Genomic DNA, 109998 nt, shown 5'->3' with positions numbered 1-109998 from the left:
GGCGATCGTCTCGGTGCTGCGCAAGGCGATCGCGGACGCCGGGCTGCCGGCCGACGCGGTGCAGCTGCTCGACGCCACCACGCGCGACTCGGTGAAGGAGCTGATGCGGGCGCGCGGGCTGGTCGACGTGCTGATCCCGCGCGGGGGCGCGTCGCTGATCAAGGCGGTGGTCGAGGAGTCCACCGTGCCGGTGATCGAGACCGGGGTGGGCAACTGCCACGTGTACGTGGACGAGGCCGCCGACCTGGAGAAGGCGCTCGCGGTCACGGTCAACTCGAAGACCCAGCGGCTGTCGACCTGCAACACGGCCGAGTCGCTGCTGGTGCACGCCGCGATCGCCGACACGTTCCTGCCGCTGGTGCTGTCCGAGCTGGTCGACAAGGGCGTGACCGTGCACGGCGACCAGCGGGTGGCGGGCTACGACGGCGTGGTGCCGGCCACCGAGGACGACTGGGGGCGGGAATACCTGTCGGCGAACATCTCGGTGGCGGTGGTCGACTCCCTGGACGACGCCCTCGACCACATCCGGCGCTACGGCACCGGGCACACCGAGGCGATCGTGAGCGAGTCGGTGGCCGCGACCCGGCGGTTCGCGGCCCGGGTGGACGCGGCCGCGGTGATGATCAACGCCTCGACCCGGTTCACCGACGGCGGCGAGTTCGGCTTCGGCGCGGAGATCGGCATCAGCACCCAAAAGCTGCACGCCCGCGGCCCGATGGGGCTGCCCGAGCTGACCTCGACCAAATACATCGTGACCGGCGACGGCCACACCCGCTGACCGATGTTCGACGGTTTCGAGCTCGAGCGCATCGACCTGGGCGACGTCACGCTGCGGGTGCGGCACGGCGGCGCCGGGGACCCGGTGGTGCTGTTGCACGGCCATCCCCGCACCCACACGACCTGGCACGCGGTGGCGCCGCGGCTGGCCGAACACCACCTGGTGGTCACGCCCGACCTGCGTGGTTACGGCGGCTCGACGCTGCCGCCGGACGAGCCGCGCCACGCGCAGTCGAGCAAGCGCGCGATGGCCCGTGACGTGGTGCGGCTGATGGCGCACCTCGGCCACGACCGGTTCGCCGTCGTCGGGCACGACCGCGGCAGCGTGGCCGCCTTCCGCACCGCGATGGACCATCCCGAGGCCGTGTCGCACCTGGTGGTCATGGACGGCCTGCCGCTCGTCGAGCATCTGGAGCGCACCGACGCCACCTTCGCGCAGTCCTGGTGGCACTGGTGGTTCCTCGGCCAGACCGACAAGCCCGCCGAGCGCGTGATCTGCGCCGACCCGGACGCCTGGTATCGAACTCCGGAACCGGCCGCGATGGGCGAGGGCAACCACGCCGACGTCTGGGCGGCCTTCCGCGATCCGGCCGTCGTGCACGGCATGTGCGAGGACTACCGCGCCGGCCTCGGCATCGACCGCGAGCACGATGAGGCGGATCGCGCGGCCGGCCGCCAGGTCACCTGCCCCACCATGCTGCTCGAGTCGGCCCACGACGACCTAGACATCCACGGCGACCCGGCGCGGATCTGGGCGCCCTGGCTCGCCCTGCCACTCACCCACCGCATCATCGACAGCGGCCACCATCAGGCGGAGGAGGCGCCGGGCCCGGTAGCCGACGCCCTGATCGACTTCCTGAAGTGATAGCTATCGGCAGGCGCGGATCGCGGCCAGGGTGGTGTTCACGTCGAAGATCGGGCCCTCGTCGCTGTCCCACCCGCCGTCGGTGCGCTGCGACTCGGCCAGCCGCTTGCGCACGCCCTGCAGCAGCCAGTCGTCGCCCATGTTGAGCCGGCGCAGGGCCGCGCCCATCGCCGCCGCGTCGGCCGGGGACATGTCGCCGAGGCGGTCACCCAGCACCAGCTGGACCCGCGCCGACTCATAGAAGAACTGCTCGCCGTGCAGCAGGCCGGCCAGGTGCCAGCCGGCCGGCAGGAACGACGGCCAGGTGCCGTCCGGCCGGAGCTGGGCCACCACGAAACGGGCCGCCGCGTTGAGCGTGGAGGCGTGCCGGGCCGGCTGATCCCAGCGCTGGTGTTTCTCCGCCTCGGCCACGGTCAGCCAGAAGCCCGCCAGCGAGGTCAGATAGAGCGTCGCCTCGGGGTCGCCGGGCATCGCCCAGACCGGCGCCTCGGGGGCCAGCGACTCGTGCTCCTGCCAGGTGCCGTCCGGCCGCTGGGCCCCGGCCAGCCAGTTCAACGCCTGCTCGACCTCGGGGCCCTTGAGCCCGCCCAGGTCGTCGAGCTCGCTCAGCCGGAAGCAGGTCGCGTCGACCGAGGGGATGGTGCCGTCGCCGGAGGCCGGCCAGCCGCCGTCGACGGTCTGCCCGGCACCGATGCGCTCGATGACGTGCGGCGGGGGCGGTGCACCGTTCCGGAGGAACGAGAGCCTGGCCCGCTCCACCGGATCACCATGCGCCATCACGTAACCGATCGCGCCGTCGATGTCCACCACGGAGGTGACGCTACCGCCTCACCTGCGACTCGTCAGTATGAGGGAAGCGACGGATCGACGGTGTTGACCCACGAGACGATGCCGCCCTGCACGTGGACCGCGTCCTTGAACCCGGCCGCCTTGAGCGCGGCCAGGGCCTCGGCGCTGCGCACCCCGGACTTGCAGTGCAGCACGATCTGCCGGTCCTGCGGGAAGCGGGACAGCGCCTCGCCGGACAGGATGTCGCCCTTGGGGATCAGCGTCGCGCCCGGGATGCTGACGATCTCGTACTCCGCCGGCTCGCGGACGTCGACCAGGAACAGGTCCTTGCCCGAGTCCTGCCAGTCCTTGAGCTCGCGTGCGGTGATCGTGGCGCCCAGGGTGGCCTCGGCCGCCTCGGTGGACACCGCGCCGCAGAAGTCCTCGTAGTCCTCGAGGAGCTCGGTGACCGTCGGGTTCTCACCGCAGAGCGCGCAGTTCGGGTCCTTCCGAACCTTGATCTTGCGGTATTCCATCTCCAGGGCGTCGTAGACCATCAGCTTGCCGACCAGCGGCTCGCCGATGCCGGTGATGAGCTTGATCGCCTCGTTGACCTGGATCGACCCGATCGACGCGCAGAGCACGCCGAGGACGCCGCCCTCGGCGCAGCTCGGCACCATGCCGGGCGGCGGGGGCTCCGGGTAGAGGCAGCGGTAGCAGGGACCGTGCTCCTCCCAGAACACCGAGGCCTGGCCGTCGAAGCGGTAGATCGACCCCCACACGTACGGCTTGCCGAGCAGCACCGCAGCGTCGTTCACCATGTAACGCGTCGCGAAGTTGTCGGTGCCGTCGACGATCAGGTCGTAGTCGCGGAAGATGTCGAGCACGTTGTCGCGGTCCAGCGCCGTGTTGTGGATCACGACGTTGACCAGCGGGTTGATCTCCCGGATGCTGTCCGCCGCGGACTCGGCCTTGGGCCGGCCGACGTCGGAGACGCCGTGGATGATCTGGCGCTGCAGGTTGGACTCGTCGACCGTGTCGAAGTCGATGATGCCGAGCGTGCCGACACCGGCCGCGGCCAGGTAGAGCAGGGCCGGCGAGCCGAGGCCACCGGCGCCGACGGCGAGCACCTTGGCGTTCTTCAAGCGCTTCTGCCCGTCCATCCCGACGTCCGGGATGATCAGGTGGCGCGAGTAACGACGGATCTCATCGATCGAGAGATCGGCGGCGGGCTCGACGAGCGGGGGCAAGGACACGGTTTACTCCCCGGGTGGGCGGTAAGGTGCGGCACCCATTGTTGCTCGGATCGGCCGCGAGCGGGCATGACGTGCGACACCGGCCCGACATGCGGGATAGGGAATAGCCCTCAGGCGGTCGGCTTGCCCGCGTAGCGCTTGCCGTCGAGGTACGGCCACGAGTTCGCCACACAACCGTTCAGGCCGTAGGTCTGCTGCATCATCACCGGCGCCGGCTCGCCCTTGCCGGGGCAGGCCTCGTGGCCGTGGCCGAGCTGGTGCCCGACCTCGTGGTTGATCGCGTACGCCCGGTAGGTCTCCAGCGGCGCGTCGTAATCCGGCACCGCGTCCTGCCACCGGGCGTCGTTGATGATCACCTGGCCGGGAAGCCGGCAGGAGGTGTAGCCGTCGGTGTTCAGACCGGCCGAGTCGCACATCCGCCCGGCGGTCTTCGCCGAGGCCAGATAGACGGTGAACTCGCTGGCGGCGTTGGCCGGCACCCGCTGGAGGCGCAACTGCCGGCCGGCGATCCACCCCCGCGGATCGCCGAGCGTGCGATCCACCTCGTCCGCGAAGTCGCCGCCGTTGCCCTGACCGAGCGTCTTCTCCACACTGACCTTGAACCGGCGCAGCGTGCCCGAGGTGCCCAGCACCGGCCCATAGCCGGCGACGAACGCGAACCCGGTGGTCCCGCCCGCCGCCCTGGTCGGCGACGTGTCCGCGGTGTCGGCCGGCGCCCGGCTCGCGCTTCCCGTGCTGGTGCCGGTCGCGCTGGCCTTCGTGGTTGGCGCGCCCGCCGTCGTGGCGGTGGGCGCCACCGCGGTCGGCTCCCCGATGCCACCCTGCGGCGCGACCGAGGACGCCGGGTTGGTCTCGGTCACCCGCCGGCCGTTGTCACCGCGCATGAACTGCCCGACCAACAGCACGATCACGGCCAGCAGCACGAACGCGATCAGAGCGACCAGCCGGCGGCGCTGCAGGGCCTTGCGGGCGCCCGGGGTGAACGGGGCCGGCTCGGGTTCGCGTTCGAGCGGCGGCTCGGGCGGCGGCAGGATCGGTGGCGCGCCGAGCGGCGGAAGGCCGAAGCCGTGGTCCTTCTCGGCGGCCGGGCGGAGCACCGGGTGGGTCGGGGTGACCATGCCGCCGCCGCGCAGAGCCGGCGGTTCTTCGACCGCCTCGACCCGGGGGATCTCCGCGGTGTCGGCCCTCAGGTCCGGCTTCTCCATGGGTACGGGAACCGGCTCGTCTACCGGCGCCGGCGCGTGGATCTCCTCGGGCGCCGACGGGTGGACCGCCTCGGGGGGCGGGGCGGCGGGCGTGACCGGGGCGATCGCGGCGGGCGACGTCGGCCGGATCTCCGGGGTGGCCATCGGCGGGGGCGGCGGCAGCGTGGGCTCCGTCGTCCGGCTCATCGGCTCGGCGGCCGGCGTCCGGGGGGCTTCCGACTTCGGTGCGGGCGGCTTGATCGGCGCGCTATTCGCGGCCGGGGCTCTTGTCTCGGCGACCTTTGTCGACGCGGCCGTTGCCGACGCGGCCTTCGTCGGCGCGGCCGTTGTCGACGCGGCTTTCGTCGGCGCGGCCGTTGGCGACGCGGCCTTCGTCGGCGCGGCCGTTGGCGACGCGGCCTTCGTCGGCGCGGCCGTTGGCGACGCGGCTTTCGTCGGCGCCCTCTTCGTCGGCGTGCTCTTGACCGGAGTCGCTTTGGTGGCGGTCGACTTGGCCGGTGTCTTGGTGGCCGCGGTCTTGGTGGCCGCGGTCTTGGTGGCCGCTGTCTTGGCCGGTGTCGCTTTCGGCGGGGTCGACTTGGCAAGGGTCTTGGCGGCCGCAGCCTTGGCCAGCGTGCTCTTCGCCGCCGTCTTGGCCGGTGTCGCCGTTCCCGCCGTCTTGGTCGCCGCCGTCTTTGTCATCGCCGTCTTGGCCGGGCTCGTCTTGGCCGGGCTTCCCTTGGTCGGGCTCGCCTTGGACGGGCTCGCCTTGGACGGGCCGTCCTTGGCCGCGCTCGCCTTGGCCGCGCTGCCCTTGGTCGGGCTCGCCTTGGACGGGCTCGCCTTTGCCGGGCTGTCCTGGGGCGCGCTCGATTTGGCCGGACTGGCTTTGGCCGGGTTCGCATTGGCTGGCGTCGCCTTGGCGGGGCCGGCCTTCGTCGGGCTCACCTTGGCCGCGCTCACCTCAGCCGGCGTGGCCCTTGTCGCGGTCCTCGCCGGTGTCTTGGCCGCGGTCTTGGCCGTCGTGCTCCTGGTGGCGGTCGAACCGGTGGCCGCGCGGGTGGTCCGGCCGGTGGCCGAGGGCGCCGGGCGGGTCGCGGGCTTGCCTGCCGCGGTGGCCGATCCAGCGGCTTTGGCACGGGCCGAGGACGACCGGCTCGCGGCCTCCTTGGCGACCGCCGAGCGCGAAGTCGAACCGGCGCCCGACTTCGCCCGAGCAGCAGCCCGCCGTGCGCTGGTCGTCGACTCGCGCACCCCGCCACCGGCAGAGCTACTGCGCGCCGGGATGCTGGCCGTGGTGGCGGCCCGCCGCGGGGTGTTCGACGTGGCCGCGGCCACCTTCAACTCGGCCGGCTGACCCGGCTCGACCTTGACAGACTCCAACGTGCCCGAGCCCGACTCGGCCACGACCGGCTTCGACGGGTTCGCAGATCCTGATTTGGCGGCCATCGATCGAACTGCCGCCGGCTTGGCTGCGACCGCTGCATCCGCAGCGGTCTTGGCTACGACCGACGCGGCTGTCGCCTGGCCGGCAACGGCTGGCTCGGCCGGGGACAGCTCCCCGGGCCGCGATCGCGCCGTCTCCGACTTGGCTGCAACCGGCACCGCCGGAACAGGCCCGGTAAGGGCGGGCTGTACCGGAGACAGCTTTCCCGACCCCGGCTTCGCGTTCGTCGACTTGGATGCCGCCGAATTCGCCGCAGCCGATCCAAGAGCGGCCGACCTCGACCCAGCCGAACCAGAAACCGCCGACCTCGACCCAGCCGAACCAGAAACCGCCGACCTCGTCCCGACCGAGCCAGGAACCGCCGACCTCGCCGCAGCCGAGCCAGGAACCGCCGGCTTGGGCTTTGTGGGTGCGGGCTTCGGCGTCGCGGCTCGCGGGACGAATTTGCCGTTCGGGCCGCGGACCGGCGGTGGGCCGGTGGTCGGGCCGGGCTTAGGCTTCGGCGGGCGGGCTTTGGGCGTACCCGAGGAGGGAGCCGGCGCGAACCGGCCACCTTGACCACGCACCGGCTGCGACCCGGTCGACGTGGCGGAAGCGTGCGAGGAGGGGGAGGCACCGGGGGCCGGGCGGGCAGCCGACCTGGAGGTGCGCGGGGAGGACGCCGTCGTGTGGTCCCCGTTGGACAGATCCTCAGCGGCGGCCCGAGGGTCTGCGGAACCTTTTGTCGCCTTTGCCATAACATAAGCCAGAGTGCCATGACATGGGCGTCGTCACAGGCGTTTCCCGAGTCCCCGTGCGAACCGCCGGCCGGACCGCCAGATAAACCCGCCAGAGGGCCATTTCCACCAGCGCCCTCGGACGAAGCAATGCCCCGAGGCGGCCGCGCCCCGGTGATTCAAGCAGCCCCTGCGGCGCCGGCCGAGACGCTTCCGGGCCAACAGCGCCCACCTCGGACGCAACACGCCGTGAGGCAGCTCACCGCAGGTCAGGCGCGCGGGAACGTGGCTAGGTGCGCCGGGACGCGGCCTCTGGCGGACCCCATCCAGGTGCAGAGACGCGGGCCTCTGGTCGACCCCATCCAGGCGCGAGGACGCGGACTCAGGTCGACCCCATCTATGCGCGAGGACGCGGCCCCAGGCCGACCCCACCCAAACGCGAGAACGCAGCCCCAGGCCGACCCCACCCAAACGCGAGAACGCAGCCTCAGGTCGGCCCATGCGGGGCCGGTTAGAGGGTCGGGCCGGAGAACGGGCGGTTGGTGCGGCGAGGCCACGCGTAAGGCACGCAGCCGCGCAGGGACAGTGTCTGCTGGACCATCACCGGGGCCGGCCCGCCTCGGCGCGGGCAATCCTGGTGGCCCTCGCCCAGCTCGTGGCCCACTTCATGGTTGATCACGTATTGGCGGTAGACCTCCAGCGGGACCCTGGCCGCGATGTAGGGCGCCGCGGACAGCCGCCACCGGTCCAGGTTGATGATCACGCGGTCGGCGGTTCGGCATGAGGTGTAGGGCTTGTTGCCGGCGCTGATGTCGATGCCGCCCGAGGCGCACATCTCGCCCGCCGAGTCCCGGGTCGCCAGGAACACCGTGAAGTCGTGGGCGTCGTTGCCGCTCACCCGCTGCAGGCGGACCCGGCCGTTGCCGATCCAGCTGCGCGGGTCGCCGAGGATGAGCTCCACGTCGTTGCTGAACGAGGACAGGTCCTCGCCCGAACCCCGCTCGACGGCCACCCGGAAGCGGCGGATCGGGCCGGCCGACCCGAGCACCCGGCCGCGGCCGGCCGCGTAGGAGAACTGGCCGGCGCCCTTCGGCGGGACCGGGCCGGCCAGGCGTACCGGATCGGTCTCGGGTTTCTCCTCGGCCGCCGCCGCCTGGCCGGAGCTGCGCGGTGACGCCGACTGCTCGGCCGTCGCCGCGGGCGGCGGAGCGGCCGAGCGCTGGTCCAGGGCAGCGCGGAGCATCCCGGCACTGACCACGGCGGCGAGAATGATCAACGGCGTGGCGAGGAGCCAGCGGCGATCCGGCGGCCTGCGGGCTCTGATCATCCCGACCAGGTTGCCACAAAAAGCCGGTCAAATCACCCGGGAGACGCCGCCCACCGGAGAACCGACCTCGTCCAGCATGCCGACGATCGATCGAGCCACCAGGCGGGGCTCCTCCATCTGGGCGACGTGCCCGACCCGCGGCAGGATCATCAGCCGGCTGTCCGGAATCGCCCGCGCCACGACGGCGGGCACCCGGGGATCGACCAGCTTGTCCGCCAGACCCCCGATGACCAGGGTCGGCGCGCTGATCCGGCCGGCCAGTCGCCACTGTGAGTTGTCACCGGGCAGGTAGGCCCGCACGAAACTGCCGACCAGGCCGCGCAGCGTACCCAAATAGGCCTTGGGGTAGTGCGAGACCGTGTAACGGAGCTTGATCTCCTCGAGCGCCTCGGCCCGGCGCTGCGCGTGCACCCGGGACGTGTCGCCGAAGCAGGCGATCATCACCTGGTCGGCCATCTCCTCGACGGTCAGCCGGGCCATCCCCCAGGCGAAGAGCCGGTCGGCCAGAGGCAGCGCGAGCAGGGGAAGCATCGGGCCCTGGGCGGTGCGGCGCGGGTTGAGGAAGGGCATCGCCGGGGAGATCAAAGTCAGGGTACGCACCAGGTCCGGCCGCAGCCCGGCCACCCGCACCGAGATCGAGCCGCCCAGCGAGTTGCCGACCAGATGCACCGGCCCGCGCCCCTCGCCGTCCAGGAACTTGATCAGCTTGTCGGCGAACGCGGGAATCGAGTAACGCCGGTGGGGGTCGCTGTAACCGAAGCCGGGCAGGTCGATCGCCTGGCCGTCGAACCGGTCGGCGAGCAGGCCGGCCACGTCGGTGAAGTTTTGCGAGGAGCCGCCCAGCCCGTGCACGAAGACGGCCGGTTCCGCAGTTGCCGAGGTCGCGACCGTGTCGCGCACCTGGAGAGCCTCGCCGTCGATCTGCACCCAGCGGGCCGGCCACGGCGGCGGAACGTCACCATCGGGCCGCAGCGCGCCGTCGTCGCCCAGTTGTGCACCCTTCATCGGGACAAGAGTGCCTCGAGCCTCCGGTTCACCGCGGCCAATGTGGCGCGGACCATGGCGTGCCGCCCGTCGTTGCCGATCATCGCGGAGCCGGCGAGCTGCTCGACCCACGCGCCGCCGACCGAGAGCAGCATGACCACGACGGCGACCTGGGTGGTGCCGAACGGCACCGCGCCGGCGTGCTCGACGAAGCAGCGGGCCGGGCCCTCGGGGCGGCGGTCGGTGACCGTGAGCAGGTCGTTGATGGCCTCGGCGGCGGCGGTGGCGCAGAGCCGCAGCAGGTAGCTGTCGACCGCGGGGCCGGTGGCCATCCCCTTCGCCGTGCGCCCGTCCACCTCGAGCTTGACCTCGACGGTGGCCTCGGTGCCGAAGGTGGTCACCTGCACGTTGTCGATCATCACGCGCGGACCGGGCTCCTCGCCCACGTCCAGCGGACCGGGGGTCGTCGACTCGTAGGGCTCCTCCGGCTCGGGCTCGGGCTCCTCGATCCGCTGCGGCGCGGTCGGCATGCGGCGCAGGTCCTGGCTGGGCACCGCGGCGGAACCGGAGACCGGCTCGGACGGGCCGGGCTGGCTGGGCACGCGCGCCGGCGCCGGAGCCGGAGCCAGGCTCTGCATGGTCGCCGGCTGGCTGGGCGCCGGCGGGGGGCCGGGCATCGGCGGCGGCGCGGTCTGCTCGCCCTGCATCGCGGCGTCCAGGCCCATCCGGTCCTGCAGCAGGCGGGCGACCTGCCGGCTGACCTCGGCCGGGTCGGCGCCCTCGGCCAGGTCGAGACGCAGGCTGTTGGCGCCCTGCGGGGTGGTCCGCAGCATCGCGTCGCGGACACCCTCGACCTCGCGCACCGCGGCCAGGATCGCCTGCACGTCGAAGCCCTCCTGCCGGTCCTGCGGCGCGAGGAGGTCGTCGCGGCGCAGGTGGGTCGCGATGCGGGCGAGCGCCGGGGTCTCGGCGGTCGGCTCCGAGGACGGTGGTTCGGGAACGGTCGGCACGTCCGGCTTCGCCGGGACCCGCTGGGGCAGGCCGCGGACGGTCTGCTCGGCGACCGGGATCGCGCTGGCGTACGCCGCCGGCGGAGCATAAGCGGTGGTGTTCTCGTTCTGGGGCGCGACCCGCGGCGGAGGGGGCGGCGACTCATAGGGCAGCCGGCGCGGGAACGTCTCCGGGTCGTAGGACGCGCGCACCCGGGGCGTCTCGGCGGTGCGGGTCAGGTCGTTGCTGGGCGGCTCGACGTGCGGGCTGCCACCGGGCGGCGTGGGGTCGAGCGCGTGCCGTGCCGATTCGGCGCGGTTCGGTGGCGCCGGCCGCACGGCCGGGAAGGTGGCCTGGGAGCGCGACGGATATTGCGCGGCGTCGTCCAGATCCCCCTCGTACGGGTAGGGCGGCGCGCTGCTCGGCGTGCTCGGCGGGCCCGGGCTCTCGGGGCGCGGCAGGCTCACGTCGCGCAGCGGGTTCGGCCTCGCAGCGGCCTGACCCGGCGAGGGGCGGCGGTCGTCGTCCTGCAGGCTGTCCGGCCGGGAGAGCGCCTGGAAGCGGGACGGCGCGATCGGCTCGACGCCGCGGCCCGGGTTGAAGTGCTTGAGCAGGTCTTCGTAACGCTGGTTGTGGTCCGACCACTGCGGCGTGGGTTCCGGCTGGGCGAGCGGGACGGGCGCGGGCGAGGTGGGTGCGAAGGGCCGCAGGTCGGCCGGACGCTCGGCGGCCGGGGGCGCCTGCCGGGTGAACGGACGGATCTCCTGCGAGGGCCGCCGCCAGGCCGGGATGTCCTCCTCGGCCTCATCGGTCTGACCGGTGGCGACGGACCACGGGTTGCCGGAGCTCGCCCACCCGTTCAACAGAGTGCGGTCGCGCGACTCCGCGCTGCCGCCACTTGTCGACCCGGTGTCACCGGAATGCCCTGTTTCGTCCACCGCGTGCTCCTTGCTCGCCCTTGCTGAGGCTACCGTGTGGTGGCAGTGGCGATAAGTTGCAGCGTCGCGACAATTGCCCGCCCGGGGGTAAGACTCGACCGGGTGGGCGATGAGAGCCGATAAGCGGGGACCGAAAGCCTCGGAGGTTGGAGAGATCATGACCGCTGCGTCCGGCGGCGCGCAGACCGCGCGTCCCACGCGCCTGCCCCGCTCCGCACGCCGCAAGCAGCTCCTTGCCGCGGCGCAGCAGATCTTCGTCGCACATGGCTACCACGCTGCCGCGATGGACGACATCGCCGAGCGTGCCGGGGTTTCCAAGCCGGTGCTCTACCAGCACTTCCCGGGCAAGCTCGAGCTCTATCTGGCACTGCTGGACACGCACTGCGACGCGATAATCGCCAAGGTGCGCGGCGCGATGCTGGCCACCCCGGAGAACAAGGAGAGGGTGAGGGGCGCGGTCGAGGCCTATTTCGACTTCGTCGACCACGAAAGTGAGGCCTTCCGCCTCGTCTTCGAGTCCGACCTGCGCAACGACCCGCAGGTGCGCGAGCGGGTGGAGCGCGTCGAGCAGGGCTGCATCGAGGCGGTCACCGAGACCATCATCTCGGACACCGGGGTCAGCACCGCGCACGCCGCACTGCTCGCCTCGGGCCTCGTCGGCGCCGCCGGGCAGAGCGCCCAATACTGGCTGGCGAGCGGCCGGCAGACCCCCAAGGGTGACGCCGAGGCCCTGGTGGCGGCCCTGATCTGGCGCGGCATCGCGAGCTTCCCGCTGCGCGACGGGTCGGCTCCGGAAATCGGCTAGCCTTCAAAGCAGATAGACCACATTTCAAGGAGGACCCCGTGGAGGTCAAGATCGGCGTGCAGCACGCGCCGCGTGAGCTGTCGCTGGAAAGCGCTCAGACCCCGGCGGAGGTCGAGCAGGCGGTGTCCGAGGCGATGGCCAAGGATGGTGTCCTCTCGCTCACGGATGAGAAGGGCCGCAAGGTGATCGTCCCGATCGCCAAGGTGGCCTACGTGGAGATCGCCGAGTCGTCCAACCGGCCGTTCGGTTTCACCACTCGCTGATCCATCCGCTTCAATACCGCATGGCAGAGGACCCGGTCGCCGGGTCCTCTGCCTTATCGCGCTCCCGAGCTGCCTAATCTCATGGTCGGGTAGAGTGGGCTTGTCGCCGCCGACGTCGATCGACTTCACGATTCGCCGCGGCGACAGCGCGTGCGGCCCGCGACCTGGTTCGCGTGTGGCCCGCGCCCTATCCATACCGCGCCCAGGACTTCGACGGGCGCACCACGAGAGGCACCCGAAGAACTTCATGAGCGACATCGAGAACATCGAGACAGAGCCGGCTCTGGTCCCCGTGCTGACCCGCGCGCCCGTCCGCGCCGACAGCCCGACCTTCGCCGAGCTGGGAGTGCGCGCCGAGACCGTCGAGGCGCTGGCCACCGCCGGCATCACCCGAGCCTTCGCCATCCAGGAATACGCCCTTCCGATCGCCCTGCGCGGCACCGACCTGATCGGGCAGGCACCCACCGGCACCGGCAAGACGCTGGGCTTCGGCCTGCCGCTGCTCGAACGGGTGCTGGCGCCCAGCGAGGGCGCCGACGGCCAGCCGCAGGCGCTGGTCGTGGTGCCGACCCGCGAGCTGGGCCTGCAGGTGGCCCGGGACATCGCCGCGGCCGGCGCGACCCGCGGCGTGCGGGTGCTGCCGATCTATGGCGGCGTGGCCTACGAGCCGCAGGTGGACACCCTGAAGAGCGGCGTCGAGATCCTGGTCGGCACGCCCGGCCGGCTGCTCGACCTGGCCAAGCAGAAGCAGCTGAAGCTGGGCTCGATCAAGGCCCTGGTGCTGGACGAGGCCGACCGGATGCTCGACCTGGGCTTCCTGGAGGACGTGGAGAAGATCCTGGCGATGCTCCCCGAGCAGCGCCAGACGATGCTCTTCTCGGCGACCATGCCGGACCCGATCGTGGCGCTGGCCCGGCGGTTCCTGCACCACCCGGTGACCATCCACGCCGGGCACACCGCGGAGAGCGGGCCGAGCCCGCTGACCAAGCAGGTCGTCTATCGCACCCACCCGCTGAACAAGCTGGAGATGGTGGCGCGCATCCTGCAGGCCCGCGAGCGTGGCCTGACGATGATCTTCACCCGCACCAAGCGCGCCGCCGACCGGGTCGCGGAGGATCTGGACTTCCGGGGCTTCGCGGTCGCGGCCGTCCACGGCGACCTCGGTCAGGGCGCCCGCGAGCGGGCCCTGCGGGCGTTCCGCACCGGCAAGATCGACGTGCTGGTGGCGACCGACGTCGCGGCCCGGGGACTGGACGTCTCCGGCGTGACGCACGTCATCAACTACGACTGCCCGGAGGACCCGGACACATACACGCACCGCATCGGCCGCACCGGCCGGGCCGGCGCCACCGGCGTCGCGGTGACGTTCGTGGACTGGGAGGACATGCCGCGCTGGGTGCTCATCGACAAGTCGATGGGGCTCAGCATGCCGCAGCCGCCGGAGACCTATCACACGTCGCCGGCGCTCTACTCCGATCTGGACATCCCCGAGGACATCTCCGGCACGCTGCCGACCGCGGTGCGCACCCGGGCGGGTCTGTCCGCCGAGATCGAGGAGGACCTCGGCGGGGGCTCGCGGCGAGGACGCAGCCGGGACGGCGGCCGGTCCGGTCGCGGCGACCGCGGCGGCAGCAGCAGCGGTCCGCGCGGGCGGCGCGGCTCGTCCGCGCCGGCTCCGGACTCTTCGGAGGGTGCGGTCGCGACCGAGGAGGCCGGTGACCGGCCCAAGCGGCAGCGTCGCCGGCGGCGGGTCGAGGACGGCGCGGACGCGCCGATCGCCACCGAAGCCGGCTCGGCAACGGACTCCGTGTCGACCGATTCCGTGTCGACCGATTCGGTGTCGGCCGATTCCGTGTCGGCCGATGAGGGTGTGGCTCCGGCCCGGACCCGTCGGCGTCGCCCGGCCACCACCGCCGCGCTCTTCTCGGACGGCACCGAGACCGCGGCCCCGGCCTCGGATTCGGTCTTGGACGACTCGAGCGGCGACTTCAGCGGCGACGACGGCGACGGCGAGTCGGGCGACCGTCCACGGCGGCGGCGTCGCCGGGGTGGTCGCGGCAACCGCGGCTCCGGCGCCAATTCAGCCGAGTCCGCCGGCTCTGACGGCGCCGGCATCTCCGACGGCTCCGGCAGCGAAATGACCGGCGGCTCCGAGGCCGGCGTGGGCACCACCGCCGACGCCTGATCTCGTTAACGCGCGACTCGGCCCCGCCATCAGGCGGGGCCGTTTCGCGTCAGTGCCGCGGTTCCACGCCCAGGGCGGCGCACGCTTCCTGGTACATCCGCACCGCCTCGGCGCGCACCTGCCGGCGCTCGGTGAGCCGCTCCCGGAACGGAATGCGCACCGGCACCTCGACCCCGTCCACCGCCGCGGCGAACTCCAGGCCGTCCGCGTCCATCCCGGACATCCGCGCCGACGTGGCCTGCAACGCCCCTCCCAGACCCCGCACGATCAGCACGTTGTCCTCGGCGTGGTCGTCGTTCATGTGGCGGGCGATCTGCGCCACCACGTCCGGCGGGAACGGGTCGGTCACGCCCAGCGCTCCTTCAGATCGGCCAGCACGGCGATGTTGTGATGGTAGGCCTCGGCCACCTCGGCGAGAAACGCCTCTTCCTCGGCGGGCGACCAGTTGATCCGATCGAGCATCTCGCGGTAGCGCGTGCGGAAGGCCGGCGGCCGCACCCCGTCGAAGACGAAGAACCGGTGCCCGTCGCCGCTCAGCCCGAAGGACCGGGCGATCGCCGGGCCGAGGAACTGCCCACCGGACAGGTCGCCGAGATAACGCGTGAGTGATGCGCGATGAACGCCGACGGCCGATCGAAGGCCACCGCGTGCAGCCGGGCCACATAGGCCTCGGTCGCCGGGTGCGCGGCGATCCGCCCCGGCCAATCCGGTCCCACCAGGAACCCGAGGTCGGCGATGAGCGCGGGCACCCGATGCAGCTCGGGCAGCACGAACTCGCGTGCCACCGGGTCGTCGATCATGGCCAGCGCGGCCTGCTCGAGCGCGTCATAGATGAACCAGTGCTGCGCGGCCAGGTCGGCATAGGCGTCGCGGGGCAGCCGCCCGTCGGACAGCGCGTCCAGGAAGCCGCTGCCCTGCGCCGCGTCGTGCTCGGCGCGGGTGCCCGCCCGCAGCCGCGCGGACAGCCGCTCCGTCTCAGGAGGGTCGGCGACGGACATCGTGCACCTCTTTCCCTGGGCCGGCCTCGGTCACCCGAAGTTAGGACAGCCTAACCCACGGGGGGTTCTGGAGGGGCGAGGCAGAATAGTGGGATGCCCCAACCCCTCGAGTCCGTCCTGGCCGAAGTGCGCGATCTGCTGCTCGACCCCGCTTTGACGCGGGCGGTGGCGGCCGGGCGCCGGCGCGGGCAGACACCCTCGGTGCGGCGGGCTGAGCTGCGGCCGGTCGCGCTCAAGGCGGGCACCCATCTGCAGATCGTCACGGATGACGGCGCGCGGCCGTACACCAGGAATCTCGCTCTTGGGTCTGACGCCGCCGCCGCGGTCGATGAGCTGCTGGCCGAGCCGTTCGGGAACTGGCACGTCGAGACGGCGGCGTCGACGGTGCAGGTGCGGATCACCAAGAAGGGTGACGCGCAGGTGCATCGGGCGGCAACCGGGGCCGCGACCGCGCCGCAGGAGCATGATCGCGCGAAGCAGTGGCTGCTCGACCCGGGTGATCCGCTCTTCCGGGTGCTCGGCGGCACCGCGGCGAAGCGCCGGCAGGTCGACGCGTTCCTGCGCGCGCTGGCGGCCACCCTGCCCGCCGAGCTGCCGTCGCCGCTGCGCGTCGTCGACCTCGGCTGCGGCAACGCCTACCTGACCTTCGCGGCCTACCGCCATCTGGCCGATCGAGGCGTCCAGGTCCAGGTCGTGGGGGTCGATGTCCGCGAGGATCAGAGGGTACGCAACAGCGCGCTCGCCGCCGAGCTCGGCTGCGCGGACGATGTGACGTTCGTCGCCGGCACCATCGAGGACGCGGTGGTCGACGTGCCGCCCGACCTGGTGCTCGCCCTGCACGCCTGCGACACGGCGACCGATCAGGCGCTGGCCCGGGCGGTCCGCTGGCAGGCGCGGTGGGTGCTGGCCGCGCCGTGCTGCCACCACGACATCGCCGCCCAGCTCAAGGGCGGCCAGGCCCCTTCGCCCTACGGCGAGATCACCCGGCAGGCCATCCTGCGGGAGCGGTTCGCCGACGTGCTGACCGATTCGCTGCGGGCCTCGCTGCTGCGCGTGCACGGTTACAAGGTGGACGTGGTCGAGTTCGTCGACTCCGCACACACCCCACGCAACCTGCTGCTCCGCGCCCGCCGCACGGGCACGCCCGGCCCGCGCGACGAATACGAGGCCCTGACCGCTCAGTGGTCGGTGACCCCGGCGCTGGAGAAGCTCCTCGCTGATCTCTTTCCGCGCTAGCTGATCTCCGTCGTCCAACTCGCGGTGTGCACCTGTTCCGCCACCTGGAAGTCGAAGAACATCCGGTAGCGGCCCGGGCCGGGCGCGGCCAGCCAGAACTTGACCTTGCCGTCGACCAGCAGCGGCTCGGGGTGGACGTGCACGTAGCCCAGGTCGCCCTCGCGCATCACCACGAGGTGGCCGAAGGCGCCCAGATAGGGCTGCAACTCCGCGGCCCGGCCGGCCGAGCTCACCGTGATGAACAGCGGCTGGCTGGAACCGATCTTCGGCTCGCCTTCATAGGCGACCTGGAAGTCGTCGGCGACCGCCTGGCGGGCCGGCGCGGGCAACGTCACCGGCCGGTAGTCCCCCGGCACCGTCAGGTCGACGCCGAGAGTGGCCGGCACCTGCTGGCCACCGACGATCGCGGTGAAGTCGGCGATCGCGCGGTAGCTGCCCGGCGCGGCGAGGGTCAGCGGGATGCTCCAGGTGCCGTCCGGCGCCATGGTCGGGTGCACGTGCTGGAAGCCGGCCAGGTCACGGCGGATCACGACCAGGTGGAGGGGCTTGTCGTGCACCACCGCGTAGGTCGTCACCGGGGCGTTGCCGGGGCCGCGGATCGCGAAGGACAGGGTCTGCTGCCGGCCGGCGGCTAAGGTCGCCGCGGTCGGCGCCATGGTCAGCCCGGAGCCGGTCACGGACAGTCCGCCGACCGCCGCGCCGCTGTCCTGGGCGAGGCCCGGCGTGACCGAGCCGTCGGCGTTGTGCACGTGCGGGGCGGTGCCGCTGTCGTCGTGCGCGGTCGTCGGCGCGGCGCCGTGGACGGCGTGCCCGTCGCCGGTCGCGGCCGATGTCTCCGCGACCGTCGGCGTGGCTTCGTTCAGGCGACCGATCCCGTAGCCGGCGAACAGCACCACGATCAGCACCGCGCCGAACACCGCCAGCTTGAATCCGGCGCTGCGCTCAGCGGCGGGCGGCTTGTCGAGGACGTCCAGGCCGCCGGCGTCGGGGTCAGGCATCGGCGAGCTCGTAGCCGGCCTCATCGACGGCCGCCCGCACGGCCGCCGCGTCGAGGGGCGCCGCGCTGGTCACGGTGACCTTGCCGGCGCCGAGGTCGACCCGCACGTCGTCGACTCCTGGCAGCGAGGTCAGCTCGCCGGTCACCGCGTTGACGCAGTGCTTACAGGTCATGCCGGTGACGGTGTAGGTGCTCGTGACAGACATCGCGTTCCTCTCGGGCTCGGATCCTATGCAGTACAGCGTTTGTGCGGTTCAGCGCTCGACCTGGTCCGCGCTTTGGGGCCTGGTTAGGCCCTGGGCCTGGTCAGGCCTCGTCTCTTTCAACCCCGGTGTCTTTCAACCTCGGCCTCTTTCAACCTCGGTGTGGCCGACCGTTGGTCTGGCCAGACCCTGGCCTCGCCAGTCCGTCGCCTCGCCAGACCTTTGCCCGGCCAAAGGTTGCCCTGGCCTCGCTAGCTCTTGGCCCGGTCAGCTCTTGACCAGGCGGGCTATGGCGTCGGATGCCTCTTTGACCTTGGCGGTCGGGTCGCCGGCGCGGGCGGCGTCCACGACACAGTGCGCGAGGTGATCCTCGAGCAGCCCGACGGCCACCGATTGCAATGCGCTTTTCGCCGCGGAGATCTGGGTCAGGACGTCGATGCAGTAGGTGTCCTCGTCAACCATCCGCTGGAGGCCGCGGATCTGACCTTCGATGCGGCGCAGCCGGCCGAGCAGCGCCTGCTTGTCACCGGAGTAGCCATGCGGCCCGGGGTGGTCGTCACTCATAGCGCCAGCATACCCCCCACCCGTATGAGCGATCGACGGCGTGGCTTTAGGCGTTTTGCCTCGTTAAAGCCGTCGTGCCGTCTCTCCACGCCCGCCGCTTCATTGTCGCGCCGGCTCTCATCCTGGCCGCAGCGGGCATCACCGGCCAGCTGACCATCACACCAGCCGCCGCTTCGCCCGCAGCGTCGTCTGTCGCCGTGGAGCCTGCCATCGTCGCAGTGCACGCCGCCGCACCATCACGGGCAGCGGCATCGCCCGCACTGACGTCGCGGGCCCTGGCGTCGCAGGCCGGGACGTCGCAGGCGGTGGCATCGTCAGCCGGGGCATCGCGAGGAGGGGCGTCGCGGGCCGTGGCATCTGCCGGCTGGCTGGTTGCCGGCCTGCGGGCGGATCGGCCGTCGGTGAGTGAGCTGGATCGACGGATCGCGGCCGCGTCTCACCGCCTCGAGGTGATCGTGGAGCAGTTCAACGAGTCACGCGACGACCTGCGTGCCAATGTCGCCCAGCAGCGCACGCTGGGCGCCCGGATCGGCCCGATGACCGAGGACCTGCGGCAGCGACAGGAACTGATCGGAGGCCTCGCGTCCACCACCTACCGCCGGACCGTTCGCGGGCCGACGGTCGCCCTCTTCGGCTCGCAGGATCCGCAGGAGTTCATCGGAAAGCTCCTGGTCCTGCACGAGATCGCGGCCCAGCAGCAGCGCGCGCTCAACGAACTGACGACCGCCCGGCAAAAGGTCGGCGACACCCGGGCGATGCTCAATCTGCTGGCCGCCCAACAGCGCCGCACCCAGGCTCAGCTGGCCGCGAAGAAGACCGCCGTCGAAGGCGAGATCGCCGCCCTCAAGCAGATGCGCCGAGTCGCCTACGGCGGCGGCTCGCGCTATGCCCAGGTCTTCAACTACCCCGCACCGCCCTATGTGGCCGGCCCCGCCGCACGAGTGGTCGCCTTCGCCTACGCCCAACTCGGCAAGCCCTACAGCTGGGGCGCCTCCGGCCCACGCTCCTACGACTGCTCCGGCCTGACCATGGCCGCATGGAGTCGCGCAGGCGCATCCCTCCCCCACAACGCAGCCCGCCAATACAACTCAACCGCCCGCCTGACCCGAGCCGACGCCCGCCCAGGCGACCTGGTCTTCTTCTACGGCCGCATCAGCCACGTAGGCATCTACATCGGCGACGGCATGATGATCCACGCCCCGGAATATGGCGAAGACGTCCGCATCGCCCCCATCAACTCCCAGCCGGTCCACGGCTTCGGCCGCCCCACCCACGCCGCCTGACGCCCGGTCCCACGTCTCACCGCCCGGTTTGCCGCAGCCCGCTGGACTCGCCACGCGCAAGGCGCTGGCGACCAGTTCGGCGAGGCAACCCCGCCAGCTGCCGCAACCGCCGACCCCACCGCGCCAACGACCGAGCCGGGCGGGCCGGACCAAGCCGGACCAGACCAGGCCCGACCGAGCCGGGAGAGCCGGACCAGACCGAACCGGAAAGGCCGCACCCCGCCAAGCCAGACCGAACCGCGCGAGCCGCACCACACCAGGCCGGGCCAAACCAGAAAGGCGCATCCCGGCAGGCCTGACCGGGCCGGATAGGCCGCACCACATAAGGCTCGACCGAGGAGCCGAGCGTGCCGCAACACACCGGCCCGCCCCACCTCGGTTGCCGGCCCTGCGCGGCCGGTGCGACCCGCAGGGGGCAGAAGTAGCCGGCAGGTGGCGAATCAGCCTGCGACGGCGAGGGCCAGTGGGAGGACGGCTGGGGCGCCGGCCTGGCGTAGGGCTCGGCCGGCCAGGACCATTGTCCAGCCCGAGTCGACCGAGTCGTCGACCAGCAGGACTGGACCGTCCAGTGTGGATATTTCGGCGGCTAGCTCGGGTGGGACTGTGAAGACGTTGTGCAGAGCGCGGACCCGCTGGGCGCTGTTGCCGCGCGGACCGTCGTCGCCCAGGTGTGATGACGCCAGCGTGCCTAGGAACGGCAGCCGGCCTACCGTTGCGATGTGCTCGGCGATGCTGCGCACCAGCTGTGGCCGCCGGCTCGAACCCACGGCTACCACGGCTGCTGGTCGTTGCTCCCAGCTGTTGTCGCCGCGCGCCCAGGCCTTCAAAACCTCGACCACGGCGCCTGCGACGTCGGCTGAGATCGGTGCGTCTGGAGCGCCGGGACCGATGAGCTCGCGCAGGCGACCGCCCCAGCCCAGGTCGGAAAGTCGCCCGACGGCACGACCGGCGCTGATCTGCTCGGCCGGGCTGATCTTGCCTTTCAGGGGCACCCCGACGGCGTCCATGCCGGTGGGCCACAGCTTCTTCGGCGCGATCTCGACGCCCGGCCGGCCCAGGAAGGCATGCGCGGCGGCCAGTGACTCGGCCGAGACGGCGGCGTCGAACAGCGGATCCGCGCAGGTGTCGCACCGGCCGCACGGCTTGGCTTCCGGGTCGTCCAGACACTTGCGCAGGAACTCCATGCGGCAGTCGGTCGTTTCCGCGTACTCAAGCATGGTTTGTTGCTCTCGGGTGCGTGCCTCGGCGACTCTGCGCAGGCGGGCGGTGTCATAGGTCCACGGCTCGCCGGTCGACAGCCAGCCGCCGCGGGTGCGACGGACCGCGCCGTCGACGTCGAGGACCTTGAGCATCAGCTCGAGTCGCGCCCGGCGGAGGTCGACCAGTGGTTCGAGCGCAGGCGTCGACATCGGACGGTCGGGTGACAGGTTGGCCAGCACCGAGCGCACCTGCTCCTCCGGCGGGAAGGCGAGCGAAGCGAAGTAACGCCAGATCGCCACGTCCTCCGTGCCCGGCAGCAACACCACCTCGGCGTGCTCCACGGCCCGACCGGCACGACCGACCTGCTGGTAATAGGCGATCGGCGACGGCGGCGCGCCGAGGTGCACGACGAACCCGAGGTCTGGTTTGTCGAAGCCCATGCCCAGCGCCGACGTCGCGACCAGCGCCTTGATCTTGTTGTCCAGCAGATCCTGCTCGGCCGCGCGGCGGTCGGCATCCTCGACCTGGCCCGTATAGGACGCCACCGCGAAACCACGCGAGCGCAGGAACTCGGCCGTCTCGGTCGCCGCCGCGACGGTCAGCGTGTAGACGATGCCGGAGCTGGGCAGCCGCTCGAGATGGTCGGCGAGCCAGGCCAGTCGGTGCGCCGGGTCGGGCAGACGCAGCACGGCGAGCCGCAGCGAGTCGCGGTCGAGCGCGCCGCGCAGCACGAGCGCGTCACCGAGCTGCTCGGCGACGTCGGCGGTCACCCTTTCGTTTGCGGTCGCGGTGGTCGCCAGCACCGGCGTGCGCGACGGGAGGCCGGCCAGGAACGTGCGCAACCGCCGGTAGTCGGGGCGGAAGTCGTGGCCCCAGTCGGAGACGCAGTGTGCCTCGTCCACCACCAGCAGGCCGGTGCTCGCGGCGAGGCCGGGCAGCACGTTGTCGCGGAAATCCGGATTGTTGAGCCGCTCGGGACTGATCAGCAGAACGTCGACCGAGCCCTCGCGGATCTCGGCGGTGATCGAACTCCACTCGTCGAGGTTTGCGGAGTTGATGGTGCGCGCCCGGATGCCCGCGCGGGCGGCCGCCTCCACCTGATTGCGCATCAGGGCGAGCAGCGGCGAAACGATCACGGTCGGCCCGGCCGGTGGCTCGCCGGCCTCGGCCGCGATGCCGTCACGCAGCAGCGCGGTGGCCACGAAATAGACCGCCGACTTGCCCCAGCCGGTGCGCTGCACGCACAGCACCCGACGCCGATCGACCACCAGCGCCTCGATCGCGCGCCACTGATCCTCACGCAGGGTGGCGTGCTCCCCCGCGAGCTTGCGCAGCACCTCCTCAGCGCACTCACGCACCACCACGCGCTCGGCCTCGCCCACCGTTGTGTGTCCCGTCGTTTCAGCCACGCCGCAATGTCTACCAGGCAGATCCGACAGAAAAGCCGTTGTCCACAGGACGGCGGTTATCCACAGGCTGGAAAGATCTTGCGCGCGCCGATCGCGGCGGTGGCAGGGTGAAAGTCATGACGAAGACGGTTGCCGAAAAGCTTCAGATCAAGCCGCACTCGACCGTGTGGGTATCCGATCCGGCGCGGATCGCGCTGCTCACGCCGATGCCCGACGGTGTGCGCGAGAGTGACCAGCTCGCCACCGCCAGCGCCGCGGTGGTCTTCGTCGAGGACGCCGCGGGCGCGCGGGACATGCTGGAGAAACACGCCGCCGACCTGGCCAAGCCGTCGGCCTTCTGGGTGGCCTACCCCAAGGGGAACAAGACAGACATCAACCGGGATTCGCTGTGGCCGATCGTGGCGGAGTTCGACATGCGGCCCGCCGGCCAGGTCGCGATCGACGACCGCTGGTCGGCACTCCGGTTCCGGGCCAACCGCGAAGGAGAGGCGCCGTTCACCCTCGACGGCCGGTAAGAGCGGCCTTCGCTCCGCGCGACGACAGCCGCCGGCAGCCGACCGACGACACCGCGTCGAGCGCGCTGATGTCTCCCGGGCGCCGGGTCAGCGACCGAGACCGCGCCGCCGATGAGCGCGCTGATGCCTTCTGCGCCGGGTCAGCAACCGAGACCGCGCCGCCGATGAGCGCGCTGATGTCATCAGTGCCGGGTCAGCGACGGGGACCGTGCCGCCGATGGGGGCGCTGGTGTCTTCGGGTGCCGAGTCAGCGGCCGAGGACGGTGCCGCCGTTGACGTTGATGATCTGGCCGGTCACGAAGCCGCCGCCGGGGCCGACCAGCCAGCGGACCGACTCGGCGATGTCGTCGGGCACGCCGGCGCGGCCGACCAGGGTGGATTCGACGCGTTTGCGGTGGCCTTCCTCGGTCATGCGGCCGTCGAAGAATTCGCTGTCGGTGATGTAACCGGGTGAGATCACGTTGGCGGTGACGCCTTCGGGACCGAGCTGGACGGCGAGGTCGAGCATGTAGCCGTGCAGGGCTGACTTGGCGGCCGAATACGGGCCGCCGCCACCGCGCTGGGCGGCGATCGAGCTGGTCAGGATCACGTGGCCGCCGGGGCGGCGGAGCAGGGGACGGAGGGCTTCGGTGAGGAGGACGGCGGTGATGACATTTGAGTCGTAGACGGCACGCCAGCGTGCGGCCAGGTCGGCCGGGGTGGCGTCATCGCCGCTGATGAACGCGCCGGCGTTGTTGACGAGCACGTCGACCGGGCGGCCGGCGACGGCGGTGACCACGGCCTCGACCTGGTCCGGGTCGGAGAGGTCGGCGGTGACCGACGACGCCTGGGGGCCGATCCACTTCACCGCCTCGGTCAGCACGTCGGGCCGGCGGCCGACGATGATCACGTCATAGCCTTCGCCGGCGAGCATGCCCGCCGTCGCCCGGCCGATTCCGGTGCCGCCACCACTCACCACTGCAAGCCTCGCCATGCTGGCGACCTTAAGCGACTATGCGGGGCCGCGCTCACAAACAACGCTGTGACCGCGGCCGCAGGGTCCCGCCCACGGCGGGATGCACCGGCGGATGGCGCAAGATCAGCTCCAGTTGGGTGCGTGCTGAATCGGCTTGGCCAGCCGCGGGCCAACGGAGCCGCACGGGCATGGAGTCGGCCGCAGGGCACGACGAATCGGCCCCACCGGCCGGCGCAGGATCAGCCCCACCGAACCGCGCAGGATCGGCGCCGCCCGGGCCACGCAGCGTAAGCCCCACCGGGCCGCGCAGGGTCGGCGCCGCCCGGGCCACGCAGCGTAAGCCCCACCGGGCCGCGCAGGGTCGGCGCCGCCCGGGCCACGCAGCGTAAGCCCCACCGGGCCGCGCAGGGTCGGCGCCGCCCGGGCCACGCAGCGTGAGCCCCACCGGGCCGCGCAGGGTCGGCGCCGCCCGCCGGGCCGCGCGGAGTCAGCGCCGCCGGACCGCGCGGAGTCAGCGCCGCCGGGCGCGCAGGATCAGCTCGGCCGGGCGCGCTTGGTTGGTCGATTTGGCGCGCCCGGCCGGGGTTGAGATGCGTGGCGGTGGCGGCGCCTTGTTGTCAGCCGGGTCTTGGTTGGGTCGGCCGGCTGGGCTTGGTCATCGGTGCTCGGCTGGGTCGGGGGTTGGGGTTGGGGTGGTGAAGACGGCCGTGGCGATCGATAGTGGGCGCCAGGCGCAGACCGACACCACCGTCATCGCGATGGCGGCGGTCCAGAAGGTGGCCACCAGGCCGTATGCCTGGGCCACCAGGCCGCCCAGCAGTGACCCGAGCGCTGCGCCGCCCAGATCGAGCAGGGAGTAGACGCTGGTGGCTCGGCCGTAGAGGGCGGAAGGGACGGTTCGCTGGCGGATTGTGGTGACCACTACGCCCCAGACCACCGCGTGCACGCTGAACAGCACGATGATTCCGCCCGCCAGCCATGGGTTCTCGGTCGCGGCCAGGGTGGCGTGCAGGGCTACCTCGATGAGCAGGCCGATGCGCAGCAGTGGGGTGGCACCGATCGTGCGCAGCAGCCAGGGCGCGACCACGGTGCCGAGCAGGCCGCCTGCGGCGAAGGTGGTCAGGAGGACGCCGTAGCCGACCGAGGAGAGGTGCAGGACGTCTCGGGAGTACAGGACGAAGATCGCGAAGGCCGCGCAGAAGACCAGGTTGCCGAAGGCCATCGTCACCGCCAGCGTGCGCAGGAGGCGGTGGGCCCAGAGGAAGCGAATGCCTTCCGCGATGTCGGCGCGGAGGGTGCGTGTGCCGGGTGTGGTCGACGGGGCGGGTGGGGGGACCGAGCGGAGCAGGGAGATCAGGAGGGCCGACGCTAGGAACGATGCTGCGTTCAGGCCGAACGGCAGCGCCGCGGTCAGCACGAACAACCATGCGCCCAGCGGCTTTGCCAGGAACTGGTTGATCACCGTGAACGTGCCGCCCAGCAGGGAATTCGCCACCGGCAGCCGGTCGGCGGGCACGATGGCGGGGACGAAGGCCGCCGCGGCCGTGTCGGCCAGGGTCTCGCCGGTGCCCAGGACGAAGAAGACCGCGTAGACCAGCGGCACCGACACGAAACCCAGTGCGATCGACACCGCCAGCAGGCCGATCGCCGCGGCTCGCACGACGTTGACCGCGGTGACCAGGCGGCGCCGGTCCAGGCGGTCCGCCCAGGCGCCGCTGACCAGGGCGAACAGCAACCACGGCAGCTGCTGGGCGAAGACCGCGCCGGCCACCGCGGCCGGGTCGTCGCTGATCGTGGAGACGAGCAACGGGCCGGCCACCATCGTGACGCCGTCGCCCAGGTTGGAGACCGCCGACGCGGTCCAGAGCTTGCTGAAGTCCGCGCCGAGACGCGCGGCGGAAAGGGCACGCAAAACTGCTCCTCAAGCAGGTGGGATTCGGTCGCGAGGACCGCCCCATAGCGAGGAGAGGAGAAAGACCAGGTCCTCGCTACGCGGCGGAGACCGGCACCATGTTCTGCTGCATCACTGCCCCTTTCCGGAAAAACTCACCACACGCTAACCGCCACCCGGTGGCCGCGCACCGCCATTAGGAGTGCCGTGAGCGGGGATCAGCTCACGGTGGCCGGCACTCGGTGGCGGCGGACTGCGTTCACCGCCGCTACGGCGGTGTCGGGATGATCGGTGAAGAGGCCGTCGACGCCGAGGCCGAGGAAGTGCTCGTACTCGGAGATGACGTCGCCTCGGGCGGTTGGCTCGGGGCCGATCCGCAGGTCGGCGGGCAGGAAATGATTCTCGGCCCGAAACGTCCAGGCATGCACGGCCAGGCCGGCGGCATGCGCCCGCGCGACGATGCCGGGGTCGGCGCGCAGCAGGTCCTTGTCCGGGCCGATCGCATGGGCATAGGACGCGATGGCCGTCAGATCGGGAACATGATCCTCGAACAGGTGCATCAGCCGCAGTTCGGTCATGGCCTGCATCGTGATCAGCGACGACGCCTCGAACGACTGGATCAGGACGTGGTCGGTGCGGTCCGCGAATCCGTTGCGATAGAGCGTCCGGATCAGCGGCTCCTCCAGGCCCAGGCCGAGGGCGGCGAAATACGACGGGAGCTTGGTCTCGGGGTAGACGCCGATCGGACGGCCCAACCGGCGCTCCTCGGCGTGTGCCAGGTCGAGGATCTCCTGGAACGTGGGCACGGTGAAGCGGCCGTCGAAGAGCGTGTTCTGTGGGCGTACCCCGGGGAGTCTTTCGATCGCGCGGAGCGCGCGCAGCTCGGCGAGCGTGAAGTCCTCGGTGAACCACCCGGTGACCTCGACGCCGTCGACCAACTTGGTGGTGCGGCGGCCGGCGAAAGAAGCATGCGCAGCGACGTCGGTGGTGCGGGAGATGTCGTTCTCGTGCCGGGCGACCAGCACGCCGTCGCGGGTCGACACGAGATCGGGTTCGATGTAGTCGGCGCCGAGGCGGATCGCCAGGCGATATGACTCGAGGGTGTGTTCGGGGCGATATCCACAGGCGCCGCGATGTCCGATGACCAGCGGCTTGGCCGGAACGTAGTCCACGAACACAGTGAACGGTCGGTTGGCGACACCGCGGTGGGCACGACACGACCAGCAGGTAAACGTCATCCCGAAGTGGTATGACCTTGGGGCGAAGACGGCGACGAAAGGAGAGTGACCGTGCGGGGACGCTCACCATGGCGCTATCCCGCGCGGATCGTGCCGATGGCGTTCCTCGGCGCGGTGGCCGTCGGCACCGCGCTGATGATGCTGCCCGCGGCACGCGCCGACCCGGGCCACGCGCCGTTCGTCACCGCTCTCTTCACCGCGACCAGCGCCGTCTGTGTGACCGGGCTGACCGTGGTCGACACTCCGACCTACTGGTCCACCTTCGGCCAGGTGCTGATCACCGTGCTGTCGCAGATCGGCGGCTTCGGCATCATGACGCTGGCCACCCTGCTCAGCCTGCTCGTGTCGCGCCGGCTCGGGTTGCGCAGCCGGCTGATGGCGCAGGCGGAGAGCTCCGGGCTGTTCGACGGGAACCTGGGGCGGGTGCTGATCCGGGTCGCGCTGACCATGTTCGCCTTCGAGTCGGCCATCAGCGTGGTGCTCACCCTGCGGTTCTGGCTGAAGTACGACTACTCGTTCGGCCGGGCGGTGTGGGAGGCGGTCTTCCACGCGGTGCAGGCGTTCAACAACGCGGGCTTCGCGCTCTACCCGGACAGCCTGGTCCGGTTCGTCGGTGACTGGTGGATCTGCCTGCCGCTGGCGATCGGCGTCTTCACCGGCGCGATCGGCTTCCCGGTGCTCTTCGAGCTGGCCCGCGAGTGGCGCAAGCCGCACACCTGGTCGACGCACACCCGCCTCACCGTGTGGGGGACGCTGCTGCTCAGCTCGATCGGCTTGCTGGTGTTCCTGACCTTCGAGTGGGCGAATCCGCGGACCCTCGGCGGGGAGGGGGTGGGCACCAAGATCCTGGCCGCGCTCACCCAGGACGTGATGACCCGCTCCGGCGGCTTCAACAGCATCAACCTGGGTGACATGAACACCGAGACGATCGCGGTCACCAACGCGATGATGTTCATCGGCGGTGGCAGTGCCAGCACCGCCGGCGGCATCCGGGTGACCACGTTCCTGCTGCTCGCGTTCGTCATCTGGGCGGAGCTGCGCGGCGAGCCGGACGTGACGATCCGCAACCGGCGGATCGCCGAGGAGACGCAGCGGCAGGCGATCACCGTGGCGCTGCTCGGGGTGGCGCTGGTCGCGGCCGGCACGATCGGGCTGATCGGGCTGACCGACGACATCCCGTTCGACCGGGCCCTGTTCGAGGTGACGTCGGCGTTCGCCACGGTCGGCCTGAGCACCGGCATCACGCCGAATCTGCCGGAGTCCGCCCAGATCATGCTGGTCGTGTTGATGTATGTCGGCCGGGTCGGCACGATCGCGGTCGGCACCGCGATCGCGCTGAACACCCGGCGCCGGCTCTACCGCTATCCGGAGGAGAGACCCCTCGTTGGCTGACAAGAAGGCACCACCCGCGGAGGACAACGTCGTGGTCATCGGCCTGGGCCGGTTCGGCGGCGCGGTCGCCGAGTCGCTGCAGAACCTCGGCCACGAGGTGCTCGGCGTCGATTCCGACCCGCGCATCGTGCAGGACTGGGCGGATCGGCTGACCCAGGTGGTGGAGGCGGACGCGACCGACACCGACACCCTGCACCAGCTCGGCATCCAGGACTTCCCGCGCGCGGTGGTCGGCATCGGCACCAACCTGGAGACCAGCGTGCTCACCGTGCTGACGCTGGCCGAGATCGGCGTGCCGGAGATCTGGGCGAAGGCGACCAGCGTCAAGCACGGCAAGATCCTGGCGCAGGTCGGCGCGCGGCACGTGATCTATCCCGAGGCGGAGATCGGCGAACGGGTGGCGCACCTGATCACCGGCCGGATGCTCGACTACATCGAGTTCGACGACGGCTTCGCGATCGCCAAGGTGCGTGCGCCCAAGGAGGCGGTGGGCCGGTCGCTCGCCGACGTCGGGTTGCGCACGCGCTGGGGCGTCACGGTCGTGGGGGTGAAGATGCCGGGCGAGGATTTCACGTACGCCAGGCCCGAAACGGTCGTGCCGGAACGCTGCATCCTGATCGTGGCCGGCGACACCGAAAAGGTGGAGCAGTTCGCGGCGACGACCTAGATCGCGACGGAGAAGCCGCCGACCCGCGCGGTCGGGGGCGCCGGCGGCGGGCTTTCCGGCGTCACCTTCTTCTTCTCGACGACCCGGGGCGGAGACTGGGGAGCCGGGGTCGACTTGACCTTCTTCTTGCGCGGCGGCCGCGGTGTGGGGGTCTTCGTCCTGGTCACCGCGGGCTGGGCCGCGGCGGGTTCTTCTTCGGTACGCGCGCCGAGCACCGTCGCCTCGCACACCTGCCCGTCCAGCCGGAAGGCCAGCGGCAACGGGTTGCTCCCCCGATATGCCCCCCGCAGCGTGATGCTCACCGACCGCCCCGGCCCGAGATCCTTCTTCCCGCGATAGACGACCTTCCGCCCGTTCTGCGCCACCGTCCGACCCGGATCGGTGAGCCGCTGCGTCCCCGGATAGGCGAACTCCATCCGCCACTCCCCGACCGTCGACTCGCCCGTGTTGACCACGGTCAGCCGCGCCTCGAAGTCGGCCCCTGTGTCCTTCTCGACCCGATAGCGCACGGCACAGTCCGCGGCGTGCACCACCCCGGCCGGCGTACCGGCGCCGGCCGCCGACGCCTGCGCGGTGCCGACCTCGGACGACTCCCGCGTCGCGGACCAGCTCACCCCGATCGCCGCCAGCAGCGCGACCGTGGCGACGCCGGCCTGCAACCGATGCCGCCCGGTCAGGGCGAAGGTCGCGGACAGTCCGGACAGCACCTGCCCGCCGAGGAAGAGCCCGCCACCCAGCGGTTTCGCGTCGCCGAGCCGGAGCGCCGGCAGCAGCCGCAGGCCGGCTCGCAATCGCAACGTCCGCAGCCGCAGAGACCTCAACCGCACGGCCGCCGGTTTCGGAAGTTCGAGGCGCACGGTCGGCCCGTCGGCGATCGGCGGGATCACCGGCTGCATCCCGACCAGCGCGCCGAGCCGGGCCGCCACCTCGGACGCCGGCGGCCGGTCCTCCGGCGCTTTGGCGAGGCAGCGCAGGCAGAGCGTGGACACCAGGTCGGGCAGTCCGGGCAGCGACGGCACCGGGTCCGGGTCGGCGTAGAGGTGCGCCCGCAACGCCTCGGTGGTGTTCTCGGCCGGCCACGGCAACCGCCCGGTCAGGGTGCGGTAGAGCAGCACGCCGAGGGCGTACACGTCGGTCGCCGGTGACACGTGCACGCCGCCGAGTCGTTCCGGCGCCAGATATGCGGGCGTGCCGAGCAGGCTGCCGTCCGGCGCCGAGTCGCGCTGCCCGACCAGGGCGGAGATGCCGAAGTCGACCACCTTGGCGCCGGCCCGGGTGAGCATCACGTTGGCCGGGGTGATGTCGCGGTGCACGACGCCGCGGGCGTGCGCGGTGGCCAGCGCCGACGCGACCTCGGCGGCCATCGTCACGGCGTCCCGCCAGGGCAGCGGCCCGTCCCGGCCGACCCGGGCGGCCACCGACTCACCGTCGTTGAGCTCCATCACCACGTACGGGACGGTCGACTCCCCGAAGTCGAAGATGCTGGTGATGTGCGGGTGGCACAGCCCGGCCGCGGCCAGCGCCTCCTGGCGCATCCGCTCGCGGAACCCGTCGTCTCCGGCGAGCTGGGCGGACAACACCTTGACCGCGACCTCGCGACCGAGCACCTCGTCGTGCCCGCGCCACACCTCGGACATGCCGCCGGTGCCCAGCTTCTCGACAAGGCGGTAGCGGTCCGCGATGCGCCGCCCGATCCGCCCCATATGCCGATTGTGGGGCCAACGAGGTGCGACGGGATGCCGCTAGGAGAAAGCGCCCGCTATGTCCGGAGTGGGGCAGGAGTCAACCCTGCAGCAGTTGATCAACAGGCGCGTAGTCGTCGGTCAACACTCGTGCGTCCCCGACAAACGAGTCCAAGGAGGCGCCGGAAAGCATCGTGACCGGCTCGTCCGCGAGGTCCAGCGCGTCCCGCAGAAAGTCCAGCCGCAGCGGTGACCTGGACGCCACGATCACGAAGTTCGCGCCGATCTCACCGGCCAGCGCCCGCGGCGGCGCGATCAGCGCGGTGTGCGGAAAGGCCGCCCGCACGGTCGCGACCTCGGCCCGGATGAAGCGGTCCGGCGGGTAGTCGATCACGTTCTGGGCATAGACGCCGTCGGCCTTCAGAACCCGCGCGATGTCGGTCGCCATCTCCTTGGTGGCGAGGTGCCACGGCACCACCAGGTGGCCGAAGGCGTCGCCGACCACCAGGTCGTAGGCGCCGGTCCGCTGCGCCGCCAGCCCCACCCGGGCGTCGCCGACCTGAGCCCGCAGCCGGGGTCCCAATTCCAGGCCTAATTCTGACTTGTCCAAATCGACCAAGCCGCCATCCAACTCCAGCACGAGTTGATCACTGCCGGGCCGGGTAGAAGCGACGTAGTTCGGCACTGTGAAACCGCCGCCGCCGAGATGCAGCGCGGTGATCGGAGCCTGCGGCAGCCGCACGGTGTCCGCCACCGCGCCGATCCACTGCACGTAAGCGAAATCAAGATGCGTGGGGTCGTTGAGATCGACATACGAGTGCCGAGCCGAGTTGAGGTTGAGAACGCGGCCACCGGGCACCGCGGCATCGACGTCCACTCGCGCGCAGTGATAGGCCGTCTCCACGTCACACGGCGTCGGCGCCAGCGCGCCCAGACCCGCGCCGACCAGGCCGACGGCCGCAAGTGTCGCCCGCGTCCGCGGCCGTCCCAGAAGCGGGGAGGTGCGGCGCAGCCACCAGCCCAGCCCGAAGCCGGCGAGCGCGAGCAGCCCGGCCAGCGAGAGGATGATCACGCTGCTCGGCATCGCGGCGACGAAGATGAAGCCCGTACCCAAGGTGGCGGTGATCGCGCCGAGCGTGCCGAAGCTGGACAGCCGGCCGACCACCTCGCCGGTCTTGCGCAGATCGCCCAGCTGCAGCTTGACCACCAGCGGGGTGATGCCGGCGAGCAGGAACGCGGGCAGGAAGACGGCCATCGCGGCGAGCAGCAGCACGGCCGGGGCGGCGCCGCCGCGCAGCACCTCGCCACCCCAGCGGACCAGCGGCAAGGTCACCGCGGTGCCGATCGCGGCGAGGATCAGCGCCGGCGCGAGCAGCAGGCGCGGGTCGAACCGGTCGGCCAGCCGGCCGCCCAGCCAGGTGCCGTACGCGATGGCGGCCAGCGAGATGCCGATCACCGAGCTGCTCACCTGCAGGGTCACGCCGACATAAGGCCCGACCAGGCGCAGCGCCACGATCTCGAGGACCAGCACGGCTCCGCTGGCGAAGAAGACGAGGGCGGTGGCCAGGGCGTTCGGCAGGGGGCGCGGCGGCTCTTCCATCGCCGGGAGCCTACCCAGCCGAATCTGCTAGATCACTGAGAGGTGGACGTGGTTCGTGTGGGTGGCGCTGGGCCCGCCCGAGCCGCTGTAGGACCGCCACCCGGTGCCCGGCATCCAGATCTCCCGGAACCAGATCACATAGAGCACGCCCAGCCGATCGGCGTTTTTCACGAAGTACGCCGCCAGGTTGTTGCCGTAGACCTTGTCGCCGCCGCTCGCGTTGACGTTCTCGAAGCCGCCCGAGGCCGCCGCGAAGTCACAGGCGCGGCCCTTCGGATGCTCGCCGGACGAGCGCTGGCTGAAGCACGACGTGTAGCGCTTGAAGCCGGCCGACCGGGCCTGCTGGTAGGAGTTCAGCAGCCGCGGTGTGATGCACCCGGACGTGGTCGGGTCGTCGACCGTGCAGCGCTCGGTCGGCCACGAACCGTCCTTGTTGCGGGGCGCGGGCTTGGCCAGCGGCGAGTTCGCGCTCACGAAGCCGCCCGCCACGCTGCCACCGCCCACACTGGCCAGCGCGAGCTCGGCTTCCTTCTTCTTCTTGGCCAGGACCGTGACCTGCTTCTGCTGTTCCTTGATCTCCAGGGCCAGCGCGGCGTTGGCCTTCGCGTAGTTGTCCACCGCGGCCCGATAGCGGATCAGCGCCTTGCCGTCCAGCCGGGCCATCATGTCGAGGCCCTTGGCACGCTCCAGGAACGAGTCCGGCGAGCTGGCGCTGAGCAGCATGGTCATGGTGTTGAAGCGGCCGAGACGGTAGGTCCGCGCGGCGACCGCGGCCACCTCGGTCTCCATCTGCTTGGCTTCGACCTGCGACGAGAGCAGGCTGGCCTGCAGCTCTTTCTGGCGCTTCTGCGACGCCTGCAGCTTCTGCTTCGCCTCGATGTGCCCCTTGGCGGCCGACTCGAGCGCGGCCCGGAGCGTCTTCGTGCCACCCTCGTCGTCGGGCTCCGCGCTCGCCGGTGCGGCCAGCACGGATGCCAGCAACACGGCAGGCAGCACGACCACAGCCGCCAGCCGCCTGAGGAGCGTCGCCGCCACGGTCTACCTCCCAGGGGGATTCAGCGGAGGCGACTGTACCCGTCCTCTTGGGATAAACGCACCTCGATCAGGTGGACGAATATCCACCGTCGACGAAGAGTGTTTGACCGGTCACGGAGGCACTGGAATCACTCGCCAGATAAAGGACACAACCCACAAAATCTTCGGGTACGCCGTTACGTCCCGTCATCGCCCGCAGAGCATGCGCACGGACTTTCGACGGGTCGGCGAACACCTCCTCGGTCAGCGGGGTGTGCACCACGCCCGGCGCGATCGCGTTGCAGCAGACGCCGCGCCGCGACCAGGCCTCGGCCTGCGATCGGGTCAACGCGACGAGACCGGCCTTGGACACGCCATAGGCGCCGCTGTTCCCATACGCCCGGAACGCCTGCTGGGACACGACGTTGATGATGCGGCCACGGCCGCGCTCGGCCATCCGTGGACCGAACGCCTGCCCGAGCAGAAAGGGCGCGGTCAGGTTGGCGGCCATCGTGACGTCCCAGTCGTCCTCGGTGAGGTCGTCGAGCGGCGGGCGGCGGTTGACCGCGGCGGCGTTGACGAGCACGTCCGGGTTCCCGTACCCGTCGAGGATCTGGTCGACGGCGGCTCGGACCGCCGCGCGATCGGCGAGGTCCGCGGAGATCGCGCCCGCCTCGACACCGTGCCCGCCCAGCTCGGCGACGGTCTCGTCGAGCGCCGGCCCCCCCCGCGCGAGCAGCACGACGCGGGCGCCCGCCCGGCCCAGCGCGATCGCCATCGCCCGGCCGATGCCGGAACTGCCACCGGTCACCACCGCGAGACGGCCGGACAAACCGAAAACTTCATCGAGGTACGAGGTCACGCCGGCACTTTAATCTGGACGGCATGTTCACCGAGGCCTTCCCGATCGTGACCGTGCCGGATCTGCCGGCGACCGTGGCGTTCTATCGCGATCTGCTCGGCTTCCGGGAGGCCTACCGGTTCCCGGCGGACGGCGAGCCGCAGTTCGTCACGCTGCGGCTGGGCACCAGCGAGATCGGCCTGGGCGCGGGCGAGTCCGAACCGGCCGCGGCCTACACCCTCTGCGTCTATGCCGACGATTGCGACGCGGCGGTCGAGCGGCTCCGGGCGGCCGGCACGCCGATCGTCGAGGAGCCGGTGGACATGCCGTGGGGCGAGCGGATGGCGCGGGTCACCGACCCGGCCGGCCAGGCGATCATGATCGTGGCCAGGCTCTAGAGTGCCGAGGCTCTAGAGTGGCCGGACTCTAGAACTGGAAACCCGGGAAGAGCGTCTCGCGGACCGTGTGCCAGACGTCGTCGTTCGGGGCGACCAGCAGGCCGCGCTCCGAGTCGACCGGGTGATAGGCACTGCCGTCCAGGTGCAGGACGGTGCCACCGGCCTCGCGCAGGAAGAGTGAACCCGGCACGTGGTCCCAGGGCAGTACCCGCCAGAACAGCGCGAACTGCTGCTCGTCGATGCCGACCGCGGGGTATTCGTACCCGGCGCAGTGATGCCCGGCGGTCACCTCGCCGAGCCGGTGCGCGTGCTCGGCCGCCAGCGCCTTGAGTTCGCTGGTCAGGTATTTCTGGGCCACCACTCCGCGCAGCTCGGCGGCGCCCGGGTCGTCGGTGCGGGTCTTCACGCGGACCCCGTCGATGTAGGCCCCGCTGCCCGCCTCGGCCAGCGTCATCCGGTCGTCCACCACGTCCAGGATCCAGGACGCGGCCGGCTCACCGCCCCGCAGCAGCGCCACCATCACCGCGAACGGCGTCTTGCCGGCCGCGAAGTTGTTCGTGCCGTCCACCGGGTCGACGATCCACACCGCGCCCTGGTCCTCGACCCGCCGCAGCACGCCGGGGTCGGCCGCCACCGCCTCCTCACCGACCACCACCGAGCCGGGCAGCAGCGCGGTCAGGCCGGCGGTCAACGCGCGCTCGGCCTCCTGGTCCGCCACCGTCACCAGGTCACCGGGCGCCTTGACCTGCACGTCGTCGTCGTGGAGGTGCCGGAAGCGGGGCAGCACGACGGTCGCCGCGACCTCGCGGATGAGGTCGCTCACCTGCTCAATCACGCGGCGGCAGCTTCACGACGCTCACGAAGAACTCGTCGATCTGGCGGATCACCGCAATGAACCGCTCGAAGTCCACCGGCTTGGTGACATACGCGTTCGCGTGCAACTGGTAGCTGCGCAGGATGTCCTCGTCGGCGGCCGACGTGGTGAGCACGACCACCGGGATCTGCCCCAGGTCGTCGTCCTTCTTGATCTCCTCGAGCACCTCCCGGCCGTCGCGCTTGGGCAGGTTGAGGTCGAGCAGGATCAGGTCCGGGCGCACGGCGTCCGCCCACTGGCCCTCCTGGCGCAGGTAGGCCAGCGCCTCGGCGCCGTCGGAGACGACGTTGAGCCGGTTCTGGACCTTGTGCTCGTCGAACGCCTCCTGCGTCATGAGCACGTCACCCGGGTCGTCCTCGACGAGCAGCACCTCGATGGGCGTGCCGTCCTGCCTGATCGGACCGGTCATGGTGCGGTGACCTCTCTGGTTTGCTCTTTGCTGGGGTTTTCCGCCGCGGGTCGGCTCTGCTCTTTACTGGGGTTTTCCGCCGCGGGTCGGCTCTGCTCTCTGGCAGGAACTCCTGCCAGGACTGGCAGCGTGAAGTTGATCGACGTCCCCTCGGCGACGTCCAGGTCCAGCCAGATCCGCCCGCCATGGTATTCGACGATCTTCTTGACGATCGCCAGACCGATGCCGGTCCCCTCATAGGCGTCCCGCGCGTGCAGCCGCTGGAAGATGACGAAGACCTTGTCGGCGAACTCCTTCTCGACGCCGATCCCGTTGTCCCGCACGTTCACCTGCCACTCGTCGCCGACCAGCGCGGCGGTGATCTCGACCCGCGGCGGCACGTCCGGGCGGCGGAACTTCAGCGAGTTGCCGATCAGGTTGACGAAGAGGTTGGTGAGCAGCGGCTCCTCGCCCTCGACCACCGGCAGGTCGTGCCAGACGATCTCACCGTCCTCGCCGGCCCGGACCTCGAGCTGGGACTTCACCTCGGTCAGCACCCGGCCCAGGTCCACCTCGGTGAAGCCGCTGGTGAGCCGGCCGATCCGGGAGAACGCGAGCAGGTCGTTGATCAGGCGTTGCATGCGCTGGGCGCCGTCCACCGCGAACCCGATGTACTGATCCGCGCGCTCGTCCATCTGCCCCGCGTACCGCCGCTGCAGCAGCTGGCAGAAGCTGGCCACCTTGCGCAGCGGCTCCTGCAGGTCGTGCGACGCGACATAGGCGAACTGCTCGAGGTCGCGGTTCGATCGGACCAGTTCCTCGGCCTGCACCTTGAGCTGATCGTTGATCCACTCGACCTGGGCCCGGGCCTCGCGCACCTGGGTCAGCTCGGCGGCGATCTGTTTGCGCATGCCGTCGACGTCGGTGGCGAGAGTTCTCAGCTCGGGCGACCCGGCGCTGGTGATGCGCTGGTCGAAGTTGCCCCGGGCCACCTCGCGCACCTGCTCGGCCAGGTCCACCACCGGCTGCGTGACCAGGCGGTCGATCAGCAGCAGCAGCGCGGCGCCGGCCAGGATGATGATCGCGGCGGCGGCGATCTGGATGGCCACCAGCACGCTGCCGGTGCGCTGGGCGGCGTCCGCGGCGGCGTTTCGCACCCGCAGGATCTGCCCCTGCAACCGCTCGATGGCCTGCCGCAGCGCGCCGAACTGGGTGGTCGAGGCGGCCTCGATCAGCGGCTTGGCCGCCTGCGGGCCCTGCGTGCGAACAGCGTTGAGCACCGGGATGGCGACCTTCGCGCGCCAGGCGTCAGCGCTCTCCCGCACCTCGCCCACGGCCAGCCGGACGCCCACGTCGTCGTGCTCGGCGAGCTGCTTCTCGATCTCGGCGAGCAGCGCCTTCTCCTGAGCCTGGCCGCTCTCGTACGGCTGCAGATTCTCCTGCTTGCCGGTGATCGCGTAACCCCGGATGCCGGTCTCCTGATCGACCGCCGCGGTGACCAGACTTTCCCCGGCGATCCGCATCGGGCCGGTGCGGTTGAGCACGGTGTCCAGGTTCCGGTTGCTGTCCGCGGCGGTGATGGCGGCGAACACGCCCAGCCCGGTGAGCATCAGGGCCACGGTGGCGACCAGCGCGGTCACCCGCCGCCGCAACGTCCAGGTGCGCAACTGCAGGACACTCATCGACCGCTCCCCCGCGAGATCAGCAGCATCGCGACGTCGTCCGCGAGAGGGCCGCCGTTCGCTTGTTCGGCCCGCCCGACCAGCCAGGCCGGCAGCGCGGCCAACGGCACCTCGCGGGCGGCCGGCTCGTCCAGCAGCGCGCACAGGCCCTCGACATCGAGTCGCTCGTTGCCGACGCCGGTGTGCCCCTCGATCAGCCCGTCGGTGTAGAGCAGCAGCGACCAGTCGTCGCCGTCGAACTCCACCTCGCTGGCCGGCGTCGGGGTCGGGCGTACGCCGAGCACGATGCCGGTGCGCGCGGTGACCGGCCCGGCCTTGCCGGCGGCGAGCAGCACCGGCGGCGGGTGGCCGGCGAGGCGTACCGTCGCGTGGTTCTCGGCCAGGTCGATGGCGACCGCCGCGACCGTTGCGAACACCTCGCGGGCCCGCCGCTCGGTCATCAGCACCTGTTCGAGGGCGCCGAGGATGCGGTCGTCCGGCACCCCGGCGAGCACCAGCGCGCGCCAGGCGACCCGGAGCTCCACGCCCAGCGCGGCCTCGTCGACGCTGTGCCCGCAGACGTCGCCGACGATCAGGTGCAGCTTGTCCTGGCCGACCTGGATGACGTCGAAGAAGTCGCCGCCGAGCAGACCGAGCGCCCGGCCGGAGCGATAGAACGTGTGCACCGCGACCTTGGTGGTGTCCATCAGCGGCTGGGGCAGCAGACCGCGTTCCAGCCGGGCCGATTCGGACTGCCGCAGCTCCACCTCGCGCAGCCGGCGGGCGTTTTCGTCGGCGCGTTTCCGCTCGACCGCATAGCGCAGCGACCGGGTCAGCAGGACGCCGTCCACCTGGCCCTTGACCAGGTAGTCCTGGGCGCCCTCGGCGACCGCGGCGACGCCGAGATGCTCGTCCGACCGGCCGGTCAGCACGCACACCGCGGCACTGCCCGCGATGCCCAGGAACTTGCGCAGACCGTCGATGCCCTCGGCGTCCGGCAGGCCGAGGTCGAGCAGCACGCAGTGCATGCCGCGGGTCAGCGGCCGGGCCTCGTGCAGGCTGGTGGCCACGGTCAGCTCGAACGGCGCGCCGGCCTCGTCCAGCAACTCGCGCACCAGGAACGCGTCACCCTCGTCGTCCTCCACCAGCAGGATGCGCAGCCGCTCGGGGCTGAGCGTGGCGGGAACAGCGGCGCGCGGCGCGACTGACCGTTCCGTCATGCCGCTTCCCCACTCGTGTCGACCGGGCGTGATGAGGGAATCGTGTACCACCCTCGTCGCCCGCACAACAGCGGCGTCATCCGCTCTCGCCTTCGGCCGCCACGCGTCGCGCGTGCTGGGCGATGACCTGGCCCAGGATGCCGTGCAGCTGCCCGCAGTCCGAGCAGTGCAGATTCTCGTCCAGCCGGCGTCCGCCGCACCCGATGCATCGCCCGCGGTCGGCCGGGTCCTGGTATTGCGCCAGCGCGCGACAGAACGCTCGCACCACGTGATCGCCGACCAGGTAGGTCGCCTCACCGTGCGCGGTGCGCACGCCGAGGATGGCCACCGGTGCGGCGTCGGGCGACGGGTCGTAAGGCGCGACCCGGTCGATGAACTCCGCGACAACGGCGGTGGGATCGAACGGCTCGGTCACGGGTCCAAGTTAAGCCACCCGCGAGAAAGATCACCGGGGTACCCGCCTCCGGGACGACACGATTAGATGTCACCCATGCGTGACGCCCCCGACCGCGCCCTGGCCCGCCCCCGGCTGCGGCCCCTCGCCGCCCTGGTGGCACTGCTGGCGCTGGCCGCCACCGGTGCCGCGGCACTGTGGTCCATCCAGCCGCCGGCCGCCCGCGACACCGGCACCCCGCCGGGCGAATTCAGCGCCGCGCGAGCCTTCCAGCAGGTGCAGACGATCGCGAGCGTGCCGCATCCGGCGGGCAGCGCGGCCAATGACACGGTGCGTGAACATCTGCTCACGACGCTGCGCGGCCTCGGGCTCGACCCGCAGGTGCAGGACACCGTCTCCGAGGAGGGCACCCGGCTTTCCGCCAGCGCCGGCGGCATCGGGCTGGCGCGCATCCGCAACGTGGTCGCCACCATCCCCGGCACCGCGTCCACCGGGCGGGTGTTCCTGGTCGCGCACTACGACTCGGTGCAGACCGGGCCGGGCGCGAGCGACGACGGCGCCGGGGTGTCCACCATCCTCGAGACGGCCCGCGCACTGACCAGCGGATCGCGGTTGCGCAACGACGTGGTGCTGGTGCTGACCGACGCCGAGGAGGCCTGCCTGTGCGGCGCGCAGGGCTTCGTGCGGCAGAACCCGCTGGCCCGGGACGGCGGCGTGGTGCTCAACCTGGAGGCGCGCGGCAGCGGCGGGCCGGTGATCACCTTTGAGTCGTCGCCGGACGACGCCAAGCTGATCGGCGTGCTGGCCGGGGCGCCGCGGCCGGTGGGCACCTCGTTCGCCGTCGAGGTCTACCGGCTGCTGCCCAACGACACCGACTTCACGCCCTTCCGGAACGCCGGGTTCCGGGGGTTGAACAGCGCGTACATCGACGGCGCGGCCAACTATCACGCGCCGACCGACACACCGGCCACCATGGACCGGGACAGCCTGCAACAGCACGGCGACAACGCGCTGGCCCTGGCCCGGGCGTTCGGCGAACGCGACCTGAACGCGCTCGAGGCCCGCAGCGACGCCACCTACTTCCCGCTGCCCGGCTTGCTCGCGCACTACCCGAGCTATCTGGTCTGGCCGATCGCGGTCGCCGCGCTCGGATTGGTGCTGCTGCTCGGATCGGTCGCGCGACGCCGCGGCCTGGCGACCCGCGGACTGCTGTTCGGCGGCTTCGCGCTGGGCATCGCGCCGATCCTGCTGACGCCGGTCTTGGCTCAGGTCCTGTGGCTGGTCATCACAAAAATCCGCCCGGGGTACGCGGCGATGCCGATCGACCCCTACCGTCCACTGTGGTTCCGGCTGTCCGTGGTCGCCCTGGCGGTCCTGGTGCTGGTGGTCTGGTACGCGTTGCTCCGCCGCCGGATCACCCCGATGGCGTTGGCCTTCGGCGGCCTCTGCTGGCTGGCCGTGCTGGGCCTGGTGCTCGCCTGGTTCGCTCCCGGCGGCTCCTATCTGGCGGCCCTGCCGGCCCTGTCCGGCGCGCTCTTCGGGTTGCTCGCGATCGCCCTGCGCGGCGGCTGGGGCTCGGTCGTCGCGGTGCTGCTCGGCGGTGCGATCTCGGGCCTGATCCTGGTGCCGACGGTGGCGATGTTCTTCCCGGCGATGGGCATGGCCCTGGCCGGAGTCGGCGCCCTGTTCACCACGCTGCTCGGGTTGGCCCTGCTGCCGGTGATCGACCTGCTGCACCCGGCGGCCGGCGGACAGCGCGGCATGGTGGCGCTGCGCGCCCGGCGGGCCGGCCTGCTGCCGTCGTTGCTCGCCCTGCTCGCGGTCGTCGGCTGCGCGGCGGCAGGCCTGCGGACGGACCGGTTCGACGCGGCCCACCCGCTGCCCACCCATCTGATGTTCGCGCTGGACGCGGACACCGGCGAGGGCCGCTGGCTGAGCTCGGAGCGCCGGCCGCAGGATTGGACCGGGCAGTACGTCGGCGGCGACCCGGCGGTGATGACGGTGACGTTCCCGGCCTTCGGCGACGAACGGTTCCTGACCGCCCCGTCGAACGCCGCGGAGCCGCCGCCGAACCTGCCGCCGCCGCTGCTCACCGTGGTCGGTGACGCCCGCACCGGCGACACCCGCACGCTGCGGCTCCGGCTGCGGTCCCAGCGCCCGGTGCGGATGACGACGCTGCACGTGGCCGCCGACGCCGGCGTGACGGCGGCGTCCGTCGGCGGGCGCCCGGTGCCCACCGACACGGTCACCGGCGGCCCGTGGGGCTTCGGATTCGTCTTCCACGCGCCGCCGCCGGAGGGCATCGAGGTGATCCTGCGGATGCGCGGCCAGGGCCCGGTCAGTTTCCGGGCGATGGACGGCAGCGACGGCCTGGGCGACCTCCCCGGCTTCAACCCACGTCCCGACGGCGTCGGCATCGCCCCTTCACACACGTCCGAACTCGTCGCGGTGGCCCGCACCTATACGCTTTGATCCCGATGGACGAGAACGAGTTCTCGCAGGTGGCTGTGGCCCACCGGCACGAGCTGCGGGTGCACTGCTATCGGATGCTCGGGTCCTATGACGACGCCGAGGACCTGGTGCAGGAGACGTTTCTCAAGGCGTGGAAGGGCATCGACTCCTTCGCCGGGCGATCCAGCGCGCGCACCTGGCTCTATCGGATCGCGACCAACGCCTGCCTGGACTTTCTCGACGGCCGCGCGCGGCGGATCCTGCCGGACGAGCTGCCCGGCGACGCGGAGTCGGCGGCGGACGCGGCCTGGCTGCAGCCGTTCCCGGAGCCGGACGCGGCGGCCGAGGCACGCGAGACGGTCGAGCTGGCGTTCCTGGTCGCGATGCAGCACCTGCCGCCGCGGCAGCGCGCCGCGCTGATCCTGCGGGACGTGCTGGGCTGGCCGGCCACCCGGACCGCCGACGTGCTCGACGCCGGCGTCGCGTCGACCAACAGTGCGTTGCAGCGGGCCCGCGCGACGATGCGGGCGCACCTGCCGCAAGGGCGGCTCGACTGGGCTCCGCCGCCCGCGCCCTCGGACGAAGACCGCGCGCTGGTGCGCCGCTACATGGACGCGATGGAACGCGCCGACCTGGACACCATCGCGGCGCTGCTGGCCGAGGAGGTGCGGGCGACGATGCCGCCGATCCCGCAGTGGTTCCAGGGTCGGGCGGCCAACCTGGACGCCTTGCGAGCCAGCTGGAACCCGGACTCGCCGCACTGGGTCGGCCGCTTCCGCACCACCCTGACCAGGGCCAACGGGCGACCGGCGGTGGCCTCTTGGACCAGCACCGACGGCCTGCGATGGCATGCCTTCGCGGTCGGCGTGCTGCGCGTCGAGGGCGATCAGATCGTCGAGATGACCTCGTTCCACAACCCCCATCTGTTCCCGGCCTTCGGGCTTCCGATGAGTTTGCCGGCCGGCGGTCGTCTACCCGGAGAAGTAGACGACCCACGGAGGTAGGACCGATGGCCAAGCTCATCTACTCGGCGACCATGTCTCTGGACGGCTACATCGCCGGCGCCGGCGGCGACATGTCCTGGCTGGCGGACCATCTCGGCTCGCTCGACTCGGCGACCGCCGACCGCATCCTGCACGAGACCGGCGCGCTGCTGGTCGGCAAGCGCACGCACACCGGCGACGACCCGAACAAGGGCACCGACGCCGAGGGTGCGTTCGGCGGCCAGTACGACGGCCCGGCGGTGGTGCTCACCCACAACCCGCCGGCCGACCCGGAGCCCGGCGTGACCTACGCGACCGACCTGGAGACCGCCGTCCGGCTGGCCAAGGACGCGGCCGGCGAAAAGTACGTGAACATCCTCGGCGCCGACGTCGCGCGGCAGTGCCTGATCGCCGGGCTGCTGGACGAGATCCTGATGTTCGTGGCGCCGGTGCTGCTCGGAGACGGCACCCGGGTGCTCGATCTGCCCGGCGGCACCGACGTCAAGCTGGAGCGCCTGCCCGGCGAGCACGAGCACTGGTATCGGGTGGTCCGTTGATCAGCGCCCCCGGCCGCGGCGGCCGCGACCCTGCGGGCTGTCGAACTTGAAGTGCACGAAGAGCCGGCCCCAGTTGTCGCCGTCCTTCTCGTAGCGGTGGTAGAGCTGCTTGATGTCCTTCTGCTCCAGGAAGCGCAGCACCTTCTTCTTCAGGGCGCCGCTGCCCTTCCCCGGGATGATCTCGACCAGGGTGGCCTTCTTGTCGATCGCTTCGTCGATCACCCCGCGCAGCGCACGGTCGATCTCGTGGCCCTTGTTGAAGATGTCGTGGAGATCGAGTTTCAGCTTCACGGGCCCAGCCTACGAGTGGTCGTTCTTGCCCAGCCACGTCTCGACGCGAGTCACGGCCTCCTGATAGTCGACCTGCTGCTTCATCGCTGCGGCCAGCCGCAGGTGTGGCAGGGCCTCACGGAATCGGCCGGCCCGTTCCAGGGTCCGGCCGAGCACGTGATGTGCGTAGTGATCCGACGGATCATGTTCGATCAAGGCCCTGAGCTGGGCTTCAGCGCCGTTGAGCTGCGCCGAGTTGAAATATGCCCGGGCCAGTAACTGACGGACCGCCGCATTGTGGGGTTCCGCCTCGACGATCGGCTCGAGCACGCGGGCGGCGCCCAGGGGATCGCCGGACTCGAAGATGAAGGTCGCCCTGCGGTATTCCTCAAGAAGATCCACATCCGCCTCCACAAGGAAGAAGAGCCGCCGGAGAACAACGCTGGCACAACATCGAGCCAACGGCGAGTGCGTCTCCCGTCGAGCCTCTAGGACAAAACCCTCATATTGCAACCCTTGACGCAGAGAATGCCTGCGTGGGGGACTTTCCGAGCCATCTCGTCCGGGCTCCCGAGCGTCCACGTTTCGGACGGATCAAGGCGGTCGCGATCGTGGCCGTCACGCTGGCGATGTGCCTGCCGCTGACCGGTGCCACCGCGGCGCCCGTGCTGAGGTCGGCGGCGTTCGCGATCCAGGGCATGGATCAGATCCCGTCCCCGCCGATCGATCGCAGCTGGGCGCCGGCGTCTCGTACCCAACGGGGGTTGAATGTGATCGCGACGGCCGGAAACGGTCGGTTTGCGCTGCACACGGCCGCCGGCGACGTGACCTTCCTGCCCGGCGTGAATCTCGGCAGCACCACGCCCGGCCACCAGCCCGGCGAGCTGTCGATCAGCCGCGAGCAATATCACCGGTGGTTCGCCGCGATGGGCTGGCTGGGCCTGCGGGTGGTCCGGATCTACACGATCCATCCGCCGGCCTTCTATCAGGAGCTGGCCCGATACAACCGGGCCAATCCGGACCGGCCGCTCTTCCTGATGCAGGGCGTCTACTTCCCGGACGAGTCCTATGTCGCCAAGAAGAACCTCTACGACAAGACCGTTACCAGCGCTTTCCGGACCGAACTCGAGGACGCCTCGGACGCCGTCTCGGGCGACCTGACCCGGACGGCGCAGCGGGGGCGGGCGAGCGGCGCCTGGGACACCGACGTCACTCCGTGGCTCTGCGGCTGGATCATCGGCGTCGAACTCGACCCCTATGCGATCACCGCCTCGGACCGGCGCAACGCCGCCGCCCCGCAGATCAAGGGCAAGTTCTTTTCCGGTACGCGAAACGCGACGCCGACCGAGCGCTGGCTGGCCGCCCGGATGGACGAGCTGGCCGCACACCAGGCCGAGCGGGGCATGAGCCGGCCGATCGCGTTCACCAACTGGCCGACCACCGACCCGCTGCGGCACCCCGAGGAGCCGCTCGACCGGGAGGACCTGCTGCAGCTGGACGCCAACCACGTGCGGGCGTCCGCCGCCTGGCCGGCCGGCACGTTCGCCAGCTATCACGCCTATCCGTACTACCCCCACTTCCAGCGGCACGAGCCCGCCCTGCAGCGCTACCGGTACGCCGGGCGCGCCGACCCGTACGCCGGATATCTGGCCGCGCTGCGCAAGCACCACGGGAGCATGCCGACGCTGGTCACCGAGTTCGGCGTGCCGTCCGCGATCGGGTCGGCGCACCACAGCCCGCTCGGCCGGTCCCAGGGCGACCACAGCGAGCAGGAGGCGATGCGGATCGACGCCGACCTGCTGCGGCTGATCCGGGACCAGGGGTTGAGCGGCGGCTTCCTGTTCGGCTGGGCGGACGAGTGGTTCAAGTTCACCTGGAACACGATCACCCGTCAGTACCCCGAGCGACGGCAGCTGTGGCACGACCCGTACACCAACGAGCAGCACTTCGGGCTGATCGCGATGGACCCGGCCGGCTCGCCCGACGCCCCGGCGGAGTTCCTGTTCGACACCGAGGGCGCCTGGCCGGCCCGCCGGGTCACGGCTCGAGTGGACGAGGCGTACGTGCAGCTCCGGATCGGTCTCGGCGACCCGGCGCCGAGCGCACTGACGCTGTCCTTCGACGTGCTGCCCGCGGTGGTCGGCGAGCCGCCGCCGGGGTCGGGCGACCGGATGGGCGACGCGGCGCTGACCTTCGACCTGGCGAACCGCACCGGGCAGGCATATCTGCGGGACATCCTCGACCCGCTGCCGCTGGACTATCCCGCGCCGGCCTCCGCCCGCGGCCCGGCGCCGCCCGGCTGGAAACGCTACGAGCTGGTGGTGAACCGCGACCTGACGGTGCCGAGCACCGGCGCGAAGCTGCCCGCCGAGCTGATCAACGCGGGTGCCCTGCGCTACGGCGGCTGGAACCCGGGCGACAGCCGCTCGCTGTGGCGGATCGACGGGGACGACCTGGTGCTGCGGGTGCCGTGGGCACTGCTGGGCTATGCCGACCCGTCCGCGCACATGATCGGCCTGCCCCGCGCTGGGAAGCTGAAGCTGGTGGTCGGCCCGGGCGCCGGCGTGGTGGTGTCGGCGTCCGGGTCGGACCAGTTCGTCGGGGACGTGACCTGGGTGAACTGGAACCGGCCGCACTACGTCGAGCGGCTCAAGCAGGGCGCCTCGCTGTTCCGCGACGCCGCGCTGGAGGTCACCGGCCCGCCGGCCCGGGAAAACTGACCGCGACGGTCAGCCCACCCTGGCGGTTCGCGTGGGCGGTGAGCACCGCGCGGTGCGCGACGGCGATCGCCCGGACGATCGACAGGCCCAGCCCGTGGTGGGTGTCGTCGGCCACCCGCCGCATCCGCTGGAACGGCTCGAACAGCCGGTCGACCTCGGCCGGGGGCACCACCGGGCCGGTGTTGCTGACGATCAGCACCGCCTGACCGGCGGACAACCGGGTGGACACCTCGACCGTGCCACCGGGCACGTTGTAGTGCACCGCGTTGTCGCACAGGTTGGCCACCAGGCGCCCGATCAGCGTCGGGTCGCCGACCAGCCGGGCCGGCCGGATCAGCGTCTTGGCCCGCAGCCCGCGCCGGTCGAGCTCGGCCGCCCGGTCGGCCATCGCCTGCCCGGCCAGCGCGGCCAGGTCCACCGGTTCGGTGCGGTCCCGGGAGTGCTCGCTGCCGGAGAGGGTCAGCAGCGACTCCAGCAGCCGGCCCCGCTCCCGGTTGACCTCGATCAGGCGCTCGAAGTTGGCGCGATAGGCCTCGACGGTCGCGTCCGGGTCGATCAGCGGCTCCTCGAGCAGGGCGTGCTCGACGGTCAGCGGGGTGCGCAGCTCGTGCGCGGCGTTGGCGACGAACCGCTTGTGCCCGTCGAGCGCGGTCTCCAGCCGCCCGAGCAGGCCGTCGACGGTGTCGGCGAGGTCCTTGAACTCGTCGCGCGGGCCGGAGACGGCGAGCCGCTCGTGCACGTTGCGGCCGGAGATCTGCCGCAGGCGCTCGGTCATCGTGCGCACCGGGAGCAGGACCCGGCCGGCGATCACCCAGCCCACCGCCAGCGAGATCAGGGCCATGATGGCCAGCGCGAGGCCGGGCAGCACCAGCAGGTCCGAGCGGAAGTCCTGCAGCTCACCGGGCGCGGGCACGGGCAACGGCAGGCGGCCGGGTTCGAAGGGCTCGAAGCGAGGCGCGCGGACGTCGGCGGGCGGCAGGCTGCGAGCCAGCCCGGTGATGATCAGCAGCAGCACCACGCCGGAGACCACCGACGCCGCGCAGTAGAGCCACGTGAGGCGCCGGCGGAGCCGGTTGACCCGCTTCTCAGATTCGGTAGCCGGCACGCGCCACCGTCACGATCATCGGCGGGTCGCCGAGCTTGGCCCGCAGCCGGTTGATGGTCGCCTTGACCGTCGTGGTGAACGGGTCGGCGGCCTCGTCCCAGACCCGATCGAGCAGCTCCTCCGCGGACACCACCCGGCCCTGGCCGGTGAGCAGGTGCTCGAGCACGGCGAACTCCTTGGGGCTCAGCGACAACCGCACGCCGGCCCGGGTGGCGATCCGCTGCGCCGGGTCGAGCCGCACGTCGCCGTGCACCAGGACCGGCGGGGCGGCCGGGCTGTTGCGCCGGCCGACCGCACGGATCCGGGCCACCAGCTCCGCATAGGCGAACGGCTTGGGCAGGTAGTCGTCGGCGCCCAGCCCGAGCCCCTCGACCCGCTCGGCGACCGTGCCCGAGGCGGTCAGCATCAGCACCCGGCTGGGCGACTCACGGGCGACCAGCGCGCGGCACACCTGGTCGCCGTGCACGCCGGGCAGGTCACGGTCGAGCACCACCACGTCGTAGTCGAGCACGGCGGTGCGCTCCAGCGCGGCGTCGCCGTCATAGGCGACGTCGACCGCCATGCCCTCACGGCGCAACACCCGCGCCACCGAGTCGGCGAGCGCCGCCTGATCCTCGACCACGAGCACCCTCATCGGCCGAGGTTATCGGGATCGGCGTCACAGCGCGGTCACAGGAACGCTGACCGTGCTGTGACCGCTCAGTGAATAGAACATCCCCATGAGACCTCTGGAGAACGTCGTGACGACGCCGGTCCTGGAAACCGAGGGACTGGGTAAACGCTATGGCCGCACGACCGCACTGGCCGACTGCACCCTGCGGGTGCCGGCCGGTCGGATCGTCGGCCTGGTCGGCCCGAACGGCGCCGGCAAGACCACCCTGCTCGGCCTGACCTGCGGAATCGTCGCACCGACGACGGGCAGCATCGCGGTGCTCGGCAACCGGCCGGGCGCCGGTGCGGCCCAGCTGGCCCGGGTCGGGTTCGTCGCGCAGGACGCACCGGTCTACCGCGGCCTGTCGATCGCCGACCACCTGCGGCTCGGCGCCCGGCTCAACCCGCGCTGGGATCGGGCGCTCGCCGAGGGCCGGGTCAAGCGGCTCGGCCTCGATCCCGCGCAGAAGGCCGGCAAGCTCTCCGGCGGGCAGCGCGCCCAGCTCGCTCTCACCATCGCCGCGGCCAAGCGCGCCGAGCTGCTGGTCCTGGACGAGCCGGTGGCGTCGCTGGATCCGCTGGCCCGGCACGCGTTCCTGCGCGACCTGCTCGACTTCGTCGCCGAGCTCGGGGTCAGCGTGGTGCTGTCCTCACATCTGCTGGGCGATCTGGAGCAGGTCTGCGACCACCTGATCGTGCTGGCCGCGGGCCGGGTGCAGCTGGCCGGCGACGTCGCCGATCTGCTGGCCGTGCACTTCCGCACGGCCGGGGACGTGCCGGCCGGCGCCGAGCGCATTCACGAGGACGTGGTGCGCTCCGACGCCGCGGTGCCGGGCGCGCAGCCGGTCGACCTCGAGGACCTCGGGATGGCGTACATGATCCGGGCGGCGGTGGCGTCATGATCTGGCTGACCTGGCGGCAGTTCCGCACGCAGGCGGTGGTCGCCGCGACCGCGCTGGCCGCGATCGCGACCTACCTGATCTATCTCGGCGTCCGCATCCGGGACGACTACGTCGGCGTCGCGGGCTGTCAGGGCAACGAGTGCATCACCGCGCGGCACGACTTCAGCGACGCGTACGTCGGCCCGCTGTCCCTTGCCGGCGTACTGCTGATCGCCGCGCCCGCCCTGATCGGCATCTTCTGGGGTGCGCCGCTGATCAGCCGGGAGTTCGAGGAGCGGACCGACCGCCTGGTCTGGAACCAGAGCGTCACCCGGGTCCGCTGGTTGGCGACCAAGCTGGTCTTCCTCGCCCTTGCCGCGGTCGCCTTCACCGGTCTGTTCAGTCTGCTGCTCACCTGGAACGCGAGCGACTACGACCAGTTCATCGGCGACCGCTTCGGCGCGGTGAACTTCGCCTCCCGCAACATCGTCCCGCTCGGCTACGCCGCCTTCGCGTTCGTCCTCGGCACCGTCGTCGGGCTCGTGGCGCGCCGCACGCTGGTCGCCATGGCGGTGACCCTGGCGGTGTTCGCGGTCGTCCAGTGGGTCATGCCGAACGCGGTCCGGGCGCACCTGATGACGCCGGTGACCAGCACCGTCGCGTTCAGCGCGGACGCGATGAGCCGGTCGAACGGCTTCGGCATCGGTCCCGACGGCGCACGGATCATCGGCTACACCAAGGCCGGCGCCTGGTCCATGTCGGACGAGGCCAAGGTGTTCAACGCGGACGGCACGCCGTATACCGGCGAGCAGGCGGCGCAGTGCCACAAGGGCTCGCCGGAGAAGGATTTGCCCTGCATGGTCGACCAGAACCTGCACTTCAGCTACAGCTACCACCCGGCCGACCGGTACTGGCCGTTCCAGTGGATCGAGTTCTCCAGCTATCTGGCGGTCACGTTGCTGCTCGGCGCTTTCGGCTTCTGGTGGGTGCGCCGCCGCACCGGCTAGCCGGCACGCCTGACCAGCAGGGCGATCAGGCCGAGGCCGACCAGCAGCAGGCCGATCGCGACGGTCGGCGGCACCAGCGCGGCGCCGGTCGACGGGAGATCGCCGCCGCCTTCGCCGGGGGCGAGCCGGGTGGGTGACGGCCTCGCGCCCGGCGACGGCGGCGCGTCGACGCCGGGCGCGACGGTGGCGAACTCGCTCAGCGTCGTGCCCTGCGTCGCATAGGTGAACACGGTCACGTCGTAGGGCCTGCCGTTGGACAGACCGGTCAGGTCGCAGCCGGCGCCGTTCGTGTCGTCCACCTCGCAGACCGCCTCGAAGTCAGCGGTCACCGCCAGATAGGCGAGGAAGTCGCCGGAGCCGAAATCGGTGGCCGGCCGCCACGAGACCCGCAGGCCGCCGTCGAGCGCACTCACCCGGACGCGGCTTACGGCCGCGGGCGATCGAGGCAACCCCAACACCTTGACCGGTACGCGCACCGCACCGCCCGCCCCGCCCCCGAGCCGTCCCGAGCCATTGTTTCCCCAGCAGAAGGCCACGTACCGCTCGTCCAGGGCGCACGTGTGCTCGTCCCCGGTATCCAGATCCCGCAACTTCTCATCCGAATTACGGGCGCCTGCGTCGATTCGCCCGGGAGCCACCGCATCGGCGACTCCGCCGTCGCCCAGCTGCCCCTCGCCGCCGCGGCCCCAGCACCAGCCCGCACCCCGCCGGTCCAGCCCGCAGGCGTGCTCGCCACCACCCGCCACCTGCAGAAACGCGGGCCCGCCGGAGGCCTGCGGCAGGGTCGACAGCGCGCTCGCGGTGCGTCCCCAGCAGGACGCCCGGCCGTCCTGGTCGACCGCGCACGCCGCCTGCTTGCCGACCGCGATCTGCCGCACGTCCCGGCCACTCAGCACGCCGGCGGTGGACACCCGGACCGGACGGTCGCGGTCCGCCGTGCCGCCGTCGCCGAGCTGGCCGCGGTCGCCGGCGCCCCAGCACCAGGCCACCCCGTCCGCGGTCGCCGCGCAGGTGGAGTCGCCGCCGGCCGCGATGTCGACGACCGGCTCGGTGAGGCCGGTGGCGTCGGATACGCGTACCGGATGGTCCGAGCCGGCCGAACCACCCATGCCGAGCTGGCCCTCGGTGTTCCGGCCCCAGCACCAGGCCGCGCCGTCCTCGTCGATCGCGCAGCTGTGGTTCGCCCCGGTGGTCACCTCGACCAGCAGATAGGGCGGCTCCTTGACCGGAAACCTGGTCTCGGCGGGCTGGTGCTCGTCGTCGAGGTCGCCGACGCCGAGTTGCCCGGACGAGTTGTCGCCCCAGCAGTAGACGCCGCCCAGGTATCCCAGCGCGCAGGTGTGCTCCTCGCCGGCGTCCACCTGCACCACCACGCCCATGCCGGCCGCGGCCTGCACCGGGACCGCGCGGTTCACGTCGTTCAGCGGGTCGCCGTCGCCCAGCTGGCCGTCGCTGTCACTGCCCCAGCAATAGACCGCTCCGACGCTGGTCACCGCGCATGAGTGCGCCCGGCCGGCGGCGATCGAGGCGGCTCCGACGGTGGCCGCGCGCACCGAGTCGGGGTTGACACCGTCCGGCCAGGCGACGTCCGCCGCGGCGGGCGCGGCCGGCCACATCGCCACCAGCAGCGCCAACAGGCCGCCGACCACTCGGCTCGATGACACCCGGTCCCCCACTCAGCTTGACGACGCGCGCCATCATGCCGGTTTCGGACGGATTAGTCGGTTTTCAACACACCGGCCGGAACCCCGGCCAAGCATTCGGACAGTGCGGATGGTGCGAAGACCCAGCTCGCCCTGAGGTCACAGCTGCTACACAGGAAGTGGAAAGCACAGGCATAGCCGCGCCCGCGACAGTGAGGGCATGACGATGGCGAACACAGACTCCAGCACCGACCTCCGCCGCCCGGACGGCGGACCGGTCCGGGTGCTCGTGGTCGACGACGAACCCACCCTCGCCGAGCTGCTCTCGATGGCGTTGCGCTACGAGGGGTGGGACGTCCGCAGTGCCGGCGACGGGATGACCGCGGTCCGCACGGCCCGCGACTTCCGGCCGGACGCCGTCGTGCTCGACATGATGCTGCCGGACATCGACGGGCTCGAGGTGCTGCGCCGGCTGCGCGGCGAGACGCCCGACGTGCCGGTGCTGTTCCTGACCGCGAAGGACGCGGTGGAGGACCGGATCACCGGGCTCACCGCGGGCGGCGACGACTACGTGACGAAGCCGTTCAGCCTGGAAGAGGTGGTGGCCCGGCTGCGCGGCCTGATGCGCCGGATGGGCCGGTCGCCGATGCGCGCCGAGTCGCAGCTGATCGTCGGCGACCTGACGCTGGACGAGGACAGCCACGAGGTGCGCCGGGGCGGCGACCTGGTCACGCTCACCGCCACCGAGTTCGAGCTGCTGCGTTATCTGATGCGCAACCCGCGGCGGGTGCTGAGCAAGAGCCAGATCCTGGACCGGGTGTGGAATTACGACTTCGGCGGGCAGGCCAACGTGGTCGAGCTCTACATCTCGTACCTGCGCAAGAAGATCGACGCCGGCCGCGCCCCGATGATCCACACGATGCGCGGCGCCGGTTACGTGCTGAAGCCGGCCGACTGACGATGACCACCGTGTTGCACCCGGCGCGCTGGCGCAGCCCCCGCGGCTGGCCGCTGCGCACCCGGCTGGTCGCCATGATGATCGCGCTGCTCGCCGTCCTCGGGCTGGTGGTCGGCGGGACCGCCGAGGTCTACCTGCGCAACACCCTCTATGCCCAGGTCGACGCCCAGCTCGACCAGGTGGACAGCCGCAGCCGCGGCGGCCCGCCGGGGAGCCGGCGCACCGGGTTCGACGTGCCGCCCGGCGCCGACAAAAACTGGATCGTCCTCACCCTGCAGAACACCGGCTCCGGCCTGCTCGTCGACGACCGCGGCGTGCTCACCGTGCAGCAGGGCGACAACACGTACGGGCCGCGCTTCGTCTATCAGCCGCTGACCACCGCCGAGCTGACCACGCTGGCCGGCGTCACGCCCAACGGCGTGCGCACCGACGTCGACCTCGGCACCCGCGGCGAATACCGGGTGATCGCGACCACGCTCAACGAGGCCGGCACGGTGGGCATCACCGCGGTGCCGCTGCGCGATGTGCAGAGCACGCTGCTGCAGATCGCCCTGATGATCGCCGGGGTGGTGCTGCTCGCCCTGATCATCGCCGGCTGGGCCGGCGTGGTGATCATCCGGCGCACGCTCAAGCCCCTCGACCGGGTGGCGGCGACCGCGACCCGGGTCTCCGAGCTCGAGCTCGACCGCGGCGAGGTGGACCTGGCCCAGCGGGTGCCCGACGCGGACACCGACCCGCGCACCGAGGTCGGCCAGGTCGGAGCCGCGCTCAACAAGATGCTCGACCACGTGGGCAGCGCGCTCGAGGCGCGGCACGCCAGCGAGACCCAGGTGCGGCAGTTCGTCGCGGACGCCAGCCACGAGCTGCGCACGCCGCTGGCCGCGATCCGGGGCTACGCAGAGCTTTCCCGCCGCAGCCGCCAGCCGGTGCCGGACGAGATCGGGCACGTGCTGCGCCGGGTCGAGTCCGAGGCGAAGCGGATGACCGCGCTGGTCGAGGACCTGCTGCTGCTCGCCCGCCTGGACGCCGGGCGGCCGCTCGCGCACGACCCGGTGGACCTGACCATGCTGGTGGTGGACGCGGTCAGCGACGCGCACGCGGCCGGTCCGCGGCACGACTGGCAGCTCGACCTGCCCGCCGAGCCGGTGACCATCACCGGGGACTCGGCCCGGCTGCATCAGGTGTTGTCGAATCTGCTGGCCAACGCGCGTACGCACACTCCGGAGGGCACCACCGTGACCGTCGGAGTGAGCGCGACCGACCGCGAGGCCCTGATCCGGGTGACCGACGCCGGGCCGGGCATTCCGGCCGAGCTGCAGCCGCACATCTTCGAGCGATTCGCGCGCGGCGACAGCTCGCGGTCGCGGGCGGCCGGCAGCACCGGCCTGGGACTCTCCATCGTGCACGCGGTGGTCACCGCGCACGGCGGCACGGTCGCGGTGGAGTCGGCGCCGGGCCGCACCGAGTTCACCGTGCGGGTGCCGGTGGCCTCAGAATCCGCCGCGGATGCCCTCCATCAGCACGTCGCGGAGGTCGTCCAATAGCGCCCGGGCCGCGTCGCCGTCACTGACGTGCAGTTCCAGCGGCACCGACTCGCTGTCCCGTCCGACGATCACGTCCAGCGCGCACAGGGCACGCCCGGCCAGCTCGGGGCTCACCCGGGGCAGCGCGGCTGCGGCGAGGCGGTCATCACGCCACGGCTTCCGGTACGCCCCCGGCAGACCGGCCGCGATCACCGCCACCGCGGTGATCGCCTGGGTCGGCGGGATCTCGCCGAGCAGCACGCTGGGCGTCTCCCACACCCGCGTGGCGACCGTGGCGACGGCTTGATAACGCTCCCGGGGGGACAGCACGAGCAGCTGGTCGAGCAGATCGGGCGCGCTGACCTCGTTCATGTTGCCAATCCGACCACAGCAACTTGCACAATTACATACCCCGGGTGACGGACCTTTGTGCGACCGCCATCCGGTACGCTGTGCGACGTGTCCCGTTGGTATCCGCGGTTTACGAGGCCGGCTTCGCCGGTGACTCGGCCATGACCGCATGACCTGAGACACCCGCCAGAGCCGGCCGAGGCAGCGACAATCATGTCGCTGCCTTTTCGTTTGCGAGCAGACAGCCGGCTCACGCTTCTTCGCGACGCCGGCGGAAGGAAGTCATGACCATCCCCCAGGTGCAGCGGGTCCGCGACCAGCGCATCGAATCCATCGTTCCTTTGATGAGCCCCGCGCTGCTGCACCACGAGCTGCCGCTGACCGAGGACCTGCACGACGCGGTGCTGGCCGGTCGCCGCGAGGTGGAAGCCGTGATCCAGGGCCGAGATCCGCGGCTGCTGGTGGTCGTCGGCCCGTGCTCGGTGCACGACCCCGAGGCCGCCGGCGAATACGCCGACCGACTCCAGGCCGAAGCCTCTCGCCTGGCCGACGACCTGCTGATCGTGATGCGGGTCTACTTCGAGAAGCCGCGGTCCACGGTCGGCTGGAAGGGCCTGATCAACGACCCGGCGCTGGACGGCACCGGCGACGTCGGCACCGGCCTGCGGGTGGCCCGCAAGCTGCTGCTCGAGGTGGTCCGGCGCGGCCTGCCGGTCGCGGTCGAGTTCCTCGACCCGATCACCCCGCAATACATCGCGGACACCGTGGCGTGGGGCGCGATCGGCGCCCGCACGGTCGAGTCGCAGGTGCACCGCCAGCTGGCGAGCGGCCTGTCGATGCCGATCGGCATGAAGAACCGCCCGGACGGCAGCATCGCCACCGCGATCGACGCGATCAACGCGGCCGCCGTGCCGCACGTCTTCCCCGGCATCGACTTCTCCGGAACCCCGGCGATCCTGCACACCCGCGGAAACCCCGACTGCCACCTGGTGCTGCGAGGCGGCGGCGGCAAACCGAACTACGCGGCCGCGGACGTGGCGGCGTCCCTCGGCCTGCTGGCGGAAGCCCAGCTCCCCGAGCGCCTGGTGATCGACTGCTCGCACGGCAACAGCAACAAGGACCACCTGCGCCAGCCCCTGGTGGTCGAGGACGTGGCCGGCCAGATGGAGGCCGGCCAGCACGGCATCGCCGGCGTGATGCTGGAGAGCTTCCTGGTCCCCGGCCGCCAGGAACTGGGCGGCGACCTGACCTACGGCCAGTCGGTGACGGACGCGTGCATGGGTTGGGAGCCAACGGTTTCGGTGCTGGAACGCCTGGCCACGGCCTCCGCGAAGCGTCGCGCTCTGAACTGAGCCGCCCACGGCCCGGACCGCCTACGGTCCGGGCCGGTTCTTCCCTCCTGACCGCACCGCCTTGGCCGGCCCGGTCAAGGCTTCGACCCGCTCCTCATGATCACGATGGCCGCGATCGGGGCGCAGATGACCAGCACGGCAGCCCACGGACCGATGGCCGGCAACGTCGCCTCTCGACTCATCCGGTCGAGGTGGGCGCGGGGCTCATCTCGACCAGCGAAACACTGGTGAAGCTGAGTCCCGTCCGGCGCATACCGGGATCTCAGGTAAAGCCAAGCCACCGCCCATCGCGCGGCCGCACGTCACAACATATGCCGAACCCACTCCATCACTTGCGCCAGCGTATTCGGGCCGCCCGGACGTCCAGCATCCCTCTCCGGGGTGACCACCTAGCCGAGCAGCCAACCCACCCCTTCATCCACCGCCAGTCCGACAAGACGGCGGACGCGGCCAGGGCTGCGGGCTTGCGAGCTGCGATCAGGCGGCTCTCCTTTCGGAGAGCCGCCTGATTGTTGGGGTGGGTGGGCTACTGCTGAGTGGTCAGGTCGTAGATCGTGACGTTGTCCACGGTCTGGGACTGGAAGTTGGCCGCCACCCACTCGGCGATCTGGGAGCTGTAGTTGCTTCCGCCGGTGCTGTTGCCGCCCCGGCCGCCGCCGAAGCCGCCGCCTCCCCCGATGAAGTAGTGGATCTTGCCCTCGGCGACATACTGCTGGAACTGCTCGAGAGTCGGCGACGGGTCGCTGCCGTTGAAGCCGCCGACCGCCATCACCGGGTCGCCGGTGGCCAGCTGATATCCCGAGGCGTTCTGCGAGCCGACCGCCGCGGCCACCCACGTGTAGCTGTCGGCATTCGCGTCCAGCAGGGCCTTCATCTCATCGCTGACGGTCGCGGCGTTGAGCAGGCCACCCATGCCGCCACCACCCGGGCCACCACCGTTGCCGCCGCCCGGCATCCCGGTCCCACCCGGCATCCCGGTCCCGCCTTGCGTGCCGGTTCCGCCCTGCGTGCCGGTTCCGCCCTGCGTGCCAGTCCCACCCTGCGTGCCAGTCCCACCCTGCGTGCCAGTCCCACCCTGCGTGCCGGTTCCGGTTCCGCCGGGCGGAGTGCCGCCGTTGAAGCCCCCGCCGTTGGCGCCGCCCGGGAAGCCGCCAGGAAAGCCACCCCCACGCATCCCACCAGGTCCACCGCGCCCGCCGCCGCCCGGTCCGCCGAATCCACCGGCCGTCGCCGGACCAGCGGTCGGGATCGAGCCGGTGTGTGGCTCGGCAGCGGTCTGCACCGCGTAGGCAGCCGGCCCGGCCAGCGTCGCACCCAGCGCAAGCCCGGCGATCACCGCGGCGATCCGCGCGGAGAGCCGGATCGAAGCCAGCACCCCGACGGCCGCGACCATTCCGCCGATCAGCACCACATAACGCAGCCAGGGCAGGAAGTCGGCGCTGCGGTTCAGCAGCACATAGGACCACCAGGCGCTGACCCCGATCGCCGCGGCGAGCATCACCGCCGCGAACACCCGGTGCCACGCCGGCGCCGCCGGAGACGAGGGGAAGTCGGACGGAGTCGCATTGGCCGGCGCGGAGTAGGAAGACGAGAAAGCGGGGTCCGAGCTGGTGGACCCGCCGACGACCGGACGCCCGCGAAGCGCGCGCCAACTCATGATCGCGCCCATGCCGACCACCGCACCGATCGCCGGTGCCAGAGCCACCGTGTAATACGCGTGGAAGATCCCGGCCATGAAGCTGAACACCAGCCCGGTCACCACGAGCCATCCACCCCAGAGCACCAACGCCGCCCGAGCCAGATCCGTCCGAACCACCCGCGCGGTCAGCACCAGCCCGGCCACCAGCAGAATCAACGCCGCCGGCAACAACCAGGACACCTGCCCACCCTGCGACGAGTCGAACATCCGCAGCCAGCCGGTCTCCCCCCAGTTCCCACCGCCGCCGCCCACACTGCCGGTCTCGTTCCCGGACAGCCGGCCCAACCCGTTGTAGCCCAGCGTCAGCTCGAGAATGCTGTTGTTCTGCGACCCACCGATATAGGGCCGCATGGAAGCCGGCACCAGTTCGACAATGGCGATCCACCAGCCCGCCGAAACCACGATCGCGAGGAGCGCCACCAGCAGCTGCACGATCCGCTTGCCGAGCTTCGGCGGCCCGAAGAGCAGATAGGCCAAGCCCAGCGCCGGCACCACCAGCAACGCCTGCAGCATTTTGGTCAGGAAGCCGAAACCGATGAACACCCCGGCCCAGATCAGCCACTTGGTGCGTCCCTTTTCGATCGCCCGCATGGTCGCCCACGCCGCCGCCACCATCAGCAGCACCAGCAGCGCGTCCGGATTGTTGAACCGGAACATCAGCACTGCCACCGGAGTGAGCGCCGAAACCGCCCCCGCCAACAGCCCCGCCGCCGGCCCGAAATAGCGCCGCACCGTGGCGAAGAGCAGCCCGGCGGTCGCGACACCCATCAGCGCCTCGGGCACCAGAATGCTCCACGAGCTGAGCCCGAAGATCCGCACCGACAACGCCATGATCCACAGCGACGCAGGTGTTTTGTCCACGGTGATCGAGTTGGCCGCATCCGACGACCCGTAGAAGAACGCCTTCCAACTCTCCGACCCGGCCTGCACCGCCGCGGAATAGAAGGCGTTCGACCATCCGGATTCGCCGAGCCCCCACAGATAGAGCACCGCGGTGGCAACCAGCAGACCGATCAGCGAGGGCCGCACCCATTTCGGGTCCTCGGCCTTGCCGACCAGCAGAGTCGCCCACCAGGCGGGCTTGCGCGGCATTCCCGGCGGCGGTGGTTCGGGCGACACCATTTGCGGAACGGGCATCGTCGAGGTCATCGGAGTCCTTCGGGCAGGGTTTCTAAGCTGACTCGATCACTTTCGGCCGCCGGTCTGTCCGTCTCTTATGCCCGACCTATGCAGCGGCTGTGAACCAGCCCGGCCGACATTCATAGCCCGGGCACAGGCTTGCCATATTCGGGGCAAAGCCGCGAAGACGACCTTGCTGGCATGAGCCTTTCCACGCTGCCTTCGCACGCCGCCGAGCCGGTGCGGCTCGTCGCTCCCGTGCTCGATGTGGTCGTTCCGGTCTACAACGAGGAGATCGACCTCGAGCCGTGCGTTCGCCGGCTGCACGGCTATCTGGCCGCGCACTTCCCGTACCCGTTCCGGATCACGATCGCGGACAACGCCAGCACCGACTCGACGCCGGACGTGGCGCGCGTGCTCGCCGAGACGATGCCCGAGGTGACCGCCGTCCGGCTGGCGGAGAAGGGGCGTGGGCGGGCGCTCAAGCATGCCTGGACTCACTCGGACGCGGTCGTTCTCGCGTACATGGATGTGGATCTTTCGACCGACCTTGCGGCCCTCCTGCCGCTGGTCGCGCCGCTCATCTCGGGGCACTCGGACCTGGCGATCGGGTCGCGGCTCAGCCGCGGATCCCGGGTCGTGCGCGGAGCGAAGCGCGAGTTCATCTCGCGGACCTACAACCTGATCCTGCGTGGCACGCTGTCGGCCCGGTTCTCCGACGCGCAGTGTGGATTCAAGGCGATTCGCGGCAAGGTGGCGGCCCGGCTGCTGCCGATGGTCGAGGACACCGGATGGTTCTTCGACACCGAGATGCTGGTCCTGGCCGAGCGTGCCGGGCTGCGCATCCACGAGGTGCCGGTGGACTGGGTGGACGATCCGGACAGTCGCGTCGACATCGTCTCCACCGCGATCGCCGACCTGAAGGGCATCGCCCGCCTGACCCGCGCCCTGGGCACCGGGCGTCTGCCGCTGGCGGCGCTGCGTGAACAGCTGGGCCGCAACCCGCTGCCGGTCGCGGGGGTGCCGGCCGGGCTCACCGGGCAGCTGATGAAGTTCGCCGCCGTCGGGGTCGCGAGCACGCTGGCCTATCTCATGCTCTATGCGCTGCTCCGGCTCGGTCTGGGGCCGCAGTGGGCCAACCTGCTGGCCCTGTTGATCACGGCGGTGGCCAACACGGCGGCCAACCGCCGGCTGACTTTCGGGGTACGCGGAACCGACCGCGCGTGGCGCCACCAGGCACAGGGTCTGGTCGTGTTCGCGATCGGGCTGATCCTGACCAGTGGTTCGCTGGCTCTGCTCGACGCCGCCGCGACGGCCCCGGCGAAGTGGGTTGAGCTGGCCGTCCTGATCACCGCGAACCTGATCGCCACCGGAGTCCGCTTCCTGCTCATGCGAATCTGGGTGTTCCGAGCGGTGCGCGCCTGAAACTTTCGGACAGCCGCACTCGCGGTGCGGTCGTCACCTTCCGGCCACCGGTAGACCGGTAGCGAGCACGATTCGGGCAAGATTTCGACAGTCCCGGATGTATCGAGCTTGCGACTGACGGGTAACAATGTCATCACCGGGATTGGAGCATCCCGGTCGATGCGCTCGGACCGGGTGGCCGGACCGGAAGGTGGCGACATGCTGAGCAAGGAAGACAGTCGCAGACTGGCACAGCTGGAACGGCAGCTGCGGCGAGAAGACCCCGACTTTTGCGTACGCATGTCCGGCGGCAAGTCGCATCGCCGGCGGGTGCCGGTGTCCCTGCTCCTCGCCGCGGGGGTGATCTGGGTGGCCGCGCTGATCCTGGCCGTCTCGGGGTGGTGGATCGCGGCGGTGGTCGCCGCGACGTGCGCCGCGATGGTGCTGATCGGAGCGCTGGCGTCCCGCCGCCGGCCGTCCCGCGCCTATCCCCCAACAAACCCGGGGCCACTGCCCCCACCCTGGTAGGCCCCGCCTTTCAGCCTCGCCTCTCAGTGGCCTTGCTCAGCTGAAGGCGACGGTTGCCTCGGGCACCTCGCGTGCGCGCGCCACCTCTGAAGCTTCGGCATCGACCGCTTTGCGCGCCTTGGCGCTCAGCGTGCCGAACGGTGTGACCGTCAGATCCACCCGCTTGCGCCCGGAGATCTTGGCACGCCAGACACCGGCGATCTCTCCATCGACCAGCAGGGCGCCCGGATTGCCGAGGGTCCGCCACACCTCTTTCTGCGCCTTCTTGTCGGGGACCAGCAGGTCACGGTCGCGGGCCTGGAGCAGCGCGTCCATCGGCGGGATCAGCCGGACCCCAGTCGCGGTCTCGGCCCCGGTCAGGTCGTCGACCGCGTCGGCCGGCACCCAGCCCTTGCGACCGTCCACCTTGACCTCGACCAGGTCGTCCGGCCAGACCTTCTTCATCTCAGCGGTCGAGCTGCCGAAATACTTGCCCACCTCGAGCGGGCCGGCCGGCCCGAGCATCCGCAGATAGAGCCGGATCAGCCCGTCGATCCCCTTGTTCTCGGTGGGAACGCCGGGCCAGTTCTTGATCGGCCCGAGCGTGGCGTCCTTGCCGCGCGACTCGACCAGCACACCTCCGGCGAAGCTGGCGTGCTGCCACACGTTGCCCGCGATGTGCCGCGCCTTGCAGGAACGACACTCGTAGGTCAGCGACTTCGGCACCATCGTGCTGACCGCCGTGCTGGCCTCGCCGCGCGGAATCGACCTGGTCACGACCTTGCTCATCGCCTCGGCGGTGGCGGTGAAAGCGGCAAGCCCAAGCTTCATCCCCTCCGGAATCTGCCCGCTCTGAATCCGCGCGGTCGCATCCGCGTCGCTGACCGGCCACAAAGCTTCGGCGAGTTTGCGCAGGTCCCGCCGCCGATGCAGATGCGGCGCCCCGCGCGCGGCCCACACCATGACAAGCCGGTCGTCGGAGAGCGCAGCGGACGTGCGAGCGGCAAGCCCAACCTGCAGCGATCCCGGCGTGTACTCCTGCACCCCGAGGTCGAGCAGTGGCAGGTCACCCGGCCGGTCCTTGGTCCGCTCACCGAGCCCGAGCGCCGCCACCCGAAAGGCCATCACCTGCGCGCGATCCACTTCAACTCCCATGATCCGACCGTAGACCGCCATGCCTGACACGTCATGTCAGGTAGACGGAATGGCTATCTGAGCGAGGTCGTGGCGCGGTCAGCCGCCGGTCGACTCGATCTGGAGCGGCGGCGCAGTCACGGCCGGACGGCTCCAGGCTCGACGCGAGGCCTAGTCACGGGCGCGAGCCCGACCGAAGGCGACGGCCCGGTTCTGGGCGGCGGTCCGATTCGTGGCTACAGCATGTCGCGGGCCATCGCCCGGTTACGGGCGGCGGCCGTAGCGGCGGGTGGCCACGTTGCGCAGGCGCTGGCGGCGGGTGTCGGGCTGCCACACCAGTTCCCAGGTGTCCAGGCTGCTCGGGCCGTATGGGCCCTCCTGCAGGATCGGCGGCTCGCCGGTGAGACGGTAGCCGCAGCGTCGCGCGACGGCGGTGCTGGCGGTGTTGGCCGGGTCGATGCGCAGAAGCAGCCGGCTGAGGTTGAGGCCGGTGTGCGCATATCCCGAAAGCAGCACGAGAGCGCTCGCCGCGAGGCCGCGCCGGCGATGTGGTGCACCCACCAGGTAGCCCAGCTCGGCCTCCTTGAGGCCGAGGTCGACGCCGAAGAGCAGAACCTCACCGAGCGGCTTGCCGCCGTCCGCCGTGATCGCCAGCTGGATGCGCTGGCCGCTCAGCCGCCCCTGGTGAGCCCGCTTGAGATAGGCGATGCCGGCCTCGACGTCGAACGGCGACGGCATCGGGGTCCAGCGGGCGATGTCCGGCTCGTCCAGCAGCTCGACCAGATCATCCAGATCGTCCGAAGTCCACTCGCGCAGCTGAACGCCCTCGCCGGTCAGCGAGATCGGAAAGGGCAGCCGCCCGAAGGTCGTCACCAGTCGATCGTGCCGGTAAGGACCCGGTTCCGGCCAGTAGCGATCGATATGAAAGCCGTGAGTGATTAATCATCCACTCGGTGAATGGCCCATGGTCTTCGCCGGCACGCCGCCGAGCATCGCCCAGTCCTGGCTGATGTCCGACGCGGTGCGCAGCAGCAGCGGAAGGTAGTCGCCAGTCAGCTTTTCCACGGAAGTTTCGGCGGCGTGCACGGTCACGTTGATCGCCGCCACCACCTCGCCGTCGACGTCCCGAATGCCGGTGGCGATCGACCGGATGCCGGGCGCGAGATCCTGATCGGCCAGCGCCCAGCCCTTGGCCCGGACCTCGCGCAACTCGCGGAACAACTCGTTCGGCGTCGGGTTCCACCGCGGCGCGATGCCCGAGCGGCTCGGCTCCTCGAACAGGTAGTCCAGCGTGTTGAAATCCTGCGCGGCCAGCAGCACCTTGCCCATCGACGTGGCGATCGCCGGGAATCGAGTGCCGATCGACACCGACAACGTCACGATCTTCGGCACCGCCACCCGCGCCACGTAAACGATGTCGCCCTCGTCGAGCTGAGCCATCGAACTGGACTCGTTGGTCTGTGCGACCAGCTTCTCCATGTGCGGCCGGGCGACGTCCCACATCTCCAGCGAGTTGATGTAGGTCATGCCGAGCTCGAGCACCCGCGGCGCCAGCACGTAACCCCGGTCGGCCGTGCGCACATAACCCAGCGCGACCAACGTCATCAGGATGCGCCGGACGGTCGGCCGGGCGAGCCCGGTGTCGGCGGCGATCTCGCTCAGCGTCGACACCCGTCGCTCCGGCCGGAAACTGCGCAGCACCTCGAGCCCACGGGCCAGGGCCTCGATGAAGTCAGGACCCGCGTCGTCGCGCGCCATCCTGCCTCCCTCGACTCCCACGTCGGTCAATGCTTCCACTGAGCCGATCCAGCGTCCCACTCGGTGTACGTGTAAGGGTTGTCCGTCACCTTCGTCTCGGGCACGTCCGGGTTCATGCCCTTGTCCCAAGCCTCTCGGCCCATCGTTCCGATCAGGTGCTCGATGGTGGCCTCCACCTTGCGCCGCGCCTCACCGAGGTCGACGCCGACCAGCTTGTGGTCGCGTTTGACCACGCGGCCGTTGATCATGACGGTGTCGACATCCCCGCGCTGCGCCTGGAACGCCACGTGGCCATAGGGGTTGAGGATCGGGAACATGACCGGCGAGTCGTCGTTCTTGAGCAGCACGACGTCGGCCTTCTTGCCCGGCTCGAGGCTGCCCACCTTGTCGTCCATCCCGAGCGCCTTGCTGCCGCCGCGGGTCGCCCAGTCGACGACTTGCTCGGACCGCAGGTGCAGGTGCGTGACGGTGTCGGCGCGGGCGTGCGCCTCCATGTGCTCGCGAGACCGATCGGCGCCCAGCGTGGTGCGCATGGCAGAGAAGAGGTCGCCGCTCCACCAGACGCTGGTGTCCATCGACAACGAAATCGGGATGCCGTAGTCGCGCAGCGCCCAGGTGGGCGGGTAGCCCTGGCCGGCACTCTGCTCGCTCTCGGTGGACACGGACACGGATCCGCCGGTGGCCGCGATGCGGTGGTAGGAGTCGTTGTTGAGCGTCGCGGAGTGCACGTAGACGTTTCGCGGGGTCATGAACCCGTTCTCGTGCATCAGCCGGATGCCGTCGTCATTCGTCGCGCCCCAGACGCCGGCGTGCGTGGTGACCGGCACACCGAGCTCGCGAGCCACCTCGAAGGCCGCCTTCTCGGGGAAGGCCGGATCGCCGGTGACGTCGAAGGCCATCTGGAAGCCGAGCATGTCGTTGCCGCTGGAGATGCGCCGATTGACGAAGTCGCGGAACCCGTCGCTGGTCGCCCACTCCCACGGACCCTGCTGGATGTTTCCGTATGCCAGCACGAACCGGCCGGGCACCGCCTCGAGCGCGTCGACCGCCGCGTCGGCGTGCTGCGGGGTCTGCAGCCCGTGCGACCAGTCGACCGTCGTGGTGACGCCGGCGTCGATCGCCTCGATGGCGGCCAGCAGATTGCCCGCATAAATGTCCTCCGGGCGGAAGAGCTTGCCGGACTCGAGGTAGTACCAGACGAAATATTGTGTGAGGGTCCAGTCGGCGCCGTAACCCCGCATCGCGGTCTGCCACATGTGCCGGTGGGTGTCGATCATGCCGGGCATCAGGATGCCGCCGCTCGCGTCGATCTCGACGGCGCCCTCGGGAGCGGTCAGGCCGACCCCGACCTCGGCGATGCGGTCGTCGACCACCAGCACGTCCGCCCCAGGCAGCACGGTGTGCGCGTCGTCCATGGTGAGAACCAGACCGTTGCGAAAGACCACGGTGTCACTCATCGCCGGCCACTCCCCTCTGAGCCCTGGCGGACAGCTGTCCGTCTGGCGGTCGCGTTGAGGAACCCAGCTTCTGCCCGCCGCGATCGGCGTGTCAAGGGCTGATTTCGAGTGGGTCACGCCACGGTTGACAGCCGCGAAGTCGAAGGAGAAGGATTTCCCCCAGCGGACAAGCGTCCGTCTGGCGAACGCGCTAGAAAGGTGGACATGGGACCTCTCAGCGGCCTGGTGGTTGCCGACTTCTCCAGGATCCTCGCGGGTCCTTATGCCACGATGCTCCTCGCCGATCTCGGCGCGCAGGTGATCAAGGTGGAGAGCCCCGGTGGCGACGACACGAGGACGTGGATGCCGCCGGTCCGCGACGACGTCTCGACCTATTACTTGGGCATCAACCGCAACAAGCGCTCGATCGCACTGGATCTGAAAGACCCCGGCGACCTGGATGTCGCCCAGCGACTCGCGCGTCGCGCAGACGTGATGATCGAAAACTTCCGGCCCAGCGGCCTCAAGCGCTTCGGCCTCGACTACGACTCGGTCGCCGCCGACAACGCCAAAATCATCTACGCCTCGATCAGCGGCTTCGGCACCGGCAAGGGCGCCGGCTATCCGGGATACGACCTGATGGTGCAGGCCATCTCCGGTCTGATGAGTCTGACCGGCGACCCCGACGGCTCGCCCTACCGCGCCGGCATCTCGGTCTTCGACGTGATGGCCGGCCTGCACGCGAACATCGGCATCCTGGCCGCCCTGCACCATCGCGACGAGCATGGCACCGGTCAGCACGTGGAGGTCAACCTGTTGTCGTCGGCGCTTTCCGGCCTGGTCAACCACAGCAGTGGCTATGTCGCGGGTGGCACCATCCCGTTCCGCATGGGCAACGCGCATCCGAGCCTGTTCCCCTACGAGCCGCTGCCCACCGCCGACGGCGAGCTGATTGTGATCACCGGCAATGACGGCCAGTTCCGCAAGCTGTGTCAGGTGCTCGACCTGCCCGACCTGCCGTCCGACCCACGCTTCGCGCGTAACCAGGACCGCACCGCCAACCGCGAGGAACTGCGGCCGCTGCTGGTCGAGCGGCTGACCAAGCGCACCAAGGACGAGTGGTTCCGCGATCTGCTCGCGGCCGGAGTGCCGTGCGCGCCGATCAACACGATCGACGGCGGCTTCGCGCTGGCCGAGGAGCTCGGGCTCGACCCGGTGGTCCAGGTCGGTGACGTGCCGGGGGTCCGCAATCCGATCACCTTCTCCGGCACGCCGGCGCAATATGAACTGCCCCCGCCCGGGCTCGACGAACACGGTGAGGAGATCCGCGCGTGGCTGAACGAGAGCTGAGCTTTCCCACCTCGATCGGCACGTCCGACGAGAAGCAGATCCGGCTGCTCGGTCAGGATCTGGCGGCCGACCTGATGGGCAAGGTTGGGTTCGGCGAGCTGGCCTATTGGCTGGTCGCCGGGCGCCGGCCGACCGCGGGTGAGACCCGTGTCTTCGAGGCCGTGCTGGTGGCGCTCGCCGACCACGGCTTCACGCCGACCGCGATCGCGGCCCGGCTGACCTATCTGAGCGCACCCGAGTCTCTGCAGGGAGCACTCGCCGCCGGCCTGCTCGGCGGGGGTTCCCGCTTTCTGGGCGTGACCGAGGATTGTGGACGGTTCCTGGATGCCACGATCCGGGCTCTCCCATCAATGCCGCAGGATGACGCGGGCTGGGACGAGGCCGCACTAGATGCGGTCCGGGCGGCACGGGCGGAGAAGCGGTTCATTCCTGGTCTCGGCCACCCGGTGCACAAGGTGCAGGATCCGCGCACCCCGGTGCTGATCGGCATCGCCGAGCAGGAGGGGCTGCGCGGCCCGCACCTGCGGCTGTTCGAGGCGATCGGCCGGGTGCACCCGCAGGTGCTCGGCCGCACGCTGCCGCTGAACGGCGCCGGCGTCTGCGGCGCGGCGCTGGCCGACCTGGGCCTGCCGGTGGAGATGCTGCGCGGCTTCGCCCTCCTCGCCCGGGCGGCGGGCCTGCTCGGTCACCTCGCCGAGGAGCGCCGCAACCCGCTGGGCATGGACATCTACTTGACCGTTGACCGCAACGCGGTCTACACCGCACCCGACCCCGACACCGCCGACTAGAGAGGAGCCGCCGTGGCCACCGTCGTAGCGGTGATCGCCTCCACCCATCACCCGTTTTTCTACAAGGCCAGCACGGCCACCGGGGAGGACCGCCCGCCGTTCGCGGACGAGTGGGTCCGCAAGATCACAGCGTTTCGCGAGACGCTGACGCGGGCCAACCCCGACGTGTTGGTGATGGTCGGTTCCGACCACTTCCACCAGCTGTGGCTCGACAACATGCCACAGTTCCTGATCGGCAAGGCACCGTTCTACGACGCGAACTGGTACAACGAGGAGCGCGAGTTCGGCATGCCGCGCATGCTCCTCAAGGGCGACGAGGAGCTGTCGGCGCATCTGCTGCGCGAGGGCCTCGATCGCGACTTCGACCTGGCGTTCAGCAACGAGCTGCGGATCGATCACAGCATCACGTGCCCGATCATCACGCTGCGGCCCGAGGCCGACCTGCCGATCGTCCCGATCTACACGAACATCTTCGCTCCCCCACTGCCCCGGCCGAAACGCTTCGTGCAACTCGGCGAGGCGGTCCGCGAGATCGTCGAGTCCTGGCCGTCCGACCTGCGGGTGGCGATCATCGGCACCGGTCACCTGTCCCTCGAGCTGGGTGGGCCGCGGCAGTTCGGCCCGCACGGCCCGGATCCGGAGTTCGACCTGCGGGCCATCGAGTGGATCTCCACCGGTGACCTGGACGGCTGCCTCTCGGAGGTCACGCTCGACAGCCTGCATGCGCCCGGAAACGCCACGCACGGCTTCATGGACTTCATGATGATGATGGGCGTGGCCGGCGTCGGCGCAAAGGCGGACTATGTCGACAGCCTCGACCTGTTCCACACCAGGGAGGCCTATTTCACCTGGTACCCGAACGGAGCGCCGCAGTGAGCAAATACCTGCTGAACAAGTTCCTGTTCACCGTGGACCGTGACCCGGAGCTGGTCGAGCGTTACCGCGACGACCCGGCCGGCACGGTCACCTGGTGGGAGGCGGAGCGCGCCAACGCCGTGCTCAACTGCCACACCGGCGAGTCGAGCACCTGGCTGCGCTTCACTGACGCCGAGCGAGCGGCACTGGCCGGCCATGACCACGTGGCGCTGTTCGAGCTCGGCGCGCACCCGTTCCTGACGCTGACGCTGTTCATCGCGATGTTCGAGCGCGATCACGGCCCGCTGGAATATCAGATGGCGTTCGGTGAGCGGCTGCGGCATTTCGACATGCCCTATCCGGACATCGCGACATGATGCGCGCCGCGTTGATCGAGACCTGCGGCCTGCCGCCGTCGGTCGGCAAGCGTGAGGTGCCGACGCCCGGCGCGGACGACGTCCGGATCCGCGTCACCGCCGCCTCGATCACTCCGCTGGATCTGTTGTGCGCCACCGGCACCTCATATTTCGGGGAGCCGGCGACGCCCTACATCCCCGGTGTTCAGGGCGTCGGAGAGCTGGACGACGGCTCCGCGGTCTGGTTCGCAACATCGGCGGGCATGCAGCCGGGCGACGGCAGCCTGGCCGAGTTCGCGGTCGCGCCACGGGCCGACATAGTGCCGCTGCCCGACGGTGTCGACCACCGCCTGGTCACCGCACTCGGCCTGTCCGCGGTGGCGGCGCTGATGTCGCTGACCTGGCGCGGCGGCCTCCAGTCCGGCGAACGGGTTCTTGTCCTGGGTGGCGGCGGCGTGGTCGGTCAGGCAGCGATCCAGCTGGCGCTGCTGCACGGCGCCGAGCGGGTGGTGGCGGCCTGCCGGTCGGAGACCGCCCGCGACCGGGCTCTCAACGCCGGCGCGGCCGCGGTGATCCTGCTGGGCACTTCCGATCTGGCCGCAGCATTCGCAGAACATGGACCGTTCGATGTGGTCATTGATCCGGTCTTCGGCGAGCCGGCCGCAGCAGCGTCGCGTGCACTGCGTTCCGGCGGCCGCCTGGTCAACCTGGGCAGCTCGGCAGGCGAGACGGCACCGTTCGACTCGGCAACCCTGCGTAGCCGCTCGCTATCGGTGCTGGGCTACACAAACAACGCCATCACCAAGGAACAGCGCGCCAAGGCCATCGAGACGATCGCCCAGCACGTCCGCGACGGCAAGCTGACTCTCGACTTCGAAACCGTGCCCCTGGCCTCGATCGGCGAAGCATGGCACCGCCAGTCAACGGGCCAAGCCGACCGCCGCCTGGTGGTGGTGCCCTGAGGCCGCCCTCGCAACATCCGACGCGAGCCCGCCGGCCGGCAGTGCGGCGCGGCGGGCTACGAGGGCCGGGCGCCATGGGGCCGAGCGACCACGGCGCCGCAAGGTGCGAAGCGCGGCGCCGCAGGGCCTCGGCTCGCGCTGGTTGAGGACCCGCAGCCGACAACGTCCGACTGGCGGCCCCTCAGCCGAGCGATGCACGGTAGGGCAGGGGCCGCAGGGGCCGCGCGGGGGCAGAGGCCGCGCGGGGGCAGGAGCCGCGCGGGGGCAGGAGCCGCGCGGGGGCAAGCGCCGCGCGGGGGCAAGCGCCGCGCGGGGGCAAGCGCCGCGCGGGGGCAAGCGCCGCGCGGGGGCAAGCGCCGCGCGGGGGCAAGCGCCGGGCGCGGGGCGGCGGCCCGTCCGCAACGGCGGCGCCGCTCGTCTCCCCACACAGGCAACAACCCTCAGTCGGTCGGAGTCTTGAACTCAGGCTGATCCAGGACCCGCAGCCAGAAACCGTCCGGCTGACGGCGGACAACCTGGGCCCGGGCGCCCGAGCCGTCCTTCGGTGGAGTCGACGTCAGCGCCAAATCACCACTGATCAGCGTCGGCAAGGGCTCCTCGGGTTCAAAGGCCGGCATGTTCGGCAGGGCTTTCTCCCAGAGTTCGCGGATGGCGGCCCGGCCGACCGTCTGCTGCCCCGGCGGGAAGGCCATCACGGCGTCCTCCTCATAGAGCAGGGACAGGCCTTCGGCGTCCTTGGCGTTTGCGCGCTCGACGAAGAGGCGGGTGATGTCTTCGGGCTTCGATGCCTTCTCTCGTTCGCTCATGACTCCACCATTGCTCGACGGCGATCACAAGTCCAACTCATGGATCTGATGGTGACTAGAATTCGCAGTTATGGAACTGCGGCAACTGGAGTACTTCGTGGCGGTCGCCGAGGCGGCCAACTTCACTCGGGCCGCTGAGCGGGTGCATATCAGCCAGTCCGGGGTCAGTGCGCAGGTCAAGGCCCTGGAGAAGGAGCTCGGGGCGGAGCTGTTCGATCGTTCGGGGCGGGCCGCCTCGCTCACCGCGGCGGGGGAAGCGGCGCTGCCGCAGGCGCGGGCCGCGTTGAGTGCTGCGGTACGGCTGCGCGATGCCGTGGACGACGTGAACGGGCTGGTCCGCGGGCGGCTCACCGCCGGGATGATCAAGGGGTGCGAGGTCACGCCGTGGTTCGAGGCGCTGGCGGCGTTTCATCGGGAGCATCCGGGTGTCGAGATCGAGCTCCGGGAGGACAACTCCGACGCGCTGATCGCCGAGGTGCGGGACGGGACCTCCGACATCGCGCTGGTCGGGGTCGCGGGTGAGCCGCCGGTCGGGCTGGCCGCCGACGTGATCATCAGTGAAGGGCTGGCGGCGGTCGTCCACACCGGACACCCGCTGGCCGAGCACACGCCTCGGCCGGCACTTGCGGACGTGGTGGCGTACCCCATCGTGTCGCTGCCGGTGGGGACCGGGATCCGCAGCGTTTTCGACCAGGCTTGCGCCGCTGCCGGCCTGCGACCGCGCATCGCGCTCGAGGCCTCGGCCCCCGGCGCGGTCGCGGATCTTGGCGCTCGGGGCCTGGGTGTCGCGGTGCTGAGCCGGTCGATGGCCGCGGGATTTCCCGAGCTGACCGCCCTGCCGATCTCCGGCGTCGAGATCCCCGCACTCCTGGCCCTGGTCTGGCGCCCCAAGCAGAGTGCGGCCCTGACAGCGTTCGTCGCTCACTGCCGCGCCACCTTCCACCCCTAGGAAGCCACCGGGTGGCAGAACGACGACGGGCACGCTCGGGAATGTGGAGATCCTGTTCTCCATGTTGTCTCCAAGGACGGCGGCCCCGCGCTCAGCATCGTGAACAGCATGAACGAGCAAGTGAACGACGTCGTCGTGGTCGGCGCCCGGTGTGCCGGGGCTTCCACCGCGATGCTGCTGGCACGTCTCGGCCTCAAGGTCACGGTGGTCGAGCGCAGCCGCATCCCGAGTGACACGCTCTCCACGCACGGCATCGCTCGCGGTGGCGTCGTCCAGCTTTCCCGCTGGGGGTTGCTCGACGAGGTTCTCGCCTCGGGGGCGCCGGCCATCCGGCAGGTCGTGTTCCGCACGACCGAGGATGAGATCGTCCGCCCGGTCAAGGATCACGCCGGGGTCGACCACCTGATCGCGCCTCGGCGGCACGTGCTCGATGCGATCCTGGCCCGCGCCGCCGTGAAGGCCGGCGCGACCATCCGGACCGGGGTCACCGCCACCGGCGTGCTGCGCGCCGACGACGGCCGCATCCGAGGCCTGCGGGCGCGCACCGCCGACGGCACCCCGATCCAGCTCGCCGCCAAGCTGGTGGTCGGCGCGGACGGCCGGCGGTCCAAGGTCGCCGGTCTGGTCGGCGCCCGCACGCTGGAGAGCCATCCGACGGACGCCGCCACCTACTACGCCTACGTCGGCGGCATCCCGTGGCGCGGCTTCGAATATCACGTCGGGCCGCGCTCGTTCGCCGGTGTCTTCCCGACCCACGACGGCGAGGGCTGCGTCTGGGTCTGCGGCCCGTCGGCCGCCACCGCCCCGGCCGCGACCGACTTCGCCGGTCTGCTGGCCAAGGTCTCCCCCTCACTCGCGGCCCGGGTGCGTCAAGGTCACTTCACTTCCCGGGTACGCGGCGCCGCCCGCCTCCCGAACCACCTACGCGAAGCCTCCGGTCCGGGCTGGGCTCTGGTCGGCGACGCCGGCTACCACCGCGACCCGGTCACCGGTCACGGCATCACCGACGCGTTCCGTGACGCCGAACTTCTGGCCCGCAACATCAACGACCCTTCCGGGTACGAGCGCCGGCGCGACGCCGCCGTCCGTGAGGTGTTCGCGATCACCCACGAGATGGCCGGCTTCCCGGAGCCGGACCGTTTCGCCGCACTGCAGCGGCAGTTGAGCCGCGCCCTCGATGTCGAGGCAACCCAGCTGGCGAACGCCGGCGACCCCATCACACAAGGAGCACTCGCATGACCGTCAACGGAGTCGACACCCAGACCCTGTTCGCCACCATCGGCGCGGTGAAGGGTCAGCCGGAGCTGGCACAGTTCCAGTTCCGGGCCCGCAACCGCTGGATCAACGGCACCCACAACCAGACCACGATCAACGGCTATTTCGGCGCCGGCCAGGAGCACACCCGGGCCACCGATCACCAGTACGACGCCGACCACCCGCCCGTGCTCACCGGCACCGACCAGGGCCCGACCCCCATCGAGTTTCTGCTGCACGCGCTGGCCGCCTGCCTGACCAGCGGCCTGGCGAACATCGCCGCGGCCCGGGGCATCCCGCTGACCGAAGTCACCTCCACTGTGGAGGGCGACATCGACCTGCAGGGCATCCTGGGTCTCAGCAACGAGGTCCGCAACGGCTACCAGGGCATCCGGGTCAGCTTCGAACTGCGCGGCGACGCGACGGAGGAGGAACTGAAGGCGCTGATCACCCAGTCGATCAAGCGGTCCGCGGTGTTCGACGTGCTGACCAACGGCGTCCCGATCACGGTCGACGTCAAGGCCGCCTGAGCCGAGCGCCCGGCGCGCAGCCCCGGGGTGTTGCGCATAGGTGTGCAGAGCAAAGCGCCAACCCGAGAGACCTCTCTCAGGTCGGTGAAGGCGGCTGGAGCGGTGGGCGGTAGGCGTTGTCGCCGGCCGGGATCAGGGCTATGCCGGACGCCGCGACCAGGTCGCGGACCGTTGCGGAGACCAGGAGTTGGCCGGCCTCGGCCCGGTCGGCCAGCTCCACCGCGATCGCCACCCCGGGGCCGTCGATCACGTCGCCGGTCCTGGGGATCTCGGCGATGTGCAGGCCGAAACGGACCTCCAGGCGGGTCGCGGCCGCCGCGTCGCGGATCGCTTTGGCCGGGCCGTCGTAGACCGCGATCGTCACTCCCGCCGGGGTGCGGGCGATCCGGGTGGCGCCCAGCGGAGGGATCGGGCCGCGCACCGCGAGCACCGCACCCAGCGCCAGCGCGGGCGTCTCGGCCGGTTTCAGGTCGGCCAGGAAATCCTCGACCGGGTCCAGGATCTGGCCGGAGTCGATGCCGACGAAATGGTCGGCGCCGGCCAGTTCGACGAAGCGGGCGCCGGGGATGCGGGACGCCAGGTAGCGGCCCTCGTCGACGCGGCTGTCCTGGTCGCCGCGGCGGTGCATGACCAGCGTCGGCACGTGCACCGAGCCGAGGGCGTCGCGGACGTCGACCAGGGTGTTCATGGCGATCAGCGCGCGTACCGTCGAAGGGGTCGCCGCGGCCCGCGCCCGCTGGCCCCACCACCTGGCCATGGCGTCGTCGGCAGACGGCGCCATCACGCGCATGTCGGCCTCCCAGCTCCATTCCACCGCCAGCCGTTCGACGTAGCGCTGCCGCTCCTCGCGGGTCGGCGCCCAGGGGTAGTCGTCGGAGCGCTCGCGCTTCGCATAGGAGCCATAGAGGACCAGCGCCTCGACGCGGTCGGGATGCATGGCCGCCAGCAGCGCGGCCATCGGGCCGCCCTCGGAATAGCCGAAGAGCACCGCGCGGCGTGATCCGACGGCGTCCATCACGGCGAGCAGGTCGTGCATCCGGGTTTCGAGGTCGGGCACGTCGTTCGGACGGTCGGACAGGCCGGTGCCCCGCTTGTCGAAGCGGATCAGCCGTCCGAAGCCGCCCAGCCGGTCCAGGAACGCGGCGTGCCGCGGGTCGGCCCAGTCCAGTTCGAGGTGCGACACGAAGCCCGCGACCAGCACGATGTCCCGTTCGCCGCGGCCGGTGACCTGGTACGCGATCTGCAACCCGTCGCTCTCCGCATAGCCGACCGGCTCGTGCCGTGGCGCCGGCGCGGCACCCGCCTCACGCACCTGGCCGACGAACCGGTAGCCCTTGCCGTGCACCGTGCGGATCAGCCGCTGCGCCTGACCGTTGTCGCCGATCGCCTGGCGGCCCTGCTTGATCCGGCTGGTCACGGCCGACTCGCTGACGAATCGGCCACCCCAGATCCGGTCCATCAACTCTTCCTTGGGCACCACCCGGTCCCGGTGCTCGACCAGATAGGCCAGCACCTCGAACACCTGCGGCTCGACGGGCACGCGGGCGCCGGCCCGGCGCAACTCGACGCCGTCGGGGTCGAGCTCCATCTCTTCGAACGCCCAGGTCACCGCTGCAACTTAACCCGGGTGAGGCAGATCTCAATAATCAGTTGAAACTGTTCAGTCCAGACTGATGAGTTTACGGTGAACAGCGTGGACAGCATTCGCCTCGCTCACGAGATCCGCAGCGTCGTCGGGCGGCTCCGCCGCAGGCTGACCGAGCTCGCCGGCGACGACTCGTTGAGCCTCTCGCAGACCTCGGTGCTGAGCCGGCTCGACAAGGCCGGCGACTCCACCACGGGCGAGCTCGCCAAGGCCGAGCGCGTGCGGCCGCAGTCGATGTCCGTCACGCTCGCGTCGCTGGCCCGGCAGGGGCTGATCCGCCGGGACGCCGACCTCGAGGACGGCCGGCGGCAGGTGGTCTCGCTGAGCGACGCGGGCCGCAAGCGACTCGAGGGCGGTCGCCAGGCCCGGACGGAGTGGCTGGCCAAGGCCCTCGATGAGCGGTTCACCGAGAGCGAGCGCCGCACGGTCGCTGAGGCACTGGCCCTGATGGACCGGCTGAACACGCCGTGACGGTCGCCGCCCGGCAGACCGGCTTCGACCGCAAGCTGATCGCGCCGATGATCCTCGGCGCGGTGCTCAACCCGGTCAACTCGTCGATGATCGCGGTCGCGCTGATCCCGATCGGGGTCGCGCTCGGCGCGCCGCCGGCCGAGACCGCCTGGCTGGTGGCCGCGCTCTATCTGGCCACCTCGGTCGGGCAGCCGGTGGCCGGGCGGCTGGTCGACATGTTCGGGCCGCGCCGGCTCTTCCTCGCCGGGTCGGTGCTGGTCGGCATCGCCGGGGTGCTCGGCGCCGCCGCACCGGATCTCGGCGTGCTGATCGCCGCCCGGGTGCTGCTCGGCCTGGGCACCTGCGCGGGCTACCCGGCGGCGATGTATCTGATCCGCAGCGAGGCCGACCGCACCGGCACGGACAGTCCGGCCGGCGTGCTCACCGCGCTGGCGGTGTCCGCGCAGACCATCGCCGTGGTCGGGCCGACGCTGGGCGGCCTGCTGATCGGGGCCGGGGGCTGGCGCACGATCTTCGCGGTGAACATCCCGCTGGCGGTGGCCGGCTTGGTGCTGGGCTGGCTGCGGTTGCCGCGGGGTGAGCGGGGCACCGGGCGCAAACCACTGGACCTGCCGGGCATCGCGCTGTTCGCGGGCATGCTGACCGCGCTGCTGCTCTTCCTGATGACGCCGCGCCTCGACCGCTGGTGGCTGCTCGCGCTGACGGTTGCCGCGGGTGCCCTGTTCGCCTGGCGCGAGCTCGAGGTGGACGAGCCGTTTCTCGACCTGCGGGTGTTCGGGGGCAACATTCCGCTGCTGGTCACGTACCTCAGAAATCTTTTGACCGCGGTTGTTTCCTATGGCTTTATTTACGGCTTCACGCAGTGGCTGGAGGAGACTCGGGGGCTGACCGCTTCGGTGACCGGGCTGGTGGTGCTGCCGACGTTCCTGATCGCGATCGTGGTGTCGACGTTGACCGGGCGACGGCCGGAGATTCGCGGGAAGTTGCTGGTCGGTGGAGCGGTGCAGGTGGTCGGGTGTGCAATGTTGTTGCTGCTCGATCGGGGCAGTGCGATCTGGCTGCTGCTCGTGGTGGCGCTGGTGGTCGGCATCCCGCAGGGGCTGAACAACCTGGCCAACCAGAACGCGGTCTATCGGCAGGCGGATCCGGCGCGGATGGGGGCGGCGGCCGGATTGTTGCGGACGTTCATGTATCTGGGGGCGATCGCGTCGTCGGCGGCCACCGCCGCGTCCTTTCCGGACGGCGCGGACACTGCGGGTCTGCACAACCTGGCCGTCTTCATGGGCGTCTGCGCGGCGATCCTGCTGGTCGCGGTGGTGTTCGACCGTTCCCTGAAAAAGGTCGCCTAGCCGCCGCCACCGCCGCACCCACCGCCGCCGCACCCGACGCTGCCACCGCCGCCGCACGAGCCGCCGGGCGGGACGTTGCGCGAATCCATCCGGCCGTCCGGGCGCACTGCCCGCCCGATGCCGGCCACGTGCTGCAGGCAGATCGCGTCACCCGGCGCGTCGAAGCACTGTCCGCGCCCGCCGCAGTCGGCCAGGTAGTGCCGGCCGCCGGCGATCGCCAACTCTTTGTCCACCCGGAACAGCAGCGGCAGGTGGTCGCCGGGCTCGTCCTCGCGCGCACGCCGATAGGTCGCGGCCAGCGCCCCGCGAATCTCCGCGTGCGGCAGCGGGCGACCGAAAGCGGCTTCGCAGAACGCGGCGTAGTCACGCTCGTGGCGCACCAACTCGCGCCACAGCGTGTCCACCGCGGCGGACGGCATCGACATCGTGGCGCGGGGATGCCGGGCGTGCAGCCGAAACCACTGGCGGGTGCCGGCGATGACCGTGGCGACGTCGGCCGAGCTGAGGTGCGACAGGGCCGGAGACAGCCGGACGCCGGAGGGGAAGTTGAACGTCTCGACCGCGGACAGCCGCCGAGCGGTGCCGCGGTCCCACAGTCGCGGGAGAGCCATGCGCCAAGCGTGCGGCCCGTTGTCTAGGGGGTCAATGACTTGGCGAAAGGTCCGCGGATTGCGGCCCACTGCACCAGCATGATCGTCTTGGCGTCGGCGATGCGCCCGTCGAAACACATCTCCAGCGCCTCGGCGAACGGCAGCTCCAGCACGGTGATGTCCTCGCCGTCGTCAGCCAGGCCGCCGCCGTCGCCGGTACGGGTCGACGGCTCATAGGGCGCCGCGTAGAAGTGCAGCCGCTCGGTCACCGATCCCGGGCTCATGTAGACGTCGAAGACGTGCGACAGCTCCCCCACCGCGACGCCCAGCTCCTCGGCCGCCTCACGCCGGATCGCGGTCTCCGGATCGTCGTCGTCGAGCAGCCCGGCGGCCGCCTCGATGAGCATCCCGTCCGGGTGTCCGTTCACATAGACCGGATAGCGGAACTGCCGCGCGAGCAGCACGGTGGCACGCGTCGTGTCGTAGAGCAGGATCGTCGCGCCGTTGCCCCGGTCGTAGGTCTCGCGCGCCTCGGTGGTCCACCGGCCGTCCGCGTGCCGATAGTCGAACGTGGTTTTGCGCAGCACGTGCCACCCGGCGGCCAGCAGTTCCACCTCGCGCACCACCACGTCCGGGTTCCCTTTCAGGTCCCGTCCGACCTGATCCAGACCGGTCCGTCCACGGGCGTCCGGCTCGTCCACACCCTTCGTCATGATCATGAGAGTAGGCCGTGACCAGAAAGACCTAAACGACCATCGCGTTCGCAACGATGACCGCCGATGGTTCCAGGGCGCAGCATCTGCGAAACGATTCCGTAACTCGAGGAGCGGTCGTGAAGCAGATCAGCGCGCGGCGTGCAATGGCCGCGACCATAGTCGCGGTTCTGGTGGCCGGTGTCGCCGCCGGCTGCGAGAAGGACACCGCCGGCGGCGGCAGCACCGGCGGCGCGGTGGAGTATCCGACCAAGACCGTGCAGCTCATGGTGCCCGCGGCGCCCGGCGGCGGCTGGGACCTGACCGGCCGCACCATGCAGAAGGCGCTCACCGATGGCAAGCTCATCAACCAGTCGGTCGAGGTCTACAACGTGACCGGCGCGGCCGGCACGCTGGGCCTGGCGCAGCTGGTGTCGAAGAACTCCGGCGACGCGCACCACCTGATGGTGATGGGCCTGGTGATGGTCGGCGGCGTGGTCGCCAACAAGTCGCCGGTCAAGCTCGACCAGGTCACCCCGATCGCCACGCTCACCGCCGAGCAGGAGGTGATCGTGGTCCCGGCGAACTCGAAGTACCAGACGCTGAAGCAGCTGATGGACGACGCCAAGGCGAACCCGTCGTCGATCAACTGGGGTGGCGGCTCGGCCGGCGGCACCGACCAGATCCTGGTCGGACTGCTCGCCAAGGCGGCCGGCGCGGACCCGAAGGCGATGAAGTACGTCGCCTACTCCGGCGGCGGCGAGTCGAAGGCGGCACTGCTGGCCGGCGACCTGACCGCGGCGGTGTCCGGGCAGAGCGAGTTCAAGGACCTGGTCGCGGCCGGCAAGGCCCGCGCCCTCGCGGTCTCCGGTGCGACCGGCGTGGACGTCGGCGGCGGCTCCCCGGCCAAGACCATCAAGGAGGAGGGGTACGACGTCGAGCTGATGAACTGGCGCGGCATCGTGGCGCCGCCCGGCATCGACGAACCCACCAAGACCGCCGTGGTCGGCATGATCGACAAGCTGCACACCTCCGAGCAGTGGAAGGCCACGCTGGCCGACCAGGGTTGGGAGGACTTCTACAAGAGCGGCGACGAGGCGAAGGCGTACTTCGACAGCGAGAACCAGCGGATCACCACCGTGCTGACCGACATCGGTCTCGGCGGATGACGAGCGACACCGAAGCCGTTCCGGAGCGGCGGCCCGTCGAGGGCCGCCGCGCCGGCTGGATCCTGCCCGCGGCCCTGCTGCTCATCGGGATCGGCCTGCTCTACCGGGCGATCGCCGAGGCGGACGGTGACTTCAGCCTGCAGGGCCCGCGGCTCGCGCCGGTGGTGGTGACGGCCGCGTGGGTGGTGGTCGCCGCCGTGTACCTGATCCGGCACAAGCCGGTGGAACACGACGAGCACCAGCCCGGCTGGCTCGCGCCGGCCGGCGTCGCCGCCTGCCTGGCCGGCTTCGCGATCGCTCTGGAGTACGCGGGCTTCGTCGTGTCCGCGTTCCTCTTCGTGATGGCGGTGTCCCGCGTGCTCGGCAGCCGAAGCTGGATCCGTGACCTGATCGTCGCGGTGGTCCTGCCGCTCGCCATCTACTTCGCCTTCACCCGTCTGCTCGACATCTTCCTGCCCGCGGGGGTGTTCCCGCTGTGAGCGTCTTCGGCGATCTGCTCTCCGGCTTCGGCACGGTGCTGAGCCCGCAATACCTTCTGTACGCCGCGATCGGCGTCACGCTCGGCACGTTCGTCGGGGTGCTCCCGGGCATCGGACCGGCGCTGACCATCGCCCTGCTGCTGCCGGTCACGTTCAGCCTGGACGACCCGATCGGCACGTTCATCATGTTCGCCGGCATCTACTACGGCGCGATGTACGGCGGCTCCACCACTTCGATCCTGCTGAACACCCCGGGCGAATCGGCGTCGGTCGCGACCGCCATCGAGGGCTATCAGATGGCCCGCCGCGGCCGCGCGAAAGCGGCACTGGCCACCGCCGCGATCGGCTCGTTCGTGGCCGGCACGATCTCGACGCTGCTGCTGACGCTCTTCGCCCAACCGGTCGCGAAGCTGGCCACCACGTTCCGGGCGGCGGACTATTTCGCGCTGGCGTTGCTGGCGATGGTCGCCGTGACCGCGCTCGTCGGGCGTTCCCTCGTCCGCGGACTGCTGAGCCTGGTCTTCGGTCTTTTCCTCGGCCTGGTGGGCATCGACGGGCTGACCGGGCAGGCCCGATTCACCTTCGGCACCACGGTGCTGCTCGAAGGCATCGACATCGTCGTGGTGATCGTCGGACTCTTCGCGATCGGCGAGACGCTCTACATCGCGAGCCGCCTGCGCACGCTGCCGGAACACGTGGAACCGCTGTCGCCGACGGGCTCGACCGGGGGCTTCGGCTGGCTCAGCCGGGACGACTGGCGGCGCTCGTGGCGGCCGTGGCTGCGCGGCACGGCGGTCGGCTTCCCGTTCGGCGCGTTGCCGGCCGGCGGCGCGGACGTGCCGACCTTCCTCTCCTACACCTATGAGAAGCACCGCGCGAAGAGCGACGAGTTCGGCAAGGGCGCGATCGAGGGCGTGGCCGGCCCCGAGGCGGCCAACAACGCGGCGTTCTCCGGCGTCCTGGTGCCGCTGCTGACCCTGGGCATCCCGACGTCGGCGACCGCGGCCGTGATGCTGGCCGCCTTCCAGATCTTCAACCTGCAGCCCGGCCCGCAGCTCTTCGACAACTCGCCGGAACTGGTGTGGGCGCTGATCGCCTCGCTCTACGTCGGCAACGTGCTGCTGCTCGCCCTCAACCTGCCGCTGATCCGGGTCTGGGTCAAAGTCCTCCAGATCCCCAGACCCATCCTGTACGCGGGCATCCTGGTGTTCGCCACCCTGGGCGTGTACGCCGCGACGGGCAGCGTCAACCAGGTCTTCATCGCCTATGCGGTCGGGGTGATCGGCTTCGGCATGCGGCACTTCGACTTCCCGATCGCGCCGGTCATCCTCGGGCTGATCCTGGGCCCGATGATGGAGTTGCAGTTCCGCCGGGCCCTGCTGGTGTCCAATGGGGACCTGACCGTCTTCCTGACCCGCCCGCTCACCGCGATCCTGCTGGCCCTGGCCGTGGTGGCGGTCATCGTCCCCTATCTGCCCCGGATCATCGCCCGCCTGCGCGGCCGCACCTCCGGGGAGGAACCGAAGAAGCTCGTCTTCGCCGAGGACGACTAGTGACCTCGGGTCGGGCGACGAGACATCGAGCTCCGCCGCCCGACCCGAGCAACATCACGGGAGGCCGACGCCGAAGCTGCCCTCCTCCGTCGCGCCGCCCGGAAAGCTCGCCGCCGAGAAGAAGAAGCCCTCGGGGCGGGTGGCACCCCGCGGCGCACTCGGCAGCACGTTCACCGCGCCCTGCCCGTAGTAGGTCACCGCCTCAAAGGGCGCGCCGACCACCAGAGCGTCGCCGCCATAAGCATTCGGTAGCCGGGACAGGCTCCCGCCGAAGTGGTCGTAGTTCTCGTTGGAGCCCGGCACGCCCGGCGAGTTCTGGTCGAGGAAGATCGCGCCCGCGGCCGCCGGGCCGGTCGCCGTGCTGAAGAGGACGTTCATCGCGCCCGCATGCGCCGAGCCGGCCGCCTCGCCCGGGACGCCGACCGCGAGGTCCTGCTTCCCGTCGCGGTTGAGGTCCGTCAGAGCCAGCGCGCTGCCGAAGTTGTCGCCGTATTCGGCCTCGCCCGGGATGGCCGCGTTGTCCTGGTCGAAGGAAGCACCCACCACCAGGCCACCGGCGCTGCCCCGGAAGACGCTGACCATGCCCGCCCCGAGCCGGTTCCCGAACGCCTCTTCGGGCACGCCGACCACGAGTTCGGCGCGGCGGTCGCCGTCGGTGTCGCCGGCGACGAGGGCCCGGCCGAAGCCGTCACCGGCCTCGGCGGTGCCCGGCACGCCGGCCGAATCCTGGTCCCACCACGTGGATCCGGTGGTGGCGAGGCCACCGGCGGCACCGGGGAAGACGACCACGCCGCCGGCACCCTGCCGGCTGCCGAGCGCTTCGCCCGGGGCGCTGACGGCGAGGTCGTCCTTCCCGTCGCCGTTGAAATCGTCCGCGGCCACGGTCCCGCCGAAGGCATCCCCCGGCTCGGCCGCGCCCGGCACGTCCGGGCTGTCCTGGTCGAACCAGCGCGAGCCGGCCGCGGTGATGCCGGCGGCCGAGCCGTAGAGCACGCCGACCGCGCCGCGGTAGTCCTCGGCGTCGGGCGCGCCGCCCGCGATGTCGTCGAAGCCGTCGCCGTTGAAGTCACCGGCCGCCAGATCGGTGCTGAACCCGGACGGATAGGCGCCGCCGGGCTGGATGTCGGTGCGGTCGAACGTGGCCGACCGGGCCGTGGTCAGGCCGGCCGCGGTGCCATACATGATCAGGACAGTGCTGCCCGAGGCCGCGCTCACCGCCAGGTCCGCATAGCAGTCGCCGTCGAGATATCCGGGCGCCAGCGCGGCCGCGAGTCGCTCGCTGCCCCAGATCTGCACACCGGGCATGCCGGGCGAGCGACCGGTGAAAGTGGACGAAGGAACGAGGCCGGTCGCCGACCCGTATGCGACATGCAGCGCGCCGTGCCAGTGCACGCCGTTCACCCGGTCGTACCGGTTGTGCTCGCCGACAGCCAGGTCGCCGAACCCGTCGCCGTTGAAGTCACTCGGCACGCGGGCACAGGCGGCCGCCGCGGGAGACGCGACCGGCACGGCGAGCAGGAAGGGCGCGACCAGCGCCGTAACCACGATCCGGCGCATCACGGGAGGCCGTTGCCGAAGCCGGCGTCCTGGGACGCGCCGCCGGGGAAGCTCGCCGCCGAGTAGAAGTAGCCCTCGGGACGGGCCGCACCCCGAGGCGCGCCCGGCAGCACCGTGACCGCACCCTGCCCGGGGAACGAGACCACCTCGGCCGGCGCGCCGACCACCAGAGCATCGCCGCCGTACGCGTTCGGCAGCCGCGACAGGCGGATGCCGAACTGGTCATAGTCCTCGTTCGAGCCGGGCACCCCCGCCGAGTTCTGATCGAAGAAGCTCGAACCGGCCGCCGCCGGGCCGGAAGTGTTGCTGTAGAGCACATTCACCGCGCCCGTCGCCTCCCTCGAACCCACCGTCTCGCCCGCCACTCCGACCGCCAGATCCTGGCGGCCGTCGCGATTGAAGTCGAGCAGCGCCACCGCGGAGCCGAACTGGTCGAAGTTTTCCGCGTCGCCCGGGATGGCCGCGTCGCCCTGGTCGAACGCGGCACCGACGACCAGGCCGGTGGTGCCGCCGCGGAACACCTGGACCATCCCGGCCGCTGACCGCCCGCCCAGCGCCTCGTCGGGCACGCCGACCACCAGCTCGGCCCGGTGGTCGCCGTCGGTGTCGCCGGCCACCAGGGTCAGTCCGAACCGGTCACTGGTCTCGGCGGTGCCGGGCATACCGGCCGAGTCCTGGTCCCACCACGTCGATCCGGCGGTGGCGAGCCCGGCCGCGGTGCCCGGGAAGATGACCAGCCCGCCGGCGTCGTAGCGGCTGCCGAGCGCCTCGCCGGGCGCGCTGACCGCCAGGTCGTCCTTGCCGTCGCCGTTGAAGTCGCCGGCCGCGACGGTGGAGCCGAAGAGGTCCCGCTGCTCGGCCGCGCCCGGCACGTCGGGACTGTCCTGGGTGAGCCACTGCGCGCCGGTCTTCACCAGGCCGGTGGCCGAGCCGTAGAGGATGCCGACCGCGCCACGGAACTGCTCGGCCTGGTCGGCGCCGGCCGCGATGTCGTCGAAGCCGTCGCCGTTGAAGTCACCGGCCGCGAGGTCGCTGCTGAGCGAGGACGGATAGCCGCCGCCGGGCTGGATGTCGCCCCGCTCGAAGGCCTGCGAGCGGGCCGTGGTCAGGCCGGACGCGCTGCCGTAGAGAACCACGAACTGGCTGCCCGAGGCGGCGCTGAAGGCCAGATCGGCATAGCAGTCGTCGTCGAGGTAGCCGGACGCCATCGACTCGCCGAACCGCGCGCTGCCCCATCGTCCTTCCAGGACGATGCCGCGGGTGGTGCCGGTGAAGGTGGCCGGGCGGATCATCCCGGTGGCCGACCCGTAGGCGACGTGCACCGCGCCCTGCCAGTTCACGTGGTGAACGGGCTCATATTTGTTGGGCTCACCGACGGCCAGGTCGCCGTATCCGTCGCCGTTGAAGTCACTCGGCACACGGGCGCAGGCGGCCGCGGCGGGCGACGCGACCGGCAGGGCGAAGAGGAAGGGCGCGATCAGCGCCGCGACAAGGATTCGACGCATCGCGGGAGCATAACCGAGCCGATCTCACCTATGTGTCCCGTCCGACGACGGCGGCCAGCAGGCCCTCGATGCCTCGGGTGAAGGTCTCGCCGGCCAGCGTCGCGTCACCCAGATAGCCCGCCGACATCACGCCGTCGCGGAGCATCACGAAGTGCCGGCCGGCACCGTCCGCCGGGTTCGCGCCGGCGTCCGCGAACAGGCCGGTGATCGCGCCCAGGAACCAGGCGCGGTGGGCCAGCACGACGAGGTGGACCGGATGAGCCGCGTCCGGGAACTCCGCCGCGGCGTTCAGGAAGGCACAGCCCCGGAAGCCCGGCGTCCGGATCTCGGAGGCGATGTTGCTGCCGATCATGCGCAGGATGCCGGCGGGCGGCGCGCCGCTCTCCAGCGCCTGCGCCACGTGCTCGCGGATGCCCTCGTCGACCCGGGTCAGATAGGCCGTGATCAGGTCTTCCTTGCTGGGGAAGTGCCGGTAGAACGTGGCCCGGGTGACCTTCGCCTCGGCGACGATGCGATCCACCCCGGCCGAGTGGATGCCGGTCGCATAGAAGATCTGCCCAGCGGTGCTGAGCAGGCGTTCCCGGGCCTCGGACATGACGAACATCTTACAGACAGAACGTTCGTTCTTGACGCGACCACTGCCATCTGCCACTGTGAGTTCCGAGAGAACGATCGTTCTTTCTGCCAAGGAGAAGGACCGAGATGACCACCGACACCATCCGTCCCACCACAGCGGCCGCCCTGCGCCGCCTCTACTTCGTCCGCTTCGGCTTCGCCGTGGTTTGGGCCGGCCTCCTCGCCACCACCGCCGGCGACCTCGGCGTCTTCGCGGCCGTGCTGCTCGTGATCTATCCGGCCTTCGACGTGGCGGCCGCGGTCCACGACGCCCGTTCCACGCGTTCCCCCGAGCTCTGGTTCAACATCGCGGTCAGCTCGCTCACCGCGATCGGCCTCGCCGTCGCGGCGGCCTCCGGCAAGCCCGCCGTGCTGGCGGTCTGGGGCGCCTGGGCGATCCTGGCCGGCATCGTGCAGCTCGTCGTCGCGCTGCGGCGGCGCCGGCTCGGCGGGCAGTGGCCGATGATCCTGAGCGGCGGCTTCTCGGCGCTGGCCGGTCTGAGCTTCCTGACGGCCGCCCGCCAGGACGACCCGTCGCTGCTCAACATCGCCGGCTATGCGACAGTCGGTGGAGTGTTCTTCCTGATCTCCGCGATCCGGCTGGGCCGGGCCGCGCGTTCCGCCGGAGGCAACTGACCATGGCGACGATCACCGATTCGGCCACCTACGACGTCATCGTGATCGGCGCCGGTCCGGTCGGCGAAAATGTCGCCGACCGCGCGGTCCAGGGCGGCCTCAGCGCCGTCATCGTGGAGAGCGAACTGGTCGGCGGCGAGTGCTCCTACTGGGCCTGCATGCCCTCGAAGGCCCTGTTGCGCAGCGCCGCGGTGCTCAGCGCGGCGGCCCGGGTGCCCGGCGCCCGCGAGGCGGTCACCGGCGGCATCGACGTCGCCGGCGTGCTGCGCCGCCGCGACGACATCACCTCGCACTGGAAGGACGACGGCCAGGTGGGCTGGCTGGAGAGCGCCGGCATCGACCTGGTCCGTGGGCACGGCCGGATCTCCGGCGTACGCGAGGTGCGAGTGACCCGGGACGCCGAGCAGGTCACCCTGACCGCCCGGCACGCGGTGGTGATCGCCACCGGCACCGCGGCACTCCTGCCCGACATCCCCGGCCTGCTCGCCGCCAAGCCGTGGACCAGCCGCGAGGCGACCAGCTCGGAGCGGATCCCGGGCCGGCTGGCCATCATCGGCGGCGGCGTGGTCGCGACCGAGATGGCGACGGCCTATGCGGCGCTCGGGTCCACGGTGACCGTGCTGGCCCGCGGTGGCCTGCTCGGCGGCGTCGAGCCGTTCGCCGGGGAGGCGGTCGCGGCGGCGCTGGGCGAGGCGGGGGTGGACGTCCGCACCGGCGTGACGGTCGAGTCGGTGGAGCGCGGCGATCAGGTGCGGCTGACGCTGGCCGGCGGTGGCACGGTGGAGGCCGACGAGGTGCTGGTGGCGATCGGGCGCACCCCGCGTACCGAAGATCTGGGTTTGGATCTGGTGGGGTTGACGAACGGCGACTGGCTGACCGTCGACGACACCATGCGGGTGGTCGACGGCGGCGGCTGGCTCTATGCGGCCGGCGACGTCAACCACCGCGCCCTGCTCACCCACCAGGGAAAATATCAGGCGCGAGCGGCCGGCGACGTGATCGCGGCGCGGGCACAGGAGCGTCCGGTGGACGACCGGCCGTGGGGCACGCACGTGGCGACCGCGGATCACCGTGCCGTGCCGCAGGTGGTGTTCACCGATCCGGAGGTGGCCGCGGTCGGGCTCACCGAGGCGCAGGCGGCGAAGGCCGGGCTGCGGATCCGGGCCGTCGACTACGACCTGGGCAGCGTCGCCGGGGCGAAGTTGCACGCGGACGGCTATCAGGGCCGGGCCCGGATGATCGTGGACGAGGACCGGCAGGTGATTGTCGGATTCACGATGGTCGGGCCGGATGTGGCGGAACTGCTGCACGCCGCGACGGTCGCGATCGTGGGCGAAGTGCCGATCGCAAGGCTCTGGCATGCGGTTCCGTCCTACCCGACGATCAGCGAGGTCTGGTTGCGTCTGCTGGAGGCCTACGGCCGGCCCTGATATCTCGGTCGCCGCGCCGGGCCGGGCGCGGTACGAAGAGCGCATGACTGAACAACGGCTGCCCGGTGGCCGCATCTTCGGAGCGGTCCGCGTCGGCGACGAGGTCCGGCGCGCCGCGCAGCCGTGGACGGCGAGCGTGCACCAGGTGCTGCGACATCTGGCGGACACCGGCTTCGACCGTGCTCCACGCGCCCTCGGCCTCGACGACCAGGGGCGCGAGCGGCTGACCTTCCTGCCCGGCGAGACGCTGGGCGACACCGGGCCGACCTGGCCGGACTGGTTGCGCAGCGACGACGCGCTCCGGCAGGTCGGCGGGTGGCTCCGCGCGATGCACGACGCGACCGCGAGCTTCCGGCCGGCCGACGATGCCGTCTTCTTCACCGGCCGCAAGTGGGAGCCCGGACTCGTCATCGCCCATCTGGACGCGTCGCCGTGGAACGTCGTCTGGGACGAGGGCGGCGCCCTGGTGGGCTTCGTCGACTGGGACACCGCCAGCCCGTCCGAGCGCGAGGGCGACCTGGCGTTCTCGGCCCTGAGCTTCGTGCCGCTGCTGACCGCGGAAATCGCCGATCCGGCCGGCTTCGACCCGGCCGACCGGCACCGGCGGTTCCATCTGCTCCTGGACGCCTACGGTTATTCCGGCGACCGCACCGCGGTCCGGGACGCGATCATCGCGCGGGTCGAGCGCAACGTCGCGATCATCCGGGAGCTCGCCGACGGCGGTGCGCCGACCTTCGAGCAGATGCTGCCGTGGGCCGCGCAGCTGGAGCGATCCGGCGCCGAGGTGGCCGTGCTGCCGGCCGAGTTCTGGATGCACTGACCATTCCAGCGGCGCCGGTCACAGATTAAGCACTGTTACGGACAGCCTTCGCATGGTGGTCGCGGTCACCAATACGCAGAGTAATTGACTCCCGTAACGTATTTCGCAGCCGGGTTCGAGCTGTCGAATCGTTCCCGGGTGCCAAATCTTTGGATCCGTCGGGAGCTGAACAGTGCGTAACTCCGCGCAGAAAAATCATCCTTCGAGGACGTCCACGGTCAGCGTGATCCTGCTCTGCCGCACGTGCTCGGCCGCATCCCCGCGGTGCACGAGGTGATCCTCGTCGACGGCGGTTCGGTGGACGACACCGTGGCGGTCGCCGAGCGCGTCCGGCCCGGCATTCGCGTGGTCGGGCAGAGCCGCCGCGGCAAGGGTGCGGTTCTGGCGCGATCTGCCGCTGCGGATGCCGATTCCGCGCGCGATCCCGGCCGAGCTCGAGCTGCGATCCGGCTCGCAGTGGAAGGTGTACTCCCGCGAGCACGCCACCGCCCTGCTCGACCTGGTCGACCGGCGGCCCGATCTGATGCGCTTCTGGCGGACCACGCTCTTCGGCGCCGACGCGACGACGCCGTGCCCGTCCGGCGCCTGGTACATCGACTGGGACAACGACCACAGTGGACATCCGCGGTGGCTGGACGAGACCGACTTCGACCGGCTGAAGGTGGCGCGCTGGGCGACGCCGCTCGATCCGGCGGACGACCGGGCCGAGCAGTGTGGTCACCGCAACCTGTTCGCCCGCAAGTTCCGCACGGTCTCCTCGCCCATCCTCGACCGGATCGACGTCGAGCTGCGGCGTTAGCCCTCCGCACCGGCGGGGACCCCGCCGGTCCAGATCGAGATCGGGCTGACCGTCATCGTCTTCGGCCAGTCGCCACCATCATCGGCTTCTTGCGACACCGCGACATTCAGCACCGCATAGAACGATTCGCCATATGGCCAGCGGCGGCCGGATGTGCGCGCGTCCAGCGCCCAGATCGTCATCGTCGGCCGGCGGTCGATGTAGAACCGCACCACGTTTTCGTCGAAGTAGACGCCGTAGGCGTGCGGCTCCGCGTCCATCGGCTCCGGCAGGATGGTGCTGCCGCCCGGCTCGCCCCAGTTGTACGGCCGGTCGGTCGCCGGATCGTCCACGCCGGCCAGATGCATGGCCGCGTGCGCGATGCGCGGATCCGAGCCCCAGCCCTCGAAGATGTCCAGCTCGCCGGAGTCCGGCCAGCCGCGCTCGCCGATGTTCGTGCCCAGCAGCCAGAACGCGGGCCACGCGCCCGGCCCGGTCGGCGCGATGATGGTGGCCTCCACATAGGACCGGGTCGGGATCTCGTATTTCCCGAGGGTGCTGAGCCGGGCGCTGGTGTAGTCGCGGGTCACGCCGTCGGCGCCGCGCGCGGTCTCCCGCCGGGCGATCACCCGCAGGTTGCCCGCGCCGTCGAGCTGCGCGTTCCCGGCGCCGGGCAGATAGGTCTGCAGCTCGTCGTTGCCCCAGCCGTGCCCGCCGGTCTCATGGCTCCACACCGCCGGATCGGGCGCCGAGCCCGCCGCGCCGTCGAACGTGATGACCCTGGGCGCCGTCGTGGTCTCCGGCGGCATCGGCACCACCACCTCGCGCACGCTGGCGCCGGTGACCTCGACGTGCACCGCACCGGCGACGGGCAGCGACAGGTAGAGCGCGGTGTCGTCCGCGCCGGGCGCGGTCGCGACGAACGTGCGCCGCATCAGATGCCAGTCCTGGTCGGCCAGCTCGACGTGCTCGGAGACCTCGGTGGGCCGATTTCCGAAGTGGTCGTTCGCCAGCGACAGCCCGACCTGCTGCGCGGTGGGCCCGCTGTTGCGGACCCAGACCTGCATCCGGTACGTGTGCCCGACCCGGAAGAAGGCCGAGGGATCGGCGAGCTCCGCCGTGGCCAGCGCCCAGTCCCCCGACCCGCCGGACCGCTCCAGCGCGATCCCGGTCGTGGTGGCCGGGCCGCCGCCGATCCCGATGATCCGCCGCACGCTCACCACACCGGCCGCGGAGGACGCCTGCCACCCGGCGCGGTCGAGCTCCGCGGCCGGGTTTCGCACCGCCTCGTCACCGACGGTCACCTCGCTGGGCACGCTCTGTGCGGTCATCGCCACCACCTTTCCGGCCTCGACGGTACCGGTGGCGAGGGCACTCGACGGGGTGCAGAGGAGGGCGCCGATCAACGCGCCGGACAGGGCTGCTCCGAGTCGGCGTTTCACCTGCTCAAGGTAGCTTTCGCAGGTTACGAACCCCGTTCTTCGCCGAAGCCGTGTGACCGAGCGGACAGTCAGGTGGTTGGGGCGATCCAGCGGTAGCGGCGTTGCGGGCGGCCGGCCGAGCCGTAGCGCAGTCGCACCTCGGCCTTGCCGGCCTCCACGAAGTGCTCCAGATAGCGCCGCGTACTCACCCGGGAGAGCCCGATCCGCTCGGCGCACTCGCCGGCCGACAGGTCGCCATCGCAGGCGCGCATGGCCGCGGCGATCAGCGCCGAGGTGTCCGCGGTGAGGCCCTTGGGCAGTGGCGGGGCGGTGGTGCGCCAGGCGACGAACAGCTCGTCCACATCGGACTGAGCGACGTCGCCCGGCGTTGTCAACTTTTCCAACGCGGCGGCATATCGCTCCAGACGGTCGCGGAGCACATCGAAAGTGAACGGCTTCAACACGTAGTGCACCACGCCGCCATGCAGCGCCGACCGGACCGTGTTCACATCGCGGGCCGCGGTGAGAGCGATGACGTCCGGCCCGCCACCTTCTGCTCTGAGGCTGCGCAACACTTCCAGTCCCGAAATGTCGGGCAGGTAGATGTCGAGGAGCACCAGGTCCGGTTGCTCCTTCTCGGCCATTTTCAACGCGTCGGCGCCGGTGTGGGCCACCCCGACCGTGGTGAAGCCGGGCACCCGGTCGACGAATCCGCGGTGCACCTTGGCGACCATGAAGTCGTCGTCCACCACCAGCACCCTGATCATTCGACGGTCTCCATCACCCGGGGCAGCCGGGCGGTGAACGTCGAGCCGTCGACCGCCACCCGCCCGCCGCAGATCAGCCGGATCAGGGCGAGGCCGAGGCCGTGATGCCCGCCGGCCTCGCCCTTCGTGCTGTAGCCCTGCTGGAACACCCGGTCGGCGTCGGCCGGATCGACGCCGGGGCCGGAGTCGGTCACCGTCACCACGACCTCGTCACCGTCCGCGCGTACCGAAACCACGATCTCACCGCCCGCACCCACCGCGTCGAACGCGTTGTCGACCAGATTGCCCACCACCGTGACCAGGTCGGCGGCCAGCCGGTCGCCGACCGGCGGCAGGTCGGTGCCCGCGCCGATGGTCAGCGTGACGTTCTGCTCCGCGGCCAGGCTCGCCTTCGCGATCAGCAGCGCGGCCAGCGCCGGGTCCCGGATGGCCCGGGTGACCTCGCGATCCAGGCTCTCGTGCAGCTCGCTGGTGCGGGTGATGTAGCGGACCACCTCGTCGTGCTCGCCCAGTTCGACCAGGCCGGCGATGGTGTGCAGCCGATTGACGAACTCGTGCGCCTGAGCACGCAGCGTGTCCGTGGTGTGCCGGCTGACGTCCAGCTCGCGGCGCAGCGCGGTGAGCTCGGTGCGATCGCGCAGCGTGGTCACCGAGCCGGCATCCCGGCCACGCATCACCACCGGCTGCCGATTGAGGACGACCACCCGGTCGTCGCTGAGCACCACCTGGTCGACGCCCTCGGACCGCCCGGTCAGCACGTCCAGCAGCGGCTCCTCCAGCCCGAGGTCGCCGAGCGCCTGCCCGACCGCGTCCGCGCGCAGCCCGAGCAGCCGGATCGCCTCGTCGTTGACCAGCGTCACCCGGTGCGCCGCGTCGGTGCCGATCACGCCCTCCTTGATGCCGTGCAACATCGCCTCGCGGTGCTCGACGAGCCCGGAGATCTCCCGCGGCTCCATCCCGAGCGTCTGCCGCTTGACCCGCCGGGTCAGCAGCAGCGAGCCGCCGACACCCACCGCCGCACCCAGCACCAGATAGATCAACAGGTTGGGAACCGCCCCGCCGAGCTGCCCGATCAGCGTCGGATAGGTGCGCCCCACAATGATCATCCCGATGAAGTGGCCGTCCTCCTCATCGAGCACCGGCACGTGCGCGACCAGCGCTTTCGTCTCTGTTTGGAGCACACCGACCCACGATCGCCCGGTCAGCCCGGTGCTCGCGCCGAGCACGGCTGGTCGCCCCGCGTCCGGTCCCGTGACGATGGTGCCGGCGGCGTCCGCGATCACCACATAAGAAGCGCCCGAAACCGCACGCGCACTCTCGGCGACGGTCTCCAGAGCGTCCCGGCCGAGCGGATTCCCCAAACCCAGCCTGACGGTGCGGTTGATGGCCGCGTTCTCGCCCACCGAGCGGAGGCGTTCCCCCTCGACCCGGCGGAAGGCGGCGTCGGCCTCGGCGATCGACACGGCCGCCACCGCGAAGACGACCAGCAGCACGATGGCCAGCTGCAGCACGAGCAGCTGACCGGCCAGCGACAACCGTTGACGCATGCGATGAGCAAAGGCCCTTCCGCCCGCGCGCGCAAGGGGCGCACGATGTGGGCGTGCTGCGCCGGACCGTGTTGGGTGGCGCCCTGGCCTTGGCCGTGGGCGGTTGCTCGGCCGCGCCGGAAGGGTTGCGCATCATGGTGCCCAACCCGCCCGGAAGCGGCTACGACATCACCGCGCGGGTGCTCGCCTCGGTGTTGCGCACCGACATCGAGGTGTTCAACCTGCCCGGGGCCGGCGGGCTGGTCGGGCTGCGACGGCTGGCCTATGAGCGGGGTAACGAGCGGCTGCTCATGCTGATGGGGCTCGGCCTGGTCGGTGCGGAGATCACAGCGGGGGCGGCGGTGCGGCTGCGGGACACGACGCCGATCGCGCGGCTGGTGCAGGAGCCGGCCGTGCTGGTGGTGCGGCGCGATTCTCCGTATGGGTCGCTGGACGAGCTGATCGAGGGGTGGCGGGCGGATCCGGCCGGGGTGCAGATCGGCGGGGGTTCGTCGGTGGGCGGGCCGGATCACCTCGCCACGATGCTGCTGGCGGCGGCGGTCGGGCTGTCGCCGGCCCGGGTGGCCTATCAGCGGCACGACGGTGGCGGCGACCTGCTCGCCGCGATACTCGGGCGTGAGGTCGGATTCGCGATGTCGGGGCTGAGCGAATATGCGGACCAGATCACGTCGGGACAGTTGCGGGCGCTGGCGGTGACCAGTGCGGATACTGTGCCGCAGTTGGCTGCTCCGACCGTACGCAGCGCGGGTTTGAATGTGGTCTTCAACAATTGGCGCGGGTTGGTGGCGCCGCCGGGCTTGTCCGAGACGGCCGTGGCAAACGTGCGCGCCCAGATCGACAAGCTGTCCGCCTCGAGCGAGTGGGCGGCCGCGCGTTCCCGTTTCGGCTGGACGGACGCCTACCTGCCCGGCGACGAGTTCGGCGCCTTCGTCCCCACCGAGAGCGCCCGAGTGACAACGGTCCTCCGCCAACTGGGCCTCTCCACCTGAGGTCGTCGCTCACCGAGCCACGACGCCTCGGCGAGTCGGTTGGATCCGGAGCCGCCGCGTGCCGTCAAGACCGGTCCTGGCCTTAGTCGCGGCTCGAGATCTGCTGAACACCCCAGGTGTTCCCATCGGGGTCGGCGAAGAACACGAAGCCGACGTTGTCGAGAGCGGCGCCACCCTCCTTGACCTTGGCCGCATCGCCATCGACCGAGGTCACGTCCCCAACCTCGACCCCACGCCCGACAAGCTCAGCGTGCGCCGCGACCACATCCTTGACCACCAGTTGCAGCCCACGCAGCGACCCAGCCGGCATATGCGGCACCACGCCCTCCCCGATCACGATCGAGCACCCCGACCCGACCGGCGTGAGCTGCACAAGCCGCTGCCCCTCCCCCATCCGGACATCGTGATCGAGGTGAAAGCCGAGCTTGTCGACATAGAAGGCCTTGGCCCGATCAATGTCGCTGACCGGCACGACCACAACTTCAAGAGTCCAATTCACGGCGTTCCCCTATCCCTCAGTGCCTGCCTGACCTCCGTGGTCGGAGCCGTCACCGGCGCTTCGACATCACGGCCAAAGCGACGAGAAATTGTCCGCCACCAGCATCGACGCTCGCGGTCACCGGCAGCCCCGGCACCAGCCGCGAGAACCGATCGACCAGCCAGTCCGCCGCCTCCTGAGCGTCCTTCTTGCTGGGGCTGCGAGCGACCAACTCACGGCCACCCTTGCGCTCGAGCCGCTCGGCAACGGCGATCAACGGCGCCGGCTCCACCACGTGCAACCGGTCCGGCCAGGCGATGACCACCTTGACCGCACCCTTGCGGGTGTTACAGGCCCGATGAGCGAGCCGCTCAGCGACTTTGGCCTTCTTGTCCCCGGTACGGCTGTCCACGCTCGGCCCCCGAGGATCATTGACCGACATGTCCCGGTCAACCGACTCGTCACAAACCCAGCAGCGCCAGCCATCACGCTCAGCCACATCATCAAGAAGGCTCATCCCAGCAACCTAGCGGCCTCCTTTTCAGGGCGTCGCCGCCGCACCGGCTCGGCCTGAAACCGCTCACCGTGACGTGCGTAATCTGACCCGGTTGTCGATCCGAGTCGATCTCGTCTCCGGCCGCGGTGAAGACCTGTGGCCGTGGCCCGGCCGCATCTTCGCCGCGGCGAGGACCCACACGTTCGGTCAGCTGGCCGGAGCGATCGACCGCGCTTTCGGCCGCTGGGACCTCGCCCACATGCACGCCTTCCACCTTGCCGACGGCGTCCAGGCCCCCCGCTGGAGCTGTGGGACGGCGAAGAACCGGAGGGCAGCATCGACGGCGACGCCACAAAATTGAGCCGGCTGCAGCTCGGGGAGCAATTCGCCTACTGGTTCGACTTCGCCGACGACTGGAGCCACTTGTGCACCGTCGACGAGCACCGCATCGACCCACTGGACACCATCGGAGCCGTCCCGCGCGAGCCGGTGCCCTACTTCGGCTGGGGCGATCTCCCCGACCAGCACGGCCGGCAATGGGACGGCGACGACGGCGAATCGGCGCCGCCGAAACAACCCGCGCGCCTGCTGGCGGAGCTGCCACCCCTGCTGCCCTGGTGGGGCCCCCGCCAAGGCGGACGGCCCGCAACGCTATAGCAATCACTGCTATAGTTTCTTCTGTGACAGAGCGCAGCGAGGTCTTGCGCCAGGTGATGCTAGAGACCGGCACCACACAGTCCGGGCTGTCCCGGGTCAGTGGCGTTCGTCAGCCCAGCATCAGCCAATTCCTCTCCGGGCGAGGCCACTTGAGCGATGACATGCTCGATCGCCTGCTCTCCTGCATGGGATATCGCCTCGAAGTCGTCCGCCGACCCGTTCGTCAGGAACTCGGTCGGTCGCCGAAGCGATCATGGGAACTGCACCGCCGGCTTTCCAGCCACTTGACCACTGAAACCTTGGACGAATGGCGCCCGATCATGCATCGCAACCTGCGCCGTCTCCGGGAGGGCACACGCGGGCAACCTCACCAGCGAAACCTGGACCGGTGGGAGCGCCTCCTCGACGACGGCGACGTATCGGGCTTGCACCGCGTGATGACTGGGCTGGATACCGACTCGATCGAGATGCGCGAGGTTTCACCCATGCGTGGCCTGCTCTCCCAGCAGGAGCGGGCCGAGGTTCTCGGGTTGGCCGGCTGATGCGACGCGGGCTGGTGTCTCGGCAAAGAGGATCATTGCGTCGCGAAGCTGTGCGCTCTCAGGGAGAAGGACCGGAACTTCGTGGCCGCTCTGCTCGATGCCGGCCTTGTCGACGCCAACGTCATAACCACGCGACTCTCCGAGATCCCAGCAAAGCACCACAGTTCAGCGGAGGCGGCGCTGACCTGGTTGCGCGCACGGAGCTGAAGGTCCCGACTGCGCTGCTAGAGCAAGAGCCGCGAGCGGCGAGCACGGCCCGGTGGTGAATGGCCCGCGCCAGTCGCGAACGGCGCTCATGTGCACCACGCGCTCCACCTGCGGCAACACGCCGGGCCGCACTCCGACGCGACTCTCTGGCAGTCCTGAGCACCTATGCGTTTCCGCTGGTCGGTACGATGTTGGCGGAACGCCCTCGTAGCTCAGGGGATAGAGCAACGGTTTCCTAAACCGTGTGTCGCAGGTTCGATTCCTGCCGGGGGCACCGCACATCTCTAGCAGGTGATCTTGCGCGTTTCCGTGTCGTAGCTGCGGGCCGCCACCAACTGCCCCCGCGCCGGCGGCAGTTCCGCCAGCAGACCGAGCGCAGCCGCCTGCTGAGCCACCGGCACGTTCAGCGCAAGGCTGACATGCGGCCGCCACTTCGGCGGATCCCCATCCCGCAGCGCCGACCACACCGCAGCGTGCAGGTCGTCGAGCGCCTCGGACGATGCCGCCTCCCGGACCAGTGCACGGCCGAGAAGAGTCGCCGGGCCGAGCTCCACCGCGATAGGCAGCCCCAACCCAGGCAACCCGTCGAGCGAGTCCGCGGTAAGCACCGTCAGATGCGGCCGGTTGGACGGATGCGGGTGATCGGCCAGGCTCTTCAGCCCGGCATCCCGCAACAAACCCCAAAGATCCCGTACGCCGGCCTCGAGCCCCGGATCGAGCAACAGTTCGACAGTGTGCACGTCAGAAAGTTAAACAATGATCGGATGGAAGCCACCGATGACGGCGCGGACCGTGCTGGTGGGACCAGACGCTCGACGAACGGCGACAGCGCTGGGAGCAGGGCGTACGCGATCTCCAGGAGTGACGTCCTGGCAGACTGCCGGGATGGCGAACAGTCCCCGGCTCTTCTCGGCCCGGCGAACCCTCATCTCGCTGGTCGCGGGCCTGGTCACCGGCGGCATCGTGGTCTCGCTGGGGGCGCCCGGCCTGGGCGCGATCGTGGGCTGGACGGTCGCGTCGAGCGTGCTGCTGGCCTGGGTCTGGCGGATCAGCTGGCCGCAGGACCCGGCCGGCACCAAGGCGCTCGCCGAGGAGGAGATCAGCGCCTACTCCATCGACTCGTTCGTGCTCGCCGCCGCGGTCGCCGGCCTCGCTGCAGTCGTCTACGTGCTGATCCTGGCCTCCGGTCGCACCGACTTCCGCGCGGTCGCCGCGGTGATCCTCGGGGTGGTCGCGATCGTCCTGTCCTGGGCGCTGGTGCACACGGTCTTCGCGTTCAAATACGCCCGGCTCTACTACGTCGACGAGGACGGCGGCATCGATTTCAACCAGTCGACACCACCGTCATACAGCGACTTCGCCTACCTCGCCTTCACGGTGGGCATGTCTTTCGCTGTCTCCGACAGCAACACCACCGACACCCGCGTGCGCAAGGCGATTCTGGGTCACGCCCTTCTTTCGTACGGGTTCGCGACCGTCATCATCGCGATGGCCATCAACCTGGTGGCCGGCCTCGGCTGACGTCGCCGAGGTCGATCGGTCCCGGGCCGCCGACCACCGGCCGCCGGATGCGCGATCGCACCACCACGACCAGCAGCACCAGCGCCAGCGCGACGCCGATCAGGAACACGAAGAAGTAGGGCTCGGCGGCCAGATGCCGTCGCTCGGCCAGGCGGGCGGCCGGGGTCAGCGCGTGCGAGCCCATCGGCGGCACCCAGCCAACCGGGCCGAACCGCAGCATCACGGTCATCACCGGACCGATGACGAGCGCCGCAACAACCGCCGCCGGAAGCCCCGACTGAAGTGCGTCCGGCAGCTCGGGTGCCGTCGAGCGCGCCGCCACTGCCGCGGCGATCGCGATCAGCGCCAGCGCCAGCGCCAGCACCCAGAATCCGAGGCCGGCACCGGCGGCCAGATCATCAGCACCAGCGCGGGAAGCAGCGCGGCGCCGACGCCGATCTGGGCCGCCCGCTTCAGCATGCGGCGACCAAATAACGGCACAGCCTCGGGCATGGGCTCCCTGACCGACAAGCTCCGTGGTGATGTTCTAGACGCTCACAGCGTCGATCGTGCGGCTCAGCGTCCGCTCGAAGCGAGTCAGCTCCGCGTCGGCGATTCCGTTGCGCCAAGCAGCGAACTCCCAGCCGGCGACGGCATCCGTCCCGGCGTCCAGAAGCGTCTTGATCGCCTCCATGTTGTCCGGCTCATCGCGAGAAACGGCGTCTGCAGCGTGCATCAGTGCCGGAAGAGCGATCAGTCCCGGAACGTCCGTCGCTGGGTGCTGAAAATCGCCATCGGCATCGGTCTTGAAGCGCAGAGCGCCCTGCCGGGTCTCGTCGCTCACGCCGAGCAGGTAGTCGCGATCGTCCAGGGCCGGCACCGGGCGGCCTTCGGTGGCGGCCAGCGCGCGGAGACGCTTGGCGATCAAGTTGCGGCCCCACCGGTCGGGAGCCTTATCGCCGCAGGATGAGCAGGTTTGCGCCGTGCGGATCGACGCGACGTCGGAGCCGGCACGCCTCGACGGCCGTGAGACCGTCGTTGGTGTCGGCGCGGCACCAGTCGTATTTGAGCTAGTCGACGCCCCACTCGGCGAAGGTCTGCGCGTCGAGCTCCTCGGACCGGAGGCTGCCGAGCGGCTCGCCGCCGTAGTCGTCGAACTGCTGGGCGCAGGTCAGCGATCCGGGCACGGTGTAAAGCCCGAACCGCAGACCTAGCGCGTGGATCTGCTCGGCCGGCGCGCCGATGCCGTCGGGAAAGCGCGTCGGGCTAGACCGCCAGCGGGCGTTCGTTCTCGAAGGCGTCCGTGCGGCCCTGCGCCCAGAACAGGTTCGGCGTCTGCTGCGGTGGCATCAGCGCGACGATCCGGCGATGCAGATCCGGGTACGTGCCGGCCGCACCCGTCGCCCAGACCTCCCGGAAGCGCTGGGTGAACAGACCGTTGCGGGCGCCGTCCAGGGACAGCTGGTTGTCCTGGCAGCCGGAGATGAGCAGCACCCCGGCCACGCCAGGCCCCCGGGAGCGGGCCGCGGAAAGCTTGGCGTCACGGTAGACATCGCGGCGCGCCCAGGCATCGGCCTCGAGGACCGCGGGCGGCAGGTCGCGGGTCGCCGGCGTGTCGACCACCCCGCAGTCGCGCAGCGCGGGCAACGCGAGCTCCATGAGTCGCGTCTGCCGGGCGACCGCCTCCGCGCCGAACGCCCGCGTGCCGTACAGCCGATCCGCGACCGGGCCCAGCACGCCGGCCAGCACGCTGTCCTGGGGAACCGACTGGTAGAGAGAGCGAGCCACGGTGCCGCTGTGGCAGCTGTCCGACAGGAACAAGACCCGTACGCCGGGGCGGAACGGGACCACGCCGCGCTCAACTCGTCGTCGAGCACCTGCCGGTCGAAGCAGACCAGCGTCTCGTCCGTACCGTCCGGCTCCTCGCCTGTCGGGTCGGGCATCTGGGAACCGTGCCCCGAATAGGTGAGGAAGAAGAAATCGCCGTCCTGCAGGGTGTTCGCGGCGGCGGCGATCCCGTCGAGCATGGCCTGCGCGGTGGCCTGACCGTTGATCAGCAGCGCCGGTGTGAAGCCCTGTGCCACCGCCAGCTCCTGCATGTCGCGGGCGTCGTTCTCGCACCCGCGCAGTTCCGGCACCCGAATCGGGTAGGCCGCGGGGTCCACCACGTTCAGGCCGACATGCAGCGACCGCCCGGTGCGGCCGGACGGAGCCAGCGCGGCCATCGTCATCGGACCGGCCGCGCCGTCCACCACCAGGCCGCGGGCCCGTTGGAAGTCGCGGACGGCCTTGTCGGTGAGCTGACCGAAGACCCCGTCGATCGGGCCCGGGTCGTGACCGGCGCGCTTGAGCAGTTCCTGGAGCCGCCGCACGTCGTCGCCGCGGTGACCCCGGAGCAGTGTTCGAACCATTTCTCTTACCCCTTTCCGGTTCGGGGCGGCGCCCCGAGCGGGGCGCCGCCATCGGAGATCACTCTTCGAACAGCGAGATGATGGTCGGGACGGCCTCGATGATCTCCGGGACGAGCGCCGCCAGCAGCGGGCCGAGGAACCGGGTCGCTTCGTTCGGGTCGGTGACCGAAGCCGACCGCCGGCCGCCGGAGAGCGCCTGCACCAGCGGCGGGACAGCCTGGACGAGCTGGGGCACGACCGCGGCCAGCAGCGGGAAGAGCCAGCGGGTCTGCAGCTCCTCGTCGTTCTGGGGCACGCCACGGTTGCCCGCGAAGATCTGCCCGATCACCGGCGCGGCCTGCGCGATCACCGGCATGATCGCGGAGAACAGCGAGCCGAAGAACCGCTCGGTGGTCGCCGCGTCCCGGCTGCGCTCGCCGAAGATGTCGCGGTTGTTCTGCCAGAGGCTCTCCAGGAGGCTCGGCGCCGCCTGGGCCACGACCTGCGCGAGCTGACCGATCAGCGGAACCATCCAGCGCGGCGTCTCGGGCTGACCAGCCGGCGTGCCGGTGGCGTCGGCGCCCAGATCGCGGCTGCCGCCCTCCTGGGCCAGCACCTCGCCGAGCCGGTCGACGATCGCGCGGACGGCCTCTTCCACGGCGGCGGCGTCGGCGGCCGACGTGGTGTTGCTGTGGTAGGTGGTGGTGCTCATTGTTTCCCCCCGGTGCATGAGTGCTTGCTTCCGATGACTTCGACACTCGTCCGGGCTCTGTCCCGGCCGCACGGGTCGGTCGTCCCTCGGCCGTCGGGACGATGCGGCGGCGATTCGGGACCCACCGCAACCCGCCGGGGTTACCGTCTGATCCGTGCAGGCGGTGCGGGCTCTCGTCGTGGACGACCACCCGGTTTTCCGGCGCGGTCTGCGTTCGCTGCTGGACGGCGAGCCGTGGGTCGCGCGGGTCGACGAGGCGGCCACGGTCGCGGATGCGGTCGATGCCGCCGTGCACGAACCGGTCGGGGTGATCGCGATGGACGTCCGGCTGCCGGACGGCGACGGGATCGACGCCACCGCGCGGATTCTCGAGCAGCGTCCGGACACCGCGGTGCTGCTGCTCACGATGAGCGGTGAGGAGGATCTGGTGCGGCGCGGGCTGCGGGCGGGAGCGAAGGGCTATCTGCTCAAGGACACCGATCCGCAGGCGGTGGTGGACGCTCTGCGTACCGTCTGCGGGGGTGGCCTGGTGCTCGGGCCGCGCGTGCCCACCACCGTTCTGGCCGCGGCCGACGGGCCGCCGGCGCCGTTCGATCGCCTCACCCCGCGCGAGTGCGTGCTGGCCGAGCACATCGCGGCGGGCCGCACGAACGGTCAGATCGCGCGGGCGCTGGGCGTGAGCGACAAGACCGTGCGCAACGCGGTGTCGGCGTTGCTGGCCAAGCTTTCCTTGCCCGATCGGCTGGCGGTAGCCCTGCTGGCCCGCGACGTCGGCCTGACCCGATGAGGTTCGGCTATGCGCTGCCGGCCGGCGCCACGATCCTGGTGCTGACCGGGGTGATCCATCAGGCGGCCGGCAACGGGCTGGTCCCGACCCTGTCCCAGCTCGCGTTGCCGGCCTCGATGGCGGTGGCGTATTCGTCGCTCGGCGCGCTGCTGCTCGCCCATCGCCCCCGGCATCGGGTCGGCCGTCTGATGGCCGTGGTCGGCGCGTGCGCGGCGATCGCGACGCTGTCGTTGAGCTGGCCGGGCTGGCCGCTCGCCGGGTGGGTCGCGCAGTGGGCCTGGTGGCCGCCGATTGGCCTGATTCCGTTGCTGCTGCTCATTTTTCCGGACGGGCGGTTGCCGTCGCCGCGCTGGCGGTGGTTCGCGGGGTCGCTCGCCGCCGGGGCGTTGCTGCCGACGGCGGCGCTGGCTCTGGTCGACGGGCGGCCGCTGCTCGACGGTGTCACGGCCACCGGCGGCGATCGGGTGCTGATGCGCGTCGCCTGGCTGGGCATCGCGGCCACGGCGGCGGGCCTGCTCGGCGTGCTGGTCGCGCTGGGCGCGCGGTTTCGCCAGGCGAGTCTTCCGGTACGCCGTCAGCTGCTCTGTGCCGGCGCCGCGGGTGTCCTGGTGCTGCTCGGCGAACTGCTGGACACCGCCGGCGTACCGGTCGCCTGGGTTGCCGAAGGCGTCGCGCTGCCCCTCGCCCTGACCGTGGCGATCCTCCGGCTCGGCCTCTACGACCTCGACGTGTTCGTGAATCGGGCCGTGGTGTGGCTGGTGCTGACGGTCACGGTGACCGCGGCGTATGTGCTCGTCGTCCGTCTGGTGCTGGGCCACGGTGTCGGCCTGGCCGTGCTCGCCGCCCTGGTCGCGACCGCCTTCGAGCCGGCCCGCAGGGTGTTGCAGCGGGCGGTGTCCCGGCTGCTCTACGGGCGCCGGGACGACCCCTACGACGTGCTGGCGCGGCTCGGACGCCACCTGGAGGACGTGGTGTCGCCCGGCGAGATGCTGCCGCGGCTGGTCACCACGATCACCGAGGAGCTGCGGGTGCCGTATGCGGCGGTGCGGATCCTCGGCGCCACAACGGTTTTCGAGGACGGGCGGTGCGTGGTGCCGCCGCTGTCGTTCGCGCTCGTGACGCATCGGCAGGAAGTGGGCGCGCTGCTGGTGTCGCCGCGCCGGCACGGTGACGGCTTCACCCGGGCGGAGCTGCGGTTGCTGCGGGCACTGGCTCGGCAGGCGGCGGTGGCGGTCGAGGCGTACCGGTTGACGCTTGATCTGCGGCTCTCGCGGGAGCGGATCGTGCTGGCCCGGGAGGAGGAGCGCCGGCGGCTGCGCTCGGACCTGCACGACGGTTTAGGTCCGGGGCTGGCCGGCCTGGCGATGCTGGTCCGGGCGGCGCGGCGCGATCCTTCGCTGCTTTCGGACGTTGGCCGTGACCTCGAGGCGTGCAGCGCCGAAGTGCGGGCGCTGGTGGACGGGCTGCGGCCGCCGGCGCTGGATCAAGGACTGGCGGCGGCGTTGCGACGGTTGCCCGCCACAGTGGAGTGTCCGGAGGAACTCGGCGAGCTGCCGGCCGCGGTGGAGGTGGCGGCGTTGCGGATCGCCGGGGAGGCGGTGACCAATGCCGCCAAGCATTCCGGGAGTGCGGCCTGCCGGGTGGTGGCGCGGCGTTCCGCGACGGCCCTGGAATTGACGATCACGGACGACGGACGGGGGTTGCCGGCGGTCCCGCGGCTGGAGGGCGTCGGATTGGCGTCGATGCGGGAGCGGGCCGAAGAACTGAGCGGCACCTGCACGGTGACGTCGGCGGCTGCCGGCGGCACCAAGGTCGCGGCGCGGCTGCCGCTTGCCTTTGAGAAAGGGGAAAATGATGCCGAAGGTCAGCTGGCCGGTGGTGGCGCTCTCGTCGAACGACCGCTTCCTGCACGTGTCGCGTGACGCGGCGGATCTGCGCGCGCACGTCGCGACGGACCTCGCGGAGGGGTTCGCGGTGCCGCCGCTGGATTTCTACGACGTGGATGGACGGCGGCTTCAGCCGTTGATCGGGCCACAGTGGACCCTTGCGGGTTTCTCGCCGACCGGCGATCGGGCCGACGAAGACGAGCTGCTTCGACGTATGGAGAGGGCGCTGCGCTTCGCTGAACGCATCGACCGGCAGCGCACGGTCAAGGCTCTGGTCGCGGAAGGGATGTCGGTCGGCGACGCGCGCAAGGTGGCCACCCGCCGGGCGGCCCGCATTGCCGGCGGCCTGCCCGAGCAGGCCGAGCACGTGCTGGCGCTGCTGTCCCCGGCGCCGTCGGACGAGGCACAGGCGTTCAACCGGGGCGGCTGGCTGCATTCGGCATGGCATGCCGCGTTCGGCTGAGGTCGCGGCGGTCGCGCGGGTGCAGACCAGGCACTCCCCCGCGCTGCGCGCGCATCCCAACGTCATCGGTACGGCCACCGGCCCTCAACTCACGGGCGGCCGACCGACCGGCGACATCGCGGTCAAGGTCTACGTTTCCCGGAAGGTGCCCGGGCTGCCGGCGCCGTCGGCCGTGCCCCGCTTCGTGGGCAGGGTCCCGACGGACGTGATCGAGTGCGGGCCGGCCCGAGCCCTGTCCAGGCAGCGTCCCGTGCAGGGCGGTTGCGGCGTCGGGCACCCTGGGGCGTCGGGTGGCACGATCGCGATGATCTGCGCGGACGCGCGTACCGGTCGGCCTTTGCTCCTCTCGAATCACCACGTGCTGGTGATGGCCGCCGGGTCGCGCCTGCGCAACCGAGTCCTGCAGCCGGGCATGGCCGACGGCGGCGACCCGGATCGAGACACGGTCGGCCGCTTGGCGCGGGCGACCCTGTCTCAGCGCGTCGACGCGGCGGTGGCGCATCTCGACGTCGATCACAGTCCAAAGATCCTCGGCATCGGAGCGGTGAGCGGCGTCGCGGCGGCAACGCTGGGTCGGCGGGTGCGAAAGTCGGGCAGCACGACCGGCACCACCAGCGGCCACATCATCGACGTGAACGCCGACATCACGGTCGAGGTGTGGGGCGCGCCGAGGCGTTTCACCGGCCAGCTGGTGATCGACACCCCGGCCGACCTGGGCGACTCCGGCAGCCTGGTGGTGACGACCGGGCGGGCGGCGGTGGGCCTGCTCTTCGCGGGCACGTCAGCCTTCGCCCTGGCAAACCCGATAAACGCGGTGCTGAGCGCCCTCGGTCTGACCCTTGACGGCTAGGTCTCCAACAGGAGACAACACCTCCGTTTCCTGTTACGGTTGGAAACGGAGGTAGCACCTCCGTATTCAAGGGAGAAGATGATGACGGAGACCGTGCTGGTCACCGGCGGCACCGGCTATGTGGCCGGCTGGTGCATCGTCACGCTGCTGGAACGCGGCTACAACGTCCGGACCACCGTCCGCGACGCCTCCCGGGAGCCGGTCGTCCGCAAGACCGTGGCCGGAGGTGACCGCCTGACCTTCGCCACCGCCGACCTGATGCGGGACACCGGCTGGGACGAGGCGATGGCCGGCATCGACTACGTCCTCCACGTCGCCTCCCCGCTGGGCGACGGCAACGCCGGCGACCTGATCACCCCCGCCCGCGAAGGCACCCTCCGGGTCCTCCGCGCCGCCACCGAAGCCGGCGTCAAACGCGTGGTGATGACCTCCGCCGCCAACGCCGCCAGCCCGGCTTCATACACCGAGGACGGCGTGACCGACGAAACGCTCTGGACGGTCGACGACCCGAAACTCCCGGCCTATCGCCGCTCCAAGACCCTCGCCGAAAAGGCCGCCTGGGATTTCATGAGCGAATACAACGGCCCGACAACCCTCACCACGATTCTCCCCGGCGCCGTCTTCGGCCCGATCCTCAGCGCGGACAACCTCGGCTCGGTCCGCATCATCGCCCGCATGCTCAACGGCCAGATGCCGGGCACCCCGAAAATCGGCCTGGAGGTGGTCGATGTGCGCGACCTGGCCGATCTGCCTCCGCGCCATGACCGCACCGGCGGCTGCCGGCGAACGCTTTCTGGGCACCGGCGAATTCGTCTGGATGCGCGAGATCGCGCAAGACCTCAAAGCACAACTCGGCCCGGCCGCAAGCAAGGTGCCCACGCGCGAGCTCCCCAATTTCCTGGTACGCCTGAGCGCCCGATTCGACCCGTCGCTGCGAACGATCACCGTCTCCCTGGGCCGCCGCAACCGGCACAGCATCGCCAAGGCCGAACGCGTGCTCGGTTGGATCCCACGCCCGGCCACCGATACCGTCGTCGGGTGCGCACAAAGCCTGATCGAGCACGGGGCCCGGCAAGGTGACTGAGCGCAGAAGTCGCAAGGATTCGGAACGCAACCGTGAGCGCCTGATCGCCGCGGCCCGCGAAGTTTTCCGCGAGCGTGGAATGGCCGCCACCCTCGACGACATCGCCAGACACGCCGGCTTGGGGGTGGGCACCGCCTACCGCCATTTCCCCAACAAGCTGGCCATCGCCGCCGAGGTCCTGACCGAGGCCACCGAGCAGATCGCCGCCGACGCGCGATCGGCTTTGACAGTCAACGACCCCTGGGCCGCGCTGGTCGAATTCTGCGAGCGCAGCGCGGCCCGCCAGGCCGCAGACCGGGGCCTGTACGAAACGTTGACCGGCCGCGGGGACGACGCCGAGCAGGCCCGGATCTGGCCCGACATCATCGCCGCCGTCACGGAGCTGTTCACCCGAGCCCACCAAGCGGGCGCGGTCCGCGCCGACGCGACCCCACAGGACATCGCCGCGATCTTCGCCCTGCTGGGCCCGGCCTTCGAGATGTCCCGCGCCACCGCACCCGACCTGTGGCGCCGCTATCTGGCCCTGCTCCTGGACGGCCTGCGCGCCACCGACCGCCCACCGCTGCCCGCGCCGCCCCCACCCGTGGAGGCACTGGACGCGATCCTCAAGGCGGGCAAGCCGCGCCGCTGAACGCCTCAGGCCGGGGCGGTGACCTGGGTTGCGGTGCCGATGCCGTAGCGCTCGTGCAGGAGGGCCGCGTCCGGGTGGCCGACCGCCGCGACCACCACCTCCACCGGGATGTGCGCCACGCTGACTCCGTCGCCGACCGGGAAGTCGTTGTCCCAGCGCCGCTGGATCGGCTCCTGGAGTGCCGGTGTGCACAACGTGACGGCGATCCGGTCGTACTCTCCGTCGGCCTGGAGTGCCGCGGCCAGCGCGACCAATCTCATCTGCTCGGTGCCGGCGCGGAACGGGCAGCCGCCTCGGTGCCGGGACGAAAGGTCCAGCAGCTCGACGTAGCGCGGGCCCGGACGGCGCAGCAGGCCGCAGGTGGCCGGGTCGCCGCCGAAGGGGGCACTCACCCGGCAGGTGTGCCGCCACTGATTGTCGCGGTCGGTGAAGCCGGCGCAGGGGTCGAAGCCGTCCTCGGTGAGCCGGACCGCGATCAAGGCGGCCACCCGCAGGCCCTCCGCGGTGGTTCCGGTCAGCAGCACGTCCACGACCGTCGGACGCGGGCCCTCCCGCAGACGGTCCTGGGGATCGCGGTAGCCGAACTCCGGCTTCTCGGCACGGGAGACGGGCAATCCGAGCGTCTGCAGCACACCGGCCGCCCCGGCGGCGCCGGTCGGGGCGAAGACGTTGAGCGCGAATGCCTGTGTGCTCGTGGTGTTCGCGAAGCCGCGCTTGATGTGGCCGCGGGCGGCGGTCTCCTGATAGGCGGTCTGCGCCGACGCGAAGACCGCGGCCCTGCGGGACGGCCAGTGGTTCATCGTGGCGCCGTGCCGGGCGGCGTGGTCCCGGAGGTCGGCCTGGCGACGCCGGCGACTTCGCGGGGGTTCCGGGCGGTCCGCGGTGGTCGGGATGGCGCAGACCGGCCAGGTCTCCGGCCGGTCGCCGGCCAGCAGCAGGGTCACCTCGGCGTGGCCGATCGCCTCGATCAGCGCGGGGACCAGAGGCTCGGCCTGAGGTTGGCGGGCGTCCAGATGGACGGCCATCAGGTGTTCGTCGGGACCCATGCCGAAGGCGGCCAGCCGGCGCAGATTCGCGCGCAGCCACGCCCACTGGTCGATGCAGCGCAGCACGTCGTCCGGGCCGGCCCGGTCCACCAGCTCGTGGATCCGCATCAGGGTGTGATCGCCGGTGATCAGCACGAGCGGGCGTGGTCCGTCCAACGTGGACCGTTCGATCTCCCATCGGTGAGTCAGCCCCTCCTCCACGTCCGGCACGGCGGTCTTCCCGGTCACGGCCCACGGCTCACGGCCGAGGCGAGCCTCGACCTCCGCCTCGGCCGGCGTGGGGATCGGTACGACGCGGTAGCCGTCGTGCAGCCACACCCGCACGGCACTCTCCAGATAGACGGCCCGGTGCAGTGTCGTGTGTTCCCGACCGACCGGCAGCATGAGATGCACGTCCCGGTCTCGCGCCAGACCGACCCCGAAGCCCAGCGCCGAGTCGACCACCGGCCGGCTCGCGTCGGCGCCGACGGTCACGACCAGCTCGTCGTCGCTGGCGAAGATCATGATCTCGTCGGGCACCTCGAGCTCGGGGATCATCCGAGCGGTCGGCAGCCCGGCCCGCTCGGCCAGCCGCATCTGACGCGCCCAGCGCCGCGCGCTCGGGGTCAGCTCCTCCCAGGCCAGCAGATCCTCGACGGTCGCGGCGAGCTCGCCCGGTGACGCGCCGGCCCGGGACATCGCGGCCAGGTCGACCACCTGTCCCTCCACATAGGCTCGTCCCGACGGGCTGAGTCCGAGCCGGCCGGAACTCCCCTCGATCAGGACCCAGCGGCCTTCCCGCTCGAACCGGCCGCACTGGTCGACCTGAGCGCCGAGCTGCTCGGCGACCTCGGCGAACAGCCCGGTGTACAGCCGTCGTTCCGCGCCGTCCCAGCCGGACAGCCCGTGGAAGCGCAGATAGACGCCGACCCGCCAGATCAGCGGAAACGCGGACTCGACCCGGGTGTGCCGGCAACCTTCGTGACCGGGTTCGGCCCACAGCCGGTCCAGCCCGAGCAGCGCCGACACTTCGTCGACATGGCGCTCCCATCCGAACCCGTCCGGGAACTCGTGGGAGGGTCCCGGCTCGACGAGGCCGGCCCAGGTGGCCTCGAAGGTGCCGGAGCCGTCCGCGTGCGCGGCATCACCGATGTGTCCGAAAGCGCGGCTGCCCAGGGCACAGTCGGCCGAGGCCAGCGGCATCGTGTCGAGGTCGCCGGTCGGCCGGGGCGCCAAACCACATCGGCGGTAGAGCCGGTCGGTGAGATCGGTGACGAGCCGGTACCGCCGCGCGATGACCGCACCGGGGAGTTGTGATGCGGTGCGGATCAGGCCGCCGGCGTCCTCGGTGCGGGCGATCCAGAACGGGTCGGCGGTGGTCATCCGGTGAGCCCGGGAAAGCAGGAGGCCAACACCTCTGTCACGCTGCGGCCGTTGCTCGCATAGATCTCCGGCATCGACGAAACACCATCACCCACGTACGCGTAACCTTCGGTGTCCAGCGCGGCCGCCACCCGGCCGTCCCGGAAGACCAGCCAGAACCGGTGCTGCGGCAGGCCGAGCGGGTCACTCGGACGGGACCTGCCCACCCGGGACATCGCCTCCCGGAACTCCTTGAGGCCGCCGCGCCGCTGCGACCGTTCACCGATCGCGGTCAGCACGCCCCGCACGTCGAGCCGGCGCCTCTCGTTGACCGTCGTCTGCACCAGCGCCGCGGCCACCCGGTAGGTCAGCGACCGCGTGGTGGCCGCCGGGGTGCCGGCCGGCGCGGTCAGCCCGGATCGGTCCTCGACCAGCCGGACCAGGTCGAGCGGATCGTCGCGCTCGAACGCCAGCCCGCTGTCGAGCCCGGTCAACCCGGTCCGGGGCAGGTCCATCCGCCCGTCGGCATGGACGGTCACCAGCCGGGTCGTCCCGCGCAGGACGGTCAGCCCGGCCGGCGCGTCCGGCTCGGGCGCCGTCTCGATCACGGCCAGCTTCGGGTGCCGCCGAACCAGCGCCGCGGCGAGCGACCAGCGCTGGGCGGCCAGAAACCGGGCACTCGGCTCGACCGGGAGCGGGGACACCGGGCGGCCGTAGGCATACGCGGTGGCGACCGGCATATCTCCACCATGACATCCGAATCCCTTGATCCGGCCCCGAACGCGAGATGTGATGGAGGCCTCGCCCGGAGTCGAACCGGACTGTCACCCGTGTTGCAGACGGGCCGCTCCGCCGGGAACGCCACGAGGCCGTGCGTGCCCTCGGCCGGGATCGAACCGGCGACCCCCAGATTCGGAATCTGGTGCTCTCTCCGCTGAGCTACGAAGGCGACGTGCCCGCGCCAGGGCTTGAACCTGGGACACCCGGTGTGTGGGACCGGTGCTCTTCCAGCTGAGCTACACGGGCTTGCGTACGCAGCGCGGACGGGGCTCGAACCCGCACATGTCCCGGGTGAAAGCCGGGCGACTCTACCTATTCGTCCACCGCGCCTCCGCGTTCCCAGCAGGATTCGAACCTGCGACCTCGACGTTCGTAGCGTCGCGCGCTATCCAACTGCGCCATGGGAACCAAGCGCCGACGACGGGAATCGAACCCGCGACCCTCCGCTCGACAGGCGGATGCTCTACCAGTGAGCTACGACGGCAAGATCAAAGTGGAGCAGCTGCGGGGAGTCGAACCCCGGTCTCCGCCTCGGCAAGGCGGCACACTGCCGTTGTGCTACAGCCACGTCGTCCGTCCGGGGGTTGAACCCGGTCTTCCGGATCGAGAGTCCAGCGGTCTACCTACCTCAGCCTCACGGACGTTTCCACCGCCGCCGAGAATGCGACGGCGCACAAATATGCCATCCACTGTTGAATTGAGAAAGAACGCATTAGGGAATGCGAAAGGAAGGCGCGGGGCAATAAAAAACCGCCCAGGGCCTCGGTCGGAGGTGGGCGGCGCAGACGCAGGCTCTGCTGCGCTAACCGCCCCAACGCTCCAGGTCATCACGGGTTTCCCGACCTCGGAGACGCCGCACCACCAGCTCGGACAGGACACTGTCCACCGACGGCCGGACGATCGCGCAACAATCCAGGTGCGTCATGACGGTGCAACTCCTCTCCGGGTCTCGTGCGGTTCCGACACCAAGGATGGACGAAGCGCATCGCCTGAGTCAATGCTTTTATCGGCCGAATCAATGCGACTAAAGAATTAGGTCGAGCGCCGCGGCCCGGCGCAGCTTTCCGGACGGCGTCTTCGGCAGCGCACCGGGCGGCAACACCCGGACCACGGCGGGCCGGGCCTGGATCTCGGCGACGATCCGGCTGGTGACCTCTCTGGCGATCTGCGCCGCGGCCGCCTCGTCGCCGGCCGCCCGCGACTCCACCAGCACCGCGAAGGACTCTCGGGCGCCGTCGTCGCCGGCCGGCAGCCGGATGGCGGCCACGTTGCCGTCACGGACGCCCTGGACGCCGGCCGCGGCGCGCTCGATGTCGGTGGGATAGATGTTGCGGCCGCCCATGATGATGACGTCCTTGCGGCGGCCGCAGACCACGATCTGGCCGTCCACCAGGTAGCCCTCGTCGCCGATGTCCAGCCAGCCGTCCTGGTCACGGGCGGGCTCGAAACCGTCCGGGGTCACGTACCCATCGGTGACCGAATCTCCGGAAAGCTGGATCCGGCCCACCTGGCGCTCGCCGAGCGGGTTGTCCTTGTCGTCGGCGACGCGCACCGAGACGGTGGGGAACGGACGGCCGAGCATCGGCAGCCGCCGGACGTCGCCGGACGAGGCCGGCGCGGCGGACCGTTCGCTCTCCAGCGCCGACGCGTC

General features: G+C 70.9%; 108 protein-coding genes, 9 tRNA genes and 1 pseudogene (2 of these 118 cut by a window edge). 52 read left to right on the top strand and 66 right to left on the bottom strand.

Annotated elements, in window-relative coordinates:
- Together ACZ6TI_RS09485 and ACZ6TI_RS09480 are read left to right on the top strand one after the other, a co-directional pair.
- Positions 1 to 778, top strand: the 3' portion of a protein-coding gene (locus ACZ6TI_RS09485; RefSeq protein ID WP_465344538.1) for a glutamate-5-semialdehyde dehydrogenase. Its footprint begins 464 nt before the window's first position; the window shows 778 of its 1242 coding nt (coding positions 465–1242); its start codon lies off the left edge, out of view; the stop codon is at positions 776 to 778.
- 3 nt (positions 779 to 781) lie between these two features.
- Entirely contained in the window at positions 782 to 1642 is an 861-nt protein-coding gene (locus ACZ6TI_RS09480; RefSeq protein WP_465344537.1) for an alpha/beta fold hydrolase, read from the top strand.
- Positions 1643 to 1645: 3 nt separating this feature from the next.
- Here ACZ6TI_RS09480 and ACZ6TI_RS09475 read toward each other — a convergent pair whose 3' ends face one another.
- From ACZ6TI_RS09475 to ACZ6TI_RS09465, 3 genes are all read right to left on the bottom strand, one after another.
- Entirely contained in the window at positions 1646 to 2452 is an 807-nt protein-coding gene (locus ACZ6TI_RS09475; RefSeq protein ID WP_465344536.1) for a prenyltransferase/squalene oxidase repeat-containing protein, read from the bottom strand.
- A 32-nt stretch (positions 2453 to 2484) separates the two neighbouring features.
- Entirely contained in the window at positions 2485 to 3666 is a 1182-nt protein-coding gene (gene moeZ / locus ACZ6TI_RS09470; protein ID WP_465344535.1) for an adenylyltransferase/sulfurtransferase MoeZ, read from the bottom strand.
- Between the two features lie 110 nt (positions 3667 to 3776).
- On the bottom strand, positions 3777 to 5015 hold the full coding sequence (locus ACZ6TI_RS09465) for a DUF3152 domain-containing protein (RefSeq protein WP_465344534.1): 1239 nt from the start codon (positions 5013 to 5015) through the stop codon (positions 3777 to 3779).
- Here ACZ6TI_RS09465 and ACZ6TI_RS09460 point away from each other — a divergent pair.
- The gene (locus ACZ6TI_RS09460) at positions 4963 to 6207 is read left to right on the top strand and encodes a hypothetical protein (RefSeq protein WP_465344533.1); all 1245 of its coding nucleotides are present in this window, start codon (positions 4963 to 4965) and stop codon (positions 6205 to 6207) included. The genes ACZ6TI_RS09465 and ACZ6TI_RS09460 overlap by 53 nt on opposite strands.
- A 27-nt stretch (positions 6208 to 6234) precedes the next feature.
- Positions 6235 to 6855, top strand: coding sequence for a hypothetical protein (locus ACZ6TI_RS09455; RefSeq protein WP_465344532.1), 621 nt, complete (start codon positions 6235 to 6237; stop codon positions 6853 to 6855).
- 669 nt (positions 6856 to 7524) lie between these two features.
- Here the strand turns inward: ACZ6TI_RS09455 and ACZ6TI_RS09450 are convergent.
- The 3 genes from ACZ6TI_RS09450 to ACZ6TI_RS09440 are packed head-to-tail and all read right to left on the bottom strand — an operon-like array spanning position 7525 to position 11252.
- Entirely contained in the window at positions 7525 to 8340 is an 816-nt protein-coding gene (locus ACZ6TI_RS09450) for a DUF3152 domain-containing protein (RefSeq protein WP_465344531.1), read from the bottom strand.
- 27 nt (positions 8341 to 8367) lie between these two features.
- Positions 8368 to 9345, bottom strand: coding sequence for an alpha/beta fold hydrolase (locus ACZ6TI_RS09445; RefSeq protein WP_465344530.1), 978 nt, complete (start codon positions 9343 to 9345; stop codon positions 8368 to 8370).
- A complete protein-coding gene (locus tag ACZ6TI_RS09440) occupies positions 9342 to 11252 on the bottom strand; it encodes a Daple (RefSeq protein ID WP_465344529.1) in 1911 nt (636 codons plus the stop codon). The genes ACZ6TI_RS09445 and ACZ6TI_RS09440 overlap by 4 nt, the downstream gene beginning before the upstream one ends.
- A gap of 157 nt (positions 11253 to 11409) precedes the next feature.
- Here ACZ6TI_RS09440 and ACZ6TI_RS09435 point away from each other — a divergent pair, with 157 nt between their 5' ends.
- The 3 genes from ACZ6TI_RS09435 to ACZ6TI_RS09425 all read left to right on the top strand — a co-directional run bounded on the left by ACZ6TI_RS09435 (position 11410) and on the right by ACZ6TI_RS09425 (position 14505).
- Positions 11410 to 12057 carry a TetR/AcrR family transcriptional regulator gene (locus ACZ6TI_RS09435; RefSeq protein ID WP_465344528.1) on the top strand — a complete coding sequence of 216 codons (648 nt, stop codon included), beginning with the start codon at positions 11410 to 11412 and terminating at the stop codon, positions 12055 to 12057.
- Positions 12058 to 12095: 38 nt separating this feature from the next.
- Entirely contained in the window at positions 12096 to 12320 is a 225-nt protein-coding gene (locus tag ACZ6TI_RS09430) for a DUF3107 domain-containing protein (protein ID WP_465344527.1), read from the top strand.
- A gap of 247 nt (positions 12321 to 12567) precedes the next feature.
- On the top strand, positions 12568 to 14505 hold the full coding sequence (locus tag ACZ6TI_RS09425; RefSeq protein WP_465344526.1) for a DEAD/DEAH box helicase: 1938 nt from the start codon (positions 12568 to 12570) through the stop codon (positions 14503 to 14505).
- Between the two features lie 49 nt (positions 14506 to 14554).
- Here the strand turns inward: ACZ6TI_RS09425 and ACZ6TI_RS09420 are convergent, their stop codons facing one another.
- From ACZ6TI_RS09420 to ACZ6TI_RS09410, 3 genes are read right to left on the bottom strand one after another with little or no spacing between them, the layout of a single operon-like run.
- Positions 14555 to 14854 carry a DUF2470 domain-containing protein gene (locus ACZ6TI_RS09420; protein WP_465344525.1) on the bottom strand — a complete coding sequence of 100 codons (300 nt, stop codon included), beginning with the start codon at positions 14852 to 14854 and terminating at the stop codon, positions 14555 to 14557.
- On the bottom strand, positions 14851 to 15060 hold the full coding sequence (locus ACZ6TI_RS09415) for a biliverdin-producing heme oxygenase (RefSeq protein WP_465344983.1): 210 nt from the start codon (positions 15058 to 15060) through the stop codon (positions 14851 to 14853). The genes ACZ6TI_RS09420 and ACZ6TI_RS09415 overlap by 4 nt, the downstream gene beginning before the upstream one ends.
- Positions 15039 to 15503 carry a biliverdin-producing heme oxygenase gene (locus tag ACZ6TI_RS09410; protein ID WP_465344524.1) on the bottom strand — a complete coding sequence of 155 codons (465 nt, stop codon included), beginning with the start codon at positions 15501 to 15503 and terminating at the stop codon, positions 15039 to 15041. The genes ACZ6TI_RS09415 and ACZ6TI_RS09410 overlap by 22 nt, the downstream gene beginning before the upstream one ends.
- Positions 15504 to 15596: 93 nt before the next feature.
- Here ACZ6TI_RS09410 and ACZ6TI_RS09405 point away from each other — a divergent pair, with 93 nt between their 5' ends.
- Positions 15597 to 16739 (top strand): class I SAM-dependent methyltransferase, encoded by a 1143-nt coding sequence (locus tag ACZ6TI_RS09405; RefSeq protein WP_465344523.1) that lies wholly within the window; start codon positions 15597 to 15599, stop codon positions 16737 to 16739.
- Here the strand turns inward: ACZ6TI_RS09405 and ACZ6TI_RS09400 are convergent.
- The 3 genes from ACZ6TI_RS09400 to ACZ6TI_RS09390 all read right to left on the bottom strand — a co-directional run bounded on the left by ACZ6TI_RS09400 (position 16736) and on the right by ACZ6TI_RS09390 (position 18503).
- A complete protein-coding gene (locus tag ACZ6TI_RS09400) occupies positions 16736 to 17737 on the bottom strand; it encodes a hypothetical protein (protein ID WP_465344522.1) in 1002 nt (333 codons plus the stop codon). The two genes, ACZ6TI_RS09405 and ACZ6TI_RS09400, sit on opposite strands and share 4 nt — an antisense overlap.
- Positions 17730 to 17942 carry a heavy-metal-associated domain-containing protein gene (locus ACZ6TI_RS09395; protein WP_465344521.1) on the bottom strand — a complete coding sequence of 71 codons (213 nt, stop codon included), beginning with the start codon at positions 17940 to 17942 and terminating at the stop codon, positions 17730 to 17732. The genes ACZ6TI_RS09400 and ACZ6TI_RS09395 overlap by 8 nt, the downstream gene beginning before the upstream one ends.
- 264 nt (positions 17943 to 18206) lie before the next feature.
- Entirely contained in the window at positions 18207 to 18503 is a 297-nt protein-coding gene (locus ACZ6TI_RS09390) for a metal-sensitive transcriptional regulator (RefSeq protein WP_465344520.1), read from the bottom strand.
- A gap of 350 nt (positions 18504 to 18853) precedes the next feature.
- Here ACZ6TI_RS09390 and ACZ6TI_RS09385 point away from each other — a divergent pair, with 350 nt between their 5' ends.
- Positions 18854 to 19786, top strand: a complete 933-nt coding sequence (locus tag ACZ6TI_RS09385; RefSeq protein ID WP_465344519.1) for a C40 family peptidase — start codon at positions 18854 to 18856, stop codon at positions 19784 to 19786.
- Between the two features lie 440 nt (positions 19787 to 20226).
- Here the strand turns inward: ACZ6TI_RS09385 and ACZ6TI_RS09380 are convergent, their stop codons facing one another.
- Positions 20227 to 22350: a RecQ family ATP-dependent DNA helicase gene (locus ACZ6TI_RS09380; protein WP_465344982.1), complete on the bottom strand. Its 2124-nt coding sequence runs from the start codon at positions 22348 to 22350 to the stop codon at positions 20227 to 20229.
- Positions 22351 to 22511: 161 nt separating this feature from the next.
- On the opposite strand from ACZ6TI_RS09380, the gene ACZ6TI_RS09375 reads away from it, so the two are divergent.
- Positions 22512 to 22910, top strand: coding sequence for a hypothetical protein (locus tag ACZ6TI_RS09375; RefSeq protein WP_465344518.1), 399 nt, complete (start codon positions 22512 to 22514; stop codon positions 22908 to 22910).
- 247 nt (positions 22911 to 23157) lie between these two features.
- On the opposite strand, the gene ACZ6TI_RS09370 is transcribed toward ACZ6TI_RS09375, so the two are convergent.
- From ACZ6TI_RS09370 to ACZ6TI_RS09360, 3 genes are all read right to left on the bottom strand, one after another.
- Positions 23158 to 23883, bottom strand: a complete 726-nt coding sequence (locus ACZ6TI_RS09370) for an SDR family NAD(P)-dependent oxidoreductase (RefSeq protein WP_465344517.1) — start codon at positions 23881 to 23883, stop codon at positions 23158 to 23160.
- 637 nt (positions 23884 to 24520) lie between these two features.
- On the bottom strand, positions 24521 to 25777 hold the full coding sequence (locus ACZ6TI_RS09365; protein WP_465344516.1) for an MFS transporter: 1257 nt from the start codon (positions 25775 to 25777) through the stop codon (positions 24521 to 24523).
- A gap of 197 nt (positions 25778 to 25974) precedes the next feature.
- On the bottom strand, positions 25975 to 26928 hold the full coding sequence (locus tag ACZ6TI_RS09360; RefSeq protein ID WP_465344515.1) for a glycerophosphodiester phosphodiesterase family protein: 954 nt from the start codon (positions 26926 to 26928) through the stop codon (positions 25975 to 25977).
- Positions 26929 to 27090: 162 nt separating this feature from the next.
- Here ACZ6TI_RS09360 and ACZ6TI_RS09355 point away from each other — a divergent pair, with 162 nt between their 5' ends.
- Complete coding sequence (locus ACZ6TI_RS09355; RefSeq protein ID WP_465344981.1) at positions 27091 to 28386, top strand: TrkH family potassium uptake protein; 1296 nt, start codon at positions 27091 to 27093, stop codon at positions 28384 to 28386.
- On the top strand, positions 28379 to 29053 hold the full coding sequence (locus ACZ6TI_RS09350) for a potassium channel family protein (RefSeq protein ID WP_465344514.1): 675 nt from the start codon (positions 28379 to 28381) through the stop codon (positions 29051 to 29053). Before ACZ6TI_RS09355 ends, ACZ6TI_RS09350 begins: the two co-directional genes overlap by 8 nt.
- Here the strand turns inward: ACZ6TI_RS09350 and ACZ6TI_RS09345 are convergent.
- The 4 genes from ACZ6TI_RS09345 to ACZ6TI_RS09330 all read right to left on the bottom strand — a co-directional run bounded on the left by ACZ6TI_RS09345 (position 29050) and on the right by ACZ6TI_RS09330 (position 34211).
- A complete protein-coding gene (locus ACZ6TI_RS09345) occupies positions 29050 to 30756 on the bottom strand; it encodes a serine/threonine-protein kinase (RefSeq protein ID WP_465344513.1) in 1707 nt (568 codons plus the stop codon). The two genes, ACZ6TI_RS09350 and ACZ6TI_RS09345, sit on opposite strands and share 4 nt — an antisense overlap.
- 79 nt (positions 30757 to 30835) lie before the next feature.
- A complete protein-coding gene (locus tag ACZ6TI_RS09340; RefSeq protein ID WP_465344512.1) occupies positions 30836 to 32335 on the bottom strand; it encodes a fused MFS/spermidine synthase in 1500 nt (499 codons plus the stop codon).
- Positions 32336 to 32362: 27 nt separating this feature from the next.
- On the bottom strand, positions 32363 to 33370 hold the full coding sequence (locus ACZ6TI_RS09335; protein WP_465344511.1) for a coiled-coil domain-containing protein: 1008 nt from the start codon (positions 33368 to 33370) through the stop codon (positions 32363 to 32365).
- A 67-nt stretch (positions 33371 to 33437) separates the two neighbouring features.
- Positions 33438 to 34211 carry an SDR family NAD(P)-dependent oxidoreductase gene (locus tag ACZ6TI_RS09330; protein WP_465344510.1) on the bottom strand — a complete coding sequence of 258 codons (774 nt, stop codon included), beginning with the start codon at positions 34209 to 34211 and terminating at the stop codon, positions 33438 to 33440.
- Positions 34212 to 34234: 23 nt separating this feature from the next.
- Between ACZ6TI_RS09330 and ACZ6TI_RS09325 the strand changes: the two genes are divergently transcribed.
- Positions 34235 to 34588: a VOC family protein gene (locus ACZ6TI_RS09325; RefSeq protein ID WP_465344509.1), complete on the top strand. Its 354-nt coding sequence runs from the start codon at positions 34235 to 34237 to the stop codon at positions 34586 to 34588.
- 28 nt (positions 34589 to 34616) lie between these two features.
- Here ACZ6TI_RS09325 and ACZ6TI_RS09320 read toward each other — a convergent pair whose 3' ends face one another.
- From ACZ6TI_RS09320 to ACZ6TI_RS09300, 5 genes are all read right to left on the bottom strand, one after another.
- Complete coding sequence (locus ACZ6TI_RS09320; RefSeq protein WP_465344508.1) at positions 34617 to 35423, bottom strand: inositol monophosphatase family protein; 807 nt, start codon at positions 35421 to 35423, stop codon at positions 34617 to 34619.
- On the bottom strand, positions 35416 to 35871 hold the full coding sequence (locus ACZ6TI_RS09315; RefSeq protein ID WP_465344507.1) for a response regulator: 456 nt from the start codon (positions 35869 to 35871) through the stop codon (positions 35416 to 35418). The genes ACZ6TI_RS09320 and ACZ6TI_RS09315 overlap by 8 nt, the downstream gene beginning before the upstream one ends.
- Complete coding sequence (locus ACZ6TI_RS09310) at positions 35868 to 37532, bottom strand: sensor histidine kinase (RefSeq protein ID WP_465344506.1); 1665 nt, start codon at positions 37530 to 37532, stop codon at positions 35868 to 35870. Before ACZ6TI_RS09310 ends, ACZ6TI_RS09315 begins: the two co-directional genes overlap by 4 nt.
- Positions 37529 to 38731: a PP2C family protein-serine/threonine phosphatase gene (locus ACZ6TI_RS09305; protein ID WP_465344505.1), complete on the bottom strand. Its 1203-nt coding sequence runs from the start codon at positions 38729 to 38731 to the stop codon at positions 37529 to 37531. The genes ACZ6TI_RS09310 and ACZ6TI_RS09305 overlap by 4 nt, the downstream gene beginning before the upstream one ends.
- A 76-nt stretch (positions 38732 to 38807) precedes the next feature.
- Complete coding sequence (locus ACZ6TI_RS09300) at positions 38808 to 39146, bottom strand: hypothetical protein (protein WP_465344504.1); 339 nt, start codon at positions 39144 to 39146, stop codon at positions 38808 to 38810.
- Positions 39147 to 39221: 75 nt separating this feature from the next.
- On the opposite strand from ACZ6TI_RS09300, the gene ACZ6TI_RS09295 reads away from it, so the two are divergent.
- The 3 genes from ACZ6TI_RS09295 to ACZ6TI_RS09285 are packed head-to-tail and all read left to right on the top strand — an operon-like array spanning position 39222 to position 43116.
- On the top strand, positions 39222 to 41597 hold the full coding sequence (locus ACZ6TI_RS09295; RefSeq protein ID WP_465344503.1) for a M28 family peptidase: 2376 nt from the start codon (positions 39222 to 39224) through the stop codon (positions 41595 to 41597).
- A 5-nt stretch (positions 41598 to 41602) separates the two neighbouring features.
- Positions 41603 to 42580, top strand: a complete 978-nt coding sequence (locus ACZ6TI_RS09290; protein WP_465344502.1) for an RNA polymerase subunit sigma-70 — start codon at positions 41603 to 41605, stop codon at positions 42578 to 42580.
- Positions 42581 to 42585: 5 nt separating this feature from the next.
- Positions 42586 to 43116 (top strand): dihydrofolate reductase family protein, encoded by a 531-nt coding sequence (locus ACZ6TI_RS09285; RefSeq protein ID WP_465344501.1) that lies wholly within the window; start codon positions 42586 to 42588, stop codon positions 43114 to 43116.
- Here the strand turns inward: ACZ6TI_RS09285 and ACZ6TI_RS09280 are convergent, their stop codons facing one another.
- Positions 43117 to 43407, bottom strand: coding sequence for a Smr/MutS family protein (locus tag ACZ6TI_RS09280; protein WP_465344500.1), 291 nt, complete (start codon positions 43405 to 43407; stop codon positions 43117 to 43119).
- Positions 43408 to 43416: 9 nt separating this feature from the next.
- Positions 43417 to 43788, bottom strand: a complete 372-nt coding sequence (locus tag ACZ6TI_RS09275) for a tetratricopeptide repeat protein (RefSeq protein WP_465344980.1) — start codon at positions 43786 to 43788, stop codon at positions 43417 to 43419.
- Between the two features lie 134 nt (positions 43789 to 43922).
- Between ACZ6TI_RS09275 and ACZ6TI_RS09270 the strand changes: the two genes are divergently transcribed.
- A complete protein-coding gene (locus ACZ6TI_RS09270) occupies positions 43923 to 46106 on the top strand; it encodes a hypothetical protein (protein WP_465344499.1) in 2184 nt (727 codons plus the stop codon).
- Here the strand turns inward: ACZ6TI_RS09270 and ACZ6TI_RS09265 are convergent.
- Together ACZ6TI_RS09265 and ACZ6TI_RS09260 are read right to left on the bottom strand one after the other, a co-directional pair.
- Positions 46078 to 47211 (bottom strand): sensor histidine kinase, encoded by a 1134-nt coding sequence (locus tag ACZ6TI_RS09265; RefSeq protein ID WP_465344498.1) that lies wholly within the window; start codon positions 47209 to 47211, stop codon positions 46078 to 46080. The two genes, ACZ6TI_RS09270 and ACZ6TI_RS09265, sit on opposite strands and share 29 nt — an antisense overlap.
- Positions 47192 to 47845: a response regulator transcription factor gene (locus ACZ6TI_RS09260; protein ID WP_465344497.1), complete on the bottom strand. Its 654-nt coding sequence runs from the start codon at positions 47843 to 47845 to the stop codon at positions 47192 to 47194. Before ACZ6TI_RS09260 ends, ACZ6TI_RS09265 begins: the two co-directional genes overlap by 20 nt.
- An 85-nt stretch (positions 47846 to 47930) precedes the next feature.
- Here ACZ6TI_RS09260 and ACZ6TI_RS09255 point away from each other — a divergent pair, with 85 nt between their 5' ends.
- Together ACZ6TI_RS09255 and ACZ6TI_RS09250 are read left to right on the top strand one after the other, a co-directional pair.
- Positions 47931 to 48764 (top strand): ABC transporter ATP-binding protein, encoded by an 834-nt coding sequence (locus ACZ6TI_RS09255; protein ID WP_465344496.1) that lies wholly within the window; start codon positions 47931 to 47933, stop codon positions 48762 to 48764.
- On the top strand, positions 48761 to 49750 hold the full coding sequence (locus tag ACZ6TI_RS09250; protein ID WP_465344495.1) for an ABC transporter permease subunit: 990 nt from the start codon (positions 48761 to 48763) through the stop codon (positions 49748 to 49750). Before ACZ6TI_RS09255 ends, ACZ6TI_RS09250 begins: the two co-directional genes overlap by 4 nt.
- On the opposite strand, the gene ACZ6TI_RS09245 is transcribed toward ACZ6TI_RS09250, so the two are convergent.
- Positions 49747 to 51414, bottom strand: a complete 1668-nt coding sequence (locus ACZ6TI_RS09245) for an RCC1 domain-containing protein (protein ID WP_465344494.1) — start codon at positions 51412 to 51414, stop codon at positions 49747 to 49749. The genes ACZ6TI_RS09250 and ACZ6TI_RS09245 overlap by 4 nt on opposite strands.
- Positions 51415 to 51613: 199 nt before the next feature.
- Between ACZ6TI_RS09245 and ACZ6TI_RS09240 the strand changes: the two genes are divergently transcribed.
- Positions 51614 to 52351, top strand: coding sequence for a response regulator transcription factor (locus ACZ6TI_RS09240; RefSeq protein ID WP_465344493.1), 738 nt, complete (start codon positions 51614 to 51616; stop codon positions 52349 to 52351).
- A gap of 74 nt (positions 52352 to 52425) precedes the next feature.
- Complete coding sequence (locus ACZ6TI_RS09235; protein ID WP_465344979.1) at positions 52426 to 53895, top strand: sensor histidine kinase; 1470 nt, start codon at positions 52426 to 52428, stop codon at positions 53893 to 53895.
- Here ACZ6TI_RS09235 and ACZ6TI_RS09230 read toward each other — a convergent pair.
- Positions 53842 to 54246, bottom strand: a complete 405-nt coding sequence (locus ACZ6TI_RS09230) for a hypothetical protein (protein ID WP_465344492.1) — start codon at positions 54244 to 54246, stop codon at positions 53842 to 53844. The genes ACZ6TI_RS09235 and ACZ6TI_RS09230 overlap by 54 nt on opposite strands.
- A gap of 263 nt (positions 54247 to 54509) precedes the next feature.
- Between ACZ6TI_RS09230 and ACZ6TI_RS09225 the strand changes: the two genes are divergently transcribed.
- On the top strand, positions 54510 to 55577 hold the full coding sequence (locus ACZ6TI_RS09225; protein WP_465344491.1) for a 3-deoxy-7-phosphoheptulonate synthase: 1068 nt from the start codon (positions 54510 to 54512) through the stop codon (positions 55575 to 55577).
- Between the two features lie 526 nt (positions 55578 to 56103).
- Here the strand turns inward: ACZ6TI_RS09225 and ACZ6TI_RS09220 are convergent.
- Positions 56104 to 58413, bottom strand: a complete 2310-nt coding sequence (locus tag ACZ6TI_RS09220; RefSeq protein ID WP_465344490.1) for a glycosyltransferase family 39 protein — start codon at positions 58411 to 58413, stop codon at positions 56104 to 56106.
- 183 nt (positions 58414 to 58596) lie between these two features.
- Here ACZ6TI_RS09220 and ACZ6TI_RS09215 point away from each other — a divergent pair, with 183 nt between their 5' ends.
- Both ACZ6TI_RS09215 and ACZ6TI_RS09210 read left to right on the top strand, forming a co-directional pair.
- Entirely contained in the window at positions 58597 to 59820 is a 1224-nt protein-coding gene (locus ACZ6TI_RS09215) for a bifunctional glycosyltransferase family 2/GtrA family protein (protein WP_465344489.1), read from the top strand.
- 198 nt (positions 59821 to 60018) lie between these two features.
- Positions 60019 to 60327, top strand: a complete 309-nt coding sequence (locus ACZ6TI_RS09210; RefSeq protein ID WP_465344488.1) for a DUF3040 domain-containing protein — start codon at positions 60019 to 60021, stop codon at positions 60325 to 60327.
- A gap of 36 nt (positions 60328 to 60363) precedes the next feature.
- Here ACZ6TI_RS09210 and ACZ6TI_RS09205 read toward each other — a convergent pair whose 3' ends face one another.
- The 4 genes from ACZ6TI_RS09205 to ACZ6TI_RS09190 all read right to left on the bottom strand — a co-directional run bounded on the left by ACZ6TI_RS09205 (position 60364) and on the right by ACZ6TI_RS09190 (position 64655).
- Positions 60364 to 61461 (bottom strand): winged helix DNA-binding domain-containing protein, encoded by a 1098-nt coding sequence (locus ACZ6TI_RS09205; RefSeq protein WP_465344487.1) that lies wholly within the window; start codon positions 61459 to 61461, stop codon positions 60364 to 60366.
- A 243-nt stretch (positions 61462 to 61704) separates the two neighbouring features.
- Positions 61705 to 62313: a GNAT family N-acetyltransferase gene (locus ACZ6TI_RS09200; RefSeq protein WP_465344486.1), complete on the bottom strand. Its 609-nt coding sequence runs from the start codon at positions 62311 to 62313 to the stop codon at positions 61705 to 61707.
- A 69-nt stretch (positions 62314 to 62382) separates the two neighbouring features.
- A complete protein-coding gene (locus tag ACZ6TI_RS09195) occupies positions 62383 to 63198 on the bottom strand; it encodes an IclR family transcriptional regulator domain-containing protein (RefSeq protein WP_465344485.1) in 816 nt (271 codons plus the stop codon).
- A 26-nt stretch (positions 63199 to 63224) separates the two neighbouring features.
- Complete coding sequence (locus ACZ6TI_RS09190) at positions 63225 to 64655, bottom strand: amidohydrolase family protein (RefSeq protein ID WP_465344484.1); 1431 nt, start codon at positions 64653 to 64655, stop codon at positions 63225 to 63227.
- Between the two features lie 204 nt (positions 64656 to 64859).
- On the opposite strand from ACZ6TI_RS09190, the gene ACZ6TI_RS09185 reads away from it, so the two are divergent.
- The 5 genes from ACZ6TI_RS09185 to ACZ6TI_RS09165 are packed head-to-tail and all read left to right on the top strand — an operon-like array spanning position 64860 to position 68945.
- Positions 64860 to 65984 carry a CaiB/BaiF CoA transferase family protein gene (locus ACZ6TI_RS09185; protein ID WP_465344483.1) on the top strand — a complete coding sequence of 375 codons (1125 nt, stop codon included), beginning with the start codon at positions 64860 to 64862 and terminating at the stop codon, positions 65982 to 65984.
- Positions 65966 to 66772 (top strand): citryl-CoA lyase, encoded by an 807-nt coding sequence (locus ACZ6TI_RS09180; protein WP_465344482.1) that lies wholly within the window; start codon positions 65966 to 65968, stop codon positions 66770 to 66772. The genes ACZ6TI_RS09185 and ACZ6TI_RS09180 overlap by 19 nt, the downstream gene beginning before the upstream one ends.
- Positions 66773 to 66784: 12 nt before the next feature.
- Positions 66785 to 67648, top strand: a complete 864-nt coding sequence (locus tag ACZ6TI_RS09175; RefSeq protein WP_465344481.1) for a DODA-type extradiol aromatic ring-opening family dioxygenase — start codon at positions 66785 to 66787, stop codon at positions 67646 to 67648.
- Positions 67645 to 68004 (top strand): hypothetical protein, encoded by a 360-nt coding sequence (locus ACZ6TI_RS09170; protein ID WP_465344480.1) that lies wholly within the window; start codon positions 67645 to 67647, stop codon positions 68002 to 68004. The genes ACZ6TI_RS09175 and ACZ6TI_RS09170 overlap by 4 nt, the downstream gene beginning before the upstream one ends.
- Complete coding sequence (locus tag ACZ6TI_RS09165; RefSeq protein ID WP_465344479.1) at positions 68004 to 68945, top strand: quinone oxidoreductase family protein; 942 nt, start codon at positions 68004 to 68006, stop codon at positions 68943 to 68945. Before ACZ6TI_RS09170 ends, ACZ6TI_RS09165 begins: the two co-directional genes overlap by 1 nt.
- Positions 68946 to 69385: 440 nt before the next feature.
- On the opposite strand, the gene ACZ6TI_RS09160 is transcribed toward ACZ6TI_RS09165, so the two are convergent.
- Positions 69386 to 69751 (bottom strand): YybH family protein, encoded by a 366-nt coding sequence (locus tag ACZ6TI_RS09160; RefSeq protein WP_465344478.1) that lies wholly within the window; start codon positions 69749 to 69751, stop codon positions 69386 to 69388.
- A gap of 70 nt (positions 69752 to 69821) precedes the next feature.
- On the opposite strand from ACZ6TI_RS09160, the gene ACZ6TI_RS09155 reads away from it, so the two are divergent.
- The 3 genes from ACZ6TI_RS09155 to ACZ6TI_RS09145 all read left to right on the top strand — a co-directional run bounded on the left by ACZ6TI_RS09155 (position 69822) and on the right by ACZ6TI_RS09145 (position 72484).
- The gene (locus tag ACZ6TI_RS09155) at positions 69822 to 70700 is read left to right on the top strand and encodes a LysR family transcriptional regulator (protein ID WP_465344477.1); all 879 of its coding nucleotides are present in this window, start codon (positions 69822 to 69824) and stop codon (positions 70698 to 70700) included.
- 108 nt (positions 70701 to 70808) lie between these two features.
- Positions 70809 to 71939: an NAD(P)/FAD-dependent oxidoreductase gene (locus tag ACZ6TI_RS09150; protein ID WP_465344476.1), complete on the top strand. Its 1131-nt coding sequence runs from the start codon at positions 70809 to 70811 to the stop codon at positions 71937 to 71939.
- Entirely contained in the window at positions 71936 to 72484 is a 549-nt protein-coding gene (locus ACZ6TI_RS09145; protein ID WP_465344475.1) for an OsmC family protein, read from the top strand. Before ACZ6TI_RS09150 ends, ACZ6TI_RS09145 begins: the two co-directional genes overlap by 4 nt.
- Before the next feature lie 76 nt (positions 72485 to 72560).
- Here ACZ6TI_RS09145 and ACZ6TI_RS09140 read toward each other — a convergent pair whose 3' ends face one another.
- Entirely contained in the window at positions 72561 to 74093 is a 1533-nt protein-coding gene (locus ACZ6TI_RS09140) for an alpha/beta hydrolase (protein ID WP_465344474.1), read from the bottom strand.
- A gap of 84 nt (positions 74094 to 74177) precedes the next feature.
- On the opposite strand from ACZ6TI_RS09140, the gene ACZ6TI_RS09135 reads away from it, so the two are divergent.
- Positions 74178 to 74600 carry a MarR family winged helix-turn-helix transcriptional regulator gene (locus tag ACZ6TI_RS09135; RefSeq protein ID WP_465344473.1) on the top strand — a complete coding sequence of 141 codons (423 nt, stop codon included), beginning with the start codon at positions 74178 to 74180 and terminating at the stop codon, positions 74598 to 74600.
- A complete protein-coding gene (locus ACZ6TI_RS09130; protein WP_465344472.1) occupies positions 74597 to 75949 on the top strand; it encodes an MFS transporter in 1353 nt (450 codons plus the stop codon). The genes ACZ6TI_RS09135 and ACZ6TI_RS09130 overlap by 4 nt, the downstream gene beginning before the upstream one ends.
- Here the strand turns inward: ACZ6TI_RS09130 and ACZ6TI_RS09125 are convergent.
- Entirely contained in the window at positions 75946 to 76560 is a 615-nt protein-coding gene (locus tag ACZ6TI_RS09125) for a glycine-rich domain-containing protein (protein ID WP_465344471.1), read from the bottom strand. The two genes, ACZ6TI_RS09130 and ACZ6TI_RS09125, sit on opposite strands and share 4 nt — an antisense overlap.
- 23 nt (positions 76561 to 76583) lie before the next feature.
- On the bottom strand, positions 76584 to 77252 hold the full coding sequence (locus ACZ6TI_RS09120) for an NUDIX domain-containing protein (RefSeq protein WP_465344470.1): 669 nt from the start codon (positions 77250 to 77252) through the stop codon (positions 76584 to 76586).
- 119 nt (positions 77253 to 77371) lie between these two features.
- On the opposite strand from ACZ6TI_RS09120, the gene ACZ6TI_RS09115 reads away from it, so the two are divergent.
- The 3 genes from ACZ6TI_RS09115 to ACZ6TI_RS09105 are packed head-to-tail and all read left to right on the top strand — an operon-like array spanning position 77372 to position 80432.
- Positions 77372 to 78400 carry a Bug family tripartite tricarboxylate transporter substrate binding protein gene (locus ACZ6TI_RS09115; RefSeq protein WP_465344469.1) on the top strand — a complete coding sequence of 343 codons (1029 nt, stop codon included), beginning with the start codon at positions 77372 to 77374 and terminating at the stop codon, positions 78398 to 78400.
- Positions 78397 to 78879, top strand: a complete 483-nt coding sequence (locus ACZ6TI_RS09110) for a tripartite tricarboxylate transporter TctB family protein (protein WP_465344468.1) — start codon at positions 78397 to 78399, stop codon at positions 78877 to 78879. Before ACZ6TI_RS09115 ends, ACZ6TI_RS09110 begins: the two co-directional genes overlap by 4 nt.
- Positions 78876 to 80432: a tripartite tricarboxylate transporter permease gene (locus ACZ6TI_RS09105; RefSeq protein ID WP_465344467.1), complete on the top strand. Its 1557-nt coding sequence runs from the start codon at positions 78876 to 78878 to the stop codon at positions 80430 to 80432. Before ACZ6TI_RS09110 ends, ACZ6TI_RS09105 begins: the two co-directional genes overlap by 4 nt.
- 54 nt (positions 80433 to 80486) lie before the next feature.
- Here the strand turns inward: ACZ6TI_RS09105 and ACZ6TI_RS09100 are convergent, their stop codons facing one another.
- From ACZ6TI_RS09100 to ACZ6TI_RS09090, 3 genes are read right to left on the bottom strand one after another with little or no spacing between them, the layout of a single operon-like run.
- Positions 80487 to 81989 carry an FG-GAP and VCBS repeat-containing protein gene (locus tag ACZ6TI_RS09100; RefSeq protein WP_465344466.1) on the bottom strand — a complete coding sequence of 501 codons (1503 nt, stop codon included), beginning with the start codon at positions 81987 to 81989 and terminating at the stop codon, positions 80487 to 80489.
- Positions 81989 to 83494, bottom strand: a complete 1506-nt coding sequence (locus tag ACZ6TI_RS09095; protein WP_465344465.1) for an FG-GAP and VCBS repeat-containing protein — start codon at positions 83492 to 83494, stop codon at positions 81989 to 81991. The genes ACZ6TI_RS09100 and ACZ6TI_RS09095 overlap by 1 nt, the downstream gene beginning before the upstream one ends.
- A 28-nt stretch (positions 83495 to 83522) precedes the next feature.
- Entirely contained in the window at positions 83523 to 84089 is a 567-nt protein-coding gene (locus ACZ6TI_RS09090) for a TetR/AcrR family transcriptional regulator (RefSeq protein WP_465344464.1), read from the bottom strand.
- A 107-nt stretch (positions 84090 to 84196) separates the two neighbouring features.
- Between ACZ6TI_RS09090 and ACZ6TI_RS09085 the strand changes: the two genes are divergently transcribed.
- From ACZ6TI_RS09085 to ACZ6TI_RS09070, 4 genes are all read left to right on the top strand, one after another.
- Entirely contained in the window at positions 84197 to 84745 is a 549-nt protein-coding gene (locus ACZ6TI_RS09085) for a DUF308 domain-containing protein (protein ID WP_465344463.1), read from the top strand.
- 2 nt (positions 84746 to 84747) lie between these two features.
- The gene (locus tag ACZ6TI_RS09080; RefSeq protein WP_465344462.1) at positions 84748 to 86175 is read left to right on the top strand and encodes a dihydrolipoyl dehydrogenase family protein; all 1428 of its coding nucleotides are present in this window, start codon (positions 84748 to 84750) and stop codon (positions 86173 to 86175) included.
- Between the two features lie 43 nt (positions 86176 to 86218).
- Entirely contained in the window at positions 86219 to 86995 is a 777-nt protein-coding gene (locus tag ACZ6TI_RS09075; RefSeq protein ID WP_465344461.1) for an aminoglycoside phosphotransferase family protein, read from the top strand.
- A 373-nt stretch (positions 86996 to 87368) separates the two neighbouring features.
- Entirely contained in the window at positions 87369 to 87794 is a 426-nt protein-coding gene (locus ACZ6TI_RS09070; RefSeq protein ID WP_465344460.1) for a hypothetical protein, read from the top strand.
- On the opposite strand, the gene ACZ6TI_RS09065 is transcribed toward ACZ6TI_RS09070, so the two are convergent.
- The 3 genes from ACZ6TI_RS09065 to ACZ6TI_RS09055 all read right to left on the bottom strand — a co-directional run bounded on the left by ACZ6TI_RS09065 (position 87791) and on the right by ACZ6TI_RS09055 (position 91508).
- On the bottom strand, positions 87791 to 89215 hold the full coding sequence (locus tag ACZ6TI_RS09065; protein ID WP_465344459.1) for a glycoside hydrolase family 16 protein: 1425 nt from the start codon (positions 89213 to 89215) through the stop codon (positions 87791 to 87793). The genes ACZ6TI_RS09070 and ACZ6TI_RS09065 overlap by 4 nt on opposite strands.
- A 68-nt stretch (positions 89216 to 89283) precedes the next feature.
- Positions 89284 to 89961 (bottom strand): response regulator, encoded by a 678-nt coding sequence (locus ACZ6TI_RS09060; RefSeq protein WP_465344458.1) that lies wholly within the window; start codon positions 89959 to 89961, stop codon positions 89284 to 89286.
- A complete protein-coding gene (locus ACZ6TI_RS09055) occupies positions 89958 to 91508 on the bottom strand; it encodes a sensor histidine kinase (protein WP_465344457.1) in 1551 nt (516 codons plus the stop codon). Before ACZ6TI_RS09055 ends, ACZ6TI_RS09060 begins: the two co-directional genes overlap by 4 nt.
- Positions 91509 to 91561: 53 nt before the next feature.
- Between ACZ6TI_RS09055 and ACZ6TI_RS09050 the strand changes: the two genes are divergently transcribed.
- Entirely contained in the window at positions 91562 to 92497 is a 936-nt protein-coding gene (locus tag ACZ6TI_RS09050) for a Bug family tripartite tricarboxylate transporter substrate binding protein (RefSeq protein ID WP_465344456.1), read from the top strand.
- 82 nt (positions 92498 to 92579) lie between these two features.
- On the opposite strand, the gene ACZ6TI_RS09045 is transcribed toward ACZ6TI_RS09050, so the two are convergent.
- Positions 92580 to 92996, bottom strand: a complete 417-nt coding sequence (locus ACZ6TI_RS09045; protein WP_465344455.1) for a VOC family protein — start codon at positions 92994 to 92996, stop codon at positions 92580 to 92582.
- 49 nt (positions 92997 to 93045) lie between these two features.
- Positions 93046 to 93492: a hypothetical protein gene (locus tag ACZ6TI_RS09040; protein ID WP_465344454.1), complete on the bottom strand. Its 447-nt coding sequence runs from the start codon at positions 93490 to 93492 to the stop codon at positions 93046 to 93048.
- Between the two features lie 336 nt (positions 93493 to 93828).
- Here ACZ6TI_RS09040 and ACZ6TI_RS09035 point away from each other — a divergent pair, with 336 nt between their 5' ends.
- From ACZ6TI_RS09035 to ACZ6TI_RS09025, 3 genes are all read left to right on the top strand, one after another.
- Positions 93829 to 94128 carry a hypothetical protein gene (locus ACZ6TI_RS09035; RefSeq protein WP_465344453.1) on the top strand — a complete coding sequence of 100 codons (300 nt, stop codon included), beginning with the start codon at positions 93829 to 93831 and terminating at the stop codon, positions 94126 to 94128.
- A 23-nt stretch (positions 94129 to 94151) separates the two neighbouring features.
- Positions 94152 to 94670, top strand: a complete 519-nt coding sequence (locus ACZ6TI_RS09030; RefSeq protein ID WP_465344452.1) for a helix-turn-helix domain-containing protein — start codon at positions 94152 to 94154, stop codon at positions 94668 to 94670.
- A 408-nt stretch (positions 94671 to 95078) separates the two neighbouring features.
- Positions 95079 to 95151, top strand: a tRNA-Arg gene (locus tag ACZ6TI_RS09025).
- 10 nt (positions 95152 to 95161) lie between these two features.
- Here ACZ6TI_RS09025 and ACZ6TI_RS09020 read toward each other — a convergent pair.
- Positions 95162 to 95617 (bottom strand): 2'-5' RNA ligase family protein, encoded by a 456-nt coding sequence (locus ACZ6TI_RS09020; protein ID WP_465344451.1) that lies wholly within the window; start codon positions 95615 to 95617, stop codon positions 95162 to 95164.
- A gap of 145 nt (positions 95618 to 95762) precedes the next feature.
- Between ACZ6TI_RS09020 and ACZ6TI_RS09015 the strand changes: the two genes are divergently transcribed.
- Positions 95763 to 96398 (top strand): DUF1345 domain-containing protein, encoded by a 636-nt coding sequence (locus ACZ6TI_RS09015; protein WP_465344450.1) that lies wholly within the window; start codon positions 95763 to 95765, stop codon positions 96396 to 96398.
- Here ACZ6TI_RS09015 and ACZ6TI_RS09010 read toward each other — a convergent pair.
- From ACZ6TI_RS09010 to ACZ6TI_RS08985, 6 genes and pseudogenes are all read right to left on the bottom strand, one after another.
- The gene (locus tag ACZ6TI_RS09010; protein WP_465344449.1) at positions 96373 to 96762 is read right to left on the bottom strand and encodes a hypothetical protein; all 390 of its coding nucleotides are present in this window, start codon (positions 96760 to 96762) and stop codon (positions 96373 to 96375) included. The genes ACZ6TI_RS09015 and ACZ6TI_RS09010 overlap by 26 nt on opposite strands.
- 162 nt (positions 96763 to 96924) lie before the next feature.
- Positions 96925 to 97305 (bottom strand): hypothetical protein, encoded by a 381-nt coding sequence (locus tag ACZ6TI_RS09005; RefSeq protein WP_465344448.1) that lies wholly within the window; start codon positions 97303 to 97305, stop codon positions 96925 to 96927.
- A 142-nt stretch (positions 97306 to 97447) separates the two neighbouring features.
- Positions 97448 to 97621: a hypothetical protein gene (locus ACZ6TI_RS09000; RefSeq protein WP_465344978.1), complete on the bottom strand. Its 174-nt coding sequence runs from the start codon at positions 97619 to 97621 to the stop codon at positions 97448 to 97450.
- Positions 97622 to 97643: 22 nt separating this feature from the next.
- Complete coding sequence (locus ACZ6TI_RS08995) at positions 97644 to 98228, bottom strand: caspase family protein (protein WP_465344447.1); 585 nt, start codon at positions 98226 to 98228, stop codon at positions 97644 to 97646.
- Positions 98229 to 98317: 89 nt separating this feature from the next.
- A pseudogene (locus ACZ6TI_RS08990) lies at positions 98318 to 98788 on the bottom strand (peptidoglycan-binding domain-containing protein); the annotation flags it as partial.
- A gap of 58 nt (positions 98789 to 98846) precedes the next feature.
- On the bottom strand, positions 98847 to 99479 hold the full coding sequence (locus ACZ6TI_RS08985; protein WP_465344446.1) for a hypothetical protein: 633 nt from the start codon (positions 99477 to 99479) through the stop codon (positions 98847 to 98849).
- A gap of 154 nt (positions 99480 to 99633) precedes the next feature.
- Between ACZ6TI_RS08985 and ACZ6TI_RS08980 the strand changes: the two genes are divergently transcribed.
- The 6 genes from ACZ6TI_RS08980 to ACZ6TI_RS08955 all read left to right on the top strand — a co-directional run bounded on the left by ACZ6TI_RS08980 (position 99634) and on the right by ACZ6TI_RS08955 (position 105180).
- Positions 99634 to 100266, top strand: coding sequence for a response regulator (locus tag ACZ6TI_RS08980; protein ID WP_465344445.1), 633 nt, complete (start codon positions 99634 to 99636; stop codon positions 100264 to 100266).
- Positions 100263 to 102188, top strand: a complete 1926-nt coding sequence (locus ACZ6TI_RS08975; RefSeq protein WP_465344444.1) for a sensor histidine kinase — start codon at positions 100263 to 100265, stop codon at positions 102186 to 102188. The genes ACZ6TI_RS08980 and ACZ6TI_RS08975 overlap by 4 nt, the downstream gene beginning before the upstream one ends.
- The gene (locus ACZ6TI_RS08970; protein ID WP_465344443.1) at positions 102121 to 102615 is read left to right on the top strand and encodes a hypothetical protein; all 495 of its coding nucleotides are present in this window, start codon (positions 102121 to 102123) and stop codon (positions 102613 to 102615) included. The genes ACZ6TI_RS08975 and ACZ6TI_RS08970 overlap by 68 nt, the downstream gene beginning before the upstream one ends.
- Complete coding sequence (locus tag ACZ6TI_RS08965) at positions 102599 to 103465, top strand: hypothetical protein (protein ID WP_465344442.1); 867 nt, start codon at positions 102599 to 102601, stop codon at positions 103463 to 103465. The genes ACZ6TI_RS08970 and ACZ6TI_RS08965 overlap by 17 nt, the downstream gene beginning before the upstream one ends.
- Before the next feature lie 81 nt (positions 103466 to 103546).
- A complete protein-coding gene (locus ACZ6TI_RS08960) occupies positions 103547 to 104545 on the top strand; it encodes an NAD-dependent epimerase/dehydratase family protein (RefSeq protein WP_465344441.1) in 999 nt (332 codons plus the stop codon).
- Entirely contained in the window at positions 104542 to 105180 is a 639-nt protein-coding gene (locus ACZ6TI_RS08955) for a TetR/AcrR family transcriptional regulator (RefSeq protein WP_465344440.1), read from the top strand. Before ACZ6TI_RS08960 ends, ACZ6TI_RS08955 begins: the two co-directional genes overlap by 4 nt.
- Positions 105181 to 105185: 5 nt before the next feature.
- On the opposite strand, the gene ACZ6TI_RS08950 is transcribed toward ACZ6TI_RS08955, so the two are convergent.
- The 11 genes from ACZ6TI_RS08950 to ACZ6TI_RS08900 form a co-directional block, all read right to left on the bottom strand.
- The gene (locus tag ACZ6TI_RS08950) at positions 105186 to 107588 is read right to left on the bottom strand and encodes a hypothetical protein (protein ID WP_465344439.1); all 2403 of its coding nucleotides are present in this window, start codon (positions 107586 to 107588) and stop codon (positions 105186 to 105188) included.
- A complete protein-coding gene (locus ACZ6TI_RS08945; RefSeq protein ID WP_465344438.1) occupies positions 107585 to 108307 on the bottom strand; it encodes a TY-Chap2 family putative peptide chaperone in 723 nt (240 codons plus the stop codon). Before ACZ6TI_RS08945 ends, ACZ6TI_RS08950 begins: the two co-directional genes overlap by 4 nt.
- Positions 108308 to 108360: 53 nt before the next feature.
- Positions 108361 to 108438 (bottom strand) — tRNA-Cys (locus tag ACZ6TI_RS08940).
- Positions 108439 to 108443: 5 nt separating this feature from the next.
- Positions 108444 to 108516: transfer RNA gene (locus ACZ6TI_RS08935), tRNA-Arg, on the bottom strand.
- Between the two features lie 4 nt (positions 108517 to 108520).
- A tRNA-Val gene (locus ACZ6TI_RS08930) sits at positions 108521 to 108593 on the bottom strand.
- 9 nt (positions 108594 to 108602) lie between these two features.
- Positions 108603 to 108677, bottom strand: a tRNA-Glu gene (locus ACZ6TI_RS08925).
- Positions 108678 to 108681: 4 nt separating this feature from the next.
- Positions 108682 to 108755: transfer RNA gene (locus ACZ6TI_RS08920), tRNA-Arg, on the bottom strand.
- Positions 108756 to 108759: 4 nt separating this feature from the next.
- Positions 108760 to 108831: transfer RNA gene (locus tag ACZ6TI_RS08915), tRNA-Asp, on the bottom strand.
- Between the two features lie 10 nt (positions 108832 to 108841).
- A tRNA-Gly gene (locus ACZ6TI_RS08910) sits at positions 108842 to 108915 on the bottom strand.
- Between the two features lies 1 nt (position 108916).
- Positions 108917 to 108990 (bottom strand) — tRNA-Glu (locus ACZ6TI_RS08905).
- A 381-nt stretch (positions 108991 to 109371) separates the two neighbouring features.
- A protein-coding gene (locus tag ACZ6TI_RS08900) for a fatty acyl-AMP ligase (protein WP_465344437.1) crosses the window boundary here: on the bottom strand, positions 109372 to 109998 show its 3' end. 1002 nt of this gene lie beyond the right edge of the window; only the last 627 of its 1629 coding nucleotides appear in the window; its start codon lies beyond the right edge, outside the window; the stop codon is at positions 109372 to 109374.

It is taken from the genome of Actinoplanes sp. NPDC051388 (genome assembly GCF_055586225.1).
Note: the sequence above shows the minus strand (reverse complement) of the source record. Positions and strands in the feature narration are given on the sequence as shown.

Excerpts from the sequence above, each read along its gene's own strand:
- ACZ6TI_RS09230 (WP_465344492.1), bottom strand. The coding sequence starts at position 54,246 with ATGAACGAGGTCAGCGCGCCCGATCTGCTCGACCAGCTGCTCGTGCTG.
- ACZ6TI_RS09260 (WP_465344497.1), bottom strand. The coding sequence starts at position 47,845 with ATGAGGGTGCTCGTGGTCGAGGATCAGGCGGCGCTCGCCGACTCGGTG.
- ACZ6TI_RS09060 (WP_465344458.1), bottom strand. The coding sequence starts at position 89,961 with ATGATCAGGGTGCTGGTGGTGGACGACGACTTCATGGTCGCCAAGGTG.
- ACZ6TI_RS09040 (WP_465344454.1), bottom strand. The coding sequence starts at position 93,492 with ATGAGCCTTCTTGATGATGTGGCTGAGCGTGATGGCTGGCGCTGCTGG.
- ACZ6TI_RS08950 (WP_465344439.1), bottom strand. The coding sequence starts at position 107,588 with ATGACCACCGCCGACCCGTTCTGGATCGCCCGCACCGAGGACGCCGGC.
- ACZ6TI_RS09240 (WP_465344493.1), top strand. The coding sequence starts at position 51,614 with ATGACGATGGCGAACACAGACTCCAGCACCGACCTCCGCCGCCCGGAC.
- ACZ6TI_RS09055 (WP_465344457.1), bottom strand. The coding sequence starts at position 91,508 with ATGCGTCAACGGTTGTCGCTGGCCGGTCAGCTGCTCGTGCTGCAGCTG.
- ACZ6TI_RS08945 (WP_465344438.1), bottom strand. The coding sequence starts at position 108,307 with ATGCCGGTCGCCACCGCGTATGCCTACGGCCGCCCGGTGTCCCCGCTC.
- ACZ6TI_RS09255 (WP_465344496.1), top strand. The coding sequence starts at position 47,931 with ATGAGACCTCTGGAGAACGTCGTGACGACGCCGGTCCTGGAAACCGAG.
- ACZ6TI_RS09375 (WP_465344518.1), top strand. The coding sequence starts at position 22,512 with ATGACGAAGACGGTTGCCGAAAAGCTTCAGATCAAGCCGCACTCGACC.
- ACZ6TI_RS09450 (WP_465344531.1), bottom strand. The coding sequence starts at position 8,340 with ATGATCAGAGCCCGCAGGCCGCCGGATCGCCGCTGGCTCCTCGCCACG.
- ACZ6TI_RS09310 (WP_465344506.1), bottom strand. The coding sequence starts at position 37,532 with ATGAGTGTCCTGCAGTTGCGCACCTGGACGTTGCGGCGGCGGGTGACC.
- ACZ6TI_RS09315 (WP_465344507.1), bottom strand. The coding sequence starts at position 35,871 with ATGACCGGTCCGATCAGGCAGGACGGCACGCCCATCGAGGTGCTGCTC.
- ACZ6TI_RS09290 (WP_465344502.1), top strand. The coding sequence starts at position 41,603 with ATGGACGAGAACGAGTTCTCGCAGGTGGCTGTGGCCCACCGGCACGAG.
- ACZ6TI_RS09435 (WP_465344528.1), top strand. The coding sequence starts at position 11,410 with ATGACCGCTGCGTCCGGCGGCGCGCAGACCGCGCGTCCCACGCGCCTG.
- ACZ6TI_RS09160 (WP_465344478.1), bottom strand. The coding sequence starts at position 69,751 with ATGAGCGAACGAGAGAAGGCATCGAAGCCCGAAGACATCACCCGCCTC.
- ACZ6TI_RS09395 (WP_465344521.1), bottom strand. The coding sequence starts at position 17,942 with ATGTCTGTCACGAGCACCTACACCGTCACCGGCATGACCTGTAAGCAC.
- ACZ6TI_RS08970 (WP_465344443.1), top strand. The coding sequence starts at position 102,121 with ATGCCGAAGGTCAGCTGGCCGGTGGTGGCGCTCTCGTCGAACGACCGC.
- ACZ6TI_RS09345 (WP_465344513.1), bottom strand. The coding sequence starts at position 30,756 with ATGGGGCGGATCGGGCGGCGCATCGCGGACCGCTACCGCCTTGTCGAG.
- ACZ6TI_RS09225 (WP_465344491.1), top strand. The coding sequence starts at position 54,510 with ATGACCATCCCCCAGGTGCAGCGGGTCCGCGACCAGCGCATCGAATCC.
- ACZ6TI_RS09340 (WP_465344512.1), bottom strand. The coding sequence starts at position 32,335 with ATGGAAGAGCCGCCGCGCCCCCTGCCGAACGCCCTGGCCACCGCCCTC.
- ACZ6TI_RS09075 (WP_465344461.1), top strand. The coding sequence starts at position 86,219 with ATGACTGAACAACGGCTGCCCGGTGGCCGCATCTTCGGAGCGGTCCGC.
- ACZ6TI_RS09015 (WP_465344450.1), top strand. The coding sequence starts at position 95,763 with ATGGCGAACAGTCCCCGGCTCTTCTCGGCCCGGCGAACCCTCATCTCG.
- ACZ6TI_RS09165 (WP_465344479.1), top strand. The coding sequence starts at position 68,004 with ATGCGCGCCGCGTTGATCGAGACCTGCGGCCTGCCGCCGTCGGTCGGC.
- ACZ6TI_RS09090 (WP_465344464.1), bottom strand. The coding sequence starts at position 84,089 with ATGTCCGAGGCCCGGGAACGCCTGCTCAGCACCGCTGGGCAGATCTTC.
- ACZ6TI_RS09425 (WP_465344526.1), top strand. The coding sequence starts at position 12,568 with ATGAGCGACATCGAGAACATCGAGACAGAGCCGGCTCTGGTCCCCGTG.
- ACZ6TI_RS09305 (WP_465344505.1), bottom strand. The coding sequence starts at position 38,731 with ATGACGGAACGGTCAGTCGCGCCGCGCGCCGCTGTTCCCGCCACGCTC.
- ACZ6TI_RS08965 (WP_465344442.1), top strand. The coding sequence starts at position 102,599 with ATGCCGCGTTCGGCTGAGGTCGCGGCGGTCGCGCGGGTGCAGACCAGG.
- ACZ6TI_RS09285 (WP_465344501.1), top strand. The coding sequence starts at position 42,586 with ATGGCCAAGCTCATCTACTCGGCGACCATGTCTCTGGACGGCTACATC.
- ACZ6TI_RS09465 (WP_465344534.1), bottom strand. The coding sequence starts at position 5,015 with ATGGCCACCCCGGAGATCCGGCCGACGTCGCCCGCCGCGATCGCCCCG.
- ACZ6TI_RS09150 (WP_465344476.1), top strand. The coding sequence starts at position 70,809 with ATGAACGAGCAAGTGAACGACGTCGTCGTGGTCGGCGCCCGGTGTGCC.
- ACZ6TI_RS09155 (WP_465344477.1), top strand. The coding sequence starts at position 69,822 with ATGGAACTGCGGCAACTGGAGTACTTCGTGGCGGTCGCCGAGGCGGCC.
- ACZ6TI_RS09080 (WP_465344462.1), top strand. The coding sequence starts at position 84,748 with ATGGCGACGATCACCGATTCGGCCACCTACGACGTCATCGTGATCGGC.
- ACZ6TI_RS09110 (WP_465344468.1), top strand. The coding sequence starts at position 78,397 with ATGACGAGCGACACCGAAGCCGTTCCGGAGCGGCGGCCCGTCGAGGGC.
- ACZ6TI_RS09205 (WP_465344487.1), bottom strand. The coding sequence starts at position 61,461 with ATGGGAGTTGAAGTGGATCGCGCGCAGGTGATGGCCTTTCGGGTGGCG.
- ACZ6TI_RS09445 (WP_465344530.1), bottom strand. The coding sequence starts at position 9,345 with ATGAAGGGTGCACAACTGGGCGACGACGGCGCGCTGCGGCCCGATGGT.
- ACZ6TI_RS09095 (WP_465344465.1), bottom strand. The coding sequence starts at position 83,494 with ATGCGTCGAATCCTTGTCGCGGCGCTGATCGCGCCCTTCCTCTTCGCC.
- ACZ6TI_RS09145 (WP_465344475.1), top strand. The coding sequence starts at position 71,936 with ATGACCGTCAACGGAGTCGACACCCAGACCCTGTTCGCCACCATCGGC.
- ACZ6TI_RS09480 (WP_465344537.1), top strand. The coding sequence starts at position 782 with ATGTTCGACGGTTTCGAGCTCGAGCGCATCGACCTGGGCGACGTCACG.
- ACZ6TI_RS09400 (WP_465344522.1), bottom strand. The coding sequence starts at position 17,737 with ATGCCTGACCCCGACGCCGGCGGCCTGGACGTCCTCGACAAGCCGCCC.
- ACZ6TI_RS09190 (WP_465344484.1), bottom strand. The coding sequence starts at position 64,655 with ATGAGTGACACCGTGGTCTTTCGCAACGGTCTGGTTCTCACCATGGAC.
- ACZ6TI_RS09120 (WP_465344470.1), bottom strand. The coding sequence starts at position 77,252 with ATGACGAAGGGTGTGGACGAGCCGGACGCCCGTGGACGGACCGGTCTG.
- ACZ6TI_RS08960 (WP_465344441.1), top strand. The coding sequence starts at position 103,547 with ATGACGGAGACCGTGCTGGTCACCGGCGGCACCGGCTATGTGGCCGGC.
- ACZ6TI_RS09210 (WP_465344488.1), top strand. The coding sequence starts at position 60,019 with ATGCTGAGCAAGGAAGACAGTCGCAGACTGGCACAGCTGGAACGGCAG.
- ACZ6TI_RS08985 (WP_465344446.1), bottom strand. The coding sequence starts at position 99,479 with ATGAGCACCACCACCTACCACAGCAACACCACGTCGGCCGCCGACGCC.
- ACZ6TI_RS09195 (WP_465344485.1), bottom strand. The coding sequence starts at position 63,198 with ATGGCGCGCGACGACGCGGGTCCTGACTTCATCGAGGCCCTGGCCCGT.
- ACZ6TI_RS09085 (WP_465344463.1), top strand. The coding sequence starts at position 84,197 with ATGACCACCGACACCATCCGTCCCACCACAGCGGCCGCCCTGCGCCGC.
- ACZ6TI_RS09390 (WP_465344520.1), bottom strand. The coding sequence starts at position 18,503 with ATGAGTGACGACCACCCCGGGCCGCATGGCTACTCCGGTGACAAGCAG.
- ACZ6TI_RS09325 (WP_465344509.1), top strand. The coding sequence starts at position 34,235 with ATGTTCACCGAGGCCTTCCCGATCGTGACCGTGCCGGATCTGCCGGCG.
- ACZ6TI_RS09215 (WP_465344489.1), top strand. The coding sequence starts at position 58,597 with ATGAGCCTTTCCACGCTGCCTTCGCACGCCGCCGAGCCGGTGCGGCTC.
- ACZ6TI_RS09220 (WP_465344490.1), bottom strand. The coding sequence starts at position 58,413 with ATGCCCGTTCCGCAAATGGTGTCGCCCGAACCACCGCCGCCGGGAATG.
- ACZ6TI_RS09125 (WP_465344471.1), bottom strand. The coding sequence starts at position 76,560 with ATGGCTCTCCCGCGACTGTGGGACCGCGGCACCGCTCGGCGGCTGTCC.
- ACZ6TI_RS09355 (WP_465344981.1), top strand. The coding sequence starts at position 27,091 with ATGGCGTTCCTCGGCGCGGTGGCCGTCGGCACCGCGCTGATGATGCTG.
- ACZ6TI_RS09100 (WP_465344466.1), bottom strand. The coding sequence starts at position 81,989 with ATGCGCCGGATCGTGGTTACGGCGCTGGTCGCGCCCTTCCTGCTCGCC.
- ACZ6TI_RS08975 (WP_465344444.1), top strand. The coding sequence starts at position 100,263 with ATGAGGTTCGGCTATGCGCTGCCGGCCGGCGCCACGATCCTGGTGCTG.
- ACZ6TI_RS09405 (WP_465344523.1), top strand. The coding sequence starts at position 15,597 with ATGCCCCAACCCCTCGAGTCCGTCCTGGCCGAAGTGCGCGATCTGCTG.
- ACZ6TI_RS09185 (WP_465344483.1), top strand. The coding sequence starts at position 64,860 with ATGGGACCTCTCAGCGGCCTGGTGGTTGCCGACTTCTCCAGGATCCTC.
- ACZ6TI_RS09295 (WP_465344503.1), top strand. The coding sequence starts at position 39,222 with ATGCGTGACGCCCCCGACCGCGCCCTGGCCCGCCCCCGGCTGCGGCCC.
- ACZ6TI_RS09370 (WP_465344517.1), bottom strand. The coding sequence starts at position 23,883 with ATGGCGAGGCTTGCAGTGGTGAGTGGTGGCGGCACCGGAATCGGCCGG.
- ACZ6TI_RS09235 (WP_465344979.1), top strand. The coding sequence starts at position 52,426 with ATGATGATCGCGCTGCTCGCCGTCCTCGGGCTGGTGGTCGGCGGGACC.
- ACZ6TI_RS09250 (WP_465344495.1), top strand. The coding sequence starts at position 48,761 with ATGATCTGGCTGACCTGGCGGCAGTTCCGCACGCAGGCGGTGGTCGCC.
- ACZ6TI_RS09410 (WP_465344524.1), bottom strand. The coding sequence starts at position 15,503 with ATGTCCGTCGCCGACCCTCCTGAGACGGAGCGGCTGTCCGCGCGGCTG.